A 115,343-nucleotide genomic window follows, 5' to 3' on the forward strand; every position below is an offset into this window, starting at 1 on the left:
AACGGAGTAACACGGACGTTATGCATTACCCAAAAACACGTAAAGATTCTGTCGTGGACACTTATTTTGGTCACGACATTGCCGACCCTTATCGCTGGTTAGAAGATGATCGCAGTGAAGAAACCGCTCAATGGGCTTCGGGTCAAAATTCGGTCACCTTCGATTTCCTTGGTCAGATACCGTACCGCCAACAAATCCGTGACTTAGTGGCGAACAGTCAAAACTACGAAAAATATTCCCAGCCATTTGTACGTGGTGACTACACCTACTTCTACAAAAACGACGGTTTGCAAAACCAAAGCGTATTGTATCGACGTAAAGGCGAGGGAGAAGCCGAGGTTTTCCTTGATCCAAATACTTTCTCCGAAGAGGGCACGACCTCTCTTGGCGAAGTCAGCTTCTCTAAAGACTACCGTTTGGTCGCGTATTCCATCTCGGAAGGGGGCAGTGATTGGCGTAAGATCTTTGTCATTGATACGGAAACCAAAGAACAGTTAGAGCCTGAGATTGTTGATGCGAAGTTTACGTCGATTTCTTGGCTGGGCAGCAAAGGCTTCTATTACTCAAGCTACGATAAGCCGCAAGGCAGTGAGTTGTCTGCTCGAACTGAGCATCACAAGCTTTATTATCATGAACTTGGTACCCCTCAATCTGAAGATGAAGTGATTTTTGGTGAGTTGGATACGCAAGTTCATCGTTATGTGTCTGGTACGACGACGACAGATGATAGCTTCCTCATTATTTCTGGCGCAGAATCTACATCGGGTAATCGTCTGTTTTATATCGATTTACAGTCTGACTCCCAAGCAATTGTGACGCTGCGCGATACAACGCAAGGCGACACCTACTTAATTGATAGCCAAGACGCAACCTTGCTGCTTTACACCAACCTAGACGCGCCGAATGGCAAAGTTGTCAGCTACAACACTCAGACAGAACAATGGGCTGACGTGATTGCTGAACAAGAACAGCCGTTAGAAATCAGCAAAGGTGGCGGTTATCTGTTTGCGACTTATATGGTAGATGTGCTTTCTAAAGTGCAGCAGTTTAACTACCAAGGTGAGTGGATTCGAGATGTACAATTGCCGGGAGAAGGCACGGCTTATGGTCTGGCGGGTAAAAAAGAAGAAACCACACTTTATTACACATTCACTAACTACGTGACGCCTCCGACGATCTTCTCATTTGATGTCGAATCTGGTGGATCGACACTGTTTCAGGAATCAAAGGCACCGTTCGATCGTAATGAGTATGAATCAAAACAGGTGTTTTACACCTCAAAAGACGGCACGCAAGTTCCGATGATCATTTCATACAAGAAGGGCGTTGCACTTGATGGTAGAGCACCAACCATGTTGTATGGTTACGGCGGTTTTAACATCAGCCTTACTCCAATGTTTTCTGGCAATGTAGCCAACTGGCTAGAGTTGGGTGGTATATACGCTGTCGCCAACATGCGAGGCGGCGGTGAATACGGTAAAGCCTGGCACAACGCAGGCACTCAGCAGCAAAAGCAAAACGTGTTTGATGACTTTATTGCGGCGGCGGAATACCTGATTGAAAACGACTACACTAGCTCGGATCGCCTAGCGATTCGCGGTGGTTCTAATGGTGGTTTGTTAGTTGGAGCGTGTATGACGCAACGCCCTGAACTATTCAAAGTCGCGCTGCCTGCGGTTGGCGTGCTTGATATGCTGCGTTATCACACGTTTACTTCTGGAGAAGGCTGGAAGTATGACTATGGCACGTCGGAGCAAAGTGAAGCGATGTTCCAATACTTGCTTGGTTACTCTCCTGTTCACAATGTAAAAGAAGGCGTGCAATATCCTGCTACCTTGGTGACAACTGCTGATCACGACGACCGAGTTGTGCCAGCACATTCGTACAAATTTATTGCGGAGCTGCAAGACAAACAGCAAGGCGCTAATCCAGTATTAATACGCATTGATGTCAATGCAGGTCATGGTGCAGGAATGCCGCTGAGTAAGCAAATTGACCTCACCACAGACGTGTATGCATTTACGTTACATAATATGGGTATTGAGTCGATTTAATGCCCTAGTTGTTCGAAGCTTCTGAGAATAAAAAAATGCCGCGACAGTGTCGCGGCATTTTTCATGGTTGGGGGAACTCAATTCATACTGTTTGCCAGTATTTGAGCCAGGTTGACTAAGTCTGACTCTTGAACCAACCAGTCTCGGCGGCCAAACCGAAAGGCAGCTACGCCATTCTTAAGACAAGATGAATTTATCACCTTTTCTTAATCCTAGTTTATGAATATGAAACTGTGATGAACCTAAGCCGCATTGTGCTGATTTTCACTGTTTTCAAGATCAAATGAGGCATCTATCAGTTTTTTCGTGTAGTCATTTTTAGGGTTTTGGAAAACCTTTTCGGCCGTACCTTGTTCCATGACCTCGCCCTTTTGCATGACTAGAACACGATCAGAGAGTGCTTTAACTACTGATAGATCGTGGCTAATAAACAAGTAGCCAATATTGTGTTTTTTCTGCAAATCTTTCAGAAGGTCAATCACTGTCAGTTGCACCGAGCGGTCTAATGCAGAGGTTGGCTCATCAAGCAGAATAAACGAAGGTTCAAGGATCAGTGCTCGCGCGATAGCAATACGCTGACGCTGGCCTCCTGAAAACTCGTGCGGATAACGGTTGATGGACGCGGGATCTAAGCGGACCTCACGGAGCACGTCGCGCGCTTTCTGCATACGTTCTTTTTTACTCAACATTGGTTGGTGGACAGTTAATCCTTCTGTGATGATCTCGCCGATAGTCATACGAGGAGAAAGCGAACCATAAGGGTCTTGGAATACCATCTGAACGTCTTTTTTCAGCTCAAAACGTTCTTTGTTTGTCAGCAAGGCCATATCTTGGCCTTTATATTCTATTTTGCCAGTTGAGGGCAGTAGACCTATCAAAGCTCGGCCGAGTGTAGACTTACCTGAACCGGACTCCCCAACGATCCCGAGGGTCTCTCCTTGTTTAAGCTCAAGAGAAATGCCTTTTACCGCTTCGAAGTACTCATTCTTGCTCGCAATAAAATGCGACTTTACCAAGAATTTGACTCGTATATCGTCGGCCTTTAAAAGCTGTGTAGCACTTTCGCTAATAGGCTCCTTACTGCCTTTAGGAATCGAGTTGATTAGCATACGTGTGTATTCGTGCTTTGGGTCCTCGAAGAGTGTTTGCGTTTCGCCTTCTTCGACGACTTCTCCTTTACACATCACAATGACACGATCTGCAAAGTGTTTTACGACGCCTAAGTCATGAGTAATAAATAGGATTGCCATGCCCATCTGAGCCTGAATTTCTTTAATCAGGTGCAACACTTCTGCTTGAACCGTGACATCCAACGCTGTTGTAGGTTCGTCGGCGATCAAAATATCGGGCTCGTTAATCAGTGCCATCGCAATCATGATGCGTTGCAATTGACCACCAGAAAATTCGTGTGGGTACTTGTTGTACGCTTTTTCTGGGTTTGGCATATGAACCAATTCAAACAGCTCTAACACGTTTGCTTTTGCTGTTCGTCTGTCGACCGGGCGGTGACACATGATGGCCTCAGCGACTTGGATACCCACCCGCATGTACGGGTTTAGTGAGGTCATCGGCTCTTGAAAAATCATGCCAATGCGATCACCGCGAATACTTTGCATTTCACGCTCTGTTTTATCCAAGATGGAGCTACCCTCAAACATGATGGATGAGCTTTCATGCAAAATAGCGTTGTCTGGCAGTAGTTTCATCAGTGCATTGGTTGATACTGACTTGCCAGAGCCAGATTCGCCAACGATGGACAGCGTCTCGCCTGCTTTTAAATCGAAGCTAACATTCTTTACTGCATCGACGATCCCATCGTTTGTCGTAAAGCTGACTGATAGGTTGTTCACCGAAAGAATGGTTTTAGAAGACATCACAGATCCTTGTGGTTGATAAAGCAAATGATACTCAAGCAATGGACAACATAAACCTAGCTGGCCTCAATGCTTGAGCTTTAGATTAATTATACAGGTGAGAAGGCGAAGATTTTGCCGAACTCATTGCTTGCAAATGTAAGAACTGCTCATGCGCGCGCGTTACGTGCTCGAGTTCTATCATCCATTGAGCATTACGTTGGGCAGAGCAAAATGCCGCCATGTGAGCTAACAAGTCTTCGCTCTGTTGACCAAGTAGGTGACCTACGCGCTCAATCAGTTCATGGCTCTCTAGCTGCAAAAATTGAAATAGCGCGTAAGTTTGATTGAGTATTGAGAACGCATCATGTTGTAAGCCGAGTTTGTTGAGAATCTCTGATTGCGTCACGCTGGCATCTCTAAGCCCCGTAATGAGACATACAAACTGGCAAGGTTTAGTTTGTGCATTTTCTAGCGCTAAATGAATGTGGTTGGGTAGATTGTTGAGCACGTCGTCATATAAACGATGAGCTTCTGGCCAATGGCCTTGTTCCATCAGTTGCTCCGCTTTTAAGTAGCGCATCCAGCATTGCTCAATATTCATATCCATCTCCACAACATTTGATTTGTTTAGATATTAAATGAAATTGATTATCAATTGCAAGTGCGTGTTAATATCACTTATGTGTTCATAAAATGTCCAATCAATCTAGGGTGGAAGGTAAATCACTTAAAATTAAGCAAATAATCTCTACACTCAAATAACGAAAATAAGAAAAAAGGAAGTGGATATGGCAATACTAAGATTGGAAGCTAAGCAGCTATATTCTGTAGCAGATCTAGAGAATATGCCATGTAAGTCGACCAAGGAGTTACCTCCAATTGATGAAATCGTGGGCCAAGAGCGCGCGCAAAAAGCGGTCGAGTTTGCGATGTCCATCAAAGAGAAAGGGTATAACATCTACGCCATTGGTCAGAATGGGCTAGGTAAACGCACCATGATCTTGCGCTATCTGAATCGTCACCAGCACGATGCAGCAGCCCTGTTTGATTGGTGTTACGTTGCGAACTTTGAGGATACCCGTACACCAAAGGTATTAAAGTTGCCTTGTGGTATCGGAAATAAGCTACGTGTTGATATTGAAGCTTTAATGGGCAAATTATTGAATGCTTTACCCCTAGCATTCGACAATGAAATGTACTTTAGCCGCGCTGAGCGATTAAAAAATCAATTGGCAGCTAAGCAACAAAACGAGCTGGATCGTATTAGTCGAGAGGCAAAAGAAAAGGGCATCAGCCTAACACTGACTACGCAGGGGGATTATCAGTTTGTCGCCATGAACGGTGATGAGCTTCATACGGAAGAGTCTTTTGATGTACTAAGCAAAAAAGAACAAGAGCAATTCAGCGATGCTATTGATGAACTCGAAGTGAGATTGCGCTCGATGGTTCGTGAGCTTACGGAGTGGGAAGAGACATACAGCGATAAAATCAAAAAGCTCAATGATGAAGTGACACTTGATGTGATTACTCACTTCATCAAAAAACTCAAAGTGGATTACGCGCAATATTCCGAAATCAAAACCTACTTAACTGAGCTGCAAAAAGATATTGTTGAAAACGCAGATATCTTCCTTGACCAAAGTGGCGAGCAAGGCGAAATTGCGACGGCATCCTTGGATAAAAAATTGCCACGTCGTTATAAAGTGAACGTCTTGGTAAGCCGTAAAAGCAGCGAATTTCCTATCGTTGTTGAAGAAAACCCCAACTATCATTCACTCTTCGGGTCGATTGAGACTGCCACTTTCAAGGGAACGGTGTTTACCGACTTCTCGCTGATTCGCGCAGGGAGCTTGCATAAGGCGAATGGCGGCGTTCTATTAATGGATGCTCAGAAAGTACTTGAACAGCCTTACGTTTGGGATGGTTTGAAGCGCGCATTGCGTGCTCGTCAATTGAGTTTTACGTCTCTAGAAAAAGAAGTCACATTGACGGGGGCGGTATCACTCGATCCTGAACCGATTCCGCTTGATATCAAAATCATCTTATTTGGTGATTACCGAACTTACCAATTACTCCAACATTACGATCCAGAGTTCAGCGAGTTGTTCCGCGTGACGGCAGATTTCGAAGACGAAATGAAACGTACGCCGGAGTCTGAGCTGCATTACGCGCGCTTTATCTCTAGCGTGGTGCATGACAACAATATGCTGCATTGCGATCGCAAAGCCATTGCTCGAATCATCGAATACAGCTCACGTTTGTCTGGCGACCAATCCAAGCTATCTCTACATTCGGCTAATATCGCCAACTTGCTTCGAGAGTCGAACTACGTAGCTCGTCAAGCCAACTCCAACATGATTCGTATTGGGCATGTTGAAGAGGCGCTCAATAACCAAGAAATGCGAGTAAGCCGATTACGCGATAACGTAATGGAAACCTTTATTAACGGCACAACGCTGATTCGCACCGAAGGAGAAGCCGTAGGCCAAGTCAACGCACTTTCGGTATTGAGCACTAGTGACTACATGTTTGGTGCACCGAATCGCATCACAGCGACGACGTGTTACGGTGATGGGGATGTTATCGATATCGAGCGCAGCGTGGATTTGGGTGGCAGTATTCACTCTAAGGGTGTGATGATTTTGTCTGCCTACTTATCTTCCGTATTTGGTAAAACGGCACGAGTGCCATTAACGACCACCATTACCTTTGAGCAATCTTATGGTGGTGTTGATGGTGATAGTGCCAGCATGGCTGAGTTATGTGCGGTTGTGTCTGCTTTTTCAAAGCAACCAAACCGACAAGACATTGCGATAACAGGGTCGATGAATCAATTTGGTCAAGCTCAGCCTATTGGTGGCGTAAACGAAAAGATCGAAGGCTTTTATGATGTGTGTGTAATTAAAGGTCGTCATGACGGGCAGGGGGTCATTATTCCGCGCTCTAATGTTCACAATCTAATGCTTCGTTCCGACATCGTGAAAGCAGTCGAAAAAGGTGAGTTTAATATTTGGGCGATTGGCCATGTTACTGAAGCTATCGAATTGTTTACGGGGAAAGTTGCTGGTGAGCCAACTGATGAAGGTTCTTATCCAATCGATACCATTTTTGGCCTTGCTCAAGCTAAGCTCAATTCGTTGAGAAAATAGGCTGAAACCGTCCTAAATGTGAATGTATCTCATCATAAGTGATCATAATTTATCATAACGACAATATCCCGACGCTACTGTCGGGATATTGTCAATAACAGATTGAAAATGGAGAGTTTTTGTACTAGACAAAAGTGTGATCGACCTCTAATATTCGCCACTTGTTTATTCGTCTGGGATTTATCCCGTCGCAAGGAAGCATAGATATTCAAACTGCCGAAAAGTAACGTTGTTATAAGCACTGCTCGAGTTTGTTTGGATATAGACATCACGCATACAACTGAGGCCCTGTCATGCAGTTATCACTGAAAAATTTGTCAGTACGAACGCAAATTTTGGTTCCGGTATTATTTACCGCGATTGTTTTGTTTATTGCTCTTTGGATTACTAAAAACAACCTTCAAGCAGAGCAAGATGTTATTGCTTCCAACCAAGAATCTTTGGTTTTTCACAAAGACACATTGGCGAGTATTGACGACCAAATTTACCCTCTGCGCATAAGCGCGGTTTACGCTATTTACGATGCTTCTCGTCGTGAGAATTTTCTAACCGAATTGAAAGAAGGCTTAAAGCAAGTTGATGCCGATTTAAGCGCAATTGAAGCCCGAAACCTATTCCGTGACGATGCCGTTAAAGTTCGCCAAGCAATTGAATCCTATGTGCGATATTCAGAGCGCTCAGTTGCTTTCTTCAACCAATACGATCAAGGTTTGAAATCGGATAGCGAGTACCGTGCATTTGTCAAAGAGTATCGCAATGTTGGCCGAGAAATGGTCCAACAAATTAACACACTATCAAAGCATGTAAACGAGCAAGCTGAACAATCTACTATCAGAAGTCATCAGCAAAATGAACGTGTGCAAAATAACGCTATGTTGACGGTTTTAGCGGTATTTGCTTTCTCATTGATAGGCGCTTGGTTCCTATCTGGCATGATTGTTACACCAATCCAAAAGCTGCAAGAAGTGATGCGTCAGTTAGCAATGGGTAATCTATCAGTACGTGCAGATGTCGATGGGGACAATGAGATCTCTAAGCTGAGCAAAGATGTAAACCAAACCGCAGAGCAGTTATACAACACTGTGGACCAGTTAACCCGTATTAGTGAGGAAGTTGCATCTGCATCGACCGAATTAGCTGCGGTAATGACGCAAGCGGAAGCGAACGCTCAACAAGAGTTGGCGGAGATCGAGCAAGTTGCATCTGCGGTTAACGAGCTTGCAAGCACTGCGAATAATGTGAGTGATAACGCGACCTCTGCTGACGCAACCGCGCGTGAAGCTGATGGACTTGCTCAATCAGGTTTGGCTATCTTCCAAGAAAGTGCGGAAGCAAGTGCGCAAATGTCTCAAGCATTGAACGATGCAGCGCAAGTTGTTTTGCGTCTAAAAGAGCAATCTGTACAGATCAACGATGTTATTGAAGTGATTCGCGGCGTATCTGAGCAGACCAACTTGCTAGCATTGAATGCTGCGATTGAAGCGGCGCGAGCTGGTGAGTCTGGTCGTGGTTTTGCGGTAGTAGCTGATGAAGTACGCATGCTAGCAGCGCGTACTCAAGACTCGACACAAGAGATCCAAACGATCATTGAAGAGCTTCAAGCGCAGTCTGGGCTTGCGAATGACAGTATGCAAGTCAGCCTTGATATGCTTAGCCGCAACAACGAGCTGACGCAACAAGCGAATGAAGCGTTGGTTGGAATTACCGAGTCAGTCGCCAACATCAACGATTCAAACACGCAAGTAGCAACCGCAGCCGAAGAGCAGTCTCAAGTTACTCAAGATATCAATCGCAACGTGGTTAACATGTCGGAGCTTGTAAACCAAAACGTAGCGGGCATCAGCCAGAGTGCAAGTGCGAGTACTGAGCTTTCATTACTTGCAGAGAAGCAGAAAGAGCAATTAAGTTTCTTTAAGCTTTAATTCATCATCTACTTATCAAATCTCTAAATCCCTGAGTGAATGCTCAGGGATTTTTTTTGTTTGTAATAATCGGATTTATTATCAATAAGTCTATCTAAAACAGTTAGTTAACAAGATTTTTTGCGGGCAATATCACGTTTTGTGATATTGTTTTTACATTTTTTTCGTCAATTTTTTTTTGACGCGAACATTTTTTTTAACTCAACCGATAACTTGATGGTTGAGAGGTATTCATATCGTCATTTTAAGTGGTGTTTTCTTCTATAAGCGCTGTTTATTCAACACGTTGCGTGAAAAATAACAGCTGCTACTATGCCGCCAGTTTTCTCGTTGGTACAGAAAAGTCCTGTTTTTCTGGTGAGAAAATACATATAAAACAATGATATGGAAAATAACAATGAAATTAAAAACTTTAGCTGTAGCAGTGGCGCTAATGGCATCAGGATCTCAAGTTGTCGCTTCAGAACTATACAACCAAGATGGCACTTCTCTTGAGATGGGCGGCCGCGCTGAAGCGCGTCTTTCTATGATGGATGGTAAGGCAGAAGACCGTACTCGCATCCGTCTTAACTTCCTAGGCAAACAGGAAATCAATGAAAACCTATACGGCGTTGGTTTTTGGGAAGGTGAGTTCAAAACAAAAGAAGAAGGTGCCGTAGATAACAATAGTGATCTTGAAACTCGTTACGCTTATGCAGGTCTGGGTGGCAAATACGGTGAAGTAACTTACGGTAAAAACGACGGCGCACTAGTGGTTCTTACTGACTTTACTGACATTATGGCTTACCACGGTAACACAGCAGCACTTAAACTGCCTGTTTCTGACCGTACAGATAACATGCTGTCTTACAAAGGCCAATTCGAGCAACTAGCTGTACGCGCTAGCTACCGTTTTGCTGATCGCACAACAGATGCACAAGGCTTTACAGACAACGAGGAAGATGGCTTCTCTCTATCTGGTGTTTACGCGTTTGCTAACACTGGTTTTGAACTAGGTGCTGGTTACGCAGATCAAAACGACAGCGATGAGTTCATGCTGGTAGCTGCATACTCTGTAGGTGACTTCTACTTCGCTGGTAACTACACTGGCGCGGATATGGATGTTGCAGGTAAGACTTTTGATTACAAAGGCTACGAACTAGCCGCTGCTTACACTATGGGTCAAACTGTATTCACTTCTACGTTCAACAAAGGTGAACTAGAAGACGCAGATACTGTAGAAAACCTAGCTGTTGATGTAACTTACTACTTCAAGCCTAACTTCCGTGGCTACGCATCATACAACTTCGATCTAATGGATAACGAAGGCGCGGCTGAAAAAGATGAGCTAGCGCTAGGTCTACGTTACGACTTCTAAGTCATGACTCTTATCTAAGATACTGCCTTATTCTTAGTAAATAAAACCCCTTACTGAAAAGTAAGGGGTTTCTTGTTTTCTAGCACTTCAAAGCTTCTTGATAAGCGATAGGGGTTATCAAATCTATCTTTTTAGTGTGAGCTTAGTACCATCAAATTTGAGGTGACTGAGGAGGTTTTTAGCGTTGTTTTTACCAACCTCATCAAACTCCATTCCGTAGCGAGCATAGTGCGTTGATTTTTGTAAATTACAAATACGACCTCGCAACGGCGCTAGCATACGACTTTCTCCGGGCATCGTTAGATCCAATGAAACGTGGTCACCAACCTGAAGTGGCCGGCTCATTGGTGATGTTACAAAACGACAGCCACTACGAGATAAATCTCTTATTTCGCATTCAGTTCGATAGGCTTCTAAACAAACACGCGCTCTCAAATTTACTTCGTAACGCACTTCTTTGCGAAGCTGAAAGACCTGCATAGTGTTGGGTAGGTCTAGCACCAAAATTGGGTACGGATCGCCTAGTCGATGCTGTAATTGGGCCCGAAATGGGATAACGGCCCCTTCACCTCGATGAGAGTAGGCTTTTACATTGATCCAAAAGCCTTCTTGAAAATAGAACTTCAAGTCTTCATCGGAGATGTTCGGAACCTCTATCAATGCAGTATTATTTGAGTGACAGCCAACAAATGTGCTGGTTGTAATAAACTTTGTACCAACGGGGGTGGTGACGTTTAAGCTCACTTCACTGCCATGTTCGACCATTGCCATTGCATCGGTGCTATTTAATGTACTTGCCTGACGTTCTGGTGCCTTCTTGCTTTGCAGAGGTAGCTTGCCGTCTCTGGCAATTGGGCTCATATTTCTCATTATAATTGTCGTACCTGATGTAAGAAGGTAATCGCGTGAGGCGAAGCAGCACTCTCGCATGGTATCGATTTTATTCAGTGATATAGTTTGATTCAATCAATCTGTAACAAAAATTAGAGAGCAAGATATGCATAAAGTAACTCATGAGACCACGAATAGTACATTCTGGGTTGATTTAGAGCAGGGTTATAAAGCCAAGGTGATTTATCAGCTTAAGGGTGATGTCATGCACATTACATCAACGGTTGTTCCTGAAGCACTGCGAGGTAAGGGGTACGGAAAAGTGATGATGGAAGCGGTGTTGCCAGAAATTGAGTCACTCGGTTATCAAATCAAACCAGTTTGCCCATATGTTATTCACTATATGGAGAAGAACCAAACGTGGTCACATCTGATCGCATGATGAGTAACAACCACCAATGCTACCAAAATATTGGCCAGGAACTCAATCTCGGTAATTACCGCTCTGTAGAAGTCATACAATCGCTATGGGGAGGCTATGGGGAGTTAGTCCGAGTTACTTATTCTACTCGTTCGGTGATCATTAAGCATGTAAAACTCCCTAAGCCTTCAGAGCATCCTAGAGGCTGGAATACGGACCGTTCTCATCAAAGAAAGTTGCACTCTTATCAGGTGGAAGTGAATTGGTATGAGTATTTTTCCGGAGAGGTGGATACTCGCTGCCGAGTACCACAAGGTCTAAAAACGTTCCAATCGGAGAATGAATGGCTCATTGTGATGGAAGATCTCGCCGAGGTGGGCTTTCCAAAAGTCATCACAGATGCACAGCTAAAGCATCTACAAGCCTGCCTCACTTGGTTGGCGAACTTTCATGCGCGATACATCAATGTTCGTTCTGATAAGTTGTGGCATATCGGTACATACTGGCACTTAGCAACCAGACCCGACGAGCTTGAAGCATTGCAAGACACTGAGCTACAAAATGCGGCTCAATTGATTGATCAAACGCTTTCGCAAGCTAAGTTTAAAACACTAGTACACGGTGATGCCAAATTGGCGAACTTCTGTTTTGATGAAGAAGAATCAAACGTTGCTGCGGTTGACTTTCAATACGTTGGATGTGGGTGTGCCATGAAAGATGTGGCACTGTTTATGAGTAGTGCCGTTAAGCCAGAACGTTGTGCAGAGATGGAAGTTTGGGTTTTGGATACGTATTTTGCTCAGTTGCAACACGCGCTAATGGGCTATCAACCGAATCTTGACCCTAATGAAGTCGAGCGTGAATGGCGTCCTTTGTTTGCTGTGGCTTGGGCAGACTTTCAGCGATTTGTGAAAGGTTGGAGTCCCGACCACTGGAAGATCAATCCCTACACAGAAGCATTGACTCGCAGAGCGTTGGCTTACTTACGAAAGTGAGTCGAAGTTTAAAAAGAAAAGCCTCCAATTAGTAGGAGGCTTTGTTTTATCTTTGGCCTGGTCTGATGCGCGCCATGTAATAGGTATTGATGAATTCACCATCACGGAAGGAACCGTCAATCGCTTCACCTTCAATTTGAAATCCATGCTTTTTATAAAGCCCAATGGCGGCGTCGTTATCGGCATTGACCTCTATCTGAATTCTTCTCACATTTAACCAGTTATCTGCTAGTTCAGTGACTGTTTCTATCAATTTGCTACCAATACCGAGTCCATGGAAACTATCATGTACTCCGATGCCAAACGATGCCGTGTGCATCGTTCTTGGACGTAGAGAGTGGTGAAAGCCAATATTTCCGACGACTTTACCATCAATTTCAGCGACATAGCTATAAACACCATCAGGTATGTTTGACAACCTTTCCACCCACATCGCGAGCGAAGGCTTTGGGAGTTGCAGGGTTTCACGTTGTGCTTTTGGTTGTGAATAGATTTCTACGAGTGCCGCTGCGTCTTCGACGGTCGTTGGACGTACGATAATTTCCATGCCTCTCTCCTTCGCTTTTTAGTTTTAATTTTTAATCTAACCACAGTTTTCTTATTTGGATAGTGTTTTTTTATGTTTAATGGATAAATGCCTTTTAAATTAGCTTGTTATGATGTCATTTTTTGAATTTTTAGTAGTGATTTATCATCGAATTGAGCGAGCAGATTGCAAAGGTGTTGAATTATTGTACTGAGAATGGCGCGTACTGCAGAGTATCGTGGTGAATTTCATGTCGCAGTAAATAAACGCATTTAGTCAAACTGTGACGACGGCACTGTGCGTCAGTTGACTTGAATCAATAGAGGATGGGGTTACCTCCTATGAGGTATAGGGAAACGACACGTTTAGGGCTATTTATGCTTAACTTGATAAGGGAGTTTTGTTGAGGAAATAGCATGAAATCCTCTCAGTCTAAAATATCGCAAAGTCGGCGCCGATTTTTGCGTGATACAGCTCGAACTGCGGCTGGTGTTGGCGCAGCTGCGTGTGTATTGGGCTTACAATCGCTACAAAGCCAAGCTCGAGAAACCAAAGGTGTGCCTATTCGTCCGCCTGGTGCACTGCCGGAAGGCGATTTCGAATCAGCTTGTATTCGATGTGGCTTGTGTGTTCAGGCATGTCCTTACGATACCTTGAAACTTGCGACATTACTTTCACCCGTCGCGACTGGCTCACCTTACTTTACTGCACGCGATATTCCCTGCGAAATGTGCGAAGACATTCCTTGTGTTGTCGCTTGTCCGAGTGGGGCGCTGGATCCGAAACTAACCGATATTGATGATGCTCGAATGGGTACAGCGGTTCTTATTGACCATGAAACTTGCCTTAACTGGCAAGGGTTACGATGCGACGTTTGTTATCGCGTTTGTCCGCTGATTGATGAAGCCATCACGTTAGAGATGGTTCACAACGATCGAACTGGCTATCACGCCAAACTTATCCCTACAGTGAATTCCGAAGTGTGTACCGGATGTGGTAAGTGTGAACAAGCGTGCGTGTTGGATGTCGCTGCTATTAAAGTCGTCCCGACGGATTTGGCGAAAGGCAAAGTGGGCAGCCACTACAATTTTGGTTGGAAAGAGCTCGACAAACCACTCGAAAATATCCTCCCTAGTGAGACGCCTGTGCCGGAAGGTGCGCTTGAATCGCTAAAAGGAGGTAAGTAATGGCAAAGAATTTAGCTCAAAATGCTGGCAAAGAAGCGCTTGAAAAGCTTGGTTGGTGGCGCGCGCATCGGTTTTTGATTTTACGTCGGCTATGTCAGTTCACCATCATTGCGCTATTTATGGCTGGGCCGACGCTGGGAATTCTAACTGGTAATCTGTCATCAAGTATGTTGCTCGATACCGTGCCGTTAAGTGACCCGTTAATCGTGCTTCAAGCTTTGGCGACAGGGCATGTTCCGGAGTTTAATGCGTTGTTAGGCGTAGTGATTGTCGTGGTGTTTTACGCGATTTTGGCGCCGCGCGCATTTTGTGCTTGGGTGTGCCCGTTGAACATCGTGACAGACTTGGCGGCGTGGTTGCGTCGAAAGTTCAACATTAAAGCGAGCTATCGTTGGTCTCCCGTGATTCGTTATTGGCTGATCCCTGTTTTGATGTTGGGCAGTGCGCTATCTGGCGCGATTCTTTGGACATGGTTAGATCCAGTTGCGGCACTGCATCGCGGGTTGGTGTTTGGTATGGGCGCAGGTTGGGTGCTAATCGCCCTAGTGTTTGTGTTGGATTTACTCTTGGTTGAGCATGGGTGGTGTGGGCACTTATGTCCACTGGGGGCTACCTATGGCGTGATAGGCCGAAAAAGCCTGTTGCGCGTTACTGCTGTTCGGCGCGAAGATTGCACCAAATGCATGGATTGCTTTTACGTTTGCCCAGAACCAGAAGTGCTTCGGCAGCCTTTGAAAGAGGGAGATCGTCGAGTTATGGATCAAAACTGCATTAGCTGTGGCCGTTGTTTGGATGTGTGTCCAGAACATGTGTTTGAATTTAAAAATCGCCTATCAGTAAAAGTCATTGATTAAGCCACTGAGCACATTTACTCATGCTTTAGTTCTCTTGATACTTGAACATCGCGCTTAGCCAAGGAATTGAGTGCGATGTTTATCTTCATAACAATATTCCTCAGCCATATCAGCTTGCTCTGGGTTGAAAATAATAATGATATTGCGAATTTGTTACATTTAAAGCTATGATGATGCCTTCATATTTAAAGGAAACATCATGACTACCTTATCGCACGGCTGGAGAACGCCGCAAAATTTCCTCCTGTTAATTTCCATTATCGTGCCCATTGCTTTTTCTACCTGGATGGCGTTGTTGAACAACTTTGTTATAGAGAAAGCAAACTTTGATGGTGCCGACATAGGCCTATTGCAAAGTGTGCGCGAAATTCCGGGTTTTTTGGCCTTTACCGCCGTGTTTGTATTGCTGTTTATCCGAGAGCAACGCTTTATGCTCGTATCTTTGGCGATGCTTACGCTTGGTACGGCATTAACAGGTTATTTTCCCACTTTGTACGGTCTACTTTTTACAACCTTGTTAATGTCCACCGGCTTCCATTACTTTGAAACACTCAAGCAGTCTTTGTCTTTACAATGGCTATCTAAAGAAGAAGCGCCAGAAATGCTGGGTAAGTTTATTTCTGTTGGAGCTTTGGCTTCTCTGTTTACCTACGGCGCCATTTGGGTTTCGCTCGAACAGCTCAAACTTGATTTTAAAACGGTCTATTTAATGGCTGGTGGTTTAGGTTTTGTGCTCATTTTGGTGATGGCATTTGCCTTCCCACAATTTAAGACAAAAGTGCCTCAGAACAAGAAGCTCATCCTGCGTAAACGTTACTGGTTATACTATGCGCTTACGTTTATGAGTGGAGCACGCCGTCAAATTTTTACGGTGTTCGCTGGTTTCTTGATGGTAGAAAAGTTTGGTTACTCCGCCGCAGATATTACGTTGCTGTTCCTGATTAACTATGTCTTTAACTTCTTGTTTGCGAAGCGAATAGGCCGTTTTATCGGCGTTGTAGGTGAGCGCAAAGCGTTGATGTTTGAATACGTCGGTTTGATCTTCGTGTTTGTCGGGTACGGTTTGGTGCAAACGGCTGAGTGGGCGGCAGCATTGTATGTTGTCGATCATCTATTTTTCGCGTTAGCGCTTGCGATTAAAACCTACTTCCAGAAAATTGCCGACCCAGCAGATATGGCGTCGACCGCGGGCGTTGCGTTTACGATTAACCATATTGCGGCGGTTGTAATACCTGTTACGTTTGGTGTGATTTGGCTGGTTTCACCTGCTAGCGTATTTTACATCGGCGCTGGTATGGCAGCAGTGAGCTTGCTGTTGTCACTCAATATTCCAGCGAAGCCGGAAGAAGGCAACGAAACTCGCTTGTTGAAGTGGAGTTAAGTTGGTACTCATTATCTAATCATTAAAGCGAATACCTGTAATTAGACTCGCTAAAAAGGGTGCTTATGCGCCCTTTTCTTTTTATTGCAAATAGATAATCCCTCCAATGGTTGTCAATGCATGCCACGTCCGTTAGGGTTTAGAACTAAGTATTTCGAAATAACTTGGGCATAACTGACGCGAAACAATAAGAGGGGAGCTATACAGTGCAGATACATGGCAGAGAGTTGGATTTAGATCTAGGAAGCCGTCACATCGTTATTCAGCGCCGCTATGAGGCGTTAGGTGCTGCAAACGACCTACTCATTGCTATTTGGTTTTTAATTGGTAGCTTTTTCTTTTTGAATGATTCGTTGATTGAAAGTGGTACTTGGCTTTTCATTGTAGGCAGTGCGCAGTTGATCATTAAGCCCCTGATAAAACTGATGAGTTTAGTTCATGTTGGTCGTTTGAATAAGCAACTTTCTGGCACATCAGCGAGCCGCTGAAATTACCGCTTCTTTTGAATACTTGCAAGCAAGAAGCCAACAGGCGAGTTATCGAGGGGAAAGACGGAAGATAACGTGGTCACAACACTAACCACGTTATGTTCAGTTTGAAGCTTCAGAATTTAAAACGGATACCAGAACAGTTGTGTGTCCATCACACGCTTGCTGATCGCAGCAATCACTATCACCGCAATCCCAGCCATGCAGATCATATCGGCTTTGGTCAGTGGTTTTAAGCTGTACCAAGTGCGAGAGGAGTGGCGGCCAAAACCACGTAGCGTCATCGCGTTTGAGATTTGATCGGCTCTGTCTAAACTAGAGAAAATCAGAGGTCCAAGAATCTTCGCGACGTTCTTCATACGATTGAACAACGGAGCCTTCTTGCTCAGTTCTACTCCGCGTGCTTGTTGCGCGTGCATGATGTTAACAAAGTCCTTTTTCACTTCCGGCAAGTAGCGCAGCGTTAAGCTTACGGCATAGGCGATTTTGTAAGGTACACCCAAGCGGTTCAAGCTGGCTGAAAACTCCGTCGGGTGAGTGGTAAATACAAACACCAACGCGATTGGAAACATGCTGAAGTATTTCAACGTCACTGTTACTAGGTAAAACAACGTCTCTTGAGTGAGCGAGTAATTACCGGGTAACGAGAGTAAAACCGTTGATGAGCCCATGAATTCAGTACCTTGTTGCGGTGCTAACGCGAACATAAACAGGGCATTGATCAGTAATACCGTGCCTGTACCGAATAACAGCGGTTTGTAGACATGAAAGGGCACTTTGGTCATTTTCAGTAAGCCTAAACCAAGCACGATCAACAGTGCGATGATTCGCAAGTCAAATGTGGTCAACACCACCGTTACCCAAGCAATGAAAAGCAAGAACTTAGTAATGCCATTCAACTTATGAAGTGGTGATTGGGTATCGATGTAGTTGATACCAAACTTCATCTTATTGTCTTTCATGCCACCGCTTTCTCTAGTTGGTTTACGTCGTCGCTTTTTTGTTGGCGGTGCGCTTTTTCTACATTGATAAAGTGCTGCATAAAGCCATTGGTGTCTTCGATGCCAACTTTCGTAGCCAACTCAAACAGACTTGTTGTGGTGAGGTTTGCTTGGTCTAGTAGCTCTGGACTGCTGAATACCTGCGTCATTGGTGCATCCGCGACTAATTTACTGTCTGCAATCACGATAGAGCGCGTGGTGTATTCCAGCACTAAATGCATGTCATGAGAGATGATCATCACGGTTACGCCCAACTCGCGATTGAGCTTTTCGATGAAACTCAGCATAGACGTGTAGTTTCGATAGTCCTGACCTGCCGTCGGTTCATCAAGGATCAGAAGCTCTGGTTCCAATACCAAAATTGACGCAATGGTTACGCGCTTTTTCTGGCCGTAGCTCAATGCTTCGATTGGCCAGTGGCGGTATTTGCTCAAACCGCACAGCTCAAGGACTTCAAGTACTTTAGCTTCGATTTGTTTCTCTTCAACGCCACGATTACGGAGGCCGAAGGCCACTTCGTCGAAAATCATGTGATGGGAAATCATGTGATTCGGGTTTTGCATCACCACGCCCACTTTCTGGCTGCGCTCGAAGATGGTCAGTTCGTTAAGATCTTGACCATTCATACTCATTGAGCCGCTATCCGCTTCAATAACGCCCATAATCAGTTTGGTGATGGTCGATTTACCCGAGCCATTTTTGCCAAGTACAGAGACAAACTCGCCACGCTTGATGTCAAAACTCACGTCTTCTAACGCGTTTTTCTCACCGTCGTAAGAATAGGTGAGGCCACGGACTTCAAGCAAAGTCTCGGCTGGCGTTTTGGGCGGTTGTGCTGTTGAACCATCAAACCATGCTTGTACTGCCGGTTTATATTGCTCCAACGGTAAGGTAGTTAAGCTAGAAGGTTTTGCATCGCCCTCAATCGCGCAGCCTGCTTCTTTCAGTGCTGAAATATAAAGCGGTTCGCGGATGCCGTAATCTTCTAGCAAAGGCGACGCTAAAATTTCATCTGGCGTTGTATCGGCAATGATTTTGCCGCTTTCCATCAAGATAATACGGTCAACTGAGCAATGCAGAACGTCTTCAAGACGATGCTCAATGATTACGATGGTTTTGCCCGTTTCGCGGTGTAGATCATCGATGATCTCGATGGTTTTTTTACCCGTTTTAGGGTCAAGCGCAGCTAGTGGTTCATCAAACAAAAGGATATCGACATCATCGACGAGAATGCCCGCCAAAGAAACACGCTGTTTCTGCCCGCCAGATAAATCGTGGGGTGAGCGTTCTAGCATCTGTTCCAAGTCGACCATTTTGGCCGTGGCTTTGACCAATGGGTACATGTCGATATTTGAAGTTAGCTGGTTTTCCAGCGCAAATGCGATGTCTTCGCCAATGCTCAAGCCGACAAATTGGCTGTCCGTATCTTGCAGTACGGTGCCAACTTGCTCAGTGTATTGGTGCATGTCGAAAGGGGCGGTGTCTTGACCATTGATGGTCAATGTTCCACTGGTTTCCCCTTTGATTGCGTGTGGGATCAGTCCGTTAAGACATTGCCCAAGGGTAGATTTACCACTACCACTTGGACCGATAATGACGATTTTCTCTCCTTTCTCTATCCTTAGATTGATATTTTTTAGCGTCGGTTTGTCCAGCGACTCATATCTAAAAGAGAAGTTAGAAAATTCGATTGTCATTCGACATTAAGCCTCTGTTAAGTTACGGCTTTGCTTGTTACGTTTAGCGACAGACTTAAGAATGAAGAAGCCAACAATAGCAATAAGAATGGTGTTACCGATCGCGATAATAGAAAGCTGGGTAAACACTTTAGTGAACGGTTCTGCGTATAAAATCGTGTCGAGGAATGCAGAGCAACCGTAACCAAATACGTTGCCTAATAGCGCAAGTACTACGAATAACACGAAGTCTTTCATATTGAAATCACCTTTCTCCAAACGGTAGCGCGTTAGAGAAGGGAATAGACCGATAATCAAACCAACAATACCTGAACCAAGTACCCAAGTGAGCCATACGCCCCAACCTGCAAATAGGTCAGTAACCCAGTGACCAATAAAACCAACCAAGAAGCCAACAAGTGGTCCAAATAGTACTGAGAACAATGCTAATACTGCCATTGCTGGTTTTAGCGTTGTGTTTGCAAACACAGGGATGCCAAACATAGGTAAGCCGCCGATACCGTAAAGAGCAGCACCGATTGCAATAACCACAACAGTTTTAGCGGAAAGATTCATAGATAACCTCAGTTCAATAGTCGATTTTAAAGAACGTTCATTTATATTGTTGGAAAGCGTTAGTTATTTGATTGTGTAACATATATTCAAAACAACCAAGCTGCTTATTGTTTGCTCTATTTTTCTTCAGGAAATGTGTGATTTGATTCACGCATCCCTTTGACTGGCTTTGGTTTTAGCAAGCATTAAAAATAAGGCGCGCATTATACAGAATATTAATAAAAGTGGGAATGCTATCTATCTGGATGGCTAGAATGAATCAGGGGCTGATCGTCAGCCCCTGATTACACGGTTTGATGTTATTTTTACCGATAAATGAATGCGCTATATGTTCATTAATGGTCGAGGTATAAATAGTTCTGCCAGCTCTTCATACGAATAAGAACTTTGCGCATCACTGATACGTGAGTAAAGCTGTCTGAATAAACTGCAACTTCAACCGCAGTACCCATTGGCAGGTGGTATCCACTCAAGTCGTCGGTAATTTTCAGCTTCGCAAAAACACGTCCGCTCGTGCGCAAGGCATCAGTCCCAAGCAGAGCGCCTCGCGCTTGGATTTGGCTTTCACCAATGGCTGGAATCACGTCAATGACTTCGCCACGGAACACTTTGCCCGGAATTGCGCGGAACATAAATTCTGCTTCAAAGCCTGGCTTCAAGCGTTGTAATGAGTTCTGTCTGAATGCCGCGGTGTACGTAATGTCTTCGGTATGTACGAAGGTCATTGCCGGGGCAAGTGGCAACGGCACAGCCATCACTCCAGGACGTAAAGCCAATTGCGTAACGTAACCATCGGTTGGCGCACGAACGACGGTTTGCTCTAAGTTAAACTCAGCTTTACGCAGCTCGGCAAGAAGTTGCGCGACTTGGGTATTTTCGCCTCCGATTTCAGAGTCCAGAGCGATTTGCGCTTGTTCTTGTTGCAAAATCGCAACGTCTAACATGGCTTCTGCCGCTTTATACGCTTGGCGTCGAGTATCCAAATCTTGTTCAGTAAACGCGCCACGATCAAAGCCCCTTTGATATCGGCTAAATTCCCTTTGTGCTTTATCTCTGTCCGCTTGCGCTTTCAATACAGCAGCTTCTGCTTCTCTTAGATCAGACTCTAAACCCAAGGCACCTTGGCTTGCTTCTTTGACTTTCGCTTCAAGGCGAGCAACTTCTGCTTCAAAAGGCACAGGATCGATTTTGAAAAGAATATCGCCCGTTTTGAGCGGTTGGTTGGCCTGGACTGGCACTTCCACCACGCGGCCACGCACGCCAGAGACGATAGGCGTAGTCGGGAACACTTGGTTACCCAATTGCGTAAATGGGTGGTTGTAGTTCATAAGCAGCACGAGTGTGCCCACTAACACTACGCCGCCAAGTACGGCGGTTGGAACGGTCCATTTGTTTAGAGGAATATTGAAAATTTTAAAAATGGTAATACAAAGAGCGGCGTAAGTCAGAATCAGCAATAAGTCCATTATTCGTCCTCTTTACTTTGTTCAGGCAAAGGCTTTTGCTGAATCTTTTGTTGTTTCAACATCGATACTTCGTTTTTGAGTTCGTTGACTTCATCGATGAGTTCTTCAAGGCGGTGATGAATGTCGTGTGTTTCTTGTTCTAGTTGTTTAAAACCCCAGCCGCGTTCCTTGCGCCATAATGTTGCCCAGATCCATAAAAATGGCCACAGCGCATGCAAAGTGAAAAGGCTGACCCAGCCAGCGTAGTGAATTGCGTCTTGGTGCGGGTGCTCTCTCTCTTTGGCGATTTCATATGGAATATCATGGATGACAATGATTCCGTAAAAGATCACTAAAGCAACGAAGATGAGTAACCCAAGTGCAAAATAGTCTAGAAACATCTTACCTACCTGTGCGTATTGCGAAATGGAAAATCTACGTAAATTAACAATTTAAGTATTTGTCTTAACTACAGATGAATCAAGCGGTTTTTATGTAGGAATTATGTTTATGCGATGTAAGTATCCACTGATGTTTATTGGCAGTTAAGGTGTTGCTGAGTACTTATTTAAACAAGCAGTGAAGTGATATAGGAAGGATAAGTAACAAGTATACTAAAGCCCCAGATATCAACCGGGGGCATGGTTTAAAGTTCGGTACAGACTTGGTTTCTGCCATTGGCTTTGGCGCGATAAAGAGCTTTGTCTGCACGATAAAAAGTTCGCTGAGTATTCTCGCCTTCTCGATGCAAGGTAATCCCTATGGATACGGTCAGCCCCCGTTCACCAAGAATATCGTCCCAACCATATTGATAAATCCGTTCACGATAATTCTCGGCATGCATTTCTGCGCGTTCCAGTTGGGTATTCTCAAGGATCACGAGGAACTCTTCACCACCAAATCGTACGCACGATGCGCCTTTAAATCTGAAGTAGGACGCCAGTTCCTGTGACACACTTTTGATCGCTTTGTCGCCCACCAAGTGGCTTAGTTCGTCATTGATGGATTTGAAGTGATCGATATCGATGACCATCAATGCAAATGCAGTATCGTGCAGAAGTAGATCTTTTAGTTTAACTTCTAACCAGCGTCGGTTGTGTAAAGACGTAAGTGGATCGGTAAAGACGTCCTGCTGTAGCTGAGCAACAGTATTTTTATGCTGCTTGGTGGTTTCTTTTAGTTCTTTGTTTTCTAGCTCTGACAAAATGAGTTTGAGTTGTAACTCAAAGCGTGAAAGTCGGCGTAGTTGAGCAGACCCTAACTCACCGATCGGAATATGTTTTACAAGATCAGATTCGATTCTATGCGCTTTTTTTTCACAATTTAATGCTTCTTGATACAACCCTTGAGAGGCGTAAACTTGACTCATCGCGTTATAAAAATGCTGAGTAACGATAGGAGATAGCTGCTTTTGAATCCTTTTACTGATGGAGTCCAACGTTAAATTAGCTAAAGAAGTGTGCCCTACACCGTTTAGACAATACGCAGTCTCAATTTTGACCATCGTGGATAACCAGTATGTCGTGGCACTACCCGTTGTATACTGAACATTCGAAATAGCCAGCAACGCATTGGGGTAGTCTTCTTGCAGACGATGTAATTTGGCTCGGTAGAGGTGAATTTGTGCAGCGAGGTTTTTATCACTGACGAGAATGCTCAGTTCTTCACATTCACTCAACAGCTCTTTGGCGTCTTCGGTACGGTTCAAGCTGATATAACAGGCAAGCATGTACAGCTTGTAACGAAGGCGTAGGGATCGACTGCCAATAGCGTGATCGATAGCATCTATTTTTTGATAATAACGTAATGCACGTTGATGATCCCCATAGGCATCGCACAAATTACCCATTCCAATAATGGCCAATACGTACTCATCAATATAGCCGTACTCGACGGCGATATTGGTTGAAGCAACATACTCGGTTAATGCCGCATTGTAGTCACCTACTTCAACTAAACGCTCACTCAAGCTTGCTTTCACAGAAAGAATATCTTCTACATCCTCTGGTAAAACAAGCAACTCAAGCGCTTGTTTCAATTCACTAATGCTGTCGTTGAGCTGTTTGATCTCTCTTCGATACTCGGCGCTAATGATATAGCAATGCGCTTTCTCTCGGTTTGTTGACGCAATATGTAACCCTATGTGTTCCCATAGCGTAATCGCTTCTTCACCTGAAACGGAAGAAGGATCGATACCTGCGTCAGTCACCTTGCTAAGCAGTTGTTCCATTCTTCATTACCTCAATATAACTTTCTTCGAGCTGTTCTAACGTGAATGGGAAGGTCAGGATATCTTGCAAATACAGTATCGGTTTCGGGCCTTTGATTCCGCGTCGCTTCCATGGATAGATGTCTAACATCGCTTGGACAGTGCGGTAGACCTCTTCTGCTGCTTGACCTTTTTCTGCAATTAACATTGCTAGCCTGTTACTGGAAATTCTCGAGATGAGGTCGCTGGAGGTTGTCAATGCATGAACGAGCTCGGTACAAACATCGAGAACTTCGGGGTTTGAATGCTGAATCATAATGATGGCGTGGTTAGAGCGTTTGAGCTCCGTTTTAAACAAAACTAACTGTTCCCACCAGTAGGTCTCAGAAACGACATTAGAGAACTGTTTTTCAGGGTCGTATTCGTGTTGAGAGCGAATATGATTGATCAGCTTACGTGCTCGCTGCTCTAGTTGGCGTTTAGAGCCTCTTGCTTTATCCATGCTGATTCGATGACTTTGTTCTTTGAGCATTTTGAGTGCGTGCTTACGGTATTTCTTGAACGCGTTAAACGCAGACTCAAAGTCACCTTGTTCTTCAGCGACTCGTGATTGTTGGAAGCAAATTTGGCTGAGTAGCTCACCGTGGTCGAAACTGAGTGCAGACTCTTCTGCTGCAAGTAGCAACTTGGCAGCGCTGTCTGTATTTTGGCGCAAAAGCTCAAGTCTTGCTCGGCTAATAAAAGAGTGTGCTTTCATCCAAACGAGGTCATGCTCAATGGCGAGCTGGTGGGCTTTTTGGGTGGCTTCTTCGGCCGCATCAAGGCGTTCTAGTCCAAGCAGTGCTAACCCTTTAAAGTCCCAGATCTCGGCTTGCCACGTACTGTCATCATGATCTTTTAATACTTCGGTTGCTCCATCCAGTACCGTAAGCATCTCGACAAACTTATTTAGTAAGTAATAGTCCCAAGCTAATAGGATGCGCGCTTTGCCTTCTAACCAAGCAATACGAACATTGTTTGCCACTTTAACGGCTAACTCATGAGTTGAAGCGGCAAGTTGGTGTTCATTAGTGATGCGCCATACATTACCAAGCCCAATTAGAGATTCGATTTGAATTTCAACATCATCAACAAGAGCAGATTGTTCGAGCGCATTAATCCAATATTGTTGCGCGGAATAATACTTTGCTTGGCCCCAATATTGGAGTGCAAAAAGATGGAGAATTTCCGGGAGATGATCGTCGGTTTCAAGCTGTGTTTGTTTGCTGTAAGCGTCTTTGACGAGTTTTAAGCCTTGTCGGTAATCCATTAGGCACCAACAGCATTGCGCCATGATGAGTAAGGCTTTGATCTCTCCGTCCACAAATAAAATTTGTTCCGCGCGGATACGATATTGCTGCGCAATATTAAAGGTATGTTTAGGGGCCGATTTTATTTGGCCTTTAAGCTTAGTGAGATCATCTTCTAGCTGAATTTGGTTTTTATCCAACGTTCACATCCATGACTATCGAACTGGAAATCACACCTAATATTAAGTGGTTAGATGCATGTTTCTTTACCAAAGCGATGCGGATAACGTTTTGGTAAACGATCAGGGGCCGTAATGTATACCGTTACAACCCCTAATTACTACATCTAAATTACCAATAGAATAGCTACGATAGGAGCTGTTTGATTGTCAAAGGTGCATCAGAGACTTCCAACCTTTGTGCAGCGGTAAGACCTTGTTTATCCTGATAGCACAAATTATGCCAAGCTCTGAATATATCTAAAAGAGGTAAAATACCAGCAGGTCGTAATTTGCGACGTGGCTCGTTAATGAAGCTTTCGAAAAGGATCTGAAAGCGGTTTTGATAAAACTTCACATGACGAGTTGTCGCAACGTTAAACCATTTTTCAGGCTCATTTTGATCGCCAGCGAGGTAGCAAATGCCTTTGTGGTTTTCGTTTTGACTAGAGATTGCCCAACGATCGCGCCACCAACTCATATAGGCGATATCGACTTTGCCAAAGGGAGTACTCATGTCCCAACTAGCGTCCTCTTCTACGTACATCAAGTCGACACTTTTCTCTTTAATGCGAGGTAAACAAACGCTCAGTGCAGCCGAACGTAGTAGGGGATCTTGAGGCATGTATAGAGATACACGTTTGTTTGGGCAGCACATATCAAGTACGTGCAAATAGTGTGCATATGAGGTGTATGGTGGACGGACTAATGCCCCTTTTGAAGGGTAATGAAATACAGATAGATTACCAAGAGGGTCTTCTACGTTACCGCGAGCCAAAATTGTTTGGTATTTTTGGTCAATTCGCTCTCTGAGGTGATGAGAAGGTTCCGCAAGCGGCTCACTTGCTTCCGCTACGTACTCCTGGGAAACAAAACGAGACACCTCATCGTAAGGATTATGATCGAGCGTTGCGATTGGCTCTTCATCAGCGGAATAATTGACGTGCTGGCAAAGAATATAGCCAGAATGCGCTTCGCCAGAAACAATCCAATACACACCATTATTGCTGTTCGGTTGCAATGCAATATAGTTTGAGGCCAATTCATAATGCGTTGCGTGGTTTACCCAGCGCGCATCAATGGTTGCCAGCTTACGGCGGCAGCGGCTAGCTATATGGTCAACATGGTCGTAAAAGGTTTTTGGGTTAATACTAAGCTTACGGCAGATTTCTCGTACGGAATATCCCGTAAACAACAAGCCCATCAAGTTCTCTTGAAATTGAAGCTTCTTGTTGGCACCAGACCACTTGTCGACAAAGGTACTTTGACACACTTTACAGCGGTAACGTTGGCGATCGCCACTGTAACCGAAAGCGTGATAGAGGTGTTTGTGAGTGTGGACAGAAAGTCCAAAGTTGTTGCAATCATCATTACGGCAAGCAGGCAACCCGTCACTGTGGACGTGCCGCAGGCGATGAAGTTCGTTCACGACATCGCGATTATTAAGTAAGGGGGGGAAAGCTCCACATTCACGGCATACCATCGCCGGACGCTTAGGGTTCGCATGTTGCAGAACGTAACGCTTTGCATCACTCAATCCAAAGTTGTCACACGCCAATGTTTTACAAAAGTTGAGTTGTAACCCATCTGCGTCTTTTGGCAGTTCGCCGTTAGACACAATCGCCCCCTCGGGATAATTCGGGCAGCCAGCATAACTCTGGCTGCAAATTATTACTTACTATTTGTTCTTAGATGTTGATTGCAGTTTCTAGTGCAACTTTCATCATGTCGTTGAACGACTTCTGACGCTCTTCTGAGCTTAGTTTTTCACCACGGATGATGTGGTCAGAAACTGTCAGGATAGTCAGTGCTTTCGCGCCTAGGTCAGCTGCTACGCCGTAGATACCAGCCGCTTCCATGTCTACACCTAGGATGCCTAGTTTTTCCATCTTCTCGAAGATGTCTGCTTCTGGTGTGTAGAACAGGTCTGCAGAGAATACGTTACCTACTTTTACAGGCACTTCCTGAGCGCGCGCTTGGTTAACGGCTTCTTCTAGAAGACCGTAATCAGCGATTGCTGCGAAATCGTGGTTGTTGAAACGGATACGGTTAACTTTAGAGTCTGTAGAAGCACCCATACCGATAACAACGTCCATTAGTTTCACGTCGTCACGTACTGCACCACAGCTACCTACACGGATAACGTTTTTCACGCCGTATTCAGCGATTAGCTCGTGTACGTAGATACAGCAAGACGGGATACCCATGCCGTGGCCCATTACAGAAACTTTTTTGCCTTTATAAGTGCCAGTAAAGCCGAACATGTTGCGAACGTCACAAACTTGTTTCACATCTTCTAGGAACGTTTCAGCGATGTATTTAGCGCGCAACGGGTCGCCTGGCATTAGAACTGTTTCAGCGAAATCACCTGGTTGTGCGTTAATGTGTGGGGTTGCCATAAGTGCTCTCCAAAGTTTTGTTTTGATAAAACGCCTCTATTATAGAACGCTATTACCAATTCTGTTGAACTTGTTCGTTTTCGTTGAGGCAATAATATCGGGACGTACAGTGGCCCCTTGAGAGCTTAGTCACAAAAACCACGCATTTAGAAACTGCAATTACTATTGATAACCAAATCTGTTGAAATCAAAAGAGCAATCGATTTGCTTTTGAGCAGTTTGTCGATTGCGCGCACAAATTCTTTGTTTTTGGGCCAAACTTTTTTCTGACAGCTGGTTGATCGAAATACTTTCGAGTGAAGTAAAACGATTAAATTGTACAACTTATTTTCTTGTACAATCTGGAAAGGCTTGCTATAAGTTATACAACAAAACTTTTTGTATAGGGATGCGTCATCATGGAATCTTCAATCAAAGTAGGTATCAGTTCGTGTGTTTTGGGTGAACGAGTGCGTTTTGACTCTGGTCATAAGGTGAGCAACTTTGTGACTAAAGAGCTCAGCCCGTATTTTGACTTTGTTTCGGTATGCCCTGAAGTCGGCGTAGGTATGCCAGTACCCCGTCCAACAATTCGTCTTGTTTCTAATGAAGAGCGTGTTGCATTGGTTGAAACCAAAAATCCAGAAAATGATCATACCGACAATATGCTCACTTACTCGGCCAATAAAGTAGATGAACTTCAAAGCGAGCAGCTTTGTGGTTACATCGTTTGTGCCAAGTCACCAACTTGTGGCATGGAGCGAGTCAAGGTTTACAGCAAGAACAGTGCTGCGAAAGAAGGTGTTGGCTTGTATACGCAAACATTGATGCAAAAAATGCCTTGGTTGCCTGTTGAAGAGGATGGCAGACTTAACGACCCTGTATTGAAAGAAAATTTTATTACTCGAGTATTTTGTCTAAATGACTTTTACGACTCGATGGATGGTGAGCCTACTCGTGGCAAAATCATCGACTTTCATTCGCGCTACAAACTGACGTTAATGGCACACCACCCAGAGTCATACCGATCCCTTGGCCGCTTAGTTGCCGATGTCGCTAATTATGAAATTGAAGACTTTTACCAAGAGTATCGTTTAGGACTGATGAAGGCGTTAACGAATCGGGCTAGCCGCAAAAATAACACAAATGTGTTGATGCATTTACAAGGGTACTTCAAACGCTCACTAACTAAAGAAGAAAAAGAAGAGTTAGCGACAGTGATTCACGACTACCGTATTGGAATGCTGCCTCTGCTAGCACCACTTACGTTGATTAAGCATTACTTAAATACTTACCCAGACGAGTATTTATCAAAACAGAAGTTTTTAGAACCGTATCCGCAGGAGATGAGATTACGCTATGGTTTGTAGTTCAGAAGAAAAACTATACGCGATCCGAGATGTCGCAGAAATCACGGGTGTAAAACCAGTTACGCTGAGAGCTTGGCAACGAAGATACAACTTGATCCAACCTCAGCGAACTGAAAAAGGACACAGACTTTATCGCCAGCAAGATCTCGATACGATTCGCGAAGTCCAGAGCTGGCTCGCGAAGGGGATTTCGATTGGTAAAGTGAAGGGGCTGCTAGGAAAAAGCGCCGATGTCGAAGTCAAAAACGAGGTTCGCACACTCGAAGAAGTTGAAAACATGCTGCTTGCGCTGTCTACCCTGAATCGAGGAAAAGCAGAGAGTTTACTTGCCTCTGTTCTTAAAGAGTACCCACTAAAACTCGTTATTGATCAGTTTATTAGCCCAGTATTTGATGCGCTAGATATGGTAAAAGGATCGTTGCGATCCTTGCAGGTGGGGTTATTTCAGACTTGTTTAATCACTCGACTTGCCCTTGTAATCGATTCTGAAAACAAAGCCGCTTCCAAAGGAAAGTGTCTGCTCATTAGCTTTGAACAAAACAGAGAATCTGAGAGTTGGATTCAAGCAGCGAAGCTTTGTGAACAAGGGTATCACACGACTTTGATCGATAAGGTTGATGATGTTTCTGGTCTACTAGATCATGAGGTCATTGAAAATGGTTCGTTTATCTACCTTTTCTCCAATAAAGCACTAGCTGCTAAACAAGTAGCGTCCATCAAAATGCTTCACGCACAGTTAGGTGATCGGATGGGGTGCTCTGAAGTGATAGAGAAATTACACCTAACTTAGTAGACAAAAGATAGGAGCTACCATGGTTTTAGTATGGTTTCGACGTGACTTACGTGCGTTAGACCACACGGCACTCAAAGCGGCGTTGGATTCAGGTCAGCCTGTTGTCGCTTGCTTTATCGCGACGCCAGAGCAGTGGCGGGAGCATCACATGGCGCCGATGCAGGCAGACCTCATTGCTCGTCGCTTAGCTTGTCTTAACGAGGAGCTTGAAAGCCTTAATATTCCTTTTTTGTACAAAGAGGTGCCGTCGTTTTCCGATTGTACAGATGTGATTAGTGGGTGGGCGGAAACACTTGAAGCCACGTCTGTTATGGCAAACATTCATTATGAGGTGAACGAACGAGAGCTGGATACACAAGTAAGTGAAGCGTTAGCTTCTCACGATATCGAATTTGAACTGTTTCATGACAAATGTGTGCACGCGCCAACGACGGTTCTTAATAAGCAAGGCGAATATTTTAAGGTATTTACGCCATTCAAGCGTGCTTGGTTAACGCAGTTCCATATGCCGACGGTAGTAAAACCTCACGAGCAAGCGCCACTCAATAAAAAGGTACTCGAACAATTAGAGTCGGCTCGATTTAATTCAAGCTTCACATTTAGCTATCCTCGAGAATCCAGTGAAGACTGGCTGGCTTCGACTAATGATATTTTGAAGCAGCTTAGGGAATTTGCACGGGAGCGCAGTGACGCGTATCAAAGCGAGCGAGACTTTCCAGCTATTGATGGCACCAGCCAACTGTCTCCATACCTTGCGATTGGCGCGCTATCACCAAGGCAGTGTATTGCTCGTTTGTATGCTGAAAATCAACAAAATGACCTTACAGAAGGGAAAGCAACTTGGCTAAGTGAGATCATTTGGCGTGAGTTTTATCAGCACCTATTGGTTTTCGAACCAAAACTCGTCAAAGGCAAAGGATTTATCGATTGGGAGGATAAAATCCAGTGGTCCTATGATGAGAAAGCCTTTGAGCGATGGAAGACAGGAACAACAGGATACCCAATCGTTGATGCAGCAATGCGTCAGCTCAATCAAACAGGCTGGATGCACAACCGATTACGTATGATTGTCGCGAGCTTTCTTACCAAGGACTTACATGTTGATTGGCGATGGGGAGAAGCGTACTTCATGAGTAAGCTGGTGGACGGCGATTTTGCAGCGAACAATGGTGGCTGGCAATGGTCTGCCTCTACGGGCTGTGACGGGCAGCCATACTTTCGTATTTTCAACCCGATAAGCCAAGGCGAAAAGTTCGATGCTAATGGTGAATTTGTGCGCCACTGGGTACCAGAAATCAAAAGTGTACCGAACAAATACATCCATAAACCTTGGACTTGGGAGGGCTTTTCTTTACTGGAATATCACAAGCCGATGGTTGATCACAAGACAGAAAGAGAGATAACCTTACAGCTCTTTAAAAGTGCCAAGGAATAGAGTGAAATGCTTAGCAAAAAGCGATCAATGAGTTTCGCAAAACGTACCCTGCTATCTGTGTCGTTATCTTTAGTGAGTGGTCTATCATTCGCTAAGATGTACGAATTACCAGAGGATGGAAGCCGTTTAATTGGTCGCCTTGAAAACCACGTCGTTCAAGAAGGCGAAACCATGGCAAATATCGCTAAGCTCTACGATGTGGGTATGCTAGGTTTAATGGCCGCAAACAAAGGCGTGGATCCCTTCTTACCAGAAGAGGGGCATGTTCTTACTATTCCGACACAGCTAATCCTCCCAGACGTACCTTATAAAGGTATCGTTATTAATCTAGCCGAGCTGCGCTTGTATTACTTTCCGAAAGGAGAAGATATTGTCCATGTATTTCCTGTCGGAATTGGCCGAATAGGGCGCGATACCCCAGTAATGACAACGCGTATCAGCCAAAAACGACCGAACCCTACATGGACTCCTCCAGCTTCTATTCGTGCCGAGTACAAAGCAAAGGGCATTGACCTACCAGCCGTTGTTCCTGCGGGGCCTGATAATCCACTTGGTATGTTTGCATTGCGTTTAGCTTACGGGAATGGCGAATACCTAATTCATGGTACCAACAAGGACTTTGGGATTGGTATGCGAGTCAGCGCGGGTTGTATTCGTATGGACCCAAGTGACATTGAGTGGTTATTTGACAAGGTTCGTAACGGCGAAGACGTTAACATCATTAATCAGCCTATCAAAATGACACTTGAACCTGACAGAAGTGTGTTCTTAGAAGCACATGAGCCTTTGACTCGTAGTAATGGCGAGAAAGATGAACTCAAAGTGCCGAAAGAGTTAAAGTGGTGGCTGGATGAATTCGGTATGAAAAACGTGAAGGCTAAAGCAGCAATCGCTGCACAGAATGGGGTTCCTGTCGAAATAACCGCGCCTTAACGGGCGTTAAGACGCGGTATCAAATCTTACTTAGTGTAAGACTGAGCGATGTTATCGATACGCTCGTTAGCACGCTCAGCTTCTTCTTGAGCAGCCATTGCTGCTGCGCCTGATTTTTGAACGTCAGATTGAAGAGCTTGTACGTCTTGGCTTAGTTGGCTAACTTGGTTGCTTAGTTCGTCTAATTTTGCTGCATTTGCTGTTGCTGCGTCATCAGAAGAAGCACAACCGGCTAGTAGAAGTACTGAAGTTGCTGCAGCTGCGATCAACGTTTTGTTCATATAAGAACTCCTTGCTTATAGTGAAAGTCTCGCCACCAACTATTATTTTATACAGTAGCGAGGTTAAATGTGGTTACATTTTATCAGTACATGATGTAGCAAAAGTCAAAAAAACCCAAGAATTTCATGGAGTACCTGACGTCAACTTTTACCTGAGCTTAACAAAGGTGAATAGTCTATCTTCTCCCTCGCTCTCACAACAGTTTTCATAGCAGGTGTATTTGCCACGTTCCTGATATCAATAATTTAGACGATATTGACACAAATGAAAGTTTATTGGCCCAAATAACTGCTATTTACGTCGTTTTGTTGAAGAATAGAAGACATATCTGAAAGGCCTTTCACTGAACTTCACGTTCAGATGCATATCAAAAAGGCTAGGGTTTACTCTGAACTGAGCCACAAATGATGTTTTACCGTCACCACAGGGAATTAGTTTGTGTGATCTCTATCTATACTCCTATGATTTGCGGTATTATACCGAGCTTTATTTTTTTGCTGCGTTAGAGCGGAAACGACACTACAGAGCGCTCAGACGCTGACTGATTTATTGGAGAATACTTTGCAATTTAAAGATCTAGGCCTAGACAACCGATTGTTGAAGAACCTAAAACACTACGATTTTAAAAAAGCGACTGACATTCAGCAGCAGGCGATTCCTGTTGCGATTGCAGGCAAGGATCTATTGGCATCTTCGAAAACGGGTTCGGGCAAGACTTTGGCGTTTGTATTGCCAATGCTTCATAAGTCTTTAAAGACAAAATCGTTTTCTGCGAAAGACCCTCGCGCGGTTATCCTTGCTCCTACTCGTGAGCTAGCGAAACAAGTATATGGTGAGCTTCGTTCTATGCTAGCTGGCCTATCTTATGAAGCAGCACTGATTTTGGGTGGTGAGAACTTTAACGATCAGGTAAAAGCTCTGCGTCGTTACCCGAAATTTATCGTGGCGACACCAGGACGTTTGGCTGATCACTTAGATCATCGTTCGCTTTATCTGGATGGTTTGGAAACGCTGATTCTTGACGAAGCAGACCGTATGTTGGATTTGGGCTTTGCACCAGAGCTTCGTCGCATTCATAAAGCAGCCAAGCATCGTCGTCGTCAAACGTTGATGTTCTCTGCGACATTAGATCATGCAGACGTCAATGAAATCGCGGCTGAAATGCTCAATACGCCAAAGCGTATTGCTATCGGCGTTTCTAACGAAGAACATAAAGATATTACGCAAAAATTTTACTTGTGTGATCACCTGGATCATAAAGAGGCAATTTTAGATCGTGTTCTTTCTGAGGCTGAATACCGTCAAGTTATTATCTTTACGGCAACGCGTGATGATACTGAGCGACTAACAGAAAAGCTGAACGAAAAGAAACTGAAGGCTGTAGCACTAAGTGGTAACTTGAACCAGACTCAACGTAACACCATTATGAGTCAGTTTGAGCGCGCAGTGTTTAAGATCCTTGTAACGACTGATGTTGCTTCCCGCGGTTTGGATATTGCAACTGTGACACACGTCATCAACTTCGATATGCCAAAGCATACCGAAGAATACGTACACCGAGTTGGTCGTACTGGTCGTGCTGGAAACAAAGGGGATGCAATCTCTCTTGTTGGTCCAAAAGACTGGGATAGCTTTAAACGTGTAGAAGCATACCTACAACAAGATCTTGAGTTTTCAGTGTTCGAAGATTTGAAAGGTAAGTTTAAAGGCCTTAAGCCACCTAAACCAGATTTTCGCAATAAGAAAGCGACCGCAAAGAAAGCTCGCCCTCAAGCGAAAAAGTCGGCGAAAAAACCAGCTAAGCGTGACAAGAGCTTCTACAAAAACGTATCTGTGGGTGATGATGTCTTCATCCCTAAGAAAAAACCAGCGGCACCGAGCTCTGAAGAGTAAAAGCTGCTGTAGTTTCCCATTGATTTTAGTTCTTAAAAATCCGAGTGTTCGCACTCGGATTTTTTATGTCTGTCGCTAGGTGAAATAGCGTCTTTCCATACTCACTCGTTTGTCAGCTTTTATATTTGTCTGGTTGTATATAAACAGCATAGAACGCTAATTTAGGAAGTTATTAAGTTTTATTACCTCGGTCAAAGCAAACGTTTTTCCTCACACACTAGATAAAAATCTCACATGATTATGAAAATGATAATTGATCTCATTTTTATTTAAGGGCAGAATACGCGCCATTGTATTAATCCTATAAATGAATTCGCTCTCTATATGAAATTTACTCATGTTTTTTTAGGGCTCATAATTACCTCTAGTTCTGGCTTTGCTGCTGATGATTTCAACTGGCTTCGAGATGATGCTCGTAAAGATGAGCGAGTTCTTACCTACCTAACAGAACAAAACCACAAAACTGAACAGCACCAAAAAAGTTATCAGACGTTGACAAAAAACCTACTCACGCAGTGGGATACCATGGTGGCAGACAAAGGTGATAAGCCATGGTCGATCATGAGTGGAAGAGAGTGGACGCTAACGCGTCGCGATGGTCGTTACTTACTATTATCCCGTGCGAGTCAACATGCACCAGAAAACGTGGTGTTCGATTTCGATGAACGACAATCTGCGCATCAGTACTACCAACTTGGTCAATGGCAAGTGAATGGTGACACGCTCCTTTTCACGGAAGATATCGACGGTAGCGAACAATATCGTGCTGTGGTTGTTGATTTACTCTCCGGCCAATCTACGGAACTGGCGACGCACGTCGATAGTGGCGTATTGTTGTCACCTAACGGGAAAGTGGCATTCCTCGTTGCAAAAGAAAAGCGCACTCAGCGACCTCATCAGATCTTACGTATCTCCACTGAATCTTTGGCAAAAACAGTCCTATGGAATGAACCCAAGTCAGATTGGTTACTTTCTTTCTATCGTGCGGCAGATAGCCGTTATGCTGTGCTGCAAAGCAACAACGAGTCAACAACAGAGCAGAAGCTTGTCGATCTAGAAACGGGCACTGTCTCAGATTCATTGCGAAAGCCTGAAGTGGGTGTGGAATATTACGCGGATGTGGCGAAAGGTTACATTTATCTGAAAAGCAACTTTGAAGGAAAGTTCGCCCTTTACCAAGCCGAACTCGCACCGCTTGGCGCAACATGGCAACGCTTCACCAATCCTCGTGAGCCGCTTGAACAGTTCTACCTTTATGATGCAGGAGTTGTGGCACTTAGCAAGCCAAACAATGTGTCGACTTTGACGGTGTATTCTTACCAAGGTCAGGAAAAAGTGATACTGCCATTGGAACACGATGGTAATGTCGCTTGGCTAAGCACGTTGGGCGATTTTGAATCAAACAAGATTCGTATCCGAAGCATGTCGATGACTACGCCTCCTCAGTGGGAAGAGTTCGATGTAAAAACGCTGAATAAATCCTTGTACTCTCAAGATGCTTACCAAGACTTTGATAGTCAGCGTTATGTAACCCAACGTATTTTTATTAAGCACGACGGCGTTTCTGTCCCGGTCTCTTTGGCGTATCGCAAAGACAAATTGCACCCACAATCTCCTGTGTTGATTTACGGTTACGGCGCGTATGGTTTTACGATGAAACCGTACTTTATGCCTCAGGTTATCAGTTTACTCGACCAAGGTGTGATTTACGCTATCGCCCATGTCCGTGGCGGTGGGTACTTTGGCGATGAATGGCACGAGCAAGGCCGTGGTGTGCGAAAAGCCAATTCTATTGGTGATTTTGTCGCGGCCGCGAAGGCGCTGCAAACATTCGAACGTGGCAATAGAGAGGTTTTCGCCATCGGTTCTAGTGCTGGTGGTACGTTGGTGGCCGGAGCGGTTAATCAAGATCCTAAATTGTTTTCAGGTGTCGTACTTAAAGTGCCTTTTGTTGATGTGGTTGCAAGTATGTCGGATACCTCACTTCCGCTTACCACACAGCAGTATGGCGAATGGGGTAACCCAACCAAACCTGAACAATTGGCGTTAATGAAGGCGTACGATCCGATTCTCAATATCCATAAAAACGCTTACCCACCCATGTTGGTTCAAGTCGGTTTAATCGATCAGCGCGTGCCATATTGGGAAGGCGCAAAGTATCTCGCTAAAGTTTCAGCGTTAAGTGAGCGCAACGGGCCGTACTTGTTGCAAACTAATTTTAATTCGGGCCACCAAATGGACCCGCGACAAGCGCAAGAACAACAAGCAAAAGAATACGCATTTCTACTATCACTCATTAAAACATCTAAAGCGGAGCAGTAAATGAAGCTTACCCCAGTGTCAGCGGCAGTACTTTCGGTACTTGCTGCCAGTCAAGTGCACGCCGAATCTAAGGTTTTCTCAATGGAAGAGGTGGTGGTAACCGCCAATAAAATCGATCAGCCATTGTCAAAAGTGGCAGGTAGTGTCGCGGTTATCACAAACGAGCAAATCGAAGAAAGAGGCGAGACCGAGCTATATGACGTGCTGCGTAACGAACCTGGTGTAAGCGTGACGGGCGGTGCAGGACGTCCGCAAAACATTACCATCCGTGGTATGACGGGTAACCGTATTATGATCGTTCGTGATGGCATTCGTTCTGCGGATGGCTTCGGTGCGAATGACATTAATGATGCCGTTGGGCGAGATACTTTTGATTTATCCAATTTTGAATCGCTGCAAATCATTAAAGGGGCAAGTTCTTCGGTGCATGGCTCTGGCGCGATCGGCGGTGTGGTGATTTTAGAATCCAGTCAGCCGGGTGATTTCTTAAAAGACAAAGACTTCTACACCGATGTTTCCGGTACTTACACCGATATCAGCAACAAGTACAAAGGCACGAGTAATCTAGCTTTTCGTTCCGGTGATACAGAGAGTTTGTTTAACGTTTCATACTGGCAAGGACAAGAGACACGTAACTTTGATGAAGATTTGTATAACCGCGACCTCGATGGTTACAGCGGTGCTTATACGATCAACCACTTTTTCAATGAAGAGGTGATGTTGAAAGCCAAAGCGGAACTCTACACCCAGAACCAAGAGCGTTTGGAGGGTTCACCGTCCATTCAACCTGATGGAATTTGGCATATTGAAGACTTTGCTGAGGATGAAACCACGGAAGAGTACAGCGCTTATATTGGTGCAGAGGTGACTCCGATTAATCCAACTTGGTTCGAAGAGTTGGATACCAAAGTTTACTGGCGTCACACCGAAGTGGTGGAAGACACCAACCGTTTAATGCGCCAAGTGGATCACAATGGTTTGATCACCAAGCGTCGCGAGCTGGAACACAAAACCTTCATTGACGAAACAATTGGCTTCCGTGGCGATTTCACCAATACGATTTATGCAGCAAATGCTGAGCACCAATTGGCTTACGGTGTCGAGCTTTCTACTGACTATTACGAACGCACAGATAGCGACTCCAAGATTGATTGGAACGGAGTAACACCTTCGACCAAACAACCTTTCGCTCCTGCTCGTGCTTATAACATTGGCTTGTATGTCCGAGACATGGTGGAACTGGATAAATGGACCATCACAGGTGGCCTACGCTTTGATGCGCACCGTCTCACGCCAGACGGTGCGGGTGAAGTGGGCGGCTTCCCATTAAAAGACATGGATAGCTCAGAGGTATCTCCAAGTCTTTCGGTTTCTCGTGAAATGTTTGCCAACAACATCGCTTATGTATCTTATAACCATGGTTACCGTGCTCCGGAATACGATAAAGCGTATGGCTTCGTAAGCCACGACTTTGTGCCGCTCACGCCGTTTGTCATTGCACCAAACATGGATCTAGAAGCTGAAACTTCCGACTCATTTGAAATCGGTAACAAGTTCGATAACGGTCGTGCGTATGTCTATGCGTCTTTGTTCTACAACAAGTTTGAAAACTTCATCGACGTTGTGACCACGGGCTTTGACTCAAGCAATGGTAATTACATTAAACAATACCAAAACCTCGATGGTGTCGAGACGTATGGTGCAGAGCTTTCTGCGGGTTACGCGATCACTAAGCGATGGAACATCAGCACCAAGTTTGGCTACGTAGATGGCAAAGACGCGGAAGGTGAATACGTTCGAAGCATTACGCCATTCGAAGGTAACGCTCAACTGAAATACGCCGACCAAGACTTCAATGCTTACGTGGCTTGGAACTGGGCCGCGGCCATGGATCGCGTTCCTAAATGCCAGACCACGCTTGGTCTAGCGACAGAGTGCGCGCAGACAAGTGCGTGGAATACGTTTGATATTGGCGCAACTTACCACGTTTCCAAAGACCTTCGTGTTAGCGCAAACATCATCAACCTGTTCGACAAAGAATACATCCGATACCAAGACGTAGCGGGTATCGCTGAGGAAAGTAAGCGTTACTCAACTGAGCCAGGGCGCTACTTCACGCTGACTGCAAAATACGAATTCTAGGACGAAATCATGAAGCTAAAACCATTGGCGTTTTCACTGCTTATTGCATGTACCCCTGCGGCGCTGTCTGCAGAGTGGGATTATCCCACAACGGATTCTGTGGTGACCAATGAAGCGCAAGCGAAAACTTATTTAGACAGCCACTACTCAGAAGCGGGCGAGTTTAAGTTCCGTTACAAAACCCAGTCTCAGCTTGGTGAGCATTACAATTTTGATGTTTGGGTTAACGGTGAATATCAATCTCAGCGTGCCCTTGTAGTAACAACTGATAAAAATCATCACGTTGTGCGAGTGTTTAAGAGCCTTGAAGATACGATAATTCGCAACGGTAAACCAACGGTTGCAATGGAATTGGAATCGCCTCGCCAACTGCAAGCACAAGAGCCACCGGCTTTGAGCTCTGGAAGTCTGGTTGATGTTGAGGTTTCTTTATTCAACCCAGATCTGCGCACCATGCAACAGCAAGCGGCACCAGAATCGACATGGTCAGCACTGTCCGATTACCCTCAGCCGATCGAGTACGTCACCAAGTCGATTGAGGTTTTAAAGTCGGGAGGTAAGTTCTATCTCTCTAACCCAAGATTAAAGCAAGTGGATGCGACGGGTTTATTTTCAGCCCCAGCACCTGGTGAAGCGCCTGTACTCGATACGTTGGACTTCCTCAGCGCAGAAGGGGTTCAAGCATTTGACAGTGTTGATGAGATGCAAAGCACCGAGTTTGGTGACAATGCGTTCCCACAGTTGATGGCTTTTTATCATCTTGATAGCTCGATCCAATATCTGACAAGCCTGACTTACGACTTGTTTGATGAACCGCTTCGTTTTGATGCTCGCGGTTTATCAAAAGATAACTCTACTTACTATTACGGTCCGAAAGCACTCATGCTGGGTGTCGGTGGTGTTTCTCCGGATGCAGTCGATGCTGATGTCGTGATACACGAGCTTGGGCATGGCATTCATTACCAAATCGTACCGGATTGGGCGTACGGTCACACTGGTGCTATCGCAGAGGGTTTTGCTGATTACTGGGCGGGCAGCGCGAGCTACCGCATTCAATATTTGGATGCTTCGCGTCGTGGTCAAGAATTCGAGTTAGATACGGTGTTCAACTGGGACGGTGTGTTCGGAACACGCAAAACAACTCGTAGCTTATGGAACCAAAGAGCACGTTACTTCGAGAGCTCAGAGTACCCAGCGCACGTCAGTGTGGGCGGTGAACTAGGTGACGAGCTATGGTCAACGCCGCTGTTTCAAGCGCTTAAAGCATCGGTTGAACGATACGGTGATGATACCGATAGGGTGTTCCGCGAGTTTGACGCCATTGTTCTTGAAGGCATGTACGGCATTGGTCGTGGCGTGAAAATGCATGATCTGGCGGAGTCGACCGTGTTTGCCGCAAACACCTTGTTCCCAAATAAAGACTACGCCCAATTCCTGACGGACAGCTTCAACAGACACAACTTACTTAAAGCGCCTCTTCGTGTTGGCTATGACGCTCGATACATCGCACAAGGTCAAGACGTTGGTTTGAGCCTGAGCCAAACTGGCCGTGAAGCGAGCATCAAAGGGCAATGGCAGCTAAACAACGCATCTGTTTTCGACTTTGATGAAACGCTTTCTGACTCGACCTCAATGAAGGTGGCGTTACCAAGCGGTCTAACATGTGGCACGCAATTCGATTCCTCTATTTCATTGGATTATCAATTTTCTGAAGGCCTAAAGACTCACCAGTGGAGTGAAAAGGTGATGCTGGTTAATGGTACGCCAGAGCTCGATATCCAGCCTCAACCAGTGAACTCCGCTTTGCCGGAACAGGGCGACAGACTGTTCTCTCAGACGCTATCGGACAAGTCACGCACGATTGATGATTCGTTTGCGGTTTACCTGAACATCGAACATGACTCACTGCAAGATCTGCAAGTGACGCTAGTGTCTCCACAAGGCAAATCGGTCGTGCTACTTAGCCATCAATCAAGCAATACCAAAGGATTTAAAGGTTACTTCACCGCTCAGTATGACGAGGAGTTACAAGCACTTGTCGGTCAACCGAGTTGGGGGACTTGGCGTCTCGAAGTGTCTGACCGCGTGTCAGGGAACTCTGGGGTGTTGAAAGAGTGGGGTGTGAGTCACTTTGCTCAGTATCAGTGTAGTGCTGATACCACTAAAGAAAGCAGTGGCGGTGGTTCAGGTGGCAGTGGTTCGCCTTGGACCTTGTTAGGACTTTTCCTGCTTTCAATGGTGAGAGTGATTCGCTCTCGTTAATTAAAATCAAAAGAAGATAAAATCTATGAAGTTTCAATATTCTTTCGTTGCTATGTCACTAGCCCTTGCTGGCTGTGGCGGAGGTTCTGGTGGTGACACGTCGGCACCGACCTATGATGTAGCTGGCACCATCGTTTCTGCAGGTACACTTCTTGATACGCCAGTCTGCATCGATTTAAACCAAAACTACGTTTGTGATACGACCGAGCCGAGTGCTAAAACGGATAATGCCGGTAAATTTAGCCTGACTTCAAGCGACAAAAACGTACTAACCAGCACCATTCTTGCTCAAGTTGATCAAGGTTCGAACCAAACGTTGCGTCTTGCGGCTCCGGGCCAAAACTTAGCAACGGGTAACACGGTCAATGGTGTAACAACGTTGCTCGCAGGTCTTGTGGTTGACGGTAAAACCGTTGCTCAAGCTGAAGAGATTGTGAAAGCACAACTCACCGATGCCGGTGTTTCTCTGTCTGGAACGGTAATGTCTAACGCAGAAGCCAGCGAGCTAGATAAGCTAGAGCAAAACACGGTTGCACTATTAGCTGCAATGCAGCCACAACAAATGACCCAAGGCGTAGCGCTGCTTGCTCAAAGCCTTAGCTTCCAGGGTAAATCATTGGCCTCTGATCTTCTGTCTGAAGTGGAAGTGAGTGCATTTGCTGAAGAAATTGTAGCGGTTGCTGAACAAACGGTTGGTAGTAACGATACGGGCGCCGTTCTTTATTTTGCTGAAGGAGCAGCAGACGTAGCAGAGGTTCAAGCGTCTTACCCTGGTCAAGATGCGGAGTACGGCTTCGACAAAGAGGACAAGCAAACGTCGACAGGCGCAGGCTTTAAGTTCGTTAAGTTAGATTCACAAGGTGCTGCTTTAGCTGCAGATGCGACTGAGTGGGCTTGTACTATGGACGAGCGTACTGGTCTTGTTTGGGAAAACAAAAGTGCGGATGCGAGCTCAGTTCAATTTAAAGATCGCCTATTTGCGTTTGAGTCTGAAACATTTAAGCCATTTAGCAAAGATGTAGAGCTTGCAGGTTGTAAAGACGCTGGTGATGAAGTTTGTACCACTAGCCAATATGTTCAGTACATAAACAAACAATCGTTATGTGGAATCACTGGTTGGCGCTTGCCTACTTACCGTGAGACTTATGACTTACTAGACTTTGGTGAACAAACACTGTTTGCTCCGAACGATGAATATGCAAAATACAACGTCTATGGTTTTAATGTTAAATACTTTCCACAGCAAACCATAGGTAGCCCTTATTTAGGATATGGTGCGTTTTGGCATAGCGACTTTAAGTTTACGAATGCATCATCACAACTTATTGATGGCGAGATTTATTTCCCTGCGATTGTCTCCCGGGGCAAAGATAGAGGCACTATTTCATACGTCGAGATTCGATCAAGCAACACAAGTGCGGGTGCCGATGATTCTTACCAATTCCCAATCCGTCTAGTCGCAGTTAAGGGGCAATAAGATGAAGAAATTAATAACTGTACTATCTCTTACTTTGGCTTCTCAAACTGCAATAGCTGCACAAGAGTGTTCTACTGACTTTGCTAAAACGGCACCTAACACGCGTTATACATATTCTGAGAGCGGTACCGTAACTGACCTGAAAACAGGTCTAACATGGATGCGCTGTCCAGTTGGTATGACATGGAATGTAGGAAACCAAGAATGCCAGGGGACGCGATCTACAATGTCATGGCAACTCGCTCTCTCCACAGCCAAACAAATTCGTAATAAGGACGGCAACCATCCTCTTCACAATTTTGCTGACAAAAAAAATTGGCGACTAGCAAATATCAAAGAGCTAGTATCTCTAACTGAGCGAGCTTGCCACAGCCCAGCCATAAATAGTACAGGGTTTGCTAGCGGCTATAGTCTGAAAGATGGAGATGATGTTCTAGGGCGTTATGTCTGGAGCAACACACCTAATGGCGACGGTAAGCATGTTGCAACTTTTGATACGACTAATGGTGAGGTTTTCAATAGAGATCCGTTAAACTCAAGTTTCAAAAGCTCTCTCTTGTTAGTGACAGATGAATAATAATTATTACGTTAATAAGGGTTGATAGCTTTGCCTTTATGATAGGCTCCGCCAGTGCGGAGCTTTTTCTTTTCTAACCTTTGGAACTTATCGTGTTGAGCAGAGTATTTAAACTTGGAACTGCTTAAGTTGATGTTTTTGATTTTCTGCTAAACCAGACAACTCTTGAGCGGCAGCAGCGGATTGCGTAATGCCAGTGACGTTCTGGCTCACTAGTTCATAGATGTTCGTTAAGTTGTTGTTGATATCAGCCGTGACCTGTTTCTGCTCTTCTGATGCGGTTGCAACTTGAGTGTTGATTGAGTTCAGATCGGCGATAGCATTACTGATATTAGCAAGTGATTGGCTAACTTCTTGTGTCAGAGCTTGGTTGTCTGACAACATGGCTAAGCTGGAATGCATACTTTCATTTGCGTGACCAGATTGTTGCTGTAGCTCTTCTATAATGGTTTGGATCTCTTTGGTGGACTCCTGAGTTCGCGCTGCCAGCATACGTACTTCATCGGCCACTACCGCAAAGCCTCGGCCACTTTCGCCCGCTCGTGCAGCTTCAATCGCTGCATTCAGTGCAAGTAGATTCGTTTGCTCAGAAATACCTTCAATCACTTCGATCACGCGACCAATGTGTTCTGATTGATCTTTTAGCGAAGTTACGACGGCAGCGGCTTCGTTAAGTTGTTCCGCCATCTTTTCACTTGCGCGAGTGCTTTCCCCAAACATGCTTATACTTTGTGAGGTTAACGTACGTGCTTGATTTGATGCACTATCGGCTTCTTGTGCATTGGTCGATACTTCAGCTGCGGTCGACTCTAGCTGATTGATCGCCGAGGCTACTTGCTCAACTTCTTGCTTTTCTTGATCCGAGTTGACGCTGCTTTGAGTCATAACAGTTGCTAACTCGGTTGATGCTGATGCCACATCTTCACTAATGCGAACCAATGCGCTTACAGTTTCACGCAGTTTTTCTATGGTCTGGTTTACATCTCGAGCCAGCTGAGACACTTCGTTTTTCCCGATGGCTTCGGCCTTAACTAGTAGGTTTCCCTTCGCGACTTCCTGCATCGTTACTTGAAGGTTACGAATCGGCGCAACGATGTAGCTGGCGAGTACCCAACTAATAAGTGAAGCGGCACTCAAGATCACCGCAAGCGAGACGGCGCTGTAAGTTAGCGTGGTTGAATGTTGTTCGCCATTCGTTTCGACTTCATCGGTGACGATTTGATTCAATTGTTTAGATAGTTTGTCGATGGCGTTGATCATCGCTTCGCCAGCTAATCGATACTCAGCCATTGCAGATTCGTACTTTTGATTGAAATCAGAGGTGGTGTAATCAGAAGAGTGTTTAGTGGTGAGCAGAGGTGTCATGGTAACGCGAGTGAAATCAACATAGTGATTCATGGCCTTACGCATAGCATTGACTTCATTTTGAACGCCAGGGAGATTGTCGATGGAGTTAAGAAAATCGCGGTTTTTGTTTTGTCGCTCAGAAAGCTCTTGGTTGAGAGACTGAACATCTTCGGCTCTAAATAGACTATAAATGGCTTTGATGCGCATGGCGTAAGTGTTGTCTACGATGCCGCTAAGTTCCTCTTTGTGAATGATTAGCTTATGGGTGGAAGCCGAAACCTTATTGAATGCTTGATCGAGTTTACCGATTCCGACACTTAGTCCAATGATGAGTAATATAACTGTGAATAGAACAGGCAGAAAAACCTGAAGTTTAATAGAAAGCGTACTAAGAAATTGACGCATGAGATTGACCCTCTATCGGTTTGATTATTATCTTTTTTATAAATAAGCATTTCGATTTTAATTGTTACATTCGCCAAATCAATGAGTTACTCATATCTAATTGTTATGAAATGTACCAAAATCGATGGGGTTATCATCTTGAACATGAGGCAACTTATAAAAACGTTACGTTCAAATTGAGAGAGGGATAAGTCGCGGAATTAATAGTTAGAAATGACAACGTGTCATAGAGGGTTCAACTAAGTGAAACACAACTGTCATATTCAAATTCTAAAGTGAGCACCGTTCAAGTGAAACACAACGGCAATAAAGCCACTTAAGGAAATTGTGATGAAAAAGACAGTAATCGGTGCAATCGCACTTCTAGGCGCAATGGCAGTGACTCCTGTTTCTGCTAAAGAAACTATCTCTGCAGTGGGTTCTAGCAGCGTAACTCCACTGATGGAAGTTTTCTCTGAAACGTACATGAAGAAGAACCCTAACGTATTTATCGAAGTTCAAGGTCCTGGTTCTTCAGCTGGTGTAAAAGCAGCGAAAAATGGTTCAGCAGACCTTGGTATGTCTTCTCGTAATCTAAAAGACTCTGAAAAAGAATCAACACTAATCGAAGAAGTGGTTGCTCGTGATGGTATCGCAGTGGTTGTTAACCCACAAAACAAACTGCCAGGTCTAACAGCCGAGCAAGTGACTGCAATCTACAAAGGCGAAGTATCAAACTGGAAAGAAGTCGGTGGTGCAGACAAGCCAATCGTAGCCATTACTCGTGACACGGCTTCTGGTACTCGTGGCGCATTTGAAGACATCATGTCTCTAAAAATGAAGATTTCTGGTAAGAAGGTATCAGCTATCTCTCAACGTGCTCAAGTTGCAAACGGTAACGGCGCACTGAAAACAATGGTTGCATCTAACCCATACGCAATCGGCTACATTTCTCTTGGTACTGTAGACAACACTGTTAATGCGCTAGCAATCGACGGCGTTGATGCAACGGTAGCTAACGTTAAAAACGGTTCTTACAAAGTAGCGCGTCCATTCCTTGTTCTTTACAAAGAAGGCAAGCCATCAACAGAAACGCAAAAATTCCTAGACTGGATGCTAACTGACGAAGCGCAAGCGCTAGTTGACCAAAAAGGTTACATCTCAGTTAACTAATCCCATCGGGACTCTAAAGTTTGCTCAGCCCAACGTTTCGGGCTGAGCCTTTTCTATCCATTGTGTTCAACGGCATTGCCCAGAACCGTGAGATTTTTAAATGACCATCGCAACAAATAGTGAAAAGCTTATGAATACTGACGCTAGAGCTATCAGCAAGTCAGGCCTACGCGAGAAGCGTCGTGTCGACTGGAAAGAGCGCATCTTCCACGGCTTGTTCCTAACGAGTGCCGTAATCGGCATTGTTTCATTGGCCGTTATTGCATACTTCATCGTTCGAGAGAGTATTCCGGCATTCCAAGAAGCAGGCGTATCGGGCATTGTCTTAGGACAAAACTGGTTACCACCTGCGCTTTATGGTGTCGCCACCATGATTGTGGCATCTATCGTATCGACGGCTGGTGCTGTCATTGTTGGGGTTCCAATTGGTGTTCTGACCGCCATTTTTATCGCTGAAATCGCACCAAAGCGATTAGCAGACATCATCCGTCCAGCGGTTGAGCTGCTAGCCGGTATTCCTTCAGTGGTCTACGGTTTCTTCGGTCTGGTTATTATCGTTCCATTGATTCAGAAGGTATTTGATGTACCTGCAGGTAATACTATCCTTGCCGGTATCATTGTTCTTGGTGTGATGATTCTACCAACGGTAATTACGGTATCTGAAACGTCTATCCGCGCTGTCCCTCGTACTTATAAAGAAGGTTCTTTGGCACTGGGCGCATCGAAAATCTACACCATCTTTAAGTTGCTCGTTCCAGCGGCTCGCTCAGGCATCATGACAGGTGTGATACTGGGTATCGGTCGTGCGTTGGGTGAGACCATGGCGATTATCATGGTTATGGGTAACGCGCCGGCAATGCCAGAAGGCATCCTTGATTCGGCTCGTACACTAACTGCAAACATCGCTATTGAAATGTCTTACGCAAGTGGTGTTCACGCGAACGCACTTTACGCTACAGGTGTAGTACTTCTGGTCTTCATCATGTCGTTGAACGCTGTACTACTGTACCTAAACCGAGAAAAAGCGAAGTAATCGCTCGTTAAAGGTGACTATTATGGATCGCGCAAAACTGAAAAAAGCACGCCAGTTCAAAGATAATGTCTTTAACGCATTTGTCTGGATCTCGGCAGCACTAACGGTAGGTTTTTTGTTCTGGATTATCTGGTACATCCTATCAAACGGTCTACAACACGTAGATTGGAACTTCATTACTGATAACTATACGCGCACAGGTGAAGAGCACGGTATCTTCCCAATGATTGTGGCGACCATTTACATGGTTATCGCTTCTATCGCAGTGGCAGCGCCACTCGGTATCATGACGGCAATCTACTTGACCGAATACGCGAAAGTGGGCAGTCGTTTGGTGAAAATCATCCGATTCTGTACCGAGTCATTGGCGGGTATCCCGTCGATCATTTTCGGCCTGTTTGGTATGACTTTCTTCGTGGCGATTCTTGGCCTTGGCTTCTCGATTCTATCGGGTGCATTGACGCTAAGTATCCTAATCCTGCCAGTGATCATCCGTACAACGGAAGAAGCGCTGATGGCAGTGCCACAAACTTACCGTGAAGGCTCTTATGGCCTCGGTGCTTCTAAGATTTACACTATCTGGCGTTTGATTCTTCCAAGCGCAATGCCAGGTATCTTAACCTCGGTCATTCTAAGTATTGGTCGTGTCATTGGTGAGTCTGCTCCAGTATTCCTGACAGCAGGTATGGTTGCACGTATTCCGGATTCTTTATTGGATTCAGGTCGTACGCTAACCGTTCACCTATACAAACTGACTACCGAACTGTTTACCGTTGAAGAATGGAATCAGGCTTACGGTACGGCAACAGTGCTTATCGTAGTTGTTCTCTTGATCAACATGGTAACGAAACTGATTGCTAGACGTTTTAACACCGCAACTTACTAACAACACTAATTAAGAACGCACGTTAAAAGACACGAATTCGAGAATTAAGAGATTAAGACAATGAACAAATTTGATATTGAAAACCTAGACCTATTCTACGGTGACAACCAAGCACTGAAATCGATCAACTTACCAATTCCAGTTCGCCAAGTAACTGCACTTATCGGCCCGTCAGGTTGCGGAAAATCAACGCTTCTACGCTGTTTGAACCGAATGAATGATCTAATCGAAGGCGTGAAAATTACAGGTAAATTGGCGATGGACGGCGAAGATATTTACGGCAACATTGATGTTGCTGACCTTCGCATCAAAGTCGGCATGGTATTCCAAAAGCCAAACCCATTCCCGATGAGCATTTACGAGAACGTGGCTTACGGCTTACGTGCTCAAGGTATCAAAGACAAAAAGACAATTGATGAAGTGGTAGAGCGTTCGCTGCGCGGTGCTGCACTTTGGGATGAGGTGAAAGATCGCCTTAAATCACACGCATTCGGTCTTTCTGGTGGTCAGCAGCAACGTTTATGTATTGCACGTACAATCGCGATGGAGCCTGATGTGATTCTGATGGATGAACCAACGTCGGCACTTGACCCAATTGCGACACACAAAATCGAAGAGTTGATGGAAGAGCTAAAGAAGAACTACACCATCGTTATCGTGACTCACTCAATGCAACAGGCGCGTCGTATCTCTGACCGCACTGCGTTTTTCCTAATGGGAGAACTGGTCGAGCACAACGATACGCAAGTGATCTTTAGCAACCCTCAAGACGACCGTACTCAAGGCTACGTAAATGGTGATTTCGGTTAATCCACCGTATTTACAAGCATAACTAAATAACTATAAGCGATGGTAACTTTGCCCCTCTTAATGAGGGGCCTTTTTCTTTTTAAGTCGTGGGCTTATAACGCCTACCAACACAAAAAATCTTGTAAATAAGTACAACTTTCCTCCCCAGTTTATAAAGTATGTAACTTATGTGAAACATGGCTTTAAAAGTGCTGAAGAGCTCTCGAATGTAACACTAAGTCTGATAATTTTGCGAATGACTTAACAGCTCAAATTTGAACGTATTGATTGCATATCATGGCCTAAGTAGTTTTTTATCGAGGATAAAAAAGTAGATTAGGTTGGTAGGGTGAGTTTAAGAAGTTTTACAAGAAAAGTGTCTTCAACGAGGGACCATCGGTTGCTAGCGGAGGCAATCTTTGATCATTTAGAGAGTCTGTTCTCCCCTCAAGCCCTCGCTATTTTTGAAGATCCTTCAATTAACCCTCGTCATTCGATGAGCTTCTCTCGCGGAGAGCTTTACCCAACCCAAAACTATCCTGAGACATTCTGGGAGTGGGCAAGTCAGTTTGACACCTCTGAAAGCATCATACCTCTGGCGATCAACACTTGTAACTGGAATCACACCCGAGATTTAGGTGGTGATAGTTACATCATGATGCTCGACAACACGCCTATCAAACGTACCTACCTACTGATTCAATCTGTTCATGCTCGCACGGCACATAATATCTATGAAGAAAGTTACGACGCAATGCAGCTTGCAGCGGCGCGTTGGCAATGTATTCGTGCCGAAAAAAATGCCTCGAAAGAGATCAGGCACAGAGATATTCGTGAAGCGCAATATGTTGATGAGATTAGCCAACGCGAGCGCTTTATCGAAAATATGAAGTTAGTTCAGCAAGTTGCACTCGAAATCTCTAATCCTGATTCTTTAAAGGACTTGTACTACAAAGCCGTCGAAGCGTTACGTGAACGACTTGGGTTTGATCGCTCTACACTGATGCTTCTCGATATGAAAAAGCGCAGCTTCAGTGGTACATACGGCACGGATGAGTCAGGAATTACGATTGATGAATTTCACACACAATACGATTTACATCAACTTAGCGAGGAGTATATCACCGCGTTATCTAGCCTTGAGAGCAACTTAGTGATTGTAGAAGACGCGCCAATATACACAGCAGGCAAGGTCATCGGGCAGGGCTGGAATGCGATGTTGATTTTACGCGATGGCAATGAACCGTTTGGGTGGTTCGCGCTAGATAACTTTATTCATCGTAAGCCGATAACGGCATATCAAAAACAGATGTTGGACTCGTTTGGTTCACTCTTCTCTCAAATTTACATTCGTAAGCGCCAAGAACAAAACGTACGCATGTTGCATTCAAGCATGGTTGAGTTATCACGTTGCACTACTGTCAGTGGAGTATGCAAATCGGCCGTCACTTTCGCCATTAAAAATCTTGGTATTGATCGAATGGCGGTGTTTTTAACTGATGAAAATTGCTCTTACATGCAAGGAACGTGGGGTACCGATATTCAAGGTAACGTGGTGGATGAATCTTACTTCTTTGGCGAAACCCAAGATTTCTCTCTTATAAATCTGGCTCGCTCAATGCCAAACGAAGTCGCATTTGAAGAATCAATGCCTATTTATCATGACTGTAATATTGTTGGCTTTGGTTGGGCTGCGATGACGGTATTGACTTCAAATAGCAGTGGTCCTATCGCCTTTATCGCTGTTGATAATTTGCTGACACGTGCGCCGTTAACTTCTCAGTTACGTGAAGTGATTCGTATGTTCGCGTCCAGCTTAGCTGAAGTATTGCAACGTACTCAAGCTCAAGAGGCGATTCGCGAATTAAACGAAAACTTAGAGCTGGAGGTTCAGAACCGAACAAAAGAGTTGGAGGAAGCCAATCGACAGCTTGAGGTACTTTCTAAGCTCGATCCTTTGACGCGTCTTGGTAATCGCCGCATGTTAGAACATGTGATGCAAAAATATTGTGCCCTAGAGTGTGAAGACGACATGTCGTTTGGCCTGATCCTGATTGATATTGACCATTTTGGCTTATTCAATAATCACTATGGTCATCTCGAAGGCGATATCGCATTGATGCGAATTGGCTATATCTTGGATCATCATACCAAAGGTGAAGATGAAGTTTTTTGCCGTATCGGAGGTGAGGAGTTTGCATTGCTCATGATTGGTTCTGAGCAAGAGGAGGTTCGACTGAGAGCAGAGTGCATTCGTCAGTGCATCGAGGGCGAGGGGATAAAGCATCGACATAACCCAGAAGGGGAGTTACTTACCGTTTCAGTCGGTTACTCCTGTTATAAAGCGAAAGGCAAAGACTTTAATTTCGACCATTTATATCAGTTGTCGGATAAGGCACTCTATCAAGCGAAGAATCATGGGCGAAATTGTGTAAGGCGATACGAATACGAGCCCCAAGTTTTGTTGAGTAAGTGATGTTCATAAGAGCAACTTGATAGGGAAGAAGCGGCGGTTGGTGCTCTAGATAAAACCGCTAAAGCAAAATTTGGCCGGATAAGAGAATTGGCAGCTCATGAGAGCTGCCATTGTTATTTAGTTATTTATAGCTTTTCGAGTTGGTGGTCGGTTTTCGTTACGTTTGCTTTGCCAAGGTTTTGAATTTTCGCTAGCAGCGAATCAGGGCTCCAAGGTTGTTGGTTAGCACTAAAACGCGCTTGATTCATGGCATTAAGCTCTTGCTTAATTGCTTGTACGTCACCAGGGTTTAACCTGTCTTGATGAGTGGTTAAATACTCATTTACAGAGCGTTCAATTTTCGCAGCATCGCCCTCTTCGATGACTTTTTTTAGCGCGTCGATGCAAAGTGGTTGTTCAGTATTTGAAACCGTTCCACTCGCTGTTATTGACCGCTTTTTCCATGCCCAAATTGCGATTCCCAATGTCATTATCCAAAGCCCTAAGAAAACAAAGGTTAACGTTCGCCAGAGACTGCTCACACCGCCGCTTGATTCAGGACTAGGGGCTGACACTAAAGGTGCTGAAAGAGGCGATTCCGGCAACGTGATTAGCCCAGTGTCATTTTTCTCTACGTCTAATGTTAGCTCTGGTAACGTTGTTTTCTTCGCTTCATCATTTTGACTGTCCCACCAGTTCAAGTCGTATCCTGGTAAGGTATATCTCCCGGCCTCTGTAGGAATAATGACTTGCTTCACCGTCATGGTAACGGTGCCATCTCTCGCGCTATCGAACTTAGGTTGTTCGGGATACACGCGCAGTGAACTCGGGTAACTAATATTGACTCGTGGCAGATATTCGGCTTGTGTACCGCGAGCCTTAACTTGAATGGTTCGAGTGAGTGAAGAGCCTTGTTTTACTGTGTTGATTGCGTTAGTCGACAATAGATTACCTTGATCGTCTTGCCAGCTCTGTGTCATTTCTAACGCTGAAGCAGGAAGCCATTCACCTTTAAATTCGCTCGGAATCGGTTTGACCGTGATTGGCATGCGTTCCGCTTTGGTGTTGATAGGCATTATTTTGGTTGAGCCCGTCAAGCTGTCGCCATAAATATAAGAACCGGTCAGTTTAGGACCTATCAAGGTATAAGTGCCTGGTTGATTTGCCGTTAAGCGAAACGACTGCTCTATGACCGCTACTTCTAACCCATTTAAGATCTTCTGTCTTTGTTGTAAGCCACCCAGTGCCTCAAGCTTCATGCCTTCAATCTGCGGAGGTACTATTTGCGGGTTATCTAGGCGTCGAGTGTCCGCTTTAATTAGAAGTTGTATACGTAATGTTGCAGATTGCTGAGGGTAGAGCGTACTGTTGTCGACCGTAATATTGAAGCTAAATAGATCATCAAGATTGGGGTCTGTTTGGCTCGCGTTGACACGCAGTTTGATCGGCTCCGTTCTCATACCATCAGCGGAAAAACTTGGAATAGTCAGAACACCTTCTTTCATTGGTGCAATTGAGATACTCCACTCGGTACGCACTGATTTTCTTCCGTTAATGTTATTGCTAGAGCGGCCATAACGAGGTTGACCCAAGAAGAAGTCTTTCTCTAGAACATTGAAGTCGATTGAGTCTGAGCTGAGCTCAGTATCTGAAATGATTCTGAGGTTAATCACTTCATTCTTGGCTACTTGTGTTTTATTCACACTAGCTTGAAGTGTCTGTGCTATCACCGAGAAACTGGATATTAGGCTGGCCACAAAAATAAAGACCAGTTTTACGCCTTTGTTCATCACAGGCTTACCACTCCTTTTGAGATTGTTGTGGAGGTTGTTTTTGTTGCGCTTGAAGTTGCATTTGCGCACGGATCAAAAAGCTTGGGTCGCGAGCACTTTCTACTGCTTCTAGTCGACGGAACTCAGGATCATCCTGATGCATTTTTTCGGGATGCGCTTTAGCCTGTATTGGTTCACCTTGATCCTTCACTTGCTTGTCATCTCGTTGCGGTTGATGTTGTTCCGTTTTTTGTTTTTCTTTTTTATTTTCAGAATCTTGCTGATTTTGTGACTGTTGTCCTTGCGCTTCCTTCCCTTCGTTTTGAGACTTTTGTTGCTGTTGCTGTTGCTGTTGCTGTTGCTGTTGCTGTTGCTGTTGCTGTTGCTGTTGCTGTTGCTGTTGCTGTTGCTGTTTTAGCTTTTCTTCTACAACCGATAGGTTTTTCTTCGCGGCTTCAAAGTTAGGCTTTTCCTCTAGCAGCTTTTTATACAAATCAGCCGCATCTTCTAATTGACCATTTTGAGCGAGCGAGTTGGCGAGGTTATAGCGGCCGTTAAGGGAGGCATCATGAGAAAATGCTTCGATAGCGGCTTCGTAGTCACCTTTTTGATAACTGGCGGCTCCTTTCCAGCTTGGGTTTGTAAATAGGTTTTGCGCCTGTTCATACTCACCTTGCTTGTAGAGTTCCGCTCCTTGTTGGTCGGCATTTAAGAACGGATTAGCTTCTGCATGCGGTGTCCACGTTACTGGGACTACAGTCGCAACTACCATCCAAATCAGGTCGCGTCGAAACAGTAAAGCCGCAGGAAGAAGTAACAACGGCAGTAACCAAAAGCCACTGTTGAGACGAGAGTCAGTTTTAACTTCTTCGCTTTGGGTTGCAGAAAGCTGGCTACCAATGTTATTGGTAAAGGCCGCGATGTTTTCAACATCACGGTTGGTGTGTTGAATAGGAACAAATAGGCCACCAGTCTTATTCGCTAGCGTTTGTAGATTTTTCAGATTTGTTTTCGCTACGACGGTTGTGCCTTGTGCAGTTTTTAGCAGAGATCCATCGGGCAGCGCGATAGGCGCACCGTTAGGAGTCCCGACGGCAAGAACAGAAATGCGAAACTTTGTACCTTGGACTAAATCTAACGCGCGAGACAGCTCTGACGTATCAAGATCATCCGCTAACACGATGATATCGCCTTGTTGCGTGCCTGCTTGAGAAAACTGGTTGATCGCAAGTTCAATCGCGGCAGGCAGGTTTGCTCCTTGAAAAGGCATCAGCTCTGGTGACAAATTTTCGATAATGCCAGCAAGCGTGCTGGAATCAGTTGTCAGTGGACTTAAGTTATAGGCATCGCCAGCGTAAGCAATAAGTCCAGTGGCTCCCTCTTTCCATTTAGGCAGCAAATCGAGCGCCTTATAACGTGTTTGTGCTAGCCGATTGGGTTTGATGTCTGTAGCAAACATAGAGCGAGACATATCAAGCACCAAGATACGGTTTTGGTTTAACTCAAAGCTTGGTCGAGCATTGGACTGCCAGCTTGGCCCCGCTAATGAAATGCAAGTTATTGCCCAAGCTAAACCCCATAGAGTGAAGTAATGCTTAGACTGCGTGTTTTGTCCGAGCATCCGCGATAGGTGAGGGGCAATCAGTGTGGACTTTTGGGCTCTAAATTTGTGATTAAGCAAGAGTGCAATAGGGATCACGATGAGCCCCAAAAGCCAATAAGGATTGAGGAAAATAAACTCAGCCATGTTTTCTCCTTAATAGGAATAACAATACCGACAATACAAATGCAGCGCTTAATGGATATGGAAACCATTCAGACTGAGGGCGCCAAGTTTGTGTGTCGCTAGATACGGGTTCTAGCTGGTTGATGGTGTCATAAATCTTTTCGAGCTCTTCTGTATCTCGCGCTCGAAAATATTGTCCACCTGTCACCTCTGCCACTTTAGTCAGTGTTTGTTCATCTAAGTCGGCTGTGGTGTTGACTTTGCGAGTCATGAAAAACTCTTTTACCATCATTTCACCAGCGCCCACGCCCACGGTGTAAACAGTGGCGTTGTATTTTTTCGCAATTTCCGCTGCTTCTAGCGGCTCGAGCACCCCTGCAGTATTGCTGCCGTCACTGAGCAAAATCATGACTCGTTGGGGAGCATCACTGTCTACAAAGGTTTTTGTGCCTAACCCAATACCATCACCAATGGCGGTTCGTTGACCAACCAAGCCGATGACGGTTTGATTAATCTGTTGCATGACGCTTTTGCGGTCTGCAGTGAGTGGTGTTTGCAAATAAGCATGGTCGCCAAACAAAACAACTCCGAGACGGTCACCTTTTCTCTTTGCTACGAAATCAGACAGAACTTTTTTGACTGCTGTGAGGCGATCGATATATTCGCCGTTGAGTTCCATGTCTTCCTGCTGCATCGAACCGGACAGATCGACGACTAACATCAAGTCCCGATATTTGGGTTGGAATTCAACGGGATCGCCAAACCAAACTGGACGCGCACACGCGACGACAAGAAGGCCCCAGATCGCGATTGAAAGTGCTTTTTGCAGCGCTTGCTTAGGCTTGCTGCGATTCTCATTGGTTGGTAAGTACGCCAATTTGATCTCGGCTTGTTGAGATTCTTGTGGCAGGAACTTGTATACCAGCCATGGGATGGGCAACAAAAACAGTGCCCACCACCAGACAAATTCAATGTTTAGCCATTGGGCAAGATCGGTTATGAGTGTTTGCTCAGTCACGGTTATTTGCCTTTTTCTTTGGTGGCAAAGCGTAGGTTATCCAAAAGACACAATCGTCTACCAAGCTTTGATGCTGCCCTTGGGAAGAATTCTGATACAACGCTTCTTGCCACTGATGTTGTTTGTCTACGAATCGACTTTCTTTGGTATGGCTATCGAGAAATTTATACCAAGCGATTCCGGTTAATGGTGCGATCTCTTCACGCGGAAAGTAACTCAATGCTGCCTGGCGCAATATTTCCAGAGCAGAAGAGGGGGTATGAGGCGCGGTAGGTTGAGTTAAAAGTGTTAATGCTGTCTTTTTTGCGCGTAAGTGTTTTTTACGCCATCTCACATAAAGACAAATGCCGAAAACGAAGAGCAAGGTGGCTGCAAGCACCACCCACCATCCCCAAGCGAGCGGAAACCAATCCGGAGCGTTTGGCAAAATCAAAGGTTCAAGGTCTAGGCTTTGGTTGTTTGTTGTCATTATTATTACTGCTTAATAAATACTGCTTGTCAGTTTGTTAGCTTAATTGTGAAATTAAGGGCCAGCCACTTGATAGCGTGTTAAATGGAATTGCTATCGAATGGCACTGCTGCTTAATGGTTTCTTGATGTTGGGTAAAGTGGCTTTCGAGTTCTCTTCGTTGTCCTTTAGAGCCAAAGTTAAACCATTGACTATGCAGCCCATCCGAAGCTTTCACTTGACCTCTAAAGTCTGTTTCGCCTCTTTCTAACGGATCATAAAACTGAACGGCCCTTACGCTATTGTGTTGTTTGAGTCGACGTAGTTGTGCCAGTTCCGTTGGTGTTACGTGGGCAAAGTCACTGAGCATAATCAATTCGCTGCCTTTTGGGGTGAGCGTATGAAGTGTCTCCAATACTTGTGTATAAGGCAGTGTACGAGTGTCGTTGCTTGCAGTACGAGTTACTTGCGCATTATGTATGTCGACTATGGCGTTAAGAATCCGCAGCCCTTGTCTTTGTAAAGAAGAGGGGCGAAATTCAAGACATTGATGTCCGTCATCAATCACTGCGCCGATGCGATCTTTTTTAGCTAGAGTTAGCCAAATTAGAACACTGGCAAAGTGGGCCAATTGAACGGATTTGAGTACATACTTAGATCCAAAATGTAGACTAGAACTTAGATCAAGATAAAGAATGACCGCTTGCTCTTTATCTTCTGCAAACAATTTTGTATGTGCTTTACCGGTCCTAGCGGTGACTCGCCAATCAATGCTGCGAATATCGTCGCCAGGTTGATATTGGCGCACCTCCATAAAATCCATACCTCGCCCTTTTTGGCGACTGGTATGGTTACCACTCATCTGCGACCAGAGACTCTGTGCTGGTGGTAACCAAAGTACAGATTGAGTGCGATATTGGAGCAGCTCTTCAAGGGTTAATGTCACCCCATTCGCATGAGGTGGTAATGAATGTGTAGCGGACATATCACTCACCTGTTTATGCACTGCCAACAAGGTTTAGCAGTTTATCGATGACCTGGTTTGCCGTAATGCCTTCCGCTTGAGCGTGGTAACTCAACAATAAACGGTGGCGCAGTACCGGATAAGCCATGGTTTGAACATCTTCCGGAGAGACAAAATCACGACCAGCAAGCCAAGCGTGCGCACGTGCACAGCGATCAAGAGCGATGGTGGCACGCGGACTCACACCCATTGACAACCACTTGTCCAACTCAGTGTCATATTCGTTGGCTTGACGTGTCGCCATAACTAAACGGACGATGTACTGCTCTATCGTTTCTGCCATATGAATATCCAACACCTCTTTACGTGCAGTGAATATATCTTGTTGGCTTAACATTGGGCGTTCAACCTTTACTTCGCCCTTTGCTTCTCCGCGGTTAATACGCAAGATAGATAGCTCATGCTCTGCATCTGGGTATTCCACTTCTAAATGCAATAAAAAGCGGTCTAGCTGCGCTTCAGGAAGGGGGTAGGTCCCTTCTTGCTCTATCGGGTTTTGAGTTGCCATAACCAAAAACAACTCTGGCAGCGGGTAGGTATGACGACCTGCTGTGACTTGTTTCTCTGCCATTGCTTCAAGCATTGCCGCTTGTACTTTGGCTGGTGCACGGTTTATCTCATCCGCAAGAATAAGCGAGTTGAAGATAGGACCTGACTGGAAAGTGAACTCTCCGGTTTCGGGACGGAATATATCGGTGCCGGTTAAATCGGCTGGCAGCAAGTCAGGGGTGAACTGAATTCGGTGGAAGTCACCTTCAACACAGTCTGAGAGTGATTTTACTGCACGAGTTTTTGCTAACCCAGGAGGGCCTTCAACTAAAATATGCCCATCCGCAAGAAGCGCAACAAGCAGTTGCTTTACCAGATCTTGCTGTCCGATGATCTGCGACTCTAAGTATTGCTGAAGAGTTTCGAAGTTAGATTTATGCATGCTTTGGACTCTCGGTATCCATGTGATTTTCGTGTTGAGTATTGGTCATTTTCCATGTGAAAAAAGTTCCAACGCTCTATTGCAATTTATCTTTTCAATATTGGGACGCTACAGAGAATTGCAAGTACGTGCTATCTCTGAAAGTGCTTATTTGACAGTGTGTTACATTTATTTTTCATAATATAATGAGAAATGCCTCTAGTTTTGTACATATGAGCCGATAAAGATTCCGTGGTGTGCGTGTCATGAGATATGCACCTGATTCCCCTTGTGGGGCCAATAACAAGTGATTCTTTTAAAAGGTCCGAATATGTTGAAACTTCATTCCTTGAGCATCAAACAGAAGGTTGTACTTGGCATTACGTTTGCTGTTCTAGCATCAACAATCATTGTTGGTGTTATGGCTCAGCGTCATGCGAGAGATGTATTGAGCCATCGTCTTATTGACATCGAGCTACCTGCGATGTTGCAGCAAATCAATACCGAAATTGACCGCGAAGTTGTCGAAATGCAACAAGCGGCAAAACAGCTGGCTACAAACGAATTTATTGTTGAAGCCCTATCTAATACAGACCGTGATCCGTCAGTAGAAGTTCAGTTGGTTCAGCAGCTCAATAACGTTAAATCACAGTATGGTCTTAATGATGCGTCGGTAGCGAATCGTCAAACGGCATATTACTGGAATCAAAACGGATTCTTACGTCAACTTAACCGAACGCAAGATGCTTGGTTCTTTGGATTTACGTCGTCTGGTCAAGAAACGTCCGTGAGTGTGTTCCAAGAGGCAAATGGCGAAGTGAAAATGTTTGCCAATTTCCAAGATCTTAATGGTACATCAATGTCAGGTCTCTCTAAATCTATGGGAGACATGGTTGCTTTGCTCAATGGGTTTAAAATTGAAGATACGGGTTACGTGTTCCTCACTAATGAACAAGGCCAGATTCAAATACACCGCCAACAAGGTAAGAACCAAACTTCTATCACTAAACTATTTGGTAGTGACGCAAGTGCGCTGTTGAACAAAAATAGCTTCAACCTAATTAATGTGGAGTTTGAAGGGCAGGATACTTTTGTTTCTAGTTTGTATGTTCCTTCAATGAACTGGTTTGTTATTGGCGTGGTTCCCGTTGATGAAGTATTCGCAGACCTGAATGCGACAGCTAAAAAAATGCTGTTTACGACCATCATTGTTGCCGTTGTATTCATTCTCATGGGCGTATGGTTGGCAAACAGCATTACGAAACCAATCCGACTGATTGCCGATCGTTTTACCGACCTTGGGCAAGGTGAAGGCGATTTGGCGCAGCGTATTGAAATTAAGGGTAATGATGAAATTGCTCAGCTTTCAAAAGGCTTTAATGGATTTATTGAGAAGATTCATGCCACGATGAAAGAGGTTGCTTTAACCAGTGGCTCATTAAGTCAAGCGGCAGAAAGTGTGTCAACGAAAGCAACATCCACACACGACAACAGCCAAGAGCAGCGTGATCAAACCATTCAAGTAGTTGCAGCTATCAACCAAATGGGTGCGACCATCAGTGAAATTGCATCGAACGCTGCTACCGCTGCTGATACGGCAAATCAGGCTTCAGATAACACTCAAACTGGTCGAGAAGTTGTGATGAAAGCAAAAGAGGTGATCAGCCGCCTAGCCGATGATGTTGAAACAACCAATATTGTTGTTACGCAGTTGGCATCGACAACCAAAGATATTGGCTCGATTCTGGGTGTAATTCGTGACATCTCTGAGCAAACGAATTTACTTGCGCTAAACGCTGCAATTGAGGCTGCTCGTGCTGGTGAGCAGGGACGTGGTTTTGCGGTTGTTGCTGATGAGGTAAGAAACCTAGCTTCACGCACGGCTGATTCTACAGAAGAGATTCAGCGCATGATCAATCAGCTTCAAAGTGACGCACAAGACGCGGTAAGTGCTATGGAAGCGGGCAAAGCGGTCACCATTGAAGGGGTTACTTCTACCGATGAAGCAGTCGAGGTATTAATCAGTATTTCTGAACGAATCACCGACATCTCTGATCGTAATACACAAGTTGCAACGGCGACGGAAGAGCAATCCACGGTGGTGCATACCATTAATCAAAATATCGAAGAAATCAACGCGATAAATGAAATGACAACCGCGACAGCAGAAGAGTTGGCGGATGCAAGTCGCGATCTTCAAGCGCTCTCTTCTCGTTTAGACAAGATGGTTGGTAGCTTCAAGTTATAGAGTTGGATAGAATAGGCGAAGTTTAAAAGTTCAATCATTAATTTTAGGTAAGTACTATGAATGACTTCGAAAAAGAACTAGAGCAAATTTCTCAAGAAACCGCTCAGGAGCCAGAAGTAAAACTGCCGTCGCTAGAAGAGCAAAAAGCGATCGTCGCTGAGCTGAAAAAGCTGGAAGCGGAAGGTAAGCTGACGCCAGAAGTGTTAGAACAACACTTTGGTAAGTTTAACCAAAAAAACGCAGTTCCAATCCACTAAGTTAGGTGGTGTTTTACCTCTAACGTGCGTGATTAAATCACCTGCTCAAACACAAAAAGGGAGTTTATACTCCCTTTTTTAATGTCTGAAAAATGCTAATACCTCTCACATACTTGCCACTTAAAAATTATTGACATTTCAATGAGTTATTAATTAGTACTAGTGATTTTCATACTTGACAATACTACCGCTCTATCTAAATCTATTGCGTATTTCAATAAAAACGACCAAGGGAATGCGATCAGGATGGAGCAGCAAAAAAAAAGAAACGTTATTTTAATCACGGAGGGAAGTCTACAGTCATCTCTGTTGAAAGATGTATTGGAGACCAAACTCGGTATTAGTGTTGCTCTAATCACGCCAGATAATCTGATTCACAGAGTGTTACATGAATCTCTTTCATCAGCCATTATTGTTGATTGCAGCGTGATCACGGATGAAATTTTTCGCCGTTATGCGGAGTTTAAAGCGGCCAAGCAGAAAGACACGCTTGAAATCTTAATTAATTGTGAGCAATCCATATCGACAGAAGATCTCTTTGCTTGGCGTACTTTGGCCGGTATTTTCTATACCTCTGATGATATAAAAACGTTGCAAGTTGGTATTGGTAAGGTGCTTCAAGGAGATATGTGGTTCAGTCGTAAGTTTTCTCAGCAGTACATTACTTACCTTCGTCGACATTGCAAACCTATAAATAAGAATGTTTCCGCTATTCTGACCAAACGAGAGCAACAAATAATTACCTTTCTTTCCATGGGGGCGTCCAATCAACAAATCGCTGAACAATTATTTGTCAGCGAGAATACGGTAAAAACGCATTTACATAATATTTTCAAGAAGATTGATGTGAAAAATAGAGTTCAAGCACTTATTTGGGCAAAGGAAAATATTTCAGACAACTCGTTACCGGTGTAATGCTATTGCAATATTAGGTTGCCTAATTTAGTAAACTCTTAATAATTTCTGTGACCTGAATGTGTTAAAAGTGTTTCTTTTATGAGAAACACTTTTTTTGGTTCTCTTTTTAATAACTTTAGAATTTAAAAAAGTAGCAAATAACTTTACTCTGTGAACTAGCACTTACATATCAAACTAAGTGCTGACGATTAACTACTAATTTAAGAATGTTAAGTCACTGAAAGTATGAGAAACATTATGGAACAGTATATGGAAAAGCCTGAAATCCTAATGCTCACTCAACAAAGTTTACAGAGTGAAAACTTTAAGGAAATGCTTTCTAAAAATACAGAAACTAAAATAACGATCATTGATACTAAAAACCCTAGTTATCATGAACTCATTCCGGAACGCTACTTTTTGCTTGTTGATTTTTCAGTTGAGATTCCTTCCGAAACTTTAGTTTATTTAAAAGATAGTAATAAAGTGCTAGGAACCATAATGCTTAATCTAGGTTATGACTTAGACACAGAAGAACTCGCTTCTTGGCCTCATGTAAAAGGTATATTTGGTCCAGGAGATTCAATGGACAAGGTTTGTCAGGGATTAAAAGCAATAATAAAAGGGGATAATTGGCTGTCTCGAAGATTACTTGATCAGCTAGTAAATTATTATCGAGGCAGAGAAGTAAATAGCATTATCGAACCTGCTATTGAGGTTGAGCTTACTCGGCGTGAAGTTCAGGTTTTAAAAATGTTGAAAGAAGGTGGTTCAAATATGGAAATCGCTGATTCTTTATTTATCAGCGAGCATACTATTAAATCACATCTATACAATATTTTTAGAAAGTTAGAAGTAAAGAACCGTACGCAAGCTACAAGTTGGGCTAAGAGAAACCTGTAGTACTAGTATTAACTTGCTGTAATAAAAAGAAAATACTCTATAAAGTACTAAATTTTATATTTATTATTAAAATGTCAGTCTGAAATATCATCCCATATTCAAACTTATTCCTATTCATTTGACTATTAGACTTCTCATGTCGTGACGAATCTAGTCAGACGTGGAACAGAAGGTCTATTCAATTAATAAGCCAAGAGGGAATAAAAATGAGCGCAAGTGACAATGACACGTATTTAGGCGATGCAGGTGTAAATAACCAATTTGCTGATTTCGATGGCGGCGATGATTTGTTTATCGGTTTTGGTGGTAATGACTCGTTTGTTGGCGGTGGCGGTAATGATTATGTGATCGGCGGCGACGGTGATGATCGCCTAATTGGTGGTGCTGGAGATGATTTGTTAAAAGGTGGGATTGGTGATGATCTATTAAAAGGAGGTTTTGGAAACGATAAGCTTTTAGGTTTGTTGGGTGATAACAAGCTATTAGGAAACACTGGTGATGATATTCTTGTTGTAGGGGCTGGAGATAACATATTGGTAGGTGGGAGTGACAGTGACAAGTTTGTGTTCACGGATAAGTTTGGTGGCCATGGCGAAGCAAAGGTTATGGATTTCACCATTGGTGAAGATTCTTTGCACATTGTTAGCGACTCGGTTACAGCCTTCGGTGATTTAAGCTTTAGCTACGATGCAGTTGGGAATGCAGTGTTTACCGATGGGGCTGATCTAACAGTGAAACTTATTGGCGTGACTGAAACTGACATCAACACCTATGGTGCAGATCTGTTCGTAATCTAAACGACTGAAAATAACTCTGGATGGGAATTAGTTTGCGTGGCTCTGCCATGCTAAAGCGAACTAACCGGACACTCTAGAGCGATTTGAGGTTACCTTAAGCTAGGCGCTAGTATTTCTGGCGCCTACAATTTTCACGTTAAACGGAAGTAGTCGTGCAAAAAACGGTTTTCAAAGAAGTGAAACAAAAACTATGCACGCTTGCGGGCTTGCTGATCGTTTTTAGCCTTTTTATCAACTTATTGGTTCTCTCTATTCCGCTGTACATGCTTCAAGTGTACAACCGAGTGATATCCTCCTACTCAACCGATACTTTATTCTTGCTCACTGTCATCGTAATTGTCGCGCTGTTAACCATGTCTATCATCGACATTGCACGAGCACAAATGAGTAAATCTTTTGGTTATTGGATGGACACAAAACTCTCCGCTTTCATGCTCAAGCGCACGATTCAATATCAATCACATACTGGGAAGAGTTATACCTCGCAAACTCTGAGAGACATTCAGAACATCAAAAGCTTTTTGAGCAGTCAAGCACCTTATCCACTGTTGGATGCGCCCTGGACACCGCTGTTTATTTTATTTGTGTATTTATTGCACCCGATACTAGGTCACATCGCGTTACTTGGATCTATCGTATTGTTTAGCCTAGGTCTACTTAATGAGCTAATGACGCGTAAAACAATGCAAGAGAGCGAAGTCAGAGCGATTTCTCATATCAACAAAGCAGAATTAGCCACGCAAAACTCCAATTCAATTCTCGCAATGGGGATGATGAATGCATTTTTAGAGAAGTGGCAGTCGCGCGTGAGTGAAGTGAATGTGCTTGAAGAGCGAGTTGCAGGTAAGTTCATCTACATGGCTAACTTTTCTAAGTTTGTGCGTGGATCACTACAGATATTTTTACTGGGAGGTGGTGCATGGTTAGTTATCCAACATGAGATAACGGCAGGGGCGATGATCGCGAGCTCCATATTAATGAGTCGGGCATTATCGCCGATGGAGCAGGCGATAGGCACGTGGCGAAGTGCGATGTCTGCTAAAGGCGCCTATAAAAGGTTGAAAGAAATCGATGCGATCGTGCGCCAAGATGAATCAGATATGCCACTGCCTAAACCAAAAGGACACTATGAGCTTACCGGACTGGCCTATCGCCATCCTGGAGCAACCGAACCAGTGCTCTCATCGATCAACTTATCGATTCCTCCGGGTGTTGCTGTTGGGGTGATTGGCCCTTCTGGTACGGGTAAATCGACGTTTGCTCGGCTGTTATTAGGTACGGTTAAGCCATTAGCGGGTAAAGTGACTCTTGATGGAATGGAAGTCTCCGTATGGGCATCTGAAGATCGCGGCGTGCATTTTGGGTATCTCGCTCAAGAGGTGGAGTTATTTCCTGGCACAATTCGAGAGAACATCGCGCGCTTTAAAGAAGAAGACCCCGCTAAAGTCATCAAGGCGGCTCAACTAGCAGGATGTCATGAATTAATACTCAAGAAAAACAAAGGCTATGATTGCATTATTGGTGAAAATGGCCGTGGTTTATCTGGGGGGGAAAGGCAGAGAATCGCTCTTGCAAGAGCCGTTTATGGCGATCCTTCTATTGTGATTTTCGATGAAGCGAATGCCAACCTCGATGGTGAGGGAGAGGCTGCGTATCAACGTTTGATTGCCCATTTAAAAGCACAGAGTACAACGATTATCGTCATTGCCCACAATCCGAGTACGTTACGACAAATGGATAGGCTGTTGTATTTGGCTGACGGCCGAGTCAAGTTATACGGCGCTAAAGATGAAGTATTAAAACGTTTGATGGGCGAAGAAAGAACAGATATCCCAAGGGTAAGAAATGAGCAATCAACTGCCAACCGTTAATCAGAGTTCTACCGAGATCGTATATCGTTTTAGCCCCAAAGCGAGACTAAGCTTTCGAAAACCAATTTTACTCGGTGTGGTGACCTTAAGTGTTTTTCTTGGAGGTCTTGGCTACTGGGCTGCAACAGCCAAATTAGAAAGTGCAGCGATTGCTTATGGTGATTTGTCAGTTCTCACTAAGCGACAAGAAATTCAGCATTTAGAAGGCGGTATTATTGAAAAGCTATATGTACAGGAAGGGGATTTAGTCGAAAAAGGTCAGTTATTAATTCAACTTTCTAAGCGTCAAGCTATGGCTAAGTTGGACTCGTTAAGTGGTCGTTTTATCCATACTCTAGCAAAGGAAAACCGTTTAAGTGCGGAGCTTGATGAGCTTCCAACGATTGTATGGTCTGATGATCTTGAAAGCATTCCCCGTGTCGATATCGTACAAGAAGCACAACTGGTTCAAAACAAGATCTTTGAAGCGAGAAAGCGATTCTTTGATAGTAAACTGAGTATCATTGAGCAGAGTATTTCTGGAGCAAATTTAGAGCTTGAAAACCTTCAGCAAACCAAAGTGATTGAGACGGAACGGCTCAACTTTATTGCTGAAGAAATAGACAGCAACCAAGCCTTGGTGCAAAAAGGTTTCTCGGGAAAATCTACCTTACTTCAACTCAAGCGCCTAGCAGCGGAGGTGAGAAGTACCTTAAGCCAGTTAGACAGGCAATCGCTCACCGTTAGAAAAAGGTTAGATGAGAACCTAGCGCAAATTGAAGAGTTGAAGCTTGAAAGGCTGAATGAGATTGTAGAGGAACTACGAAACACCAAAACGGAAATTGTCGCAATTCGGGAAGAATATCGCTCCGCTCAAGATATTGTCGCAAGAACAACGATCAACGCACCTATTTCTGGTCGCGTAGTCAACATGCAAGTGTTTACCGAAAAAGGTGTGATTGGCTCGGGTGAAACGTTACTAGAACTGGTCCCGCAAGACGATAAGTTGTTAGTCGAGGCTCGTGTTAATCCTCAGGATATTGATTTAGTGAGTCCAGGCCAGCAAGCGCATGTTCGTCTGACCGCTCTGAATGCACGGACGTTGGCACCTTTAGACGGTACAGTGCTGACGATTTCTGCCGATAAGCTCTCGCAAGAAAACCAAGAAGATTTTTATCTCGCTAGAATTGCAATTTCACCGGAAGATGTGACAAAACATCGTTTAACCTCAGGCATGAATGCCGAAGTGCTGATTTTATCTGAGCCACGAACGCCATTGAGCTACCTAATAAAGCCAATTACAGAAAGCATGAATCGCGCCTTCAGAGAGGAGTAATTTCTAAGTGCTTTTTGAAGAGTATTGTCAAAGAGTATCAAATCCAATTACATATCATCATTAAATAAACAGTTTAAAGTCTAGGTTTTTTTCTTAAAGTCGTATGTTTGTAATTTTTAGTTTTTCTGATCTAGTGAAGAATATCAATATTTTACTAGCTAATTATTTTTAGGTTAACTGTGGTAGAAATGTCATATAGTACTCTATTCATTTTCATAGTTTGTATCTTAGAGCATTTTTGAAAACTTAGTGATAATTTATTTTTATATCCATAATTTTTTAGTATTAGTAACTTGGATGAATTATTTGATACTTTTTAAAAATAAACAATATGGAGTATTAAGTATTTCAGATAAAGTACATTAAACCTTGCTGTAAAATAAAAATGTATTATCATATCAGTAAATTTAAAATTTTTCTTTTTTACAATCTTATTTTATTGTTGGTAATGTGTTTTATTAAATAAATACGACGTTATATCGTCATTAATTATCATATAAAATCTTATAATATTGTATAGGGAAATTTAAAATATAAATACAGGAATTATCGTTCTTACAACTCAAAAAAATTAAAAAGCTTTAAATAGATTGCGTTGTTAATTTATATAGTTCACCCGGTGTAGTCAGCGACACGTAATTACGATTAGATATTAATTATTGAAGAAATAGGCTGAGAACTTACTGTCATGTTACAGGTGTACTGTAGTTCAAAGTATTGTCGCAAGGGAGATAGAAAAGTGTGGTATGGTAAATAGCGAAGATATTGTAATTTTTCTGAAAGTTAAAAAAGGAAACGAACTTTGGGATAAAAATTTAACTTGGCTTTGGTCGGTGGGATTTATCACCTGTTAGAACAACATAAAGCTCGAGTCTATACCCAATCGAAAGGTTATGTAGGTTGTGAAAGGTCACGGTAGGAATAATAGCTTAAATTACTTATCCGAATCCCATCTGAGGTTTCTATTAAAATCTTTTCGAATGATAGATTTAATGAATATATGGTGGTTTTATTCATGTGTACGATTCAAACAAATTATCATGTGCATTTTTTTACTTACCACTTTGTAGCCATACATTTATTTTTTTGTAAGACAAATCTGATAACTATTCTTTATATAACAATATATTTTATTTATTGTTACTATTTGCAATTGATTATTATATTTTAAATATAAATTACTTTGTGCCATTAGGCTGATAATAATGTTGTGTATTTATCATGAAAAACAGGGATTAATTTTGGTTTTTATTTTTATTATTTTAAATTCAACAGTGTTATTACGCTAAATATTATATTTTTATGGATTATACTTTCTTAAAAATGACTAATAAAAATTTATACAAGTTGGAAAGCATTACATCAATGTTTAAGATTAGTGTTATCTTGTTATTGATTGCTTTTTTTTACTCTGAAAATGCATTAGCTGCAGGCGAAATAGAAATATCCTTTAATCCAACATTCGGTCTGCCCTACGAAAATGGACAGGTCATTACATACTCGATTGAAGTTCGAAATACGACGATCAGCACGATCAGTGATGTCTCCGTAACGAATGCCATTTGGGATGTGATGTCTGGTTCGAATAGGGCGTTCAGTAGTGTCAAGATCACTGATACTCATACGCTAGGTACGAATGCAGGTACTTACTCCTCTAGCAATAGCAACCTGAATGTGACCGGCGCAAACTTATTACCGCTAGGGCGTATTACTTATCAAATTGAAGCGACGGTTGCTGATGATGCTGCTGAAGATATTGTTCTTGGCAACACCGAAGTAAAAGGAACGGTTTCCGGCACAGAGACGACTTTTACTAACCCAGATACAATTACTTTCCCTCCGGCTGAATACGATTATCTTCTCGAAGAATACGTTAGCCCGACCGAATACGATGTTGGCGGCACACTGACTTATTCTTTAACGGCAACCAATAATGGTGCTTATGCGGTTAAAGGATTAGATATTGAGCAAGAGTTTGCGTCTTTAACAGGACAAAAGTTAGATGGCACAACAGGGAATGCATTTAGCAGCGTGACCATTAGTGCCGTGGCTTCATCGGGGAGCGATGCGGGTACCTTTGCAACAACAGGAGATTTGTCAGTCACCGATGCGGAGATCTCTGTTGGTGGTTACATTACTTACACCATCAAAGCGACGGTTGCTGCGGACTTAGTTTCCGATATTGATACCCAAGCAAGCTCCACGACTCGTGCTGGTACGGTCGACGGCAACCCGCTATCAACGCCTCCATCTGAGCCTGAAATTGTACTGGAACACACGCTCAATTCAACATCGCCATACCTGATTAACGGTGAGGTGGATTTTGAGTTGAAGGTGAGTAACAACGGTGGTGCGATTGCTCATAATTATCATGTAAAACAAAATATTAGCGACCTAATTAGCCGCAATGGTTTAGCTAACAATTTATCCCCTTCTTACAACAACACCGATGTGGATGGTAACCCCTTCACGACCTGGGATATCACGGTTTCAAGCATTGGCAGTAACTCACTTTCTGACTACCAAGGCAGCGCACAAACGGATGTCGATTTTGACGATACCGTTTCTATCTATCCGGGCGAGTCGATCACCTACCAAATTAAAGCAACCCTTACCCCAATCACGATTGGTACCTTGCAAGGCTTTACTGCTTCTGTAACGGATGACTCAGGCTCGTTGGTCAAAAGCTCCAGTATTTCGGATACGGTTGATGCTGAAAAAGTGTTGAGTGTGACGGATTCTGATATCTCTATTTCGAAGACCACTTCTGCATCCGAATATGTACCAGGTGGTGAAATTGAGTACGAAATTACCGTTACAAATGGCTCATCAAAATATTTTGCCAACAACCTGTTAGTCCAAGATAACCTAACTTGTGTTAAGACTGAGCAAGCGGGTGGCGCAGGGGATGGCCAAGCTTTTGAACAGTGGAAAGTTGAGGTTATTTCGGGTGAGGACTCGATTGGCTCGGACCCAGGCACCTTTAGCTACGGCACTTGGACGTCGAATCCACTTTCGCTAACCCCAGATATCGCTCCAGGTAAAACCATCAAGTACAAGCTGACTGCGAAAACCAATGATACCAGCACTGGTCTTATTCTTGATGACGATCCAAGTTGTTCTAACGATAACGTCACTGAAGAAGGCTCGGGTGTTCAAACACCAGATGACAACTTGCGCGCAAGTAAAGATGTAGATAGTCGCTTTTACTCTTCAGGCCAGACTCTTACTTACACCATTACCGTGACGAACGATGGTGATGGTTTTGCAAACCAAGTTCAGGTGCTAGATGACCTGAACTCAGTGAAAACAACCGATATCAACGGCAAAGAAATCAATGCTTATTCGGATTGGACGATCACCGCTGAAGCATTTAAAGACGATGGCACACCAGCAACTGCTTCAAATACGGGGATGACCGGAGAAGTTAAACACCCTGACAATTTAAATGTCATCGCAACGCTTCAACCTCACTCCTATATCGAATACACCATCGTTGCTGACACTAACCCAATTGCAAATGGTCATATCTCAAACGAAGTCACGGTGGATGGCTCTGTTTATGCAGACCGAGGTTCTGATCCTCGTGATTTTGCGATTGAGCTAAACAAACGCGTTAAGACCAATACTGACTCAGGTTTTCATGGTGAGCAGACGGCTTATTCTAAGCTGGATACTGAGGTCACTTACCAAATCAGCCTGAAGAACGATAAAGAAAACGGTTATGCGACAAATGTGGCGGTAAAAGACGCCTTATCTTCGATCACCGCGAAGATATTGGAACCAGACACGACGTCAAAACAAGTCTTCAAGTCGTGGACGATCAGTGCTGAGATCATCTCGGATGATCCTCAACTTGATGGCAACCCTGCTTATACAGATGTCGGTACTTTTAGCGATAACACAGATCTAGACACCACAGCGCATATCCCGCCAAACGTTGAAGTGCTTTACACCATCGTGGCACAAATCGATCGCTCAAATGAAAACGAGATCATTTACTCTCGATTTGATAACACGGCAGAAATTAAAACGCCTGATTCAAGCATTCAAAATTCAGCTTCGGACACGGTAGTAGTTTATCCTCACGATCCGAAAGTTATTGTTGCCAAAACAACGCCAAACGATGATTTCAAGCCCGGCGATAAGGTGACGTTTAAAGTCACAATCGTCAATACTGGTCCAGGCTATGCCAACGAAGTGCATGTTACGGATGATATCCTCGGCCTAAATGCGTTCTCAGATTGGACAATTACAGCGTCGACAGACTCCAATAACTCACCCTTTAAAACAGGCAGTTATGAAGGTGAGAAGTCAGGTTTTCCAGATGGCGGCAACATCAATAGCTACATCGATATTGACCCTAAGATCAATGGCTCAGAAGGTTATGTCGTCTATACCATTAAAGCTACAGTTAAAAATGACTATGTAGAAGATGAGATCTCTAATACCGCAGAGATCTATGACCCATCGACGAACTTAAACCAATCCTCTTCTGCCGAAATTGGTGGTACATCGGGGGATTCTCTTAACGTTTCTATTCTGAAAACAGCGGACAAAGTACGTTTTGTCCCTGGCGATGACGTCACTTATGAGGTTCGTGTTTTGAACAACGGCGCGAATGTTGAAAATGGTCTTAAGGTCGTTGATTTACTGACAGACATTCGCTCTGTGTTGGCAAATGACAAAGACAATCAATATGAAAACTACCCAGATCAATCTCCATTCGAATACTGGCAGTTTGATTTCGATGACGGTGGCGGTTTTCAATCTCAAACTACAGAAGATTTTATTTACCCACCGGGTGATGCATCGAACACGATGACACTTGCTGCGGGCGAATTGCGTACTTTCCGAATTAAAGCTCGTGTTAAAGACAATGTCATTGGTTCTCAGGATTCAATGGGTAACTTAAATGACAAAATTGAGAATGATGCCTACGTATACCGTGACTTTGGCCAAGTGACTGAAGAATCACACGTTTCTCATCACGAGATGGAGCGCGCATACAACGGTGGTGATGTAGTCAGAAAGCTATTGGTTAATGGCGTGGAATCAAAATTCTACTCTCCGGGCGATACACTTACCTATCAAGTGACGGTTTCTTCTCAAACCGGTTATGTCAATGACCACGCAGTAAGTGAAAACATCACCGGTGTGACGACTCAGTTGTTGGATGGCTCTTTGGCTACGCCATTTGATAAAGGTTTCACAGTAGATGTTTCGAAGGACGATTCTAATGGTGGCGACGGTACAACAGATGGCACGTTAGATGGCACCGTTGCGGATAATCAAGACATCAACACAACGATCGATGTCGCAGGAAAAGACTCTGTTACCTTTGAAGTTGTTGGTGTAGTGCGAGAAGACGCGACTGGCACAATCACCATTGGTGGCATCACGGTTATTCCGAACAGCTACCATCTAGCGTTCTCCAAGACGGTAGATCAATCAAGCTATGAACCGGGACAACCTCTGGTTTACCGCTTAACGATCGAAAACGATGGTAAGGGCAACGCATACAACATTCCTGTCATCGACCGACTATCCAATATCATGGTCGATCTTGTCGATGGCACAAGCGGTAAAGCGTTTGACTCGGGTTGGACGGTTGTTCCAAGGATCGTCAGTGGCAGCTCCTCGGCTATTCTCGATCTGGATGGCAAGATTGCTGATAACGCAGACATCGATACTCATGCATCCATCCCTAAAGGCACAACCATTGAATACGTTGTCACAGCTAGGGTGAACAACAACTCCGTCGGTGAGATCTTGAACTTGCTTACTGTCGATGGTGATACCGTGAGTGCGGAGACCAAAGCGTCTGCTGAGAAGTACGACTTCTCTAAACATGTCACCAAAATCTACGATCAGGATGGCACTACCGAGTTAAGCGGTGGTTACACGCCGGGTGGTTACATCGAGTATGAAATCTCACTGAAGAACTTGAACAACGTTCACATCAATGAGATGCCAATCAAGGATGAAATCAGCAAGATTCAGACTGATTACTTCGATGGAAGCGGTAAAGGTCGTGCGTTTGATTCATGGACCATCGTGACCAGTACCGATTCGAGTGGCATCAGTGATGCAGGCTCTGTCAGCAATAACAGTGATATCGACACTAATTTCAACTTAGCCGCAAACGGATTCGCGACAGGTGGAACCTTTGTTACTTACACCATTAAAGCGAAGATCAGTGAGAAAGCCGTTGGCCAAATTCTCAACGTTGCGGTGGTAGACAACAGCCATAATTTACCGTCAGAACCCGTGAACATGCTGCCGGTGAGCATTGCTAAGTCGCATAAAGCGTACACTGATACATCACTAGCGACACACAAGACCACATACAACCATACGACAGACGGCGAAAAGATCGTTTACCACTTGCGTATTGAGAACAATGGTAAAGGTTTGGAGTACAACAAGTCACTGAAAGAGTTGTTCTCAAACGTCAAAGTACGTGTCGCGCAAAACGCAGCAGGCGAATCTGACTCACAAACGCTACAGGCATTTGGCCAATATGGTTGGACAGTGACCGCGACGACCTCGGGTGAAGCGACGACGCTAATTGATGGCTATACCGGCGGCGCAAATGCAGATATCGACATTCCTGTACTTTCAATTGCGCCGGGTGGTTGGATTGACTTTGTCATGGAGTCACAGATCCGCCAAGACGCGCTCGACCAGATTGTTGCGACTCCGAAATACAACGGCAGCAACTTCAATTCTGCGAAAGTCACGCCAGAGGGTAGTAACCTGTCGGTGAGTAAAGAAATTGTCTCTATCGATGGCAAATCTTATGTATCCGGTGACACTTACAAACCGGAAGATGAGGTCATCTACAAATTCACGGTGACCAACACCGAACCCGTGTGGCGTGATCAAACCGTTATCCAAGATATCGTCTCTAACGTTCGCGTTGAGGTGATTGGCGGGACGACGAAATCTGCGTTCTCAGAGACCAACATCTCCCATGCCTTTACTTCAACAGGTACAACGGGAACACAAGACACTTACATCGAATCTTATGATGCAACCGATGATCTTGACCTGTTAGTCGATATCGCTCCGGAAGAAGTCATTGAGTTTACGGTTACTGGTAAAGTTCGCCCAGATGCACTTGGTGATATCGATGGCAACACGGGTAAAGCAGGCAACCAAAGTGATACAACTGATGTAATTCCACCAGTTGTGCCTGTATTGAACTTCGAGAAGTCAGTGCTGAGTACTACCGCAGACAGTGGTACATGTACTTTCCCATCAACGACGGGTACAGATTGTCACTACAACCCGAACGGTCAAGTTCAGTATCAAGTTAGTGTGACCAACGTGGGCGACAGCATTACCAATGGCGCGACTATCGTTGATGAGCTAAACACCATTAATACATCAGATGGTAAGGCTGCATTCCAAGACTACAGTGTGGCAATCGTAAGTGCGCCTGATCCAGACCGATTCTCTATTACGGGTAACTACCAAGGAACCGTGCCACTGAATGCAGCGTTCGACTTGATGCCGGGTGATGCGGTTGTGTTTGAGATTGACGGCACGGTAGCGGCGGATGCGTCTGGCACAATCACAAATATTGCAAAAGTGAATGATGTTGATAGTAATGCGATTGTGTTGGATCCGGGTACTTCAAGCTTAACGGCAGAGAAGTCGACCAGCACACCAACTTACACACCGGGTTCCGAGATTCGTTATGAAATGCGCATTCGAAATGAAACGCTACTTAACGAAGAAATTGATGTTCGAGATTTGATCTCGACGTACAAGGTTGAAGTTGCTGATGGCTCTGAACAGACAGCACTTAAAGATTGGGCAGTAACAGCAAGTGTGGTGAGCGACGGTAACGCTTCTGGTTTCCGTGACATTACACCGCTCCAATCTATCGCAGCCAATACTGACATCGACGTTACCGTGAAAATGAATGGTAAAGTGGATGGCGGTGCAGAAAGTGAAATCCTAATCGAAGTCGTTGGTCATGTTCGTGATGATGCCGTTGGTGAGTTTACAAACCAACTACAAGGTAAGCTGAATTCAGGAACCAAGTACTTCACCTACAACCTCAAAGAAAAAGTTATCGTCCCAGAACCGGGAAGCCTTGCTGTGACTAAAGTAACCTCAATCACCCCTGCGATTTACCATCCGGGTGATACCATTGGTTACGACATTGAGGTGAAAAATACCGGTACAGGTTATGCGACCGATGTGTTGATTTCAGACCTTTGGAAGACAATTCGTGCTGAGAAAGCTGGCGCAACATTACCTGTGCGTGCGTTTGATTCTTGGTCAGCAAAATCTGTGAGCGTTGATGGTACCGATCCAACGTTGACTCAACCCATAGCGGGCTCTGAGGTGACTGGCGACAATGGTTATCAGATTCGTTACAACATTCACCCAGATCACACAGTGAAACTTCATGTTGAAGGTGTTGTAAAAGCGGACCTTGTTGGCGATATCACCAACGTAGTGGAAGTGAGCGATTCAAGCAGCTCTCAAACTGCGGATGCGACTTACGTGGCGGCAACTGCTGACCTCACGGTCGATAAAACAGTTGATAAGAGCCAATACGAATCAGGTGACAAGCTGACCTATACCATCAAGATCGAAAACACCACCGCCAACTGGGCGAGTGATGTGGAGATCAAAGATCTGGTCAACGACATCACTTCAACCAGTATTACGGGCGCGACAGTAAAAGCGTTTGAATCTGGCACCATCTTCTTCAATGCATCTTCACAGACGGGTGACACCAAGTTCCCATCGTCCACTGGTGAGTTTTTAGATGGCAGCTTGGACATCGGTCCAAATGATGTGGTGACCATTACGGCGGAAGGGGAGCTTGACCCAGAAGTGGTGGGCGATGTCACCAACCAAGTTGAAGTGACCTACAACGGTTCGACTAAAACCGCAGAAGCGACCAGCACGGCGAAGATCCCAGATTTAACCTTCACCAAAGAGCCAATGGTAGAGTTTTATAGCCCTAACCAAGCGGCAGGTTACATCCTGAAAATCGTCAACGAAGGCAACAGCTACGCGAATGACATCAACCTAAAAGATGAAATTGGTGCGCTAACCGTGAACACCATTGATGGCTCGGCGAACCAAGCCTTCCTGCAATGGGCGGTTCAGTATGTTACGGGCAGTTCACTGACCACAGTCGATGCTAACTCACTCGTTGTCGACAAGGATATTGATTACAACATCGACCTCGCACCGAACGACACCATCACCCTTTACGTTATTGGTCTAGTCAATACAGAAGCGACGGGCGACATTGTTAACACCGCAACGTTGAATCACAACAGTAAAGACGTGACGGCAACGGCAACGTTGAAACCGCGTCCGGGCGATATCATTCTAGAGAAAACCACCGATGAGCGTTACTACCAGCCGGGAGAGTTCTCTACATTCCGCGTCAAAGTGACCAACAACGGTTCTGGCTTTGCGGCCGATGTAAAAGTCGAGGACATCATTTCTTCACTCGAAGTGGAAACCTCGGGTGGAGCAATGGAGCCTGCATTGAATGATTGGACCATCGTGACCACTAAAGGCGACCCACGCACCAATATCGAAACGGTACCAGGACCAAACGGTGACATTTCTACCAACCTTGATATCGCGCCTGGCGACACGGTTGAATTTGCCATCACAGGTACAGTCAACAGCAGTGCGGTGGCTAACATCGTTAACACCGCGACAGCTGAGTTCGGCGGTGCGACCACCGATGCAACAGCAACGTTAGAAACCTTACCTGAAGAAGTTTGGATTGAGAAAACAGCAGAATCACCAATTTACATTCCGGGTGAGGAAGCGGTTTTCCATGTTCGTGTTTACAACGGTACCGATGGTTTCGATAACGACATTAAATTGGATGACATGCTATCGGGTATCAAAGCGACCAACATTTACGGTGTTAATGAGCGAGCGTTTGAAAGCTGGACGATTGAAACAACCAACACTGACAGCCGCACAACGATCACGCCAATGCCTATCGATAACCAAGACATTCGTTCAGTAATCGATATCGCGCCGCATGACATTGTTGAGTTCACCATTACGGCGAAAACCAACCCATTAGCGGCGAGTGAAATTACCAACACTGCCACCGCTGATTTGAATGGCACCACACAACAATCGAGCGCGACTATTCAGCCTCAATCGCAAGGTATCTCTATCGAGAAAACCGCTGACACTGAGTTCTACATTCCGGGCAAAGAAGCGACATTCCGCGTCAAAGTGAAGAACGAAGGTACGGTGCCAGCAACAGATGTCGAGGTGAAAGATGCCATTAGTGATCTTGAAGTGGTTCGTTTAGATGGCACGACAGTCAAAGCGTTCGATTCGTGGCGTATCGAAGTTAACAAGGGCAGTTCCGATACTGACATTACCAATATTCCAAGCGTAAATACGGACATCGATTCAACGCTGACCATTGCAGCGAATGATGAAGTGGAGTTCGTCATCACTGGTTTGGTGAATCAATACGCAACGGGCGAGATTGAGAACACAGCAAGTGCGTTGTTCCGCGGTGAAACTCAAGAAGCAAGCGCGATGCTATTGGCGATGCCAGAGTCGGTCAAGCTAGAGAAGACCGTCGATGATGAGTACTACCGTCCGGGTGAAAACGTCACTTACCACGTGGTGTTAAGTAATGAATCTGGATCGTTTACCGAAGAGATAGTGCTTAAGGATCTTATCTCAGAGTTGAAGGTAAATACGATTCATGACACCGAAGCGCCAGCGTTTACCAGTTGGAGCATGACAAGCTCATACAGTGATGACCGCACCATCGTGTTACCACAGATTCAAGGTGACAATCTGGACGTGAATAGCCGTGTGATTATTGCGCCAAACGATAAGTTGGACATTGAAATCACGGGTGTCGTCAACGCGGATGCGATGGGAGAAATCACCAACCACGCGTATGCCTACGACAAGTCAGAAAGTGATGTTCTGGCGGATGATTTCGCAACTATCAAACCACTGCCGATCATTTTGTCGGTGACCAAGGTGGCAGATAAAGCGGAATACACCAACGACGACGATGAAATTACCTTCACGATGACGGCGACCAACCGAGGCTCTGCAGATGCAGAAAGCGTCAACCTGTTGGATGAAATCGATAAGCTTATTGGTAACAACGGCAATCCATTGTTCACCACATGGAAAGCGACCATCACTGAGCTTAAGTCTGGTGTGGTGGTTTCTGTCGATTCAGATAGCAATGTCGATTCAAACCACACTATGAAGGCGTACCAAGGTAATGAATACGAAATCGTAGTGACAGGTGAGATCAACCAAGGCATTGATGACAACTTCACGAACGTCTTTACCGCGAAAGCATCGACAGGTGAAGTCGCGTTCGCCAACGTCACGATCAAGGTTAAGAAGCAAGCTTACAACGAAGGCATGCTGAAAGTGACCAAGGTAGCGAGCAAGTCAGAGGCGAGCGTCGGTGAAGTTGTTGAATACGAAGTCGTGATTACCAATAAAAACGACAACCCATTCACGGGTGTACGTTTGGTTGACCGCTATCCGGGCGGCTTTGCTTACATCCCAGACTCGACAGAGATGGTCAACAGTGGTCCTGATGGCGTATTTGATACCTCGGATGACATCCAAATCACCGTAGAGCCAACGAAGACCAATCAACTGTTCTTCGAAGTCGGCGACATGAATATTTACGGCAAGGGCGATTCGAAAACCGCTGATGCTGTTCGTATCCGTTACCTAATGCGTGTAAGCGTCGGTGCTACCTTTGGCGTTTACACCAACACAGCATGGGCCGAAGCGCCACCGGCAGAAAGCTTCTCGGCACAAAACACCACGACCAACTACGTTGTGAAGTCGAACCTCGCCAGTGCAACGGTTGAAGTCATGCCAGATAAGGTATTCGACACCGCTTCGATCATCGGCAAGGTGTTTGAAGACCACAACGGTGACGGTTTCCAAGCAGACGCAACGGCAGATGACATTTATATTGATGTAGACCTTGCCGCAGGCGATTACGTACTGGGCTCAACTTTCATTACTCAAGATGGCGTTGAAACCCAACTTAAAGATGTGAAGGTGAAACTCAAAGGCCAAGACGTTGTTATGTCGAGTGTGGACAAAGGCTATGAAGTCGATGAGCTGTTTGGTCTATCTCGTAACCGTACCCTCGAACACAGCAACAAAGTGGTGTTCCAGTTTAATACTCGAACTCGCCAAGGTTTCCCGTTCAAGGTGACAACGGATAACGGCACGCACATCGAGTTCGATAAGCAAGGTAACGCGATTACCAAGCACAAAGGAGATAAGAAAAAAGGTCTGTCGGCAGAGAACATCGACGTGGTGAGAAACCTCTACCGAGATGGGGATATGTACTTATGGGAAATCATTGTAGAGAACAAAGGACTTTACGAAGACGGTATCCCAGGCGTTCGACTGTTAACGGTCGAAGGCATCATCATCGAGACAGACCAATATGGTCGATACCACGTTCCAGATCAGTGGGTGTTGAATAAAAAAGGTAAGCAGTTCTTGGTCAAAGTCGACACAGACTCGCTACCGACAGGCATGAGGGTGGTCAGTGAGAACCCGAAAGTACGCCGAATCACACCAAACAAACTGACGAAATTTAACTTCAGTATTCAAAGCAGTGGGGATGATTAACCGTTCGCAGTACAGACGCAGGCTGGGCCAGACCCAGCCAACCACTCAAGCGGTTAAGCAGGATTATTATGATTAGATTTAGACAATCAAAACTGACAATGTGTATCGCGGCTGCGTTGCCAATACTTTCGTACGCGAAAGACACCAGCCAATTGGAGAAACTTGACAGTGACTCACTGGGTATTGAAGTAAAAGCTCACGAACAAACGGATAACTCGCGTATCTACCTAGACCAAGGTGCGATTTGGGTAAGCCGCGACATCATGCGATTTGACCCGGTACTTGACCTGAGCATTAGCAGCGATGTTGAAGTGAAAGATGGCAAGCCATTGCAAGAGATGAGCTTTGCTATCACAACCAACTTCAGCTACTACGTTGACCATTACCAACTGGAAGTCTTCCGTGGTGGTGACCGTGGCTTGGTTGACCCTTTAGCAGTGGTTGAAGGTCAGCAATTTGCCAACGATTTCAACATTGTTTGGGATGGCGCGACCGACCAAGAGTATCAATTTGAATCCAACACACAGCTGTTGTTCCGTTTAAAAGCCTTCGATAAAGACGGCAACATGGACGTGACGACGGTTGGTGTGATTGACCTTGTCGAGCCAGATTCTGAAGTCGATATCGACAAGAACGACGGTGAAGAAGAGCAAAGCCGCAAGCTTGGTAAAGCTCAGTTGATGCGTCACAACATTCCAACCTCTGCGGGTCTGGCAAGATTCATGGGTACGGGACTAAAAGGCGTCGATAAAGTCGTGATTGGCGAAGACGAGTTTGATGTGGAAGAGGGCGAGTTATACGCAGAACAGTACTTGCCAGCAGATGCGTATCTCTTCCCTACTCGTGTAGTATTCGACAGCGGTGAAGAGCGTCGCTACCAACTGTACGTGCGTATTCCTGATGAGTATTGGGTACAAGCAGGTCTTGCGGATTTCTACATCGGTAAAAACAAAGTGACGGGCAACTCCGCCGCATTAGCCGTCGACGAGCAATACCAAGATGACATCTATAACCAAGGACGCTTGGCGTACTTTGGTCAGGGTAAATTTGGCGACAAACTCAGAGTTACCACTCACTTTGATACTAAAGAGAGTGACGTGCGAGACATGTTTAAGAACCCGTTTGCCTCTGACTCATCCAGCGTATTCGACATTCTCGAAGACGACGATGAGATGTATTACGGCAACTATGGTGACAGTTCCAACATCTACAAAGTGGTAAATACCAAAGGTAAGGTTTACCTCAACGTTGAGTACGACAAATCCAATGTGTTGTGGGGTAACTACAACACTGGCATTACTGGCACCGACAACAACGATTACAACCGTAGCTTATACGGCTTTAAAGGTGACTACCGTACTCGTTCAACCACCAAGTTTGGTGAAGATCGTCTAAACATTGTTGGCTTTGCGGCTGAATCTGATTCACTCTTCGCTCACGATGAATTCCTAGGTACTGGTGGTTCGTTGTACTTCTTGCGTCATGGTGAAGTGGTACCGGGCAGTGACAAAGTGATGGTGAAAGTTGTCGACCCAGACAGCAGCATCACTGTGCAAGAAATGCCGCTGCAATCGGGGCGTGACTATGAAATCGACCCATACCAAGGCCGCATTATTCTGACCAGACCGCTGAACAACATCATTTCGGATAACTTTGGTGATGTGATAAACGACCAACCGAGTTCAGGATACAAAAACTATCTTGCGGTGGACTATGAATACGTCCCTCAAGGCAGTGACGCGCTTGACGCAATGACCGCTGGTGGTCGTGTGAAAGGTTGGGTGAACGACTACATCGGTGTGGGTGCAAACTACCAAACCGAAGAAAAAGACAACCAAGATTACGAAGCGTACGGCACGGACTTAACCTTGCGTGCATCTGAAGGGACGTACTTAAAAGCCGAATTCGGACACAGTAAAGGTCGTCAAACCGATTCCAACTACGTTTCTTTCGATGGCGGTTTAACCTTTACCCCAATTGGCAGCAACGCGGAAGATCGTGAAGGTGATATCTACCAAGTGAAAGGGGTGATGAACCTTTACGACTTAGCTCCTAACGTATTCTCTGCGGTGGGTAACGACGTTAAAGCTTGGTACAAATCCAAAGACGCAGGTTACAGTTTTGCTAGCCAAGATGATGACTTAGAGCAAGAGTCTTACGGTACCGAAATTCGTTTCCAAGCCACTGACCGAGTTGCTGTTAAGACGCGCTTTACCTCGGTTGAAGAGCGTGAATCCGATGGTGATTTGCGAACGGATACCCAGCAAGCGGAATTGGAAACCCAAGTTAAAGTCACCAAACACATCAAGATCTCGGCAGCGGGTAAACAAGTTGAAGAGCTAAACAACCAAGATGAAAAAGGCAAAGGCACGTTAGCGGGTCTGCGTGCTGACTACATCTGGGACAGCGACAACAACGTGTACATCAAAGGTCAGAAAACCGTAGGCCAAACAGACGAATACGACGAGAACGACAGCGTCACGCTCGGTGGTGAAACGCGAATTCTAGAAGACTTTGTGGTTGGCGCGGAATACACCACGGGTGATCGCGGCGATGCCGCAGAAGCGAGCGTGACGTATGACGTAACGGAAGATTACAGCACCTACTTAACCTACGTAGACGACACTTACGAAGGCAAAAACAACGTGATTGTCGGTCAACGTGCAGACCTGACTTCAACCGTCGATTTCTACCAAGAAAACCAATTTGTAGATGAGAACAACGGCAAAGGTCGTATTGACTCGTTTGGTTTTGGTTACGACATGAACGACGACATCGACATGGGGATTGGCTATCAAAAAGGCGAAATTGAAGACGACCAGAAGATCACCACAGAGCGCCAAGCCGTGAGTGTGAGCACATCCATCGATGTCGATGACGTATTGTTCAAGAACAAAGTCGAGTACCGTGTCGACAAGACCGATGATTCCGCAGACCCAGATAAAAAACGTGTCGACCAATGGGTGACGACTAACCGTTACACACATCATCTAACGGAAGAGTACACCTTGTTTGGTAAGTTCAACTACTCACGCTCAGAGAGCAAATCGAGCGATAAAGTGTTGGCTCGTTTTATTGAGTCGACCGCAGGTTTAGCATATCGCCCAATCTACAACGACCGTTTGAACGTACTTTCTCGTTATACGTATTTGGTGGACTTCGACCAACTTAACCGCGATGTGGATTACAAAGATGAAGAAAGCCACATCATCGAAATCGAAGGTATCTACTCGTTGGATGCAAACTGGGATTTAGGCGCGAAATACGCTTATAAGGACAAGCATGAAATCTTCACTCGTCAGTCAGGCGAAGACATTCCAGTCGACAGTAAAATTTCTCTCTACGGTTTGAGTGCCTCTTACCGTGTTATGAAAGATTGGGACGTGACTGGTGAGTACCACTGGAAGACGGACAGCACCTACGACGAGTTAGAGCAGGGAGCATTGGTTTCGGTTAACAAACATTTGAGCGACAACTTCAAAGTCGGCGTGGGTTACAACTTCTCAGGCTTTGATGGCAATCTAGCGAATGATGACGATTACGATGCATCAGGCGTGTTCATTAACCTAGTTGGTAAGTTATAAGAGGGCGATATGAAAACGACGATTCGTTTGTTAAGCGGCATGATCGCAGGGGCAATATTGGCAGGTTGTTCGGCGGATGCGTATGTAAGCCAAGAGAACCGAGAAAAGTTTGCCGATGTCAATGTCTCCAAGTTTCTGATCAGTGAATGTTTGGCACCGCAACGCGAAATCCATATTGCGGTAGCCGAGCATTTCGACTTCGATAAATCCATCATTCGTGAAGCCGATGCGGCAAGCCTAGGTGCGTTCATCCGTGATATTCAAGGCTTGAGCGGACGCATCACGATTGTTGGTCACACCGATTTTAAAGGCTCTGACGAATATAACGAGAAGCTGTCTATGCGACGCGCTGAATCGGTAGAAGCGTACCTTCAGCAGCAACTCGACCCAGAGCAATACGATTGGGAAGTGAAGCACTTTGGTGAGTCGCAGCCGCTAGCGTTGGGTAAATCGGATCAAGCTCGTGCTGAAAACCGTCGTGCTTACGTGATGTTTGAAGAGGCGAAGAAGTACGAAGAGATGCCTTTCTGTGAGCCGCCAAAACCAGAACGTAAGATCTACATGGCGATGACACCACACTTCGATTTCGATAAGTCGGAATTAAAACCGGAAGACCTTTCACAATTAGATGATTTCATCGCAAAACTGCAAGGTTTAGAAGGTAGCATTATGGTGGCTGGTCATACCGACCAAGTGGGTTCGCTCTCTTATAATGAACAATTGGCGGAGCGAAGAGCGCAAACCGTGGTGGCGTATCTCAAGACGAAACTCGATCCATCGCAGTTTGTGTGGGAAGTAAAAGCCTTTGGTGAGCTTCAACCTGTGATCAACGAAGAATCTCCAGAAGCCAATGCTTTAAACCGCCGTGCGTTTATCGTATTTAAAGAGAGTGAACTGGGGCTACCGACTGAATAATTTGGTAAGGTTGTCCTCTCGCAAGCTAGCTATCTGTTTTCTGAGCGATATTTAGCATGAAAGGTCAACCTATCTAAACCATACAGGGAGTCGGGTAATGGAGAAAGTGCAGTTAGTCGTCGATTTTCTTCTCACTCATAAATTGATTTTTACCGCACTGATCTTTGCGATTATGTGGTTAATTCGTCGTGCAATTTTATCGATGATTCGTGGTGATCACGCTTTTCTCTCAGAAGATCAGCGTAGTTGGATGTCCAGAACTAAAAATGGCACCTTTGCTGTTACATTACTGATTTTATTTATTTTATGGCAATCAGAAATTAACGAGTTTGCTCTGAGTGTAACGGCGATTGCCGTTGCCATTGTAGTGGCATCCAAAGAAATCATTTTGTGTTTTACGGGTTCGATTCAAAGAGCAAGTTCGCGTTCTTTTCGCGTTGGAGACTGGATTGAGGTCGGGAAGTTGTGTGGTGAAGTGATTGAGCACAATATGATGGCGACGGTGATTCAAGAGATCGACCTGCATCACGGGCAATATCATTACACCGGCAAAACAGCGACATTGCCTAATAGTATGTTCTTTACCTATCCAGTAAAGAACCTCAACTTCATGAAGCGGTACGTTTACCACAACTTTTCTGTAGTGGTGAAAGACTTCGTCAATTTGTATCCACTGTTACCGATTTTAACTGATAAAATTGAAGAACATTGCAGTTACTTTGCTGATGTTGCACATCGTTACAATGCGATGATTGAAAAACATGCCGGTGTTGACCTTCCTGGTTCTGAGCCACATATGCATATTTCTAGCAACATTAATGGTGAACAAATTCTGCACGTGATGATTTTCTGCCCAACCGATAAAGCGAACCACTTAGAGCACTTAATTCGTAAGGACTTTATGGAACTTTATGAGCAACGTTTTCCTGTAGTGCGAGAAGAATAGAGCATCGTACTTCGCCTTTAATTTCAAACCCCGCTATCAAAATAGCGGGGTTTGTTTTTCTTAGCGTATTTTTAGGCTGTAACAATATTCCCAACTTAGCTGAATTTACTCTTCAGCATTAAAAATAGGAAGTAAGTGCTGCCTATAATAGCGACCAACGTGCCAGCTGCGACCTGACTTGGATAAATAGCGATTTGTCCTAGCCAATCTGCCCACAACATTAGGGTTGCGCCAATTAAGGCACCGACACACAGTTGCTCTTTCACTTTTCTTGCTCCTAACATCATCGCCATATGGGGAGCGACCAAGCCAACAAAAGATATTGGACCAACTGTAGCGGTAGAAAAGGCGCATAACAAAGCAACGATGGTGAGCATAAGCGTATTGGCTACGGTAGGGTTAAGCCCTCGTGCATTTGAGAATTGTCGCCCGATGGAAATTAGTGTTAGCCAACGAGAAATCGAGAATACAGCGGCAACCAGAACTATTATGGCCAAACATAGCATCAGTGCGGTGTCGGCTGTGACTCGATAAATAGAACCAGTTAGCCACAATAAAATTTTGTAACTGTCACCTGAGCCTTGAGCTAGCGAAAATTGAACGAGGGCTTCTAATAGTGCCGTTAGTGCGATGCCGGACAACACGAAGTTAGATGGATTAAAATGGCTTCGTTTACCGATAATCAGCAATAACATCAATACGGACATACTTCCGAAAAAAGCGATACCCCAGCTAAATGCGGAGAGAAGCGACCCAGCGATGACTCCTGTCGTAATAATGGCAAACGTGGCTCCGGAAGACACACCGAGAATATCGGGACTTGCCAGAGGGTTATAAACAATGCGTTGCAAAATGATTCCGGCAACGGATAGCGCAATACCGACAGAAAGTGCGGTTAACATTCGCGGCCAACGCAATTGCCATTGGAACTCACCTGGCACAGACCATTGAATTCCGTTTATACCATGGGTAACGAATGAGTAAGCTAGAATCCCAACCAGACTGAATAGCGCAATGCTGCATACCGCGCGTTTAGAAAGCGCCGTTTTTCCTTGGCTCATTGAAAGGTTAAGTTGATCGGTTGCCGTCAGCTTTTTACGAGTAAACCAAATTAAAGCGGGAGCGCCAATAGCTGCAGCCGCTACGCCGCTAGGAATGGTTTCCTCTAACCATAAGCTCAGCGAGATAGCGGCAGAGTCTGTGATGATTAGTAGCATTGCGCCCAAAAGCATGCTGCTGATCAATTCGTCGCGCGGTGTTCTTGCCCCCATCGCTCTGGCAATATTGGGTGTCAGTAATCCGATGAAGCTGATAATACCAACTGCGGTGATGGAGGCGGATACCAGCCAAATACCCATCACCATTAACGCACCAAACGCGGGTAATACCGCTAAGCCTCGGGCTGCTGCGCCTTCTTGTCCTAGTTTCATTAAGGTCAGAATACGTGGTGCGACGATCAAAATTACGATTGCGATAGCGCAGCGAGGCAATAACCACTCAAACCAATCCCAGCTGTATTGAGAGAGGTCTCCTGCTCCCCACATAAAAATATTCTGTGCGAACTGGGCGTTTAAAATAATAATGGCTGTGGCGATAGAACCGAGCAAGATATTGATCACCATCCCCGAAACGACCAACGGCAAACCTGTCATATTACGCACACCGGCAATTGATACGATCAGGCCAAACGCCACTAAAGCCCCAAACATTGCGGCTAATGCAGAGTAATCGGCGACCCAATCGACGAACCAAATGTTTACCACGACTAATGCAAGCCAAGCACCAGAAGAGGTGCCAAGAGTCAACGGCGAGGTGAGGTTATTCTGCGTTAATTGCTGCATTAAGCTGCCGGTGAGACCAAGCATGGCACCAACAAGCAGGGTCATACTTAACCTAGGAAGCTGCGCTTGCGTAAAGAATACATCACGAAACTCGGTTGCTACCTCTGGTTTTGTTAATAATTGCCATTGTTCGAAAAGTGATAAATTAGTATCAATTTGTAGGCTAAAGACGCTAAGTAACGTAATCAGCGCCAGATAACCAATATAATGTTTCGTTCTCATTGTTCTGGTGCCAACTCTATTAGACTGTCGGTAATCGCTTCAGCGGTGTATTGCAAAGACATGGCACCGCCATACGCCCACACTGCTCTGACTGAATTTACCCGCTGCTTTTTCACAAACGGCATCGCTTGCCAAAGTGGCGACTCTTTCAGTTTTCGTTCTTCTGGGAAAGGTTGTACGTAGAGAACGTAGCTGTTTTGAAGGCCCTGAAGCCGATTGATTCGATCTTGCTTTACTCCCCACGCTCGTGGGTCCTCTTTAATTGGAGCCTGTAATCCCAGTTTTCTAACCACGTAGTCAGTGGTGGAGTTTTCGGTTGCAAGTAATACAGTATTCGGAGTTGAAAATCGCATCACAAGAACGCTGAGTGGAGAAGAGTAATAGTGGCGAATTCGCTGGCGCATCTGCGCAAATGAAGCATCTAATTCTGCCAGTTTCTGTTCAGCAAGTGCCTCTTTATTGAATAGCTTGCTGAGCGTACGAAAGTGACGAATGGCCGTTTCAGCTGCGGCCTCATTTTCAGAAAAATTAGGTAAATAGATTACCGGAGCAATTTGTTTGAGTAACGGAATCAAGTCTTGCTGTGGAGACGCAGCAAGGATGACATCTGGTTTCAAACTGGCTATTTTTTCTAAGTTGGGTTCTGCTCGGGTTCCAATATCTTCAATTGACTCTGGTGCAGTTGGATTGACGACCCATTGGCGGTAGCCTGGTAAATTTGGGGCTGCGATTGGTTCTACGTTTAGCGCCAAAACTTGTTCTAAGATGTCCCAGTTTAAGGCTACAACGCGTTGAGGCGCTTGCTCAAAACTATGCTCGCCATATTCATCGGTAACGGTGATGACTGCATGTGCATTGGTCATAAAAAATGCGAGGAGAAAAGCAGATTGTGTAACCACGGTAAGTAAACGAGCCATTATGCGCATACAACAGCCACCTTTTGGCTCGCTAATGTGTTAGCCGGGCTTGGGTGCTCAATCAGCTTAATTGGTGACTCATATAGTTTAGAAAGGCGTGCCTCGTCTAACAACATGTCGGCGTTGCCTTCAAAGGCAATTTTACCTTTTTTGAGCGCAACAATGTGGGTGGCGTAGCGCAGGGCTAAGTTCAGATCGTGCAGGATCACGATAATGCCTACGTTCTCGGTTCGATTCAGTTCTGCCAGCAGCGCCATTAGTTGAAACTGATGGTGAACATCGAGCGCCGAGGTTGGCTCATCGAGAATTAAAATTGGCGATTGTTGAGCCAGTAGCATAGACACCCAAGCACGTTGGCGCTCACCGCCCGATAAGTCATCCGCCAAAGCTTGAGCAAAAGGTGTAACCCCTGTTCGTTCCATAGCCTGCGTGATGATCTGTTTGTCTTCGGTTTTCCAACGACCAAGTGCCCCACGCCACGGAAAGCGACCTAAGCGCACTAGCTCTTCGACCGTTAAACCAGCTGAAGAGGGCAGCTTTTGTGGCAAATAGGCGATCTGTTTTGCCAACTCTTTGGTTTTAAGTGATGAAAGGGAAGTATCGTTTAGTGTTACCGTACCTTTATCTGGCGACATTTGACCAGAAAGCAGGTTCACCAGTGTCGACTTACCTGAACCGTTATGGCCTAAAACGACCGTTAGCTCATTTGTTGGGATGTTAAGTTGTTCGATGCCGAGGATCTGACGTCCACCTCGCACGATCTCAATATTAGACAGTTGAAACATGGATGGCTCTTAGGAGAAAACTCCCCTCAATAGAGGGGAGTAGAAGTACAATTACCAGCGGTAGTTTGCGTTTAGCATAACAGAGCGAGACTGGCCGTAGTAACACCAGTAATCGCAACCTGAAACAAACTCTTTATCTAGGATGTTGTTCACGTTTAGCTGTGCTTGCCACTGTGAAGTGATGTCGTAAGTGACTGACGCATCCCAAAGAGTGACTGAAGGAACCGTTAGGTTCGAGCTCTTAGGGTTATCTTTTGAGTCACCTACGTAGCGCACACCAGTACCGATATTGAGGCCTGGAATCAGGCTGTAGGCGCTGTAGTCTACCCATGCAGAAGCTTGGTGCTCAGGAATAAGTGCGGCTTGTTTTTTACCTTGGCCAAAGCTCTCATCTGTTTTCGCTTTAGTGTAGGTGTAGCTTGCCATCAGTTTTAGATCGTCTGTTAGCTGCGCCGTGCTTTCTAGCTCAACACCTTGAGATGTCACTTCACCTGTTTGTGTCGCAATCCATGTTGATGGGTTAGTGACCAACGCGTTCTTTTGCGTGATGTCGAACCATGCAAGGTTGATAAAGCCATCCATAAAGTTTGGTTCATACTTCACACCCACTTCTACTTGCTCGCCTTCCAGCGGTTTGTAAAGTTCATTGGTTGCCGCATCAATAGTGCTGATCACTTCAAACGACTGAGAGTAGTTTGCGTAAGGTGACAGACCATTGTTTGCAAGGTACATCACACCCGCACTTAGAGAGAGCTGACCATCATCACGAGATTCACTTTGATCAACGGTAGCGCCTTTGCCAGAGTTTTCTGTTTTCACCCAGTCGTAACGAGCACCGATGTTACCAATCCACTGTTCATGCAGTTTCAATTGGTATTGTGAATAGAGACTTGCTTGAGATTTCTCAATCTCACGTTTCACGTTGTCGGCAGGATCAAGAGGGGTGAAGTTGCCGTAAACTGGGTTCCACGGATTGATGGTGCCAAATGCATAGTTGTCTTGCTCGTCGCCATCGGTTTTGTGGAATTGCAGATCCATACCGATAAGCACTGTGTGCTCTGCGTTGTCTGTCATCCAGTTGCCGACAGCATTGTTATCGAACGTGATGCTCTGGTTTTTTCCGTCACGGAATACGATGCCTTGCGTTAATTCTTCTTTCGCTGGATCGTTGTTTGAGAACGCGTAAGAGCTGCGCAAGTACAACTCATTCGAACCGTAGTTGAGGTTTTGCGAGAGTGACCACGTGTCATTGATGTCGTGCTCTAGTAAGTAACCTAGAGAAAACTGCGTGCGTTCGTATTTATCGTAGTTTGGTTGACCAAGGTTAGTCGAAGGATCGATTTTGCCAAAGTTAGAACCAATCAGAGTACCTGCTGCCGGGAAGAATGGGTTAGTTGGTACACCGTCATCATGAAGGTAAGTTGCCAAAACGGTCAGCATTGTACGGTCAGAAATGTCGAACTCGACACTTGGCGCTAGGTAGAAACGCTCGTTGTTTGTGCCGTCCAGTTCACCATCTTGGCTTGTCATCAAGCCAACCAAACGATAGCGCACAGTGCCTGCGTCGTTTGCTTCGTCAGCAATGTCAAAACCTACGGATTGGTGTTGGTTGTTGCCAACTTCGACTTTTACTTCGCCTTGAGGCGTAAACGTTGGTTTTTTCTGAACAGCATTCACGATACCGCCTGGTGCCGATTCACCAAACAGAATAGCCGATGGACCTTTAACGACTTCTACACTTTCTAGGCCGTAAGGTTCGACCAACCATGTGTAGTAACCATCGCGGAATAGGCGGTTGCCGTTTAGGTAAGTCGCTGCATCAAATCCACGAACTTTGAACCAATCAGTGTCGTTGTCTGCGCCATAAGGCTGAGCGGTTACACCAGACGTGTAGCGTAATGCTTCATCTAGCTTTTTCGGTGCACGAACACGAAGTTCATCTTCAGAAATGATAGATACGCTGCGCGGCGTTTCTGCTGCAGGGGTTTCTACTTTAAGTGCTTGCGCGGTGACCGTTATGGTCTCCATGGCAATCACGTCATCTTGTACGACGTCTTCTTGAGCTTGTGCTGTGAATGCAACCACTGCTGTAGGTGCTAAAGCACAAACCAACGCGTTGCGGATAGCGATGATCAGTGAGTTATTCTTTTGCATAAATCTATTCCCGATAATTATGATTAACGCTAAGCTTAATTGTAATTATTATCATTTGAGCTTTTGTTTCGGTATTTTACTGACTTTTGTATCAAAAGATAGTAAAACGTTCGCAAATTCATTCGCGGTACCTAAAGTCATTGTTATGTTCAATTGGTTTGAAAAGCTGACCCAACCCTTTCCCCAGATGGAAACCGAAAAGCCACCGAAGACGCTATTTGGCTTTTGTCGTTTTTACACTCGTGGCTTTGAAGCCCCTTTACTCGTTATGGCTGTGTTCAGTGCGCTTATTGCCATTACTGAGGTGACGCTGTTGCGTTATATGGGCGAGCTCGTCGATATTCTCTCTAATCAAGATCGCGCAACATTCTGGCAAGACCAGGGTGATCGCATGCTAATGATGCTGTTCTTAGTGGCGGTTGTGATGCCAGCTCTCGGTTTTGTCCACTCAATGGTGATGCACCAAACGTTATTGGGTAACTACCCGATGTCTATCCGTTGGTTGATTCACCGTTACTTGCTAAAACAAGCGGTTGGATTTTTCCAGCGTGACTTTGCAGGCCGAGTTGCGACCAAAGTGATGCAAAGTGCGTTAGCGGTACGAGAAACGGTCATGAAGCTGGTGGATGTACTGGTTTATATCAGCGTTTATTTTCTTTCGATGCTCTGGATGATGGGCGAAGCTGATGGTTTGCTAATGTTGCCTATTGTGATTTGGATAGGAATGTACGCGGTTATCCAGTTCTACTTTATCCCTAAAATGAAACAAGTAGCGACGGAGCAAGCGGATGCTCGTTCTGTAATGACTGGGCGCATTGTCGATTCTTACACCAACATATCTACCGTAAAGCTATTCGCGCACTCGCAACGAGAGTTGGAATACGCAGAAAGCAGCATGAAGCAATTTTTGGTGACGGTTTACCGCCAAATGCGCATGGTGACTTGTTTACTGTTTAGTGTGGATGCCATCAACTATTTGCTGCTGATGTCTATTAGTGCCATTTCGGTTTATCTATGGCTAGATCACGCTGTAACAATTGGTGCTATTGCGATTGCCATCAGTATTGCGTTGCGCGTACAAGGTATGTCGAAGTGGATCATGTGGGAAGTTAGCGCACTGTTTGAAAACATCGGTACAGTAGTAGACGGTATTAATACGATTTCAAACGATGTTGAAGTGAAAGACGTACCAAATGCTAAGCCTTTGCAAATCTCTCAAGGTGAGATCTGCTTTGATCACGTAGGTTTTAACTACAGTGATGAGAAGGCAGTATTTGAGAACTTGAATCTGACTATCAAACCGGGCGAAAAAGTCGGCATTGTCGGTCGCTCTGGGGCAGGTAAATCCACGTTGGTCAACTTGTTGCTGCGCTTTTACGACGTAAATAGCGGTAAGATTTGTATTGATGGACAGGACATTTCTCAAGTTGAACAAGAGTCGCTTCGCCAACACATCGGTATGATCACGCAAGACACCTCTTTGCTACATCGCTCAATTAAAGAGAACATTCTTTACGGTGATCCAGATGCTTCAATGGATGCCGTTATCGCAGCTGCTGAGAAAGCACATGCTCATGATTTCATTCAATCTCTACGAGACGAGCAAGGTAACGTTGGTTATGACGTTGAAGTGGGTGAACGCGGTGTGAAGCTGTCTGGTGGTCAGCGTCAACGTGTGGCGATTGCTCGCGTTCTGCTGAAAAACGCGCCAATTTTGATCATGGATGAAGCAACGTCTGCACTTGATTCAGAAGTAGAATCGGCAATTCAAGAAAACCTTGAAGTTCTGATGGAAGGAAAAACAGTGATTGCGATTGCTCACCGTTTATCAACGATTGCCGCGATGGATCGTTTGATTGTAATGGATGACGGCAAAATCATTGAGCAAGGCTCGCATTACGAGCTGCTGCAATTGGGTGGTGTTTACGCTCAGTTGTGGAAGCATCAAACCGGCGGTTTTTTGTCTGAGCAAGGTGATGCTCAACTGCAAGTCATCTAATATGACGCTACACGAAAGAGGAGCAAATGCTCCTCTTTTTTGTGTCTGTCGTTTATACCGAGTAAGTAGGCGTTAATGGGCAACGTTAACTTGTGATTATTCATTGAGTTAGGCCAACTTAATGATGATTATGTTTATAACTCACTGTCGTTATTGAATTTTTTACGCTTTTTTTACGCGAACTCCGAATGGGCTTTTGCTAAAGTTTTCTACATCGAATTTTGGTTGATGTATTTTATGTTTGTTCAATGGCGAGATAACACCTTTCTCTTTTCTACTACCGTGATTGTTGGCGCGGTTGTGGTCTCATGGCTGTTAGACCAACTGTTTGGCTCTACAGCCGCAGTCCTGCTGATTTTACAGTTAGCAGTCGTGGTAGTGGCGTTTCAATGCAACTCGCGATTCGCTTATGCGGCGGCGGTGATCGAAGCGTTGAGCTTCAACTTCTTTTTCACGACGCCTCGTTACTCTTTGCAGATGTTTCGTCCGGAAGACATTTTTAATTTAGTCGTGTTTATGGTGGTGGCATTTATCACCAGCACCTTTGCGGATCTTTATCGTCGCCAGCAGGGAGAATTAAAACAAACCAAGCTGCAAAACAGCATCCTGCTATCGGTGTCCCATGACCTACGCACGCCGTTGGCAACCATTATTGGAACACTGACCACACTCAACGAGTACATGCCCAAGCTCAATGACTTAGAGCGCAAAGAATTGCTCGACAGTGCGACTTCAGAAAGCCACCGCTTGCATCAATATATAGAGAACCTCTTACAGGCGACTAAGCTCCAACACGGCACATTAAAAATTACCAAAAAAGATGAGCCTATTGCGAATATTGTGCGGGATGCGGTTTCTCGTTTGCCGAATTACACCGAGAAAGTATCCATGAATATGGATGATGCCGTTGGCTATTTGTCAGTAAGTCGTTCGCTCATCGAACAAGCGATTTTTAATGTGCTGGATAATGCCATGCGATTTTCACCAGAGAATGAATCTGTCGAGGTTTCACTTTCTAAGCAGGGTTCGTCGTGCGTGATTGATGTTCGGGACATGGGGATTGGCATCAAAGCTGAAGATGCGGAAAAAATATTCAACCTTTTCTATTCCGGTGTGAACAACAAATCGGCCGATTCAGGCACCGGAATGGGACTCGCGGTTGCCAAAGGTATCATCACCGCACACCATGGATATATTCAATCTATGCCAGTATCAGAAGGGACGCTGATCCGCATTCGACTTCCACTCAATCAAGGAGCAGAGCAGGCGTGAGTTACAAAGTTTTAGTTGTGGACGATGAGCCTCGCATTCATACCTTTATTCGAATTTCGCTGTCTGCTGAAGGGTTTGATTACATTGGCGCGAGTACCATTGCAGAAGCCAAAGCGTGTTTTGAAGCACATTCGCCGCACGTCATTCTGCTAGATTTAGGCTTGCCCGACGGCGATGGGAAGGAGTTTCTCACTACGCTTCGTCAGACGTATAAAACGCCAGTGCTAGTGCTGACGGCTCGCGATCAAGAAGAGGAAAAAATCCGCCTTTTAGAAGCGGGCGCAAATGATTACTTGAGCAAGCCTTTTGGCGTAAAAGAGCTCATCGCGCGCATCAAAGTGTTGGTTCGAGATTTGGTGGATGAGCAATCCATCGCTGATGAGCTGGTGGCTGGCCGAGTCAAAATCATCAAAAGTACTCACCAATTTTGGTTGGATCAGAGGGAAATTCCACTCACCAAGAAAGAGTTTTCATTCATTGAACAGTTGATTCTCAAACCGGGAAAACTCATTGAGCAAACTCATTTGCTAGCGGTGATTTGGGGAAAAAGTCATGTCGAAGATACTCACTACTTACGCGTGTTAGTGAGTCAACTACGCAAAAAACTGAACGATAGTGCTGACGAACAGCGGCTCTTAAAAACCGAGCCGGGGCTGGGTTATCGTTTAGTGCTAGAGGCGTCCAAGCACCACTAAATTCCAAATTTAATCAACGTTAATGCCAAGGTTTAGTGCTGGTTATCGGCACTCGAACAGGATTCGTGTTGCCTATTTTCCGTGACGGAAAATCAGTCTAGCCCTTAACGCATTAGCATTTTCTATACATAAAACACAGTTAGGTATTGATATGGCTCACTTTACAGTAATTGGTCTAGGGCGATTTGGCGTTGCCGCCAGCTTAGAACTTATTCATCTTGGACACACCGTAACGGGGGTGGATAGCGACCCGAAAATCGTCGAAAAATACGTCGAGGAGTTAACGCAAGCGGTCATATGTGACGCAACAGACGAAGGTGCACTCAGAGAATTAGCGTTAGCGAACAGTGATGTGGTGTTGGTGGCGATTGGCGAAGACATGCAAGCCAGTTTGTTGTGTACGCTGGCGCTGAAAAATCTGGGTGTGAAATCCATTTGGGTCAAAGCGAGCACCAAAGCGCACCACACCATCGTGTCTAAGCTTGGTGTAAAACGCATTATTCATCCGGAAGAGGAGATGGGCGTAAGAGTCGCGCAGGCACTCAACTATCCGATGGTGAACAACTATTTGGAAATGGGTCATGGTTTGTATGTGGTGGAAATCCACGTTAAATCCAATCTGCACGATACACCGCTTTCTAAGTTGATCAGCCGAGGCAGTTACAACATTCAGCCTATCTTGGTGAAGCGCGAAGAAGCCGTCTACACCAATATCAATGATGAGTTTGTGCTTAATGAGTTCGACACGCTGTTGCTTTGTGGTAGTCGCGCTGAGCTGAAATACGTCGCTCCAAGGTTGGTGTAACATGGTTTTGTGGCATCCCTCTATTATCCCGATCGAGCGAAAACCCAAAGCGGGCAAAAAATTGTTGGGCGCACCGCCGCTGATACTTAGCCTCAGCTTTGCGTGCTTGATCATGCTCGGCACGGTCTTACTCAAACTGCCGATTGCCACCACAGAGCCCATCACTTGGATTCAAAGCCTGTTTACAGCAACATCGGCCATTACGGTGACGGGATTAGTTGTGGTGGACACGGGCACGGCGTTTACGCCTTTTGGGCAAGTGGTTATTGCTTTCCTGATTCAATGTGGTGGCCTAGGTTTGATGACGTTTGCTATCGTGACCTTGCTGGCTCTGGGCGGAAAAATTGGCTTTTTGGAGCGAGCAGTCGCGAGAGAGGCGTTCAACCAGACTGATTCATCGACACTCATTGCCACTGCTAAATCTGTATTGATGTTCGCTCTGCTCGTTGAACTTATTGGTTTCACTATTTTGAGCGTTTATTGGAGTGAAGAGCTGGGCTGGGAAACCAGTTTGTTCCATGGTTTCTTCTACACCATCAGTGCGTTTAACAATGCAGGTTTTGCGTTGAGTGCCGATAGCTTAATGCCTTACGTGGACGACCCGGTCGTTAACTTCACCATTACCAGTTTGTTCATTATTGGTGGTTTAGGCTTCTCGGTTTGGATTGACTTAAAACGCAATCGCCGTTGGCATCGACTCACCGTTTACAGTCGAATGATGATCTTAGGCACGATGATCATTAACGTGGTGGCACTTATCGCGATTTATCTGATTGAATATGACAACCCCAACACGCTTGCCCCGTTGAGCGAAGCAGGGAAATGGTGGGCATCGTGGTTTCAAGCGGTGACGCCAAGAACGGCAGGGTTCAACACTTTAGCTATCGATCAGTTGGAAGATGCCACAACGGCGATCATTCTGGTGTTGATGTTTATCGGCGGTGGATCATTGAGTACGGCAAGTGGCATTAAAGTTGTGACATTTATGGTATTGGTCTTGGCAACTTACAGCTATTTGCGTCGCGATGAAGCAACCTATGCCTTTCAACGCGAGATTCCCAAAGAGACCATCAGCAAGGCATTGGCGCTGACTCTGATCTCGGTGGGGGTGACTTGGTTTGCCATATTCACGCTGTTACTGACAGAGAAAGCGTCTATGTTAGATATTATGTTCGAAGCGGTCTCGGCACTGGGTACGGTTGGGTTATCGCGAGGCTTAACGGGCAGTTTGTCCGAACCAGGTGAGTTAGTGATCATCTTCATGATGTTTATGGGACGATTAGGTCCCCTTACTTTGGCGTACTTCTTAGCCAGTCCAAGAAAGAAAAAAGCGCGTTACGCGAGCACTAAACTGGCAATAGGGTAAATGGGCTAACTCGTACAAAGTGAGCAAAAGGCTAGGCAAAAGGGGAGTAACTGCTCCTCTTTTTGTGCTCGTTGTAGCCACGAAACTGTATACGGCGGTCTCTCTCACAACAATTTATGATTCATCTCTATTTTTTATCATTTATAAATTGTCGTTTTTGAGGTGTTGTCCAGAATGGCATTATCCACGTGCAACATAAGATTGCCGGGAATAAAAATAATTACAATACTGCCTTACTGGAAGATACATGAAAATCAAACCCCTCCCACCTTTAAATAGCCTCGTTGCGTTTGAAGCGTCGGCGCGGCACTTGAGTTTTACGTTAGCCGCTGACGAGCTAAACGTGACCCAAGGTGCTATCAGTCGCCAAATTAGACAATTAGAAGAATACTTAGGCAAGGCTATGTTCACGCGAGCCAATCGAAGCATTAATTTAACGCCTACAGGTCTTCAATATTATCAAGCTGTCAGCCAATCTTTGCTCGATATTGCTCAAATCACGGGTGAAGTGAAGAAGTGGCAGGGCGAACAAAAGATCACGGTTGCGACGACAAATGCAATGGCAGCCTTGTGGTTGTTGCCTAAGGTTGCTCAATTTCAAAATGAACATGATGACATCGATATAAGGATATTGGCCTCAGATAATGTGTTGGACTTACGCCGATTAGATTGCGATATCGCCTTGTTTTATTGTCGCACTCCACCTGCGGAAATGGACGTGACAACGCTATTTTCAGAAGAGGTATTCCCTGTGTGTAGCCCGCTTTATTTAGAGAAAATCGGCCAGCCTAGTGAGCCAGAAGAAACCTTCAATAAAACGTTACTCTATCTGGAAGAGTCTCAAAGAGATTGGGTGAATTGGGAGCAGTGGTTTGCGAGTGTAGGATTGCCAAATATTTCGCCTCGTAATCGCATGAACATCAATAACTATCCAATGCTGTTACAAGCGGCAATTAATGGTCAGGGAATCGCGTTAGCCTGGGGGTCATTAGTGGACGACTATTTACAAAGCGGTGCTTTAGTTAGGCCAGTCGAACACGTGCTTTCAACACCTTCCAATTTCTCTATGCTTGAACCTAAAAATAGAGGTTTAATCCCAGCCAGCGTCAAACGTTTTAGAGAATGGCTTTTGCATCAGTTGCCAGATGAGGTAGGTGATCGAGGCTTAGCTTAAATCAATAAGCAGAGAAAATAACAGAGTTTGGTCATGTTAAAAAGCGGGAGTACTAGTTCCCGCTTTGTTTTTATTGATTTATGAAACGACGCACTAACTTAGTACTGGTCCCTGATTGAGTGTGGAATCATCTTTTAGTGAGGATGTTGAAGCGATAGGCTCGGAAACCACTGTTTTGCTTTCAACAAGCGGTTCAACAGGACCATCAAGTTTCTCTTGCTCTGGGTGAACGTGCTCTGGAAGCATTGCCCATGGCTTAGGTTCGCGTCGAATACTATGAAACAGCGTTAAGCTCATCACTGCGATAAAAATGGCGATAGGGAAACCGGCAATAATGGAGGCCGTTTGCATTGCTTTTAACCCTCCTGCGTATAGAAGTACTCCCGCAATGGCTGCGATCATGATCCCCCACAATACGCGTATAGAGGTAGGAGGCTCACTGTGCCCAGCGGCATCGAGGGTACATAGAACCAAGGTACCCGAGTCTGCGGAGGTAATGAAATAAGTACCGAGTAATAGACACGCAAGCACGCTAAGTAGTTTACCAAACATACCTGTATCTAGATTGTCGAATAGCGTAAACAAAGCGCGTGTCGTATCGGCTTTAGTCGCTTCAAGAATCGGGCCGCCAGAAAAATCCGCAGGTGGTGTTTGTTTGGCTTCTTGTGCCGCAGTGACTTGCTCTTGATGAGCAACACGAGCGTCTTGCTCTACCTTCAACGCTGCACCACCAAATACTGAAATCCATAAAAACGTGATTAGCGTAGGTACGATTAATGCGCCACCGATAAGTTCACGTATTGTGCGTCCTTTAGAGATACGAGCTACAAACATGCCAACGAAAGGCGCCCAAGTCATCCACCAAGGCCAGTAATAAGCCGTCCACCAGTTTTGCCAGCCAGAGTCATTCTGTGCATCGCTCCATAAGCTCATACCGACAATGTTTTGTGCATAAAGCCCCGTACTTTCGAGTAGCGTATTTAAGATATAGCGAGTTGGACCAATGTAAAGTACGACTAGCACGAGTGCGAGTGAAAGCAGCATGTTCCATTCTGATAAACGGCGAATACCTTTTCCTACACCAGATAGCACCGACGCAACCGCACAAGTACAAAGGGAAACGATAATAAAGAGTTGAATCCCCAAACTAATGTCTAGACCAAAGGCTTGATTCAAACCAGAGTTTATTTGGATAACTCCCATCCCCAAGGTTTGAGAGATACCGAAAGCAGTCACCGCGACTGTTAGGATATCAACCGTGTGCCCGATAGGCCCATAAATACGATCACCAATCAAAGGGTACAAGATAGAGCGTAGGGTAAAAGGCAGATCTTTACGGTAGGAAAAGTAAGCTAATGCGAGTGCAACAATGATAAAGACAGACCAAGGATGTAGACCCCAGTGAAAGAATGTCAGTTTCATTGATGTTGTTGCGGCTTCATTGGTCAGGCCTTGAGTAAATGGGTTGTCAGCGTAATGCCACATCGGTTCGGCGACCGACCAGAAAATCAAGCCTATCCCCATGCCTCCGGAAAAAAGCATGGATACCCAAGACAAATAACTAAACTCTGGTTTTTCGTCATCTTTACTCAAACGAATATGCCCATATCGACTAACCATAAGGTAAAGAAGAAAACCGACAACGAGTGAAACAAGTCCGATGTAAAACCACTTCATATTCTGCAGCAAAATGCCGGAAATTGTTTCGAAGTATTGGCCCGCTTGGTTGGCGAGAATGGCGCAGAAAAGTACAAAACCGATAACGACGATCTTTGATGCGATTGTCACAGTCGGATTGAGTCCTTTCAATATCCCAGATGTTGCTCTCATAGGCATCCCTCACAGTGCGTTTGTTTTAACGTTATTGTTTGTTGCGTTATTGTTAATTTTTGAAAGAGAGTAGAGAGAGGGCTTTTGTGTTTCAACTGATTAATACTCATCGGTTAATGAGTATTAATCATGACAAGAAGATCATTGTTAATTAAAAGGTTATTTTTTTGTTCGAGATCAATGCATGAATGACAAAAACTCATCCAAGCCCGGCGAAAAAGTCGTTTGTTTGTTGCCGGGTTGTTAATCAAAATTATCTCCACTAACACAACACGATGTTGTACGCACTGGATGCAACTCGACTCTCGGAGATAAGAATATGAGCAATGTCAACCAAACCATTATTCCTGTTGAACTTGTTGATAATGTACTGAACCCAATCAGTGAAGCAACAGGAATGCCGAATCAGGCCTACACCAGCGAAGAGTATTTTACTTTTGAGCGTGATCAGGTGTTTGGTAACACTTGGGTATGTATTGGTTTTGCATCAGACCTGCTTAAAAATGGTTATGTAATGCCACTTGATTTCATGAATCTTCCACTACTCATGATGAGAAATCGTCAAGGTGAAGTCCAAGTCTTCCACAACGTGTGTAGCCACCGAGGTATGAAGCTGGTTCATGAGGCAGGCGAAGTTCAAGGCATGATTCGCTGTCCTTACCATTCATGGACGTACGATCTTGACGGCAATCTAAAAGGCACACCACACATCGGTGGTATCGCAAAACACAAAGATGACCGATTTAAGTGTGAAAAGCATGGCCTTAAGCCACTTCGTTCAGCCGTTTGGATGGACATGGTATTCGTCAACTTATCGGGCAAAGCAGAAAGCTTTGAAAATCATATCGCGCCGCTAGAGCAACGTTGGCAGCAGTTCTTAGGTGAAGATGGGTTAGGTCTTCTTCGCCGCGTGAACATGGGTGGCAACTTAGAGATCGAAGTGAAAAGTAACTGGAAGCTTGCCGTAGAAAACTACTGTGAGGCTTACCACTTACCTTGGGTGCATCCGAGTTTGAACAGTTATTCTCGCCTAGAGGATCACTACAACATCATGTTTGCAGAGCGCTTTGCTGGTCAAGGTAGTCTCGCGTACAACCTTTCAGATACAGCAGGAACACACTTACCTAAATTTCCAAGCTGGCCAGAAGATAAACTGCGCCATGCAGAATACGTTGCACTCTTTCCAAACGTGTTGCTTGGTATTCAAGCCGATCATGCCTTTGCAATGATGATTGAACCAATCACTGCGAATAAGAGTGTTGAGCACCTACGTGTTTTCTATGTGGGTGATGAAGCAACGAAAGATGAGTTCGCTGCGTGCCGTACTGCTACCGTTGAGTCATGGCGAGTCGTATTCGGCGAAGATATTGGAGCGGTCGAGGGCATGCAGGAAGGTCGTTACTCACCTGGCTTTGGTGGTGGTGTGTTCTCACCAGAAATGGATGTTCCGACGCATTTCTTTCAAACCTGGTTGGCAAAGCAAGTGAAAGCGGCACTGGAGCAGTAATATGATGCATTACCTTAATTATATTGATGGTGAGTGGTGCGATTCAGAGCAAGCGCTGACCGTCATGAACCCTGGTACAGCCGAAGCGTATGCGACGATTGCAGAAGCCACTATCATCGATGCAGATCGCGCAATGGCAGCGGCACGTCGAGTAGTCAATCAAGGCCTTCTTTCGGACGTTCGTCCAGCCGTCAGAACCGAGTGGATGTTAAAAGCCGCCGCGGCTATTCGTGAAATGGTTGATGAAGGTGGGTTAGTTGCCTGCCGTGAAAATGGGAAATCTTTGCAAGATGCCAAAGATGAGTTTTTAGAATCGGCACGTTACTTCGAATACTACGCTGGCATGGCCGACAAGCTGGAAGGCACGTCAATTCCGTTGGGTAAAGATTATGTCGATTTCACCCAATATGTGCCGTTTGGTGTGTCAGTGCAGATTGTGCCGTGGAATTTCCCAGTTTCTATTTGTGCACGCTCATTAGCACCTGCATTAGCTGCTGGTAACGCAGTGGTGATCAAATCGCCAGAGATTTCCCCACTTGCCATGACTCTGTTGATTCAAGCGATTGAAAAAGCGGGCTTCCCGAAAGGTACGATTAACCTTCTATGCGGTAAAGGCTCAGTCGTTGGCAGCCACTTGGTGCAGCATCAAGACGTTGATCAAATTGTCTTTACAGGTTCTGTGTCGACCGGCCAACGCATACTGAAAGATTCAGCGCAACGCGCCACACCATCTGTGATGGAGCTGGGTGGTAAATCGGCCGCTATCGCACTGAAAGATGTGAGTCTCGAAACACTTTTGAAAAGTGTCCAGGTCGGTATTTTCTTTAACGCTGGTCAAGTGTGCTCGGCAATGTCTCGTTTGCTGATTCAAAAAGAGCGTTATGAAGAAGTAAAAGCGGCGGTAGTGGAAATGGCAAAAAGCCTAACTATTGGTCAAGGCGAAAGCCAGCCGGACATCACACCGTTGGTATCGGCTGATCAACAAGCACGCGTGCTTGAAATGATAGAACAAGCAAAAGCCGACGGCGCGAACATCCTAACGGGTGGGTACGCCCCTGATTTGTCGGGTTACTTTGTGGCACCGACGGTGATTGAAGCCTTACCAGATATGCGTATTGCTCAAGAAGAAGTGTTTGGCCCTGTACTGGTAATTACACCGTTTGAAACCGAGCAAGAGGCCGTTGAAATCGCGAATGGCACCGATTTTGGCCTGGTCGCTGGTGTCTTTGGTGAAAGCCTAAACCAAACATTGCGTGTGGCACAGCAACTGCGTGGTGGACAAGTGTTCATCAATGAATGGTTTGCTGGTGGCATCGAAACACCATTTGGTGGCGTGGGCTTGTCCGGGTTTGGGCGAGAAAAAGGACAAGAAGCGATTTATAGCTACGTCCAGACACGCAATATTGCCATTCGTTTGCAGTAAGACAGCAACGTATAGCTACCGTGTAACTGTATTTTCATCACCTCGTACCGGCTTGGATTTCAGACCACAAGCTAGGGCGAGGTTGATGGAATCACAACAAATCTGACTGCGGTTTGTAAACACGGAAATTCTGAACAAGGTAGTTGGAGTATAAGTGATGAGAAAGTGGCTCTGTATTATTTGCGGCTTAATCTATGATGAAGCACAAGGTTGGCCATCCGATGGCATTGCACCAGGAACAGCATGGGAAGATGTACCGGATGACTGGTTATGTCCTGACTGTTTAGTGGGTAAGGCCGATTTTGAAATGATCGAAATTACCGACGATGCGCCACTAGAAGAGGTTGCAGCGGTGTCTTCGGTGTCGGTAGAAGCGTCTGTTCAGCCAAATACGGCTCAGCCTCTTCCATCTGAAGTTACTCAACCTGTATTCTCAAATGACCCTATCGTTATCATCGGCAGTGGCCACAGTGGTTACCAGTTGGCAGCGGCACTTAGAGCACAATCTGAAACGGTTCCGATCACTGTCTTTACCGCTGATGATGGCGCACTGTACAGCAAGCCTGCCTTGTCTAATGCACTGGTCATGAATAAAGACGGCGACGCGCTACAAAGTGAGAGCGCGTTGGAGTGGGAAAGCCGTCTCAACATCCGAGTTTACCCGCATACCCGTGTTGAACAGATCGATCGTGCCAATTCAACGTTACATACCTCCATCGGTAAATACGCCTACAGCCGCTTGGTACTGGCAACAGGTGCATCACCGATTGAAATCCCAATTGAGGGCGATCGCTCTTGGGTTATGAGTGTGAACGACTTAGTTGATTACCGCCGTTTCAGAGCGGAGCTGCAAGACAAAAAGCGCATCGCGATCCTAGGTGATGGCTTAATTGGCTGTGAGTTCGCAAATGATCTGATCGAAAGCGGTTATGAAGTAACAGTTATCGGGTTGGGTCAATGGCCAATGGAGCGTTTGATCCCGCAACAGTTGGGTGAATCATTACAAAGCGCACTTGCCGATCGAGGCGTGCAATGGGCTCTACAAGACAGTATCACCAGAATCGAGCCAAGGTCCGCATCCAGTGCGGTTTTACATCTAAACAGTGGCAAGCAGATTGAAGCAGATCTAGTGCTGAGCGCGGTTGGACTCAAGCCAAATGTTTCTCTGGCTGATCGCGCGGGGCTTGAAGTAGGCCGGGGCATTAAAGTGAATCAATTCGGCCAGACGAGTGATGAGAATATTTACTCGCTAGGTGATTGTGTTGAAACTGAGCAAGGTTGGCAGCCCTATATTGCACCGATTAATCAAATGATCCCTTCTGTAGCGAAAAGCTTGCTAGGCGATGTCGCCCCTATCTCGTTAACACCAACTCCAGTGATTGTAAAAACGCCGATTCTTCCACTCACGATTTTCACGGTAGCCGCTGAAGAACAGGGACAATGGTACATCGAGACCCAAGCAGATGAATTGACCGCTGCGTTTTATTCACCAGAAGGAGCAATGCTCGGTTTTGCGTTGCTAGGAAGAAAAGTACAGTCATTACGCGGCCCTTGGCTAGATCAATTGTCATTGAAACTGTCAGCAGCGTAGCGGAGAAAAAAGATGATTCATTTACCCAATGATGACGTGACGTGTGGTTGGTACCATGCGTTGCCAAGTATTCCAGAAAAATCGGCGTTAAAAGGTAAACAAAGTGCTGACTATGCCGTGTTAGGTGCCGGTTTCGCAGGCTTAGCTATGGCAAGACGTTTAGCTGAACTTATGCCTAATGCACGAATTATACTGATTGATGCGCAACGTATCGGCCAAGGGGCTTCAGGAAGAAATTCGGGCTTTGTTATCGATTTGCCTCATAAGTTTTCACTTGAGCATCCCGACCCTGAGCACAAGCAAAAGTTATTATCACTCAACCGTTCTGCGATTGCTCAGCTAAACACTTTAGTGTCGAAGCACAGTATTTCTTGTCAGTGGTCAGCAAAGGGCAAATATCAAGGAGCCGTAGGGGCGCGCGGTGAAGCGTATCTCGATCACTTTGAGCACCTAATGAAAGACCTTGGCGAACCATTCTTCCATGTTAATGGCAGTGAGCTGGCGAAAGTCTTGGGAACCAACTACTACAGCCGCGCAATTTACACGCCAGGTGGTTATTTAATGCAACCTGCTGCTTTGGTACGTGGGCTAGGGGAAAGCCTTCCAGAGAACGTCGAGGTGTTAGAGAACTCGCCAATCCGCAAGCTCAGTAAAGAAAACGGTTGCTGGGTATTACATGGAGATAGTGGCTCTGTTGAAACCCCTGAACTGCTGCTTGGGACCAGCATTTTTACTCGGGAGTTTGGTTATCTTAAAAACAGACTACTTCCAGTGATGACGTTTGCAAGCTGGACGCGTCCATTAACCGACGCAGAAATGCAGCGATACGGAGGAGAGCTGAATTGGGGCCTAACTCCAGCTGATCATGCGGGAACGACGTTACGTATGACCGCCGATCGACGTATTTTGATCCGCAATACTTACAAACACGTGCCGAAATATGGCTCAAGCATGAACGATAAAGTCAGAGAACAAATTCGCGACGATCATCGTCAGGTCTTTCTGGCGCGTTATCCCGAGCTGGCCGACGTACCATTTACTCACACATGGGGTGGGGTGTATGCCATCTCTCGTAACTTTACTAACTTTTTCGGTCAATTAGATGAAGGTGTTTATGCCAGCGCTTGTGACAATGGTGTTGGTGCTGCGTGGGGAACCATTTCTGGAACACTGTTAGCTGACTATGTCGTTGGTGCGACATCTAAATCATTGGATGACATACAGCAAGTGACAGGAATGCCTTGTTTGAATCCGCCAGAGCCTTTTTTAGGTTTGGGAGTAAAAACGCGTATCCAATTAGCAAAATGGCAAAGCCGGAGTGAATTATGAAGCAAGTCAAACTTGTTGATAGTAAAAGTCTAGATTTCAATGTTCGTGGTGATACGCCGGGAATGGCGTATGTTGCCAGGGCGTTAAGCCCAGAAATTTCACCAAACATTGGCGTAGGCTTTGCTAAATGGGAAGGCGCTAAAGTGGCTTGGACAGTGCTTTATGATGAAGTTATTTTCGTGATTGAAGGCTGTTTCGAGCTGACCGCAAATGGTGAAACACATTTTGTGCACCCAGGTCAGATGCTGTGGATACCGGAAGGAACTGAATTGGTTTATGGTGGGCATGCTCTGTTCGGCTATGTGGTTCATCCAGGAAACTGGAAAGAGTTACATGGTATTGAATGACTTTTATCATTTAGTAGTGTTACGGAAAGGCAAAATAAAAATCCGATTTTTACCCATGAGTTTTCGTAAAAGAACTTAATCTCAATGGAGCAAGGGTTTCTTACTTGCTATGTTTCTTGGTCACGTTTCCAGACGTGTTAGACCTTCTCAATTGCTATTTTATCTATCAAAAAGGGAAGCCTTGGCTTCCCTATAATGAGTCTTCTTTTGGCTTGGCTAAATCTTTTATTTTAGCTCAAATTTACCCTGCATGATTGCCCAGTGACCCGGGAACGAACAGAAGAATGAATAGTCACCGCCGGCTTTCATTTTCTCAGTACTGAACGTAATGCTGGTGCTTTCACCGCCACCAATTACTTTTGTGTGAGCGTAGACGCGATCATCGTTTGGTTTTACGTAGTTATTTTCTGCTCCAGCTGCCATGCCATCAGTACCGACTGCTTGTAGGTTGGCTGTGTCAGAGATGACCACGTTGTGACCCATCGATTGCGCTGGCATCTTACCTGTGTGATTCAGCGTCAGTTTTACCTCTTTACAAGTGGCTGGTACGCTCAATGTTTTAGTAGAAAACTGCATCATATCGTTAGCATCTAATGACACTTCACACTCGGCACTGGCTTGGGCACCAAAGCTCATTCCGACTAATGCGAAGGTTGTTGCTAATAAACGTAAAGACATATAACACTCTCCATTTTGTATTTTAGGCTGACTTGGATTGATCTTATCCAATAGTTCTCATTATCAGCCAATTTTCACTCCAAAAACGTGCTTCAATCGGTATATTGACGTTTTGTTGCAAGCTTGTACTGGTCAGTTCCGCTATTTGATCACTCAAATACCTTATTTCATGCGATTGCGTGAGTTAAATCAAAAATCGTGATGAACCAGAGTTAAGGTGAAATTAATCTCGCTAAACGGGTGGAAGAATCGTTTGGTTTTAAGGTATTGGAGAGGTTTCGAGAAAGAAGCTCAGCTAAATTGCTGAGCTTCTATAGAACAGACGACAAGTAAACCTAGCGAGTTTGCTTTAACGTGTGCAACACATCATGCAGTGAAGGTGCGACAGTATGGCCTAATTGCTTTATTTCGTCACAAGGCTCAACCAAATCAGGGATTTGATAAGTGATCATGTTCGCTGCTACCGCAGCACGCACGCCATTATTTGAATCTTCAAAGGCGAGACATTTGATTGGATCTACGCTTAGACGACTTGCTGCAAGCAGGTAGATCTCTGGATCAGGTTTGCCGTGTGACACTTCACAGCCCGTCGTTAAGTTGTCGAAATACTTGCTTAGGCCCGCTAATTCCAACTTCTTCTGTGCCACTTCTTTTGCTGTAGAAGTGGCGACTGCAATTGGCAATCCTTGGCCTTTCAACCACTCAAGCAGCTCAATCACCCCTTCTTTTACCGGTATCGCTTGGTGCTTAACCACAGCGTCGTAACGGTCGCGCCACTCTTGGTGTAAGCGGTCAAGATCATCCCCATAAGCTTTACGAAAAATCACTTCAATGCCCGCTGCATTGCGACCAATGATTGAAAGGTAAACATCTTTATAGAAGGGTAGGTTCTGGGCTTCACATGCTTCTTGGAAAATATGCATACAGACGCGCTCAGTATCAAGGAGCAAACCATCCATATCAAAAATAGCAGCTTGGTAGTTCATTACATTAAGACTTTTTGGTTGGGATGGCGCATTTTGACACAAGCAGATCGGTTTTTCTTCTAAAAATTAGAACTTGATTTTGATCCTATGAGTTCACATTGCCTCTGAACACACTATACACAGAGTCTATAAATTAGGTGTGAAATATAATGTTTTTAAAATTATAAAATTCAGTTAAATAGATAAAACTCTATCTTAATATAAGCTAGAGTTTTATTAATATTCTATTGTTATTTTAACTATTGGATAATTTATTAATAGTTAAAATTAATAATAAAATAATACCAAATCACGATTGTTTACGACTGCATGAGTGTACCAGCTCTTGACTTCAGATATTTGTTGCTCTGATAAGCCTCCGAAGTCAACGTTATCTTGGTGAATATCTTGATTTTTTATCATAAAAACAACAGGGAAATCGTCAGGGAATGGGAATTTTATAGGATAATCGGTATTAGTGAATGGAATATCGCAGAAATCGTTTACATCGCAAGGATACCAAGAGTTATTGGATAAGTAATAACCAGTTATCTTACATATAGCTTCAAGCAAGTAAGCATAGGCGTAACCCAAGTGACTGTATTTTATCTCTTCAGACAACATTTGCATAAGAAGCTCTTCAGCTCGGATGCTTTCGCCACTACTTTCCAGCATTTCATTAATCACTTTAAAGGAGTCTTGACACCTTTCCATGATGGCTTTTTCTAGCTCTGGATTACGCTCATTCTTTAGTACGTTAAAAACCTTTTCAGTATCTAATGAATATACTGTCGCCCCATATCCCATATTTTTATTCTCCTCACTTTTATACAGTTAAATTCATTTAAGTGTTTTTATCGAAGGGATTATATTTTGATGTTTTTTGAAGGTAAAGTGTATACATAGAGGTTGTATTTATTATGATGAACTTTGAAAGTTTAGATTCTTAAAATAAATACTATATATTTAATTTTATTAGATCTGGCTCATAAAAATACCTTAACTATTATTGTGTTTATTGTTAAGGGTTATTAAATCTGTGAGGTGGTTCAAGACAATAAAATTTAGAAGAAAATACCGTCAAACTTAGGTGGCTATTCTATCTGAGCACTCAGCTCACTACTTATAGTGGGCTGAGTGAGCGGTTGGGCATCGGCTCTTTATTTGGCGATGAATATGCCATATTAGGTGATATTCGTTAGTGTCTATTTTATCCCCAGCCGTTTTGCTAATCGGTGCAAATTGCCGTTATCTAATTCAAGCTGACGTGCCGTTGCTGCCCAGTTGCCTTGGTTTTTTTCCAGAGCTCGAACAATCATCGCTTTTTGGAAGGCGTCTGTGGCAGGCTTTAATCCGCCTTCTGGTAGCTCAAGCCGAGATTTTTGTTCCGTTTTTTCAACGTTCTTGATGTTCTGATTCGGCGTTCGAATATCAAAATCTTGCTCAACTAACTCAATGTCCATGGCGTGAGTACGCGCCTTTGCCAAAACACCAGCACGTTTAATGACATGTTCAAGCTCTCGCACGTTGCCTGGCCATGAATAGTCTTTAAGTGCCAGCACCAAAGCAGGAGACAAACGAATGCTGTTTAATCCCAATTTGCTTCTTAAGCGTTCGGCGAAAAAGCCTGCGAGTAATACCACATCGTCTTCACGTTCACGAAGAGGTGGAACATGAAGCGGGAAGACACTTAAACGATGATACAAGTCGGCTCGGAAGCGACCAGCAGTCACTTCTTCATGCAATATGCGGTTAGTGGCGGCGACAATGCGTGTGTTGACTCGAATATGACGGTCATCACCCACACGTTGAATGTCGCCGTATTGTAGAGCTCGAAGTAACTTGGCTTGCAGCTCTAACGACAGTTCGCCGACTTCATCCAAAAACAGTGTGCCGCCGTCGGCTTGTTCGAACTTACCCTTACGATTACTGATTGCGCCTGTGAATGCGCCTTTGATATGGCCGAACAACTCGCTTTCCGCGACTGACTCCGGCAGCGCCGCACAGTTGAGGTAAACCAAAGTATTGCTAGAGCGGCTAGAACGATGGTGAATAGCGCTAGCAACCAACTCTTTACCTACGCCCGTTTCTCCCATCACCAGCACAGACAATTCCGTATCGGCGACTGCATCAATCTGCTCTTGAAGATTCTTCATACCCTGAGAGTTGCCAATGATTTCGTTACTTAAGGTGCGCTTCTCGGCGTAAGAATCACGTGGCAGGCTCGCTTGTGTCTCTAGTTGTTCTAGTAGGAGTGCAGTGTGCAAGCCACCTGCTGCCAATGCGCTGACAAAACGTAACTCTTGGTTGCGTAGCCCATCAAATTGGTTGGGGTCGAAGGCGTCAATCGTAATGGCACCAATCAGTTGATCGTCGATCAGCAGAGGTAAACCAATGCAGGAATGGACATGCAGTTTGTCATCGTGGTTAGGGATCAAACCATCGTATGGATCAGGTAAGTCGCTGTCAGAGGGAAAGCGCACGATATCGCCTGCTCGGGCAATGGCTTCTAATCTTGGGTGCTGCTCAATGGAGAAACGGCGTCCAAGCACTTCTTTCGCCAATCCATTGATCGCTAAAGGTTTAAAGTGCTGGTCTTCATACAAAAGAAGGGCTGAAGAGTCACACTTCAATACCTCTCGAATCGTGGTTAATAACGTATCGAAGCGAGCCTGTTGAGTGAGCGCCGAGTTAAGGTCTTGCGTGATGTGTAGCCATTGCGCGATTAAAGAAGTCATAGCCAATACCAATTGTGTCAATATGACTATTGTAGTGTCTTAATGACAATTTTCAACTGTGTCTAAATGACACTTGTTAAGGTTGGGTTTTAATTAAGATGTTGAAATATATGGCAATTAAAAGTTGGCACGCCCAGTGCAATACAAGAAGAAATTATTTTTGTTTATCCCGTCATTCAAGGTAGTAATTATGACAATTCACGTAAAAAACAACATCCACTGGGTAGGTCAACGCGATTGGGAAGTTCAAGACTTCCACGGTACAGAATACAAAATGACAAAAGGTACCAGCTACAACAGTTATCTAATTCGTGAAGAGAAAACCGTATTGATTGATACGGTCGATCATCGATTCAGTCAACAATTCATCCAAAATTTAGAAATGGAAATCGACCTTAAGTCTATCGACTTTATTGTGGTAAACCATGCTGAAGAAGATCACTCAGGCGCATTGTCGGCATTGATGGAGAAGATTCCGAACACGCCAATTTACTGTACAGAAGCGGCGATTGATTCGATTGTGGGTCATCACCACCATCCTGAGTGGAACTTCAAAACCGTAAAAACGGGCGACAGCATCGATATTGGTAACGGTAAGCAATTGGTGTTCGTGGAAGCGCCGATGCTGCATTGGCCAGACAGCATGATGACTTACCTAACGGGCGATGCAGTGTTATTCAGTAACGACGCATTTGGTCAGCACTACTGCGATGAACGCTTATTCAATGATGAAGTGGATCAAAATGAGTTGATGGAACAGTGTTTGCGTTACTACTCAAACATCCTAACGCCATTCAGCAGCTTGGTAACCGCTAAAATCAAAGAAGTGCTGAGCTTTAATTTGCCTGTCGACATGATCGCAACATCACACGGTATTGTATGGCGCGATAATCCGGTTCAAATCATCGAGCAATACTTGGCATGGGCAGACAACTATCAAGAAGATCGCATTACGATTTTCTACGACTCTATGTCAAACAACACTCGAATGATGGCTGATGCCATTGCGCAAGGCATTCACGATGTCGACCCTGGCGTGGCGGTCAAAGTCTTTAATGTCTCTAAGCATGATAAGAATGAAATTCTCGCCAACGTATTCCGCTCAAAAGGCATCTTGGTTGGTTCTTCTACCATGAATAACGTCATGATGCCGAAGATCGCAGGCATGCTAGAAGAAATTACCGGTCTGCGCTTTAAGGCGAAGAAAGCCGCTGCATTCGGTAGCTACGGGTGGAATGGTGGCGCGGTGGATCGTATCCATGCTCGATTGACCGACGCAGGTTTTGAAACCGCAGTGAGCTTGAAAACCAAATGGCGACCAGATGGTAAAGCGATGCGTGAGTGTCGCGAACATGGTCAAAACATCGCGAAATTGTGGGCAAAGCATGACCTGACAAGTCCTGTTATTTCTCCGGCGATTGTGGCGTCTGCACCACAAGTTCAATCACAACCCGCTGCGCCAGCGACAACACAAGCTGTGATAGATGCTGCTCCTAATAACCCTACTACCGAGGCGCATCCCGCAGATTGTCAATGCATGGTGTGTACAGTTTGTAATTGGGTATACGACCCAGCTAAAGGTGAGCCTAATCAAGGCGTTGAACCGGGTACGGCATGGTCTGAAGTGCCAGATTACTTCTTGTGCCCAGAATGTCACTTGGGTAAAGACGTCTTTGTCGAATACAACGGGTAAGGGGGCGAATATGCAAGCACCTATTGTGATTATTGGTAGCGGCTTTGCGGCTTACCAATTGGTGAAAACAGTGCGTCGAATTGACGCACATATTCCGCTGCAAGTGTTTACTGCTGATGATGGCGCGGAATACAACAAGCCTGATTTGAGTCATGTATTCAGCAACAAGCAAACCGCCCAAGACTTGGTAGTTAAAAGTGGTGAGGCGTTCGCACAGGAACACAACATCGAACTGTTCGCCCATACCATGATTGAGCATGTCGACGTGCAAGCTCAGCAAGTGGTCGCCAACGGCCAAACCTATCCTTACTCCAAACTGGTGCTTGCGACAGGCGCGAAAGCCTTTGTGCCACCAATATCTGGCGATGCAGCACCTGAGGTGATAACGCTAAACTCGCTACAAGAATATCAATTAGCGGAAGAGCAAATTAGCCGTGCGAAACGAATTCTAGTAATGGGTGGTGGTTTGATCGGCGTCGAGATCGCCATGGATCTCGCAACCAGTGGTAAAGCAGTTACGGTGGTTGAGCCAAATCCCCGTTTGCTCGCTAACTTGATTCCTGAATTCGTCGCATTGCCGCTTGAAAATCAACTTAAGCAGCAAGGTATTCAACTTGCCTTGGAGACTGGAGTTGTCGCGATCAATCACTCGGATGATTCGCTGGTGGCAAGCTTGAGCAAAGGTAAGGCAATCGAAGCTGATGTAGTGATTTCAGCGGCGGGTTTACGTGCTAACACTTGGTTAGCGAAGGCTTGTGGGTTGAGTATCAATAAAGGCATCGAGGTGGATGCTCGATTACAGACATCAGCAGCCAATGTATTTGCATTAGGCGATTGCGCTGAGATCCAAGGTCGAATGATGCCGTACCTCCAACCGATCGTGCTAAGTGCCAATGCTTTGGGCAAACAACTACTGGGGCAAGAAGCAGAGTTGAAACTACCGCCCATGATGGTAAAGGTCAAAACGCCGAGCTACCCAATTCAATTGGCAGGCGATTTTAGTTCGGTGACGAACTGGAGCGTGCAGATTTCTCAAACAGGCATTGCCGCGAAAGCAGAAGATGAAAATAGCCGACTCATGGGCTTCGTCGTGACGGGAGAACAAGTTACGCAAGCATTTCCATTGCTTCGAGAGTTGTCTCAAGCCGGTCAGGCTTAACCGATTTAAACGAAAAGAATTGTAATTAGAGAGGGTATTATTATGTCGCATCTACGAATTCCTAAAGACTGGACTGTTCAACGTTCAACGCCTTTCTTCACTAAAGACAATGTGCCACCAGCGCTACTTACTCATCACAATACCGCTGAGGGTGTGTTTGGGCAGCTGTGCGTCATGGAAGGGCAAGTGACTTACTACGGCTTTGCTGATGAAAATGCCACAGAAGCAGAAGCAGTGGTGGTGATTAATGCAGGCCAGTTTGCTACAAGTCCACCGCAGTACTGGCACCGCATTGAGATGAGCGATGATGCTCAGTTCAACATCAATTTCTGGTCGAACAAGGACAAGAGTGGGCAAGCGATGTTCCACGCTAAGCAGTAGTGAACCTTTGTAAGTGCTTTGACTGTTACGCTAATCGTCAAGTAAAGGGGTGTAGAAGGCGCAATAAACGGACTGCAATGCAGGATCATCGAGACCGAGGAAAGAGAAATCACGAGTAATGATTTCAATTCTTTAGTAGCATGTTACGAAACATTTCAGTCAGGTGAACTAAGGGAAGCGTGCAATGGAAAAACAACGAGTAGCATTTATTGGTCTGGGTGTGATGGGATACCCAATGGCTGGTTACCTCAGTAAAGCGGGCTTTGAAACCAAAGTATACAACCGCACAAAAGCGAAAGCCGACAAATGGGCTGAAGAATACCAAGGTGTGGCTTGTGAAACACCACGTGAAGCCGCAGAAGGCTGTGATATCGTTTTTACCTGTGTGGGTAATGATGATGACGTTCGTAGCGTTGTTTACGGTGAAGAAGGCATTCTGGTTGGCTTGAAAGCGGATGCAGTGTTAGTGGATCACACGACGACTTCTGCAGACCTAGCGGTTGAGCTGGCTGAAGCGTGTGTTAAGTACGGCAACCACTTCATTGATGCGCCAGTTTCTGGTGGTCAAGCGGGCGCAGAAAATGGTGTTCTAACCATCATGTGTGGGGGTGAACAAAGCATTTTTGATCGTGTCTCTCCAGCGATGGATGTGTACGCGAAGCAGATGACACTACTGGGCGAAAACGGTCAGGGTCAACGTTGTAAGATGGTAAACCAAATCTGTATTGGTGGCGTTTTACAAGGTCTGAGTGAAGCTTTGCTGCTGGCACAAAAATCAGGCTTGGACATTGCTCAAGTTGTAGAAACGTTGAAGCACGGCGCAGCAGGCTCATGGCAGATGGAAAACCGCGCAAATACGATGGCGGAAGATAAGTTCGATTTTGGCTTCGCTATTGATTGGATGCGCAAAGACTTGGGTTTCTGCCTGCAAGAAGCAGAGCGAGTGGGTCTAGAGCTTCCACTGACTAAGAAAGTGGATGAGCAATACGCAGACCTTCAACGTGATGGTTTAGGTCGCATGGATACATCAGTACTGATCAAAGCGGTCGCTAAAAATCAGTAGTTGATGAATCAGTAATAGATAAACAGTTCTTTGGTATCAAAGAGCTTAAAGAAATCTAAGTTAATCATAATGAATCTCCTTGAGCATGGTTTGTAACTAGTGATTAAGGATTAGTAATTTGAAATCAGGAGGTGCTGTTGGGCACCTCCTTTTTTATGTCTTTTAATCACACAGCGTGACGATCACAGCGTTCGCTTACTTGTTTAAGCCTAGTGCAATCTCAAGACCTTTGCCGTACGCTTCGTCCGCTTGGTATGCGTGTTGAACGTGGCGCTGTTGGATGAACTCTGGTACACCGTCCATTGCGCGAGCTGTGTTGTCGAACAGAGTTTGACGTTGCTCTTCACTCATCAGACGGAATAGGTCACCCGCTTGGCTGAAGTAGTCTTCGTCTACACGGTGATCGTAGTGATCAGCGTTGCCGTTGATGCGTAGAGGTGGCTCAGAGTAATCTGGTTGCTCTGCCCATTCTTGTTTGTAGTTTGGCTCGTAACCTAGTGTTGAACCAAAGTTGCCATCAACGCGCATTGCGCCATCGCGGTGGTAGCTGTGAACAGGGCAACGAGGTGCGTTCACTGGGATTTGATGGTGGTTCACACCTAGACGGTAACGCTGAGCATCGCCGTAAGCGAACAGACGACCTTGTAGCATCTTATCTGGAGAGAAGCCGATGCCAGGTACTACTGCAGCTGGGTTGAACGCTGATTGCTCAACTTCTGCGTAGAAGTTTTCTGGGTTACGGTTCAGTT

General features: G+C 44.9%; 82 protein-coding genes and 1 pseudogene (1 of these 83 running past the window's edge). 52 read left to right on the top strand and 31 right to left on the bottom strand.

The features are described 5' to 3' along the window. The first annotated feature begins 20 nt into the window (after positions 1-20). Positions 21-2,054 (top strand): prolyl oligopeptidase family serine peptidase, encoded by a 2,034-nt coding sequence (locus R7H07_RS09165; RefSeq protein WP_065275476.1) that lies wholly within the window; start codon positions 21-23, stop codon positions 2,052-2,054. A gap of 242 nt (positions 2,055-2,296) precedes the next feature. Here R7H07_RS09165 and R7H07_RS09170 read toward each other — a convergent pair whose 3' ends face one another. Together R7H07_RS09170 and R7H07_RS09175 are read right to left on the bottom strand one after the other, a co-directional pair. Continuing rightward, positions 2,297-3,928 carry an ABC transporter ATP-binding protein gene (locus R7H07_RS09170; RefSeq protein ID WP_206959050.1) on the bottom strand — a complete coding sequence of 544 codons (1,632 nt, stop codon included), beginning with the start codon at positions 3,926-3,928 and terminating at the stop codon, positions 2,297-2,299. An 85-nt stretch (positions 3,929-4,013) separates the two neighbouring features. Then, positions 4,014-4,511, bottom strand: coding sequence for a hypothetical protein (locus R7H07_RS09175; protein ID WP_005375116.1), 498 nt, complete (start codon positions 4,509-4,511; stop codon positions 4,014-4,016). A 187-nt stretch (positions 4,512-4,698) separates the two neighbouring features. Between R7H07_RS09175 and R7H07_RS09180 the strand changes: the two genes are divergently transcribed. The 3 genes from R7H07_RS09180 (at position 4,699) to R7H07_RS09190 (ending at position 10,338) form a co-directional block, all read left to right on the top strand. Continuing rightward, a complete protein-coding gene (locus R7H07_RS09180) occupies positions 4,699-7,059 on the top strand; it encodes a Lon protease family protein (protein ID WP_042521651.1) in 2,361 nt (786 codons plus the stop codon). A 293-nt stretch (positions 7,060-7,352) separates the two neighbouring features. Then, positions 7,353-8,981: a methyl-accepting chemotaxis protein gene (locus R7H07_RS09185; protein ID WP_005375120.1), complete on the top strand. Its 1,629-nt coding sequence runs from the start codon at positions 7,353-7,355 to the stop codon at positions 8,979-8,981. Positions 8,982-9,378: 397 nt separating this feature from the next. After that, positions 9,379-10,338 carry a porin gene (locus R7H07_RS09190; protein ID WP_064354918.1) on the top strand — a complete coding sequence of 320 codons (960 nt, stop codon included), beginning with the start codon at positions 9,379-9,381 and terminating at the stop codon, positions 10,336-10,338. Between the two features lie 123 nt (positions 10,339-10,461). On the opposite strand, the gene R7H07_RS09195 is transcribed toward R7H07_RS09190, so the two are convergent. Beyond that, on the bottom strand, positions 10,462-11,208 hold the full coding sequence (locus tag R7H07_RS09195; RefSeq protein ID WP_042521645.1) for a flagellar brake protein: 747 nt from the start codon (positions 11,206-11,208) through the stop codon (positions 10,462-10,464). A 127-nt stretch (positions 11,209-11,335) separates the two neighbouring features. Here R7H07_RS09195 and R7H07_RS09200 point away from each other — a divergent pair, with 127 nt between their 5' ends. Both R7H07_RS09200 and R7H07_RS09205 read left to right on the top strand, forming a co-directional pair. Next, on the top strand, positions 11,336-11,611 hold the full coding sequence (locus tag R7H07_RS09200) for a GNAT family N-acetyltransferase (protein ID WP_206958266.1): 276 nt from the start codon (positions 11,336-11,338) through the stop codon (positions 11,609-11,611). Beyond that, positions 11,608-12,585 (top strand): phosphotransferase, encoded by a 978-nt coding sequence (locus tag R7H07_RS09205; protein ID WP_176311648.1) that lies wholly within the window; start codon positions 11,608-11,610, stop codon positions 12,583-12,585. Before R7H07_RS09200 ends, R7H07_RS09205 begins: the two co-directional genes overlap by 4 nt. Positions 12,586-12,631: 46 nt before the next feature. Here R7H07_RS09205 and R7H07_RS09210 read toward each other — a convergent pair whose 3' ends face one another. Continuing rightward, entirely contained in the window at positions 12,632-13,132 is a 501-nt protein-coding gene (locus tag R7H07_RS09210) for a GNAT family N-acetyltransferase (protein ID WP_017820512.1), read from the bottom strand. 395 nt (positions 13,133-13,527) lie between these two features. On the opposite strand from R7H07_RS09210, the gene napG reads away from it, so the two are divergent. The 4 genes from napG (at position 13,528) to R7H07_RS09230 (ending at position 17,021) form a co-directional block, all read left to right on the top strand. Further along, positions 13,528-14,298, top strand: a complete 771-nt coding sequence (napG, locus tag R7H07_RS09215) for a ferredoxin-type protein NapG (RefSeq protein ID WP_064376387.1) — start codon at positions 13,528-13,530, stop codon at positions 14,296-14,298. Further along, positions 14,298-15,152: a quinol dehydrogenase ferredoxin subunit NapH gene (napH, locus tag R7H07_RS09220; protein WP_170894191.1), complete on the top strand. Its 855-nt coding sequence runs from the start codon at positions 14,298-14,300 to the stop codon at positions 15,150-15,152. Before napG ends, napH begins: the two co-directional genes overlap by 1 nt. A 199-nt stretch (positions 15,153-15,351) precedes the next feature. Then, positions 15,352-16,533, top strand: coding sequence for an MFS transporter (locus tag R7H07_RS09225; RefSeq protein WP_206959048.1), 1,182 nt, complete (start codon positions 15,352-15,354; stop codon positions 16,531-16,533). Positions 16,534-16,739: 206 nt separating this feature from the next. After that, positions 16,740-17,021: a YrhK family protein gene (locus tag R7H07_RS09230; RefSeq protein WP_025768568.1), complete on the top strand. Its 282-nt coding sequence runs from the start codon at positions 16,740-16,742 to the stop codon at positions 17,019-17,021. Between the two features lie 122 nt (positions 17,022-17,143). On the opposite strand, the gene R7H07_RS09235 is transcribed toward R7H07_RS09230, so the two are convergent. From R7H07_RS09235 to deoD, 9 genes are all read right to left on the bottom strand, one after another. After that, the gene (locus R7H07_RS09235) at positions 17,144-17,983 is read right to left on the bottom strand and encodes an energy-coupling factor transporter transmembrane component T family protein (protein WP_005383942.1); all 840 of its coding nucleotides are present in this window, start codon (positions 17,981-17,983) and stop codon (positions 17,144-17,146) included. Further along, complete coding sequence (locus tag R7H07_RS09240; protein ID WP_047104520.1) at positions 17,980-19,719, bottom strand: ABC transporter ATP-binding protein; 1,740 nt, start codon at positions 19,717-19,719, stop codon at positions 17,980-17,982. The genes R7H07_RS09235 and R7H07_RS09240 overlap by 4 nt, the downstream gene beginning before the upstream one ends. A gap of 6 nt (positions 19,720-19,725) precedes the next feature. Further along, positions 19,726-20,274, bottom strand: coding sequence for an ECF-type riboflavin transporter substrate-binding protein (locus R7H07_RS09245; RefSeq protein WP_006741939.1), 549 nt, complete (start codon positions 20,272-20,274; stop codon positions 19,726-19,728). Between the two features lie 335 nt (positions 20,275-20,609). Continuing rightward, a complete protein-coding gene (locus tag R7H07_RS09250; protein ID WP_206959047.1) occupies positions 20,610-21,740 on the bottom strand; it encodes an HlyD family secretion protein in 1,131 nt (376 codons plus the stop codon). After that, positions 21,740-22,120, bottom strand: a complete 381-nt coding sequence (locus tag R7H07_RS09255; RefSeq protein WP_005375135.1) for a DUF3302 domain-containing protein — start codon at positions 22,118-22,120, stop codon at positions 21,740-21,742. The genes R7H07_RS09250 and R7H07_RS09255 overlap by 1 nt, the downstream gene beginning before the upstream one ends. A 245-nt stretch (positions 22,121-22,365) precedes the next feature. Further along, the gene (locus R7H07_RS09260) at positions 22,366-23,949 is read right to left on the bottom strand and encodes a GGDEF domain-containing protein (RefSeq protein ID WP_206959046.1); all 1,584 of its coding nucleotides are present in this window, start codon (positions 23,947-23,949) and stop codon (positions 22,366-22,368) included. Beyond that, positions 23,933-25,417: a hypothetical protein gene (locus R7H07_RS09265; protein ID WP_206959045.1), complete on the bottom strand. Its 1,485-nt coding sequence runs from the start codon at positions 25,415-25,417 to the stop codon at positions 23,933-23,935. Before R7H07_RS09265 ends, R7H07_RS09260 begins: the two co-directional genes overlap by 17 nt. Positions 25,418-25,583: 166 nt before the next feature. Beyond that, positions 25,584-27,053: an IS1 family transposase gene (locus R7H07_RS09270; protein WP_206959044.1), complete on the bottom strand. Its 1,470-nt coding sequence runs from the start codon at positions 27,051-27,053 to the stop codon at positions 25,584-25,586. A gap of 70 nt (positions 27,054-27,123) precedes the next feature. Further along, entirely contained in the window at positions 27,124-27,834 is a 711-nt protein-coding gene (gene deoD, locus R7H07_RS09275) for a purine-nucleoside phosphorylase (protein WP_005375140.1), read from the bottom strand. Positions 27,835-28,232: 398 nt separating this feature from the next. On the opposite strand from deoD, the gene R7H07_RS09280 reads away from it, so the two are divergent. From R7H07_RS09280 to R7H07_RS09295, 4 genes are read left to right on the top strand one after another with little or no spacing between them, the layout of a single operon-like run. Further along, complete coding sequence (locus R7H07_RS09280) at positions 28,233-29,183, top strand: YbgA family protein (protein ID WP_005383935.1); 951 nt, start codon at positions 28,233-28,235, stop codon at positions 29,181-29,183. Next, entirely contained in the window at positions 29,173-29,973 is an 801-nt protein-coding gene (locus tag R7H07_RS09285) for a MerR family transcriptional regulator (RefSeq protein WP_005375142.1), read from the top strand. The genes R7H07_RS09280 and R7H07_RS09285 overlap by 11 nt, the downstream gene beginning before the upstream one ends. A gap of 22 nt (positions 29,974-29,995) precedes the next feature. After that, on the top strand, positions 29,996-31,411 hold the full coding sequence (gene phrB / locus R7H07_RS09290; protein ID WP_053350050.1) for a deoxyribodipyrimidine photo-lyase: 1,416 nt from the start codon (positions 29,996-29,998) through the stop codon (positions 31,409-31,411). Positions 31,412-31,417: 6 nt separating this feature from the next. Further along, positions 31,418-32,344, top strand: coding sequence for a L,D-transpeptidase family protein (locus R7H07_RS09295; RefSeq protein ID WP_005383933.1), 927 nt, complete (start codon positions 31,418-31,420; stop codon positions 32,342-32,344). A gap of 26 nt (positions 32,345-32,370) precedes the next feature. Here the strand turns inward: R7H07_RS09295 and R7H07_RS09300 are convergent, their stop codons facing one another. Beyond that, positions 32,371-32,625 carry an Lpp/OprI family alanine-zipper lipoprotein gene (locus tag R7H07_RS09300; RefSeq protein WP_005375145.1) on the bottom strand — a complete coding sequence of 85 codons (255 nt, stop codon included), beginning with the start codon at positions 32,623-32,625 and terminating at the stop codon, positions 32,371-32,373. 550 nt (positions 32,626-33,175) lie between these two features. On the opposite strand from R7H07_RS09300, the gene R7H07_RS09305 reads away from it, so the two are divergent. From R7H07_RS09305 to R7H07_RS09330, 6 genes are all read left to right on the top strand, one after another. Further along, complete coding sequence (locus R7H07_RS09305; RefSeq protein WP_151515347.1) at positions 33,176-34,519, top strand: DEAD/DEAH box helicase; 1,344 nt, start codon at positions 33,176-33,178, stop codon at positions 34,517-34,519. A gap of 324 nt (positions 34,520-34,843) precedes the next feature. Then, a complete protein-coding gene (locus R7H07_RS09310) occupies positions 34,844-36,841 on the top strand; it encodes a prolyl oligopeptidase family serine peptidase (RefSeq protein ID WP_033906726.1) in 1,998 nt (665 codons plus the stop codon). Beyond that, positions 36,842-38,983, top strand: a complete 2,142-nt coding sequence (locus R7H07_RS09315) for a TonB-dependent hemoglobin/transferrin/lactoferrin family receptor (RefSeq protein WP_206959043.1) — start codon at positions 36,842-36,844, stop codon at positions 38,981-38,983. Positions 38,984-38,992: 9 nt separating this feature from the next. After that, the gene (locus tag R7H07_RS09320) at positions 38,993-41,245 is read left to right on the top strand and encodes a proprotein convertase P-domain-containing protein (RefSeq protein ID WP_206959042.1); all 2,253 of its coding nucleotides are present in this window, start codon (positions 38,993-38,995) and stop codon (positions 41,243-41,245) included. 25 nt (positions 41,246-41,270) lie between these two features. After that, positions 41,271-42,722 (top strand): DUF1566 domain-containing protein, encoded by a 1,452-nt coding sequence (locus R7H07_RS09325; protein WP_054579337.1) that lies wholly within the window; start codon positions 41,271-41,273, stop codon positions 42,720-42,722. Position 42,723: 1 nt separating this feature from the next. Then, on the top strand, positions 42,724-43,299 hold the full coding sequence (locus R7H07_RS09330) for a DUF1566 domain-containing protein (RefSeq protein WP_005375151.1): 576 nt from the start codon (positions 42,724-42,726) through the stop codon (positions 43,297-43,299). Positions 43,300-43,407: 108 nt separating this feature from the next. Here R7H07_RS09330 and R7H07_RS09335 read toward each other — a convergent pair whose 3' ends face one another. Next, positions 43,408-45,051 carry a methyl-accepting chemotaxis protein gene (locus R7H07_RS09335; RefSeq protein ID WP_005375152.1) on the bottom strand — a complete coding sequence of 548 codons (1,644 nt, stop codon included), beginning with the start codon at positions 45,049-45,051 and terminating at the stop codon, positions 43,408-43,410. Between the two features lie 330 nt (positions 45,052-45,381). On the opposite strand from R7H07_RS09335, the gene R7H07_RS09340 reads away from it, so the two are divergent. The 5 genes from R7H07_RS09340 (at position 45,382) to R7H07_RS09360 (ending at position 51,387) form a co-directional block, all read left to right on the top strand. After that, entirely contained in the window at positions 45,382-46,203 is an 822-nt protein-coding gene (locus R7H07_RS09340) for a phosphate ABC transporter substrate-binding protein (protein WP_005375153.1), read from the top strand. 100 nt (positions 46,204-46,303) lie between these two features. Beyond that, entirely contained in the window at positions 46,304-47,236 is a 933-nt protein-coding gene (gene pstC / locus R7H07_RS09345; RefSeq protein ID WP_005375154.1) for a phosphate ABC transporter permease subunit PstC, read from the top strand. A gap of 22 nt (positions 47,237-47,258) precedes the next feature. Then, a complete protein-coding gene (gene pstA, locus R7H07_RS09350) occupies positions 47,259-48,122 on the top strand; it encodes a phosphate ABC transporter permease PstA (protein ID WP_005383923.1) in 864 nt (287 codons plus the stop codon). A gap of 60 nt (positions 48,123-48,182) precedes the next feature. Beyond that, a complete protein-coding gene (gene pstB, locus R7H07_RS09355; protein WP_005375156.1) occupies positions 48,183-48,932 on the top strand; it encodes a phosphate ABC transporter ATP-binding protein PstB in 750 nt (249 codons plus the stop codon). A gap of 328 nt (positions 48,933-49,260) precedes the next feature. Continuing rightward, a complete protein-coding gene (locus R7H07_RS09360) occupies positions 49,261-51,387 on the top strand; it encodes a GGDEF domain-containing protein (protein WP_065275462.1) in 2,127 nt (708 codons plus the stop codon). A gap of 125 nt (positions 51,388-51,512) precedes the next feature. Here the strand turns inward: R7H07_RS09360 and R7H07_RS09365 are convergent, their stop codons facing one another. Genes R7H07_RS09365 through R7H07_RS09390 form a run of 6 tightly spaced genes read right to left on the bottom strand, consistent with a single transcriptional unit; the run spans position 51,513 to position 58,285 of the window. Next, positions 51,513-53,159 carry a BatD family protein gene (locus R7H07_RS09365; RefSeq protein WP_082240196.1) on the bottom strand — a complete coding sequence of 549 codons (1,647 nt, stop codon included), beginning with the start codon at positions 53,157-53,159 and terminating at the stop codon, positions 51,513-51,515. Positions 53,160-53,163: 4 nt separating this feature from the next. Further along, positions 53,164-54,885, bottom strand: coding sequence for a VWA domain-containing protein (locus R7H07_RS09370; protein ID WP_206959040.1), 1,722 nt, complete (start codon positions 54,883-54,885; stop codon positions 53,164-53,166). Continuing rightward, the gene (locus tag R7H07_RS09375; protein ID WP_065275459.1) at positions 54,878-55,882 is read right to left on the bottom strand and encodes a vWA domain-containing protein; all 1,005 of its coding nucleotides are present in this window, start codon (positions 55,880-55,882) and stop codon (positions 54,878-54,880) included. Before R7H07_RS09375 ends, R7H07_RS09370 begins: the two co-directional genes overlap by 8 nt. Further along, a complete protein-coding gene (locus R7H07_RS09380; protein WP_065275458.1) occupies positions 55,875-56,351 on the bottom strand; it encodes a DUF4381 domain-containing protein in 477 nt (158 codons plus the stop codon). Before R7H07_RS09380 ends, R7H07_RS09375 begins: the two co-directional genes overlap by 8 nt. Before the next feature lie 37 nt (positions 56,352-56,388). Then, positions 56,389-57,315 (bottom strand): DUF58 domain-containing protein, encoded by a 927-nt coding sequence (locus R7H07_RS09385; protein ID WP_065275457.1) that lies wholly within the window; start codon positions 57,313-57,315, stop codon positions 56,389-56,391. A 13-nt stretch (positions 57,316-57,328) separates the two neighbouring features. Beyond that, positions 57,329-58,285: an AAA family ATPase gene (locus R7H07_RS09390; RefSeq protein ID WP_005383914.1), complete on the bottom strand. Its 957-nt coding sequence runs from the start codon at positions 58,283-58,285 to the stop codon at positions 57,329-57,331. Between the two features lie 310 nt (positions 58,286-58,595). On the opposite strand from R7H07_RS09390, the gene R7H07_RS09395 reads away from it, so the two are divergent. The 11 genes from R7H07_RS09395 to R7H07_RS09445 all read left to right on the top strand — a co-directional run bounded on the left by R7H07_RS09395 (position 58,596) and on the right by R7H07_RS09445 (position 84,660). Next, positions 58,596-60,512 (top strand): methyl-accepting chemotaxis protein, encoded by a 1,917-nt coding sequence (locus R7H07_RS09395; protein WP_017821859.1) that lies wholly within the window; start codon positions 58,596-58,598, stop codon positions 60,510-60,512. A gap of 56 nt (positions 60,513-60,568) precedes the next feature. Continuing rightward, complete coding sequence (locus R7H07_RS09400; RefSeq protein WP_005375165.1) at positions 60,569-60,769, top strand: restriction endonuclease subunit S; 201 nt, start codon at positions 60,569-60,571, stop codon at positions 60,767-60,769. 246 nt (positions 60,770-61,015) lie between these two features. Further along, positions 61,016-61,684 (top strand): LuxR C-terminal-related transcriptional regulator, encoded by a 669-nt coding sequence (locus R7H07_RS09405; protein ID WP_206959038.1) that lies wholly within the window; start codon positions 61,016-61,018, stop codon positions 61,682-61,684. 228 nt (positions 61,685-61,912) lie between these two features. Continuing rightward, positions 61,913-62,569 carry a LuxR C-terminal-related transcriptional regulator gene (locus R7H07_RS09410; protein ID WP_031777174.1) on the top strand — a complete coding sequence of 219 codons (657 nt, stop codon included), beginning with the start codon at positions 61,913-61,915 and terminating at the stop codon, positions 62,567-62,569. 206 nt (positions 62,570-62,775) lie between these two features. After that, a complete protein-coding gene (locus R7H07_RS09415) occupies positions 62,776-63,366 on the top strand; it encodes a calcium-binding protein (RefSeq protein WP_206959036.1) in 591 nt (196 codons plus the stop codon). Positions 63,367-63,518: 152 nt separating this feature from the next. Then, on the top strand, positions 63,519-65,237 hold the full coding sequence (locus tag R7H07_RS09420; protein ID WP_206959034.1) for a type I secretion system permease/ATPase: 1,719 nt from the start codon (positions 63,519-63,521) through the stop codon (positions 65,235-65,237). Then, the gene (locus tag R7H07_RS09425; protein ID WP_206959032.1) at positions 65,212-66,552 is read left to right on the top strand and encodes an HlyD family type I secretion periplasmic adaptor subunit; all 1,341 of its coding nucleotides are present in this window, start codon (positions 65,212-65,214) and stop codon (positions 66,550-66,552) included. The genes R7H07_RS09420 and R7H07_RS09425 overlap by 26 nt, the downstream gene beginning before the upstream one ends. Before the next feature lie 1,365 nt (positions 66,553-67,917). Further along, the gene (locus R7H07_RS09430; protein WP_206959029.1) at positions 67,918-79,215 is read left to right on the top strand and encodes a DUF11 domain-containing protein; all 11,298 of its coding nucleotides are present in this window, start codon (positions 67,918-67,920) and stop codon (positions 79,213-79,215) included. Positions 79,216-79,283: 68 nt separating this feature from the next. After that, complete coding sequence (locus tag R7H07_RS09435) at positions 79,284-82,799, top strand: hypothetical protein (protein ID WP_206959027.1); 3,516 nt, start codon at positions 79,284-79,286, stop codon at positions 82,797-82,799. A 9-nt stretch (positions 82,800-82,808) separates the two neighbouring features. Next, positions 82,809-83,714, top strand: coding sequence for an OmpA family protein (locus R7H07_RS09440; protein WP_206959025.1), 906 nt, complete (start codon positions 82,809-82,811; stop codon positions 83,712-83,714). Positions 83,715-83,811: 97 nt separating this feature from the next. After that, positions 83,812-84,660, top strand: a complete 849-nt coding sequence (locus R7H07_RS09445) for a mechanosensitive ion channel family protein (protein WP_005375171.1) — start codon at positions 83,812-83,814, stop codon at positions 84,658-84,660. 95 nt (positions 84,661-84,755) lie between these two features. Here R7H07_RS09445 and fhuB read toward each other — a convergent pair whose 3' ends face one another. The 4 genes from fhuB to R7H07_RS09465 are packed head-to-tail and all read right to left on the bottom strand — an operon-like array spanning position 84,756 to position 90,579. Continuing rightward, positions 84,756-86,723 (bottom strand): Fe(3+)-hydroxamate ABC transporter permease FhuB, encoded by a 1,968-nt coding sequence (gene fhuB / locus R7H07_RS09450; protein WP_206959023.1) that lies wholly within the window; start codon positions 86,721-86,723, stop codon positions 84,756-84,758. Next, a complete protein-coding gene (locus R7H07_RS09455) occupies positions 86,720-87,649 on the bottom strand; it encodes an iron-siderophore ABC transporter substrate-binding protein (protein ID WP_206959020.1) in 930 nt (309 codons plus the stop codon). Before R7H07_RS09455 ends, fhuB begins: the two co-directional genes overlap by 4 nt. Next, on the bottom strand, positions 87,640-88,425 hold the full coding sequence (locus R7H07_RS09460; protein ID WP_005375174.1) for an ABC transporter ATP-binding protein: 786 nt from the start codon (positions 88,423-88,425) through the stop codon (positions 87,640-87,642). The genes R7H07_RS09455 and R7H07_RS09460 overlap by 10 nt, the downstream gene beginning before the upstream one ends. A 51-nt stretch (positions 88,426-88,476) precedes the next feature. Beyond that, on the bottom strand, positions 88,477-90,579 hold the full coding sequence (locus tag R7H07_RS09465) for a TonB-dependent siderophore receptor (RefSeq protein WP_206959018.1): 2,103 nt from the start codon (positions 90,577-90,579) through the stop codon (positions 88,477-88,479). A gap of 145 nt (positions 90,580-90,724) precedes the next feature. On the opposite strand from R7H07_RS09465, the gene R7H07_RS09470 reads away from it, so the two are divergent. From R7H07_RS09470 to R7H07_RS09495, 6 genes are all read left to right on the top strand, one after another. Next, on the top strand, positions 90,725-92,578 hold the full coding sequence (locus tag R7H07_RS09470; RefSeq protein ID WP_042521744.1) for an ABC transporter ATP-binding protein: 1,854 nt from the start codon (positions 90,725-90,727) through the stop codon (positions 92,576-92,578). A gap of 237 nt (positions 92,579-92,815) precedes the next feature. Then, positions 92,816-93,850: a DUF4118 domain-containing protein gene (locus R7H07_RS09475; protein ID WP_054576626.1), complete on the top strand. Its 1,035-nt coding sequence runs from the start codon at positions 92,816-92,818 to the stop codon at positions 93,848-93,850. Beyond that, positions 93,847-94,545, top strand: coding sequence for a response regulator transcription factor (locus tag R7H07_RS09480; protein ID WP_017635309.1), 699 nt, complete (start codon positions 93,847-93,849; stop codon positions 94,543-94,545). Before R7H07_RS09475 ends, R7H07_RS09480 begins: the two co-directional genes overlap by 4 nt. A 151-nt stretch (positions 94,546-94,696) precedes the next feature. Next, positions 94,697-95,350, top strand: a complete 654-nt coding sequence (locus R7H07_RS09485; RefSeq protein ID WP_206959016.1) for a potassium channel family protein — start codon at positions 94,697-94,699, stop codon at positions 95,348-95,350. A 1-nt stretch (position 95,351) separates the two neighbouring features. Continuing rightward, a complete protein-coding gene (locus R7H07_RS09490) occupies positions 95,352-96,716 on the top strand; it encodes a TrkH family potassium uptake protein (RefSeq protein ID WP_047123275.1) in 1,365 nt (454 codons plus the stop codon). A gap of 247 nt (positions 96,717-96,963) precedes the next feature. Beyond that, on the top strand, positions 96,964-97,890 hold the full coding sequence (locus tag R7H07_RS09495) for a LysR substrate-binding domain-containing protein (RefSeq protein WP_206959014.1): 927 nt from the start codon (positions 96,964-96,966) through the stop codon (positions 97,888-97,890). 93 nt (positions 97,891-97,983) lie between these two features. Here R7H07_RS09495 and R7H07_RS09500 read toward each other — a convergent pair whose 3' ends face one another. Continuing rightward, complete coding sequence (locus R7H07_RS09500; RefSeq protein ID WP_044129598.1) at positions 97,984-99,720, bottom strand: BCCT family transporter; 1,737 nt, start codon at positions 99,718-99,720, stop codon at positions 97,984-97,986. A 319-nt stretch (positions 99,721-100,039) separates the two neighbouring features. Between R7H07_RS09500 and R7H07_RS09505 the strand changes: the two genes are divergently transcribed. The 6 genes and pseudogenes from R7H07_RS09505 to R7H07_RS09530 all read left to right on the top strand — a co-directional run bounded on the left by R7H07_RS09505 (position 100,040) and on the right by R7H07_RS09530 (position 105,917). Further along, positions 100,040-101,227: an aromatic ring-hydroxylating oxygenase subunit alpha gene (locus R7H07_RS09505; RefSeq protein ID WP_206959012.1), complete on the top strand. Its 1,188-nt coding sequence runs from the start codon at positions 100,040-100,042 to the stop codon at positions 101,225-101,227. 1 nt (position 101,228) lies between these two features. Beyond that, a complete protein-coding gene (locus R7H07_RS09510) occupies positions 101,229-102,650 on the top strand; it encodes an aldehyde dehydrogenase family protein (protein WP_206959010.1) in 1,422 nt (473 codons plus the stop codon). Between the two features lie 157 nt (positions 102,651-102,807). After that, positions 102,808-102,969, top strand: a pseudogene (locus R7H07_RS09515) (rubredoxin); the annotation flags it as partial. Then, positions 102,958-104,241 carry an NAD(P)/FAD-dependent oxidoreductase gene (locus R7H07_RS09520; RefSeq protein WP_242539570.1) on the top strand — a complete coding sequence of 428 codons (1,284 nt, stop codon included), beginning with the start codon at positions 102,958-102,960 and terminating at the stop codon, positions 104,239-104,241. The pseudogene R7H07_RS09515 and the gene R7H07_RS09520, both read left to right, overlap by 12 nt. Positions 104,242-104,253: 12 nt before the next feature. Beyond that, positions 104,254-105,570 carry an NAD(P)/FAD-dependent oxidoreductase gene (locus R7H07_RS09525; protein ID WP_206959006.1) on the top strand — a complete coding sequence of 439 codons (1,317 nt, stop codon included), beginning with the start codon at positions 104,254-104,256 and terminating at the stop codon, positions 105,568-105,570. Next, positions 105,567-105,917, top strand: a complete 351-nt coding sequence (locus tag R7H07_RS09530; RefSeq protein WP_005375208.1) for an ethanolamine utilization protein EutQ — start codon at positions 105,567-105,569, stop codon at positions 105,915-105,917. Before R7H07_RS09525 ends, R7H07_RS09530 begins: the two co-directional genes overlap by 4 nt. Before the next feature lie 225 nt (positions 105,918-106,142). Here the strand turns inward: R7H07_RS09530 and azu are convergent, their stop codons facing one another. The 4 genes from azu to norR all read right to left on the bottom strand — a co-directional run bounded on the left by azu (position 106,143) and on the right by norR (position 110,298). Beyond that, positions 106,143-106,595, bottom strand: coding sequence for an azurin (gene azu / locus R7H07_RS09535; RefSeq protein WP_005375211.1), 453 nt, complete (start codon positions 106,593-106,595; stop codon positions 106,143-106,145). 335 nt (positions 106,596-106,930) lie between these two features. Then, positions 106,931-107,581, bottom strand: a complete 651-nt coding sequence (locus tag R7H07_RS09540) for an HAD family hydrolase (RefSeq protein WP_017821265.1) — start codon at positions 107,579-107,581, stop codon at positions 106,931-106,933. Between the two features lie 267 nt (positions 107,582-107,848). Next, positions 107,849-108,367 carry a hypothetical protein gene (locus tag R7H07_RS09545; protein ID WP_005375218.1) on the bottom strand — a complete coding sequence of 173 codons (519 nt, stop codon included), beginning with the start codon at positions 108,365-108,367 and terminating at the stop codon, positions 107,849-107,851. A 398-nt stretch (positions 108,368-108,765) separates the two neighbouring features. Beyond that, positions 108,766-110,298 carry a nitric oxide reductase transcriptional regulator NorR gene (norR, locus tag R7H07_RS09550; protein ID WP_017821264.1) on the bottom strand — a complete coding sequence of 511 codons (1,533 nt, stop codon included), beginning with the start codon at positions 110,296-110,298 and terminating at the stop codon, positions 108,766-108,768. A gap of 190 nt (positions 110,299-110,488) precedes the next feature. On the opposite strand from norR, the gene norV reads away from it, so the two are divergent. From norV to R7H07_RS09570, 4 genes are all read left to right on the top strand, one after another. Beyond that, the gene (gene norV, locus R7H07_RS09555) at positions 110,489-111,991 is read left to right on the top strand and encodes an anaerobic nitric oxide reductase flavorubredoxin (protein ID WP_171345498.1); all 1,503 of its coding nucleotides are present in this window, start codon (positions 110,489-110,491) and stop codon (positions 111,989-111,991) included. A gap of 10 nt (positions 111,992-112,001) precedes the next feature. Continuing rightward, positions 112,002-113,150, top strand: a complete 1,149-nt coding sequence (gene norW / locus R7H07_RS09560; protein ID WP_206959004.1) for an NADH:flavorubredoxin reductase NorW — start codon at positions 112,002-112,004, stop codon at positions 113,148-113,150. A gap of 42 nt (positions 113,151-113,192) precedes the next feature. Further along, positions 113,193-113,531, top strand: coding sequence for a DUF1971 domain-containing protein (locus tag R7H07_RS09565; RefSeq protein ID WP_206959002.1), 339 nt, complete (start codon positions 113,193-113,195; stop codon positions 113,529-113,531). Positions 113,532-113,715: 184 nt separating this feature from the next. Beyond that, positions 113,716-114,594, top strand: a complete 879-nt coding sequence (locus tag R7H07_RS09570; protein WP_017821261.1) for an NAD(P)-dependent oxidoreductase — start codon at positions 113,716-113,718, stop codon at positions 114,592-114,594. A gap of 195 nt (positions 114,595-114,789) precedes the next feature. On the opposite strand, the gene R7H07_RS09575 is transcribed toward R7H07_RS09570, so the two are convergent. Further along, positions 114,790-115,343, bottom strand: partial view of a catalase gene (locus R7H07_RS09575; RefSeq protein WP_025768524.1) — the final stretch only. The gene runs 886 nt beyond the window's last position; the window shows 554 of its 1,440 coding nt (coding positions 887-1,440); its start codon lies beyond the right edge, outside the window — the gene reads right to left on this strand; it ends in the stop codon at positions 114,790-114,792.

It is taken from the genome of Vibrio sp. Vb1127 (assembly GCF_033338735.1).
In the GTDB taxonomy this organism is placed as follows: domain Bacteria; phylum Pseudomonadota; class Gammaproteobacteria; order Enterobacterales; family Vibrionaceae; genus Vibrio; species Vibrio alginolyticus.

Coding starts and splice junctions, on each gene's coding strand:
- R7H07_RS09225 (WP_206959048.1), top strand. CDS start 15,352: ATGACTACCTTATCGCACGGCTGGAGAACGCCGCAAAATTTCCTCCTG.
- R7H07_RS09335 (WP_005375152.1), bottom strand. CDS start 45,051: ATGCGTCAATTTCTTAGTACGCTTTCTATTAAACTTCAGGTTTTTCTG.
- R7H07_RS09235 (WP_005383942.1), bottom strand. CDS start 17,983: ATGAAAGACAATAAGATGAAGTTTGGTATCAACTACATCGATACCCAA.
- R7H07_RS09180 (WP_042521651.1), top strand. CDS start 4,699: ATGGCAATACTAAGATTGGAAGCTAAGCAGCTATATTCTGTAGCAGAT.
- R7H07_RS09460 (WP_005375174.1), bottom strand. CDS start 88,425: ATGTTTCAACTGTCTAATATTGAGATCGTGCGAGGTGGACGTCAGATC.
- R7H07_RS09245 (WP_006741939.1), bottom strand. CDS start 20,274: ATGAATCTTTCCGCTAAAACTGTTGTGGTTATTGCAATCGGTGCTGCT.
- norR (WP_017821264.1), bottom strand. CDS start 110,298: ATGACTTCTTTAATCGCGCAATGGCTACACATCACGCAAGACCTTAAC.
- R7H07_RS09485 (WP_206959016.1), top strand. CDS start 94,697: ATGGCTCACTTTACAGTAATTGGTCTAGGGCGATTTGGCGTTGCCGCC.
- R7H07_RS09295 (WP_005383933.1), top strand. CDS start 31,418: ATGCTTAGCAAAAAGCGATCAATGAGTTTCGCAAAACGTACCCTGCTA.
- R7H07_RS09470 (WP_042521744.1), top strand. CDS start 90,725: ATGTTCAATTGGTTTGAAAAGCTGACCCAACCCTTTCCCCAGATGGAA.
- R7H07_RS09170 (WP_206959050.1), bottom strand. CDS start 3,928: ATGTCTTCTAAAACCATTCTTTCGGTGAACAACCTATCAGTCAGCTTT.
- R7H07_RS09510 (WP_206959010.1), top strand. CDS start 101,229: ATGATGCATTACCTTAATTATATTGATGGTGAGTGGTGCGATTCAGAG.
- R7H07_RS09565 (WP_206959002.1), top strand. CDS start 113,193: ATGTCGCATCTACGAATTCCTAAAGACTGGACTGTTCAACGTTCAACG.
- pstA (WP_005383923.1), top strand. CDS start 47,259: ATGGATCGCGCAAAACTGAAAAAAGCACGCCAGTTCAAAGATAATGTC.
- R7H07_RS09505 (WP_206959012.1), top strand. CDS start 100,040: ATGAGCAATGTCAACCAAACCATTATTCCTGTTGAACTTGTTGATAAT.
- R7H07_RS09530 (WP_005375208.1), top strand. CDS start 105,567: ATGAAGCAAGTCAAACTTGTTGATAGTAAAAGTCTAGATTTCAATGTT.
- R7H07_RS09410 (WP_031777174.1), top strand. CDS start 61,913: ATGAGAAACATTATGGAACAGTATATGGAAAAGCCTGAAATCCTAATG.
- R7H07_RS09210 (WP_017820512.1), bottom strand. CDS start 13,132: ATGGAAATTATCGTACGTCCAACGACCGTCGAAGACGCAGCGGCACTC.
- deoD (WP_005375140.1), bottom strand. CDS start 27,834: ATGGCAACCCCACACATTAACGCACAACCAGGTGATTTCGCTGAAACA.
- R7H07_RS09395 (WP_017821859.1), top strand. CDS start 58,596: ATGTTGAAACTTCATTCCTTGAGCATCAAACAGAAGGTTGTACTTGGC.
- R7H07_RS09495 (WP_206959014.1), top strand. CDS start 96,964: ATGAAAATCAAACCCCTCCCACCTTTAAATAGCCTCGTTGCGTTTGAA.
- R7H07_RS09200 (WP_206958266.1), top strand. CDS start 11,336: ATGCATAAAGTAACTCATGAGACCACGAATAGTACATTCTGGGTTGAT.
- R7H07_RS09190 (WP_064354918.1), top strand. CDS start 9,379: ATGAAATTAAAAACTTTAGCTGTAGCAGTGGCGCTAATGGCATCAGGA.
- azu (WP_005375211.1), bottom strand. CDS start 106,595: ATGTCTTTACGTTTATTAGCAACAACCTTCGCATTAGTCGGAATGAGC.
- napH (WP_170894191.1), top strand. CDS start 14,298: ATGGCAAAGAATTTAGCTCAAAATGCTGGCAAAGAAGCGCTTGAAAAG.
- R7H07_RS09300 (WP_005375145.1), bottom strand. CDS start 32,625: ATGAACAAAACGTTGATCGCAGCTGCAGCAACTTCAGTACTTCTACTA.
- napG (WP_064376387.1), top strand. CDS start 13,528: ATGAAATCCTCTCAGTCTAAAATATCGCAAAGTCGGCGCCGATTTTTG.
- R7H07_RS09315 (WP_206959043.1), top strand. CDS start 36,842: ATGAAGCTTACCCCAGTGTCAGCGGCAGTACTTTCGGTACTTGCTGCC.
- R7H07_RS09340 (WP_005375153.1), top strand. CDS start 45,382: ATGAAAAAGACAGTAATCGGTGCAATCGCACTTCTAGGCGCAATGGCA.
- R7H07_RS09320 (WP_206959042.1), top strand. CDS start 38,993: ATGAAGCTAAAACCATTGGCGTTTTCACTGCTTATTGCATGTACCCCT.
- norV (WP_171345498.1), top strand. CDS start 110,489: ATGACAATTCACGTAAAAAACAACATCCACTGGGTAGGTCAACGCGAT.
- R7H07_RS09195 (WP_042521645.1), bottom strand. CDS start 11,208: ATGAGAAATATGAGCCCAATTGCCAGAGACGGCAAGCTACCTCTGCAA.
- R7H07_RS09250 (WP_206959047.1), bottom strand. CDS start 21,740: ATGGACTTATTGCTGATTCTGACTTACGCCGCTCTTTGTATTACCATT.
- pstB (WP_005375156.1), top strand. CDS start 48,183: ATGAACAAATTTGATATTGAAAACCTAGACCTATTCTACGGTGACAAC.
- R7H07_RS09500 (WP_044129598.1), bottom strand. CDS start 99,720: ATGAGAGCAACATCTGGGATATTGAAAGGACTCAATCCGACTGTGACA.
- R7H07_RS09540 (WP_017821265.1), bottom strand. CDS start 107,581: ATGAACTACCAAGCTGCTATTTTTGATATGGATGGTTTGCTCCTTGAT.
- R7H07_RS09475 (WP_054576626.1), top strand. CDS start 92,816: ATGTTTGTTCAATGGCGAGATAACACCTTTCTCTTTTCTACTACCGTG.
- R7H07_RS09405 (WP_206959038.1), top strand. CDS start 61,016: ATGGAGCAGCAAAAAAAAAGAAACGTTATTTTAATCACGGAGGGAAGT.
- R7H07_RS09240 (WP_047104520.1), bottom strand. CDS start 19,719: ATGACAATCGAATTTTCTAACTTCTCTTTTAGATATGAGTCGCTGGAC.
- R7H07_RS09455 (WP_206959020.1), bottom strand. CDS start 87,649: ATGCGCATAATGGCTCGTTTACTTACCGTGGTTACACAATCTGCTTTT.
- R7H07_RS09465 (WP_206959018.1), bottom strand. CDS start 90,579: ATGCAAAAGAATAACTCACTGATCATCGCTATCCGCAACGCGTTGGTT.
- R7H07_RS09570 (WP_017821261.1), top strand. CDS start 113,716: ATGGAAAAACAACGAGTAGCATTTATTGGTCTGGGTGTGATGGGATAC.
- R7H07_RS09205 (WP_176311648.1), top strand. CDS start 11,608: ATGATGAGTAACAACCACCAATGCTACCAAAATATTGGCCAGGAACTC.
- R7H07_RS09520 (WP_242539570.1), top strand. CDS start 102,958: ATGATCGAAATTACCGACGATGCGCCACTAGAAGAGGTTGCAGCGGTG.
- R7H07_RS09545 (WP_005375218.1), bottom strand. CDS start 108,367: ATGGGATATGGGGCGACAGTATATTCATTAGATACTGAAAAGGTTTTT.
- R7H07_RS09260 (WP_206959046.1), bottom strand. CDS start 23,949: ATGGAACAACTGCTTAGCAAGGTGACTGACGCAGGTATCGATCCTTCT.
- R7H07_RS09425 (WP_206959032.1), top strand. CDS start 65,212: ATGAGCAATCAACTGCCAACCGTTAATCAGAGTTCTACCGAGATCGTA.
- R7H07_RS09255 (WP_005375135.1), bottom strand. CDS start 22,120: ATGTTTCTAGACTATTTTGCACTTGGGTTACTCATCTTCGTTGCTTTA.
- norW (WP_206959004.1), top strand. CDS start 112,002: ATGCAAGCACCTATTGTGATTATTGGTAGCGGCTTTGCGGCTTACCAA.
- R7H07_RS09445 (WP_005375171.1), top strand. CDS start 83,812: ATGGAGAAAGTGCAGTTAGTCGTCGATTTTCTTCTCACTCATAAATTG.
- R7H07_RS09440 (WP_206959025.1), top strand. CDS start 82,809: ATGAAAACGACGATTCGTTTGTTAAGCGGCATGATCGCAGGGGCAATA.
- R7H07_RS09400 (WP_005375165.1), top strand. CDS start 60,569: ATGAATGACTTCGAAAAAGAACTAGAGCAAATTTCTCAAGAAACCGCT.
- R7H07_RS09175 (WP_005375116.1), bottom strand. CDS start 4,511: ATGAATATTGAGCAATGCTGGATGCGCTACTTAAAAGCGGAGCAACTG.
- R7H07_RS09390 (WP_005383914.1), bottom strand. CDS start 58,285: ATGCATAAATCTAACTTCGAAACTCTTCAGCAATACTTAGAGTCGCAG.
- R7H07_RS09525 (WP_206959006.1), top strand. CDS start 104,254: ATGATTCATTTACCCAATGATGACGTGACGTGTGGTTGGTACCATGCG.
- fhuB (WP_206959023.1), bottom strand. CDS start 86,723: ATGAGAACGAAACATTATATTGGTTATCTGGCGCTGATTACGTTACTT.
- R7H07_RS09330 (WP_005375151.1), top strand. CDS start 42,724: ATGAAGAAATTAATAACTGTACTATCTCTTACTTTGGCTTCTCAAACT.
- R7H07_RS09435 (WP_206959027.1), top strand. CDS start 79,284: ATGATTAGATTTAGACAATCAAAACTGACAATGTGTATCGCGGCTGCG.
- pstC (WP_005375154.1), top strand. CDS start 46,304: ATGACCATCGCAACAAATAGTGAAAAGCTTATGAATACTGACGCTAGA.
- R7H07_RS09185 (WP_005375120.1), top strand. CDS start 7,353: ATGCAGTTATCACTGAAAAATTTGTCAGTACGAACGCAAATTTTGGTT.
- R7H07_RS09380 (WP_065275458.1), bottom strand. CDS start 56,351: ATGACAACAAACAACCAAAGCCTAGACCTTGAACCTTTGATTTTGCCA.
- R7H07_RS09490 (WP_047123275.1), top strand. CDS start 95,352: ATGGTTTTGTGGCATCCCTCTATTATCCCGATCGAGCGAAAACCCAAA.
- R7H07_RS09370 (WP_206959040.1), bottom strand. CDS start 54,885: ATGGCTGAGTTTATTTTCCTCAATCCTTATTGGCTTTTGGGGCTCATC.
- R7H07_RS09385 (WP_065275457.1), bottom strand. CDS start 57,315: ATGTCCGCTACACATTCATTACCACCTCATGCGAATGGGGTGACATTA.
- R7H07_RS09325 (WP_054579337.1), top strand. CDS start 41,271: ATGAAGTTTCAATATTCTTTCGTTGCTATGTCACTAGCCCTTGCTGGC.
- R7H07_RS09285 (WP_005375142.1), top strand. CDS start 29,173: ATGGTTTGTAGTTCAGAAGAAAAACTATACGCGATCCGAGATGTCGCA.
- R7H07_RS09280 (WP_005383935.1), top strand. CDS start 28,233: ATGGAATCTTCAATCAAAGTAGGTATCAGTTCGTGTGTTTTGGGTGAA.
- R7H07_RS09415 (WP_206959036.1), top strand. CDS start 62,776: ATGAGCGCAAGTGACAATGACACGTATTTAGGCGATGCAGGTGTAAAT.
- phrB (WP_053350050.1), top strand. CDS start 29,996: ATGGTTTTAGTATGGTTTCGACGTGACTTACGTGCGTTAGACCACACG.
- R7H07_RS09310 (WP_033906726.1), top strand. CDS start 34,844: ATGAAATTTACTCATGTTTTTTTAGGGCTCATAATTACCTCTAGTTCT.
- R7H07_RS09165 (WP_065275476.1), top strand. CDS start 21: ATGCATTACCCAAAAACACGTAAAGATTCTGTCGTGGACACTTATTTT.
- R7H07_RS09430 (WP_206959029.1), top strand. CDS start 67,918: ATGTTTAAGATTAGTGTTATCTTGTTATTGATTGCTTTTTTTTACTCT.